This is a genomic window from Streptomyces sp. NPDC093984 (assembly GCF_044764595.1).
Classification (GTDB): Bacteria; Actinomycetota; Actinomycetes; order Streptomycetales; family Streptomycetaceae; genus Streptomyces; species Streptomyces cynarae.
The window spans coordinates 450038-564295 of sequence record NZ_JBIWIM010000002.1 but is presented as its reverse complement, the minus strand read 5'-3'; the positions used below and the strand labels follow the sequence as shown (position 1 = coordinate 564295).

Here is a 114258-nt window from a genome sequence, read left to right as displayed (position 1 = left end):
TCGCCGGGTGAGGAGTGAGCACCTTGAAGCGCTCCTGAGCCAGGTCGCCCCGCTCCAGGTCCACGGGAGCACCCTTGATCCCGGATCCGCCGATGTCCACACCGAAGATCTGCATGGGCACCACGGTACGTCGTGGCGCCGGCCGTCACGCCACGGCATCCTGCGCGAGGCCTCCCGCGCCGTCACTCCCGCCGGGTGCGCTACTTCTCGCCGGTGCGCTCGGCCACCAGCGCCGCCGCCTCCTCGCGCAGGTCACGGCGGAGTTCCTTGGGCAGCGAGAAGGTGATGGACTCCTCGGCCGCCTTGACGATCTCGACGTCCTCGAAGCCGCGCTGGGCGAGCCACTCGAGCACCTGTTCCACCAGGACCTCCGGCACGGAGGCACCCGAGGTCACGCCGATCGTCGACACACCCTGGAGCCAGGACTCGTCGATCTCGTCGGCGAAGTCCACCAGATACGCCTCGCGCGCGCCCGCGAGCTTGGCGACCTCGACCAGCCGCTTGGAGTTGGAGGAGTTGCGGGAGCCGACCACGATCACCAGGTCCGCCTCGGCGCCCATCTGCTTGACCGCGAGCTGGCGGTTCTGGGTGGCGTAGCAGATGTCGTCGCTGGGCGGGGAGACCAGCTGCGGGAACTTCCCCTTGAGCGCGTCGACCGTCTCCATGGTCTCGTCGACCGACAGGGTGGTCTGGGACAGCCAGACGACCTTCGACGGGTCGCGCACCTCGACCTTCGCGACGTCCTCGGGGCCGTCGACGAGCTGGATGTGGTCGGGGGCCTCGCCGGACGTGCCGATGACCTCTTCGTGGCCCTCGTGCCCGATCAGGAGGATGTCGAAGTCCTCGTTGGCGTACCGGATCGCTTCCTTGTGGACCTTGGTGACCAGCGGGCAGGTGGCGTCGATGGTGGCGAGCCGGCCCTGCCTGGCCTCCTCGTGGACGGTGGGCGCCACGCCGTGCGCGGAGAACATGACGATGTTCCCCGGGGGCACCTCCTCCGTCCGCTCCACGAAGATCGCGCCCTTCTTCTCCAGGGTCTGCACGACGTACTTGTTGTGGACGATCTCGTGGCGGACGTAGATCGGCGCCCCGTACTGCTCGAGGGCCTTCTCGACGGCGATCACTGCACGGTCGACACCCGCGCAGTAACCCCGGGGGGCGGCGAGCAGAACACGGCGGCCAGACGAAGCAGTCATGCGATCCATCGTAAGGCCGGGCCCGGAGTCGTAGATCGCCCCCGTGGGGAGAGGTTGTGCCGGGCGGCGTTGTCGGTCCCGGCCACTACGCTCGGGCGCATGGCTGTCAACACGTCCGCGGAGAACCCCCTGCCCGTCGGTGAGGTGTCACGGCTCATCGGGGGGTGGATCGACCGGCTCGGGGCCGTGTGGGTCGAGGGGCAGATCACGCAGTTGTCGCGACGGCCCGGCGCCGGGGTCGTCTTCCTGACGCTGCGCGACCCGTCGTACGACATCTCCGTCGGCGTCACCTGCTACCGCCAGGTGTTCGACTCCGTGGCCGACGTCGTGAGCGAGGGCGCCCGTGTCGTCGTCCTCGCCAAGCCCGAGTGGTACGCCCCGAGGGGACAGCTGTCGCTGCGGGCGGCCGAGATACGGCCCGTGGGCGTCGGGGAACTGCTCGCGCGGCTGGAACAGCTGAAGAAGGCGCTCGCCGCCGAGGGCCTGTTCGCGCCCGAGCGCAAGAAGCCGCTGCCGTTCCTGCCTCAGCTCATCGGGCTGGTGTGCGGCCGGGCTTCGGCGGCCGAGCGCGACGTGCTGGAGAACGCGCGGCACCGCTGGCCCGCCGTCCGCTTCGAGGTGCGCAACGTCGCCGTGCAGGGCGTGCACGCCGTACCGCAGGTGGTGCAGGCCGTGAAGGAGCTGGACGCGCTGGACGAGGTGGACGTGATCATCGTGGCGCGCGGCGGCGGCAGCGTGGAGGACCTGCTGCCGTTCTCGGACGAGCAGCTCGTCCGGGCGGTGGCCGGCTGCCGTACGCCTGTGGTGTCCGCCATCGGGCACGAACCGGACAACCCGCTGCTCGACCACGTCGCCGACCTGCGCGCCTCCACCCCGACCGACGCGGCCAAGAAGGTCGTCCCGGACGTCGGGGAGGAGCTGGAGCGGGTACGGCAGCTGCGGGACCGGGCACGGCGGTGCGCACAGGCGTTCGTCGAGCGTGAGGAGCGCGGGCTGGCGCACGCGCTGGCGCGGCCCTGCATGCAGGACCCGCACCGAATGGTCGACGAGCGGGCCGACCAGGTCACCGCGCTGGTCGACCGCGCCCGGCGCACCCTCGGGCATCTGCTCGACCGCGCCGATTCGGAGCTTGCGCACACGCACGCGCGCGTGGTGGCGCTGTCCCCGGCCGCGACGCTGCGGCGGGGGTACGCGGTGCTGCAGAAGGCCGACGGGCACGTGGTCCGCGCACCGGACGAGGTGACGGCGGGCGAGGCGCTGCGGGCGCGGGTCGCCGCGGGCGAGTTCACGGTACGGGCCGACGGCGAGGGTTCCGTCGGCAACCAGGGATCTTAGGGTGGGCGCATGACCAGCAGGACGGACGAGGCACTCGGCTACGAGCAGGCGCGGGACGAGTTGATCGAGGTGGTGCGGCGCCTGGAGGCCGGGGGCACCACGCTCGAGGAGTCCCTGGCGCTGTGGGAGCGGGGCGAGGAGCTGGCCAAGGTGTGCCGGACGTGGCTGGAGGGCGCCCGCAGGCGGCTCGACGCGGCCCTGGCCGAGGAGGAGGAGGGCGAGGGCCCGGAAGGGGCCGGGTGACCGGGCGGCGCCGCCCGGCGTCCCGTGCCGTCAGCCGGTCTTCAGCGCCTCGGCCATCTTCGTCAGCTGCGCGAACGACGCGGTGCCCGTCACCACGGTCGTGGCGCCCTTGCCCTTGAGCACGAGCGCGTCGTAGCGGCCGCCGGTGTAGCGCTGCCAGGTCTGGCCGCCGATGCGCTGGGTGCCCTTGGTCTCCTGTGCGCCCTGGCTGGCCTCGTCGACGAACGTGGACGCCCTCTCGGTGGACTGCTCGACCGCCACGTACTGTCCCTCGGGGTCCTGGAAGCCGAGGTGCCAGGCGTCGAAGGGTTCGTCCTGGAACCGCACCGAGGTGGCCTTCCAGGTGTCGGGCAGGCCTTCGGGCGCCGCGACCGGGTAGCTCGCGGCCCGGCGCGCGGTGAGCAGCTCGACGCGGTAGTCCACGCGCTTGAGGTCGGGGGCGTGGTCGTCATGGGGGATGAAGAGATAGATGACGCCCGCCATCACCCCGACGAGGGCCAGGGAGAGGATCATGTCCCGGACCGTCTGCTTGCCTTTCATACCTGCCACGCCCCTATCGTCGCAGGTGCCTGGGTCTGCTCATCCGTGGGGTGCCCTGCTCATTTTGTCTGTCCGACGATAGAGTCGGGGGCATCACCCTCATCCGGCCGTCGTCGTATCAGAAAGGTGCGCTCCGATGACCGAGAATCATCATCTGCCGTCCGAGCTCGAAGTTCCCTCCGAGGCCCCGGACCGCAACCTCGCCCTCGAACTCGTCCGGGTCACCGAGGCCGCCGCGATGGCCGCGGGCCGCTGGGTCGGCCGCGGGGACAAGAACGGCGCGGACGGCGCCGCTGTGCGCGCCATGCGCACCCTCGTCTCGACCGTGTCGATGAACGGCGTCGTCGTCATCGGCGAAGGGGAGAAGGACGAGGCCCCGATGCTCTTCAACGGGGAGCGGGTCGGCGACGGGACCGGCCCGGAGTGCGACATCGCCGTGGACCCGATCGACGGCACCACGCTCACCGCGAAGGGCATGCCGAACGCGATCGCGGTGCTGGCCGCCGCCGACCGCGGCACGATGTTCGACCCGTCCGCCGTCTTCTACATGGACAAGCTGGTCACCGGCCCGGAGGCGGCCGACTTCGTCGACATCAACGCCCCCGTCTCGGTGAACATCCGCCGGGTGGCGAAGGCCAAGCACTCCACGCCCGAGGACGTCACCGTCGTCATCCTCGACCGGCCGCGCCACGACGATCTGATCAGGGAGGTCCGCGAGACCGGCGCGCGCATCAAGCTCATCTCGGACGGCGACGTGGCCGGTTCGATCCTGGCGCTGCGCGAGGGCACCGGCATCGACCTGCTGCTCGGCATCGGCGGTACGCCCGAGGGCATCATCTCCGCCTGCGCGGTGAAGTGCCTGGGCGGCACCATCCAGGGCAAGCTGTGGCCGAAGGACGACGAGGAGCGGCAGCGCGCCCTCGACGCGGGCCACGACCTCGACCGGGTGCTGACCACGGACGACCTGGTCTCCGGTGAGAACGTCTTCTTCGTCGCCACCGGCATCACGGACGGCGAGCTGCTGCGCGGTGTGCGCTACCGGTCGGAGACCGCCACCACCGACTCGATCGTCATGCGCTCGAAGTCCGGCACGGTCCGGCGGATCGACTCCGTTCACCGGCTGAGCAAGCTGCGCGCGTACAGCGCGATCGACTTCGACCGGGCGAAGTAGGCCCGTACGGAAAGGGACGCCCTCGGTGCGGAGAGGGCGCCCCTTTTCGTATGCGCCTGATACTTCTCGCCGGCCCGGTCCTTCTCGCCGGCCGGGTCCTTCTCGGCGGCCCGCTCCTTCTGGCCGCCCGGTACTTCGTATGCGCCTGGATGCGCGGCGTTCAGCCGGCCGCCGCTATCGTCCCCCGCGCGGCCTTCTTCAGTTCCAGTTCGCGGCGGCGGCGCCGGGCCAGCACCACACGGCGTTCGGCGGCCGTGAGCCCGCCCCACACTCCGTACGGCTCGGGCTGCAGCAGCGCGTGTTCCCGGCATTCGACCATCACGGGACAGCGCGCACAGACCCGTTTGGCCGCCTCCTCGCGGGACAGCCGGGCCGCGGTGGGTTCCTTGGAGGGGGCGAAGAACAGGCCGGCCTCGTCGCGCCGGCACACCGCCTCCGTGTGCCACGGGGCGTCCTGATCCCTGTCGCGCACTGGCACCCGCTGGTGCGGAACGTCAGCGACCTGCAGGGACGAATGCGGCGGTTGCAGCACGGTCTACTCCTGACGACGGCTTCGCGAGCGAGAGACGATGCAGCAAGGCCTACCCGCTGTGCGCGCGCCTATGCACTGAGTTCCCAACCGCAGGAACTCCAGGGGTTGTTCATGCCTCCGGAATGTGACCGGCGCATGCCGGGCCCGGCCGAATTCACAAGCGTCAATGGCCCAGGTGTTTGCGCAAACTCTTGTCCACCTTGTGTGACACGCGGTCGAGAATGTCGGCGACCGTCTTGCCGCGCTTGGGCTTCGCCTCCACGTTCCCGAACACGGCGAGTCCGTCGACATGGATGACGGGCGCGTCGGGATCCCCCGAATCCAGCGGGCTCACCTCGAAGTTGCCGAGTACGCCACCGCCGGTGCTGCGCAGCGACACGTTCTCCGGGACGCGTATCTGCACGTCGCCGAAGACCGAGACCGCCTTGATCACCACCTGCTGGTACTCGAAGAGCGCCTCGCTGAGGTCGATCTCGACACTGCCGAAGATCGCGTACGCGTGCGTGCGGCGACGGGGGCGCCAGCGGCCCCGGCGGACGGTGCTGCTGAAGACCGCCACCACGCTCTCGTCGGGCTCCCTCGGTATCGAACCCGCGGCGGGCCGGCCCGGCGGCGCGGCGTACGCCGGGGCGGTGCGGCGCGGGTGGGCCGCGGGCAGGTCGCGGACGAACCGGTCCAGCTCACCGACCGTCTTGGCGTGCAGCACACCCTCGACACGCTCGGCGTGCTCCTCGGCCGTGAGGCGCCCCTCGGCGAGGGCGTCGCGCAGGATGTCCGCGATGCGGTCGCGGTCGGCGTCGGAGCAGCGCAGCTCGGCCGGGGGCACGGGCCGGTCGTCGGTCGGGGCGGGGCTCTTGTGAAGGTCCACGGCAGCAGCGTAGCGAAACGCGATAGATCGCGACTAGCCCTCGAACAGGCCTGTGGAAAACCCGCCGGGGAAGCAGCGGAATCCCCGGCCCTCGAACCGTCGAAAGGGGCCTTCGGGACAGAACCCGGGACTGAGCCCTACCTCACAGGTCCACGGTCGGACCCAGGTTCTACGCTGGTGGACGCTGCCAACGGAGGCCAGCCGCTGTCTGTCTAGTGAGGAATGGGCGAGATGCCTGAGTTCGCGTACACCGATCTGCTCCCCACGGGAGAGGACACCACTCCGTACCGGCTGGTGACGCCCGAGGGCGTCTCCACCGTCGAGGGACCCGACGGGCGTACGTTCCTCAAGGTGGAGCCGGAGGCGCTGCGCAAGCTGGCCGAGGAGGCCATCCACGACATCCAGCACTACCTGCGCCCCGCCCACCTGGCGCAGCTGCGCCGCATCATCGACGACCCGGAGGCCAGCGCCAACGACAAGTTCGTGGCCCTGGACCTGCTGAAGAACGCGAACATCGCGGCGGCGGGCGTGCTGCCGATGTGCCAGGACACCGGCACGGCGATCGTGATGGGCAAGCGCGGCCAGAACGTGCTGACGGAGGGCGCGGACGAGAGGGCCCTCTCCCGCGGCATCTACGACGCCTACACCAAGCTGAACCTGCGCTACTCACAGATGGCTCCGCTGACCATGTGGGAGGAGAAGAACACCGGTTCGAACCTCCCGGCGCAGATCGAGCTGTACGCGACGGACGGCGGCGCCTACAAGTTCCTGTTCATGGCGAAGGGCGGCGGCAGCGCCAACAAGTCCTTCCTCTACCAGGAGACGAAGGCCGTCCTGAACGAGGCCTCCATGATGAAGTTCCTGGAGGAGAAGATCCGTTCGCTGGGCACGGCCGCGTGCCCGCCGTACCACCTGGCGATCGTCGTCGGCGGTACGAGCGCGGAGTACGCCCTGAAGACCGCGAAGTACGCCTCCGCGCACTACCTGGACGAGCTGCCGACCGAGGGCTCCGAGCTGGGGCACGGCTTCCGCGACAAGGAGCTGGAGGAGAAGGTCTTCGAGCTGACGCAGAAGATCGGGATCGGGGCGCAGTTCGGCGGCAAGTACTTCTGCCACGACGTGCGCGTGGTGCGTCTCCCGCGGCACGGCGCGTCCTGCCCGGTGGCGATCGCGGTGTCGTGCTCGGCGGACCGGCAGGCTGTCGCCAAGATCACGGCGGAGGGCGTGTTCCTGGAGCAGCTGGAGACGGACCCGGCCCGCTTCCTGCCGGACACGACGGACGCCCACCTGGACGAGGGCGAGGTCGTGAGGATCGACCTGAACCAGCCGATGGAGGCGATCCTCGCCGAACTGACGAAGTACCCGGTCAAGACCCGCCTGTCCCTGACGGGCCCGCTGGTCGTCGCCCGGGACATCGCCCACGCGAAGATCAAGGAACGCCTGGACGCGGGCGAGGAGATGCCGCAGTACCTGAAGGACCACCCGGTGTACTACGCCGGCCCGGCGAAGACCCCCGAGGGCTACGCCTCGGGCTCCTTCGGCCCGACGACGGCCGGCCGCATGGACTCCTACGTCGAGCAGTTCCAGGCGGCGGGCGGCTCGAAGGTGATGCTGGCGAAGGGCAACCGGAGCAAGCAGGTCACGGACGCGTGTGCCGCGCACGGCGGCTTCTACCTGGGTTCCATCGGCGGCCCGGCGGCCCGCCTCGCCCAGGACTGCATCAAGAAGGTCGAGGTCCTCGAGTACGAGGAGCTGGGCATGGAGGCGGTCTGGAAGATCGAGGTGGAGGATTTCCCGGCGTTCATCGTGGTCGATGACAAGGGCAACGACTTCTTCAAGGACCCGGCGCCCCAGCCGACGTTCACGTCGATCCCGGTGCGGGGACCGGGGCTGGCGTAACCCTCCGGGTACGGCGGGGGGCTGCCCCTGGGTTTCGCCCCCGCCGCCCTTACCCGTCCCACCTCCAGGGGCTCCGCCCCTTCGACCCGAGCAGGGGCTCCGCCCCTGGAACCCCGGGCGGGGAATACGTCCCCTGCACCCCTCGCGGGGCTCCGCCCCAGACCCCGCTGAGGCTCCGCCCCCGAACCCCGAACGCGGACTACGTCCCCTCCACCCCTCGCAGGGCTCCACCCCAGACCCCGCTGAGGCTCCGCCCCCCAACCCCGGGCGGGGAATACGTCCCCTGCACCCCTCATGGGGCTCCGCCCCGGGCCCCGCTGAGGCTCCGCCCCAGACCCCTTTCCGGGGGCCAGCCCCCGGGCCCCCGCTCCTCAAGCGCCGGAGGGGCTGATTTTTCAGCCCGTCCGGCGTTTGAGGACGAGGCCGTACGCCGACTGCGGGGGTCTGGGGGCGCAGCCCCAGGGACGGGAAGGGTAAGGGCGGCGGGGGCGGATCCAGTGGCCGCAACCACCCGCCGGCCCGCACCCCCATCCGGCCCACCCCCGCAACAACCCCCATCCGGCCCACCTTCGGAACAACCCCGCCCTCCCCCGCGCTGTACCCCGCATGAGCGAATACCGCATCGAGCACGACTCCATGGGCGAGGTCCAGGTCCCCCTCCACGCCAAGTGGCGCGCGCAGACGCAGCGTGCCGTGGAGAACTTCCCCGTCTCCGGGCAGCGGATCGAGCGCGCGCACATCGAGGCGCTCGCCCGTATCAAGGCCGCCGCCGCCAAGGTCAACGCGGAGCTGGGCGTGCTCGACAAGGACGTCGCCGACGCCATTCAGGAGGCCGCCGCCGAGGTGGCCGAGGGCCGGTGGGACGAGCACTTCCCCGTCGACGTCTTCCAGACGGGCTCCGGCACCTCCTCCAACATGAACACCAACGAGGTCATCGCCACCCTGGCGACCGAGCGCCTCGGCCGGGACGTGCACCCGAACGACCATGTCAACGCGTCCCAGTCGTCCAACGACGTCTTCCCCTCCTCCCTCCACATCGCCGCCACCGCGGCCGTAAGCCGGGACCTCGTCCCCGCCCTCGACCACCTCGCCACCTCCCTCGAACGCAAGGCCGAGGAGTTCGCCGATGTGGTGAAGTCCGGGCGGACGCACCTCATGGACGCCACGCCCGTGACGCTCGGTCAGGAGTTCGGCGGGTACGCCGCACAGGTGCGGTACGGCATCGAGCGGCTCACCGCCTCCCTCCCCCGCCTCGCCGAACTCCCCCTCGGCGGCACCGCCGTAGGCACCAGCATCAACACCCCGCCCGGCTTCTCCGCCGCCGTCATCGCCGAGATCGCCCGCACCACCGGGCTGCCGCTCACCGAGGCCCGCAACCACTTCGAGGCCCAGGGCGCCCGGGACGGGATCGTGGAGATCAGCGGGCAGTTGCGCACCATCGCCGTGGGGTTCACGAAGATCGCCAATGATCTGCGGTGGATGGCCTCCGGGCCGCGCACCGGCCTCGCCGAGATCAGCCTCCCGGACCTGCAGCCCGGGTCCTCGATCATGCCCGGCAAGGTCAACCCCGTGATCCCCGAGGCCGTTCTCATGGTCGCCGCCCAGGTCATCGGGAACGACGCCACCGTCGCCACCGCCGGCGCCTCCGGCAACTTCGAGCTCAACGTGATGATGCCGGTCATCGCCAAGAACGTCCTCGAGTCCGTCCGGCTCCTCGCCAATGTCTCGCGGCTCCTCGCCGACCGCACGATCGACGGCATCGTCGCCCACCGCGAACGCGCCCGCGAGTACGCCGAGTCGTCACCCTCCGTCGTCACGCCGCTCAACCGGTACATCGGCTACGAGGAGGCCGCGAAGGTCGCGAAGAAGGCGCTCGCCGAGCGCAAGACGATCCGTCAAGTCGTCCTGGAGTCGGGTTACGTGGAGCGCGGCGACCTCACCCTCGACCAGCTCGACGAGGCGCTTGATGTCCTGCGGATGACACACCCGTAACGCCTCGCCCCATATCGACGCACATCACCCGCCCGTGACGCGAACCGATGACGGGCACCACAGCGTCGTATGCCTGGGGCACCTAATATCTGTGCATGGCAGAGGGTGGAGCGGTGAGACGAGTGGAAGCGGGCGAAGCAGGCGGAGCCGACGGGGTGACGGGGCGTTGGGCGCCCGGTGACCAGATCCTGTGGCGGTACCGGGAGAACGCGGGCGAGCGCTTTCACATCGCCCGCCCCGTGACCGTCGTACGCGACGACTCCGACCTGCTCGCCGTGTGGATGGCACCGGGGACGACATGCGTGCGGCCCGTCCTCGCCGACGGCACGCCGCTGCACGCCGAACCGCTCCGAACCCGCTACACCAAGCCGCGCACCGTGCAGTTCGACCGCTGGTTCGGCACCGGCGTGCTCAAGCTGGCCCGGCCCGGGGACCCCTGGTCGGTGTGGCTGTTCTGGGACCCGGGCTGGCGCTTCAAGAACTGGTACGTCAACCTTGAGGAGCCGCTGGTGCGCTGGGCCGGCGGTGTCGACTCCGAGGACCATTTCCTGGACATCTGCGTCTACCCGGACCGCAGTTGGGGCTGGCGTGACGAGGACGAGTTCGCGCAGGCCCAGCAGGACGGCCTGATCGGCCCTCAGCTCGCCGAGCGGGTACGGGAGGCGGGACGGTCCGCGGTGGAGGTGATCCGCGCCTGGGGCACGCCGTTCTCGGACGGCTGGCAGCACTGGCGTCCCGATCCGGCCTGGTCGGTGCCGCGGCTGCCGGACGACTGGGACCGTACTCCCGCGTACATGACGTCGTGAGACCCTTGTTGCGCCCCCGCGGTACAACCGTAGGATCGTCCTCCGCAAGGGCGCACCACAGCAACTCCCGCAGTAAGCGCTGGGCTTGACCGAACGTCACCGAGGGGCGGCAGGACGTGAGCGAGGGGTACGAGGGCCAGACCGGGACGGCTCGTCCGACCGGTGCACCAGGAACGGCGTGTGACCTGGCGGGAAATCCGTTCCTGGGGCACGTATTCCGGGTATCGGCTTCACGGCGGGACGAACTGCACGCACGGCGCGCAGCCCCGGACGGATGGATTCGACACGCGTGACGGAGCACCCGACCTCCCACGAGCGCCCCCAGCCGGGCGGCGGCCCCGCGGAGCCCCGCGGGGCGCTCCTGCGTACCCCTGAGCCGCTGACCACCCCGCCGGCCACGGCCTTACCCGCACAGACCCGGGCGGGCGACACGCCCGCCGCTACGCCGCCCTGCGCCCAGCACGGATCGCCGGGCTCTCCGGGCGGCGCCTCCACCCCGCTGCCCGCGGCGGGCGGCACCGAGCACTCGCAGCCGGCCGCGGACGAGCCCGACACGCACCGGCCGCGTCCGGCCCCGGAGGTGATCCCGGTCCAGCCGAGCGGGGAGCAGAACCGTCCGGCCGCCCTGCCCGGCGGCAAGGAGCGGCGCACCGGTCAGGGCCGGCCTAGCGGGCCCATGCCGATGCGGCGCGACGGGGACCGGCTGCGTTTCGTGGGCGCCGCGACCCGGCGGATCGCCCGCGGGATCGACCTGGACGAGATCGTGATGGGCCTGTGCCGGGCCACGGTGCCGACGTTCTCGGACGCGATCCTCGTGTATCTGCGCGACCCGCTGCCGGTGGGCGACGAGCGTCCCACCGGGCCCCTGGTGCTGCGGCTGCGGCGCACCGACCGGATACCGCAGGAGCGGGACCTGGAGGACGGCATCCTGCCGGTTCCGGTGCCCGAGGACTCCGGGGTCGTGGACCTGAGCAACGAGCTGTGCGAGGTGCGGCCCGGCGGTGCGCTCGCCGAGGTGCTGCGCGGGGTGCGGCCGGTGTTCGCGGACGCGCCCGCCGCCCGGGCCGCGCTGCCGGAGCTGCTCGGCGACGACCTGGCGGTGCCCCCGGGCCAGCGCGCCATCCTCGCGCCGCTGCGCGGTCGGCGCCGGGTGATCGGCGCCGTGCTGTTCCTGCGCCGCGCGGAGCGGCCGGCGTTCGAGGCGGACGACCTGCTGGTCGCCGCGCAGCTCGCCACGCACAGCGCGCTCGGCATCGACAAGGCGGTGCTGTACGGCCGTGAGGCGTACATCGCGGACGAGCTGCAGCGCACCATGCTGCCGGAGACGCTGCCGAACCCGACGGGCGTACGGCTGGCGTCCCGCTATCTGCCGGCCGCGGAGACCGCGCGGGTCGGCGGCGACTGGTACGACGCGATTCCGCTGCCGGGCAGCCGGGTCGCGCTCGTCGTGGGCGATGTGATGGGCCACTCCATGACGTCCGCGGCGATCATGGGGCAGCTGCGGACGACGGCCCAGACGCTGGCCGGGCTCGACCTGCCGCCGCAGGAGGTGCTGCACCACCTCGACGAGCAGGCGCAGCGGCTCGGCACCGACCGCATGGCGACCTGCCTGTACGCGGTGTACGACCCGGTCTCGCACCGCATCACCATCGCCAACGCGGGCCATCCGCCGCCGGTGCTGCTGCACCTGGGCGGCCGCGCGGAGGTGCTGCGGGTGCCCGCGGGCGCGCCCATCGGCGTGGGCGGGGTGGACTTCGAGGCGGTGGAGCTGGACGCCCCGGCCGGCGCGACCCTGCTGCTGTACACCGACGGGCTGGTCGAGTCGCGTCTGCGGGACGTGTGGACCGGGATAGAGCAGCTGCGGGAGAAGCTCGCCGCGACCGCCCGGATCACCGGTGCCGACCACCCGCCTCCGCTGGAGGCGCTGTGCGACGAGGTGCTCGACATGCTGGGGCCCGGCGACCGCGACGACGACATCGCGCTGCTGGCCGCCCGCTTCGACGGCATCGCCCCGAGCGACGTCGCGTACTGGGTGCTGGAGCCCGAGGACGCGGCGCCGAGCCGGGCGCGGCGGCTGGCCCGCCGGGCGCTCGACCGCTGGGGGCTCCAGGAGCTGACGGACTCGGTGGAGCTGCTCGTCAGCGAGGTCGTCACGAACGCCGTGCGGTACGCGACGCGTCCGATCACGCTCCGGCTGCTGCGCACCGACGTGCTGCGCTGCGAGGTGGGCGACGACGTGCCGCAGCTGCCGCGTCTGCGGCAGGCACGGGCCACGGACGAGGGCGGCCGGGGGCTTTACCTGGTGAACCGGCTGGCCCGGCGCTGGGGTGCGACCCGGCTGAGCACCGGCAAGGTGGTCTGGTTCGAGCTGAACCGAGGCTGAGAGCACGCCTGCGGAGACGGGCTCTGAGGTACGACAGCGCGAAGGGCGCCCGGTGGCCGGTCCACCGGGCGCCCTTCGCGTACGCCAGGGCCTACTGCCCGCCGCGCGGGTCGAGCGGGTTCTCCGGTGGCGTCGGCGTCGACGGCGAGTTGGTCGGCGACGGCGGGGCCGAGCTCGTCGGAGGCTTGCTCGTCGTGGGCGAACTCGGCGGCGGGGCCGAGGTCGTCGGGGGCTGGGTCGTCGGCTTCTGCGAGGTCGGCGTCGACGACGGCGTGGTGGTCGGCGACTGCGAGAGGGTCGGCGTCACGCTCGGCTGGACCGCCGCGCCCTGGGTGGTGTCCAGGTCGAACTTGCTGACCTCGCCCATCGCCTCGAAGGTGTACGCCGCCCAGATCAGGGCCGGGTAGCTACCGCCGTTGATACGGCCGCTGGGGCTGCCCGGGACGTGGCCCGTGGCACCCGTCATCGGAACCTGGGCATGGGTCTTGGGGTCCTCGCCGAACAGGCCGACGGAGGTCACCAGGTTCGGCGTGAAGCCGGTGAACCAGGCCGACTTGTTGTTGTCGGACGTACCCGTCTTGCCGGCGACCTGCTGGCCGTCGCGCGCCGGGTTGTTCGCCACCGATGTCTTGGCCGTACCGTCGTCGACCACGCCGGTGAGCACCGATGTCACCGTGTCGGCGGCCTCGCGGGTGATGACCTGGCCGCCTATCGGGTTCGGGAAGGTGACCGCGGTGTTGTTGCGCTCGGCCGACTTGATGATCGTCGGGGTGACCTTCTTGCCGTGGTTGTCGAGGGTGGCGTAGATGCCGGCCATCTCCATCGGGCTCGCGCCCATGGAGCCCAGCGTCTGCGCGGGGACCGCCTGCATTCCCTTGGTGTCCATGCCGAGCTTGCCGGCGACCTTCATCACCTCGGTCATGCCCACGTCGACACCCATCTGCGCGAAGACGGAGTTGACGGAGTCGTTCATCGCCGTCTGGACGGTGATGGGTCCGTAGTCCTGGTCGTCCTCGTTCGGCGGGGCGAAGCCGACCTTGGTGCCGTTGTCCACGACCTGGCGGCCGCTGGTGCCGTCGTAGATCGTGTTCGCGTCGATCGGTCGGCCGTCCTGGGTCTTGGCGCCCTCGTCCAGGGCGGCGGCGAGGATGACCGGCTTGAACGTGGAGGCGGGCTGGTAGTCCCGCCGCGTCGCGTTGTTGGTGTAGTGCTTGAAGTAGTCGACGCCGCCGTAGAGAGCGAGGACCTTGCCCGTCTTCGGGTCGACGGAGACGGCACCGGCCTGGACGGCGCCGTCGACGGCACGCTTCTTCTGGTCGAGCTTGCTGGTCAGTTGGTGCTTGACGGTCTGCTCCAGCTCGGTCTGCTTCTTCTTGTCGATGTTCAGCGTGATCGTCCAGCCGCCCTTGGTGATCAGCGCCTCGGCGTCGCTGAGGGTGGAGGCGGTGCCCTGGGCAACGAGCTGCTGCTCCAGCGCCGCCTTGGCCGCGTCGACCAGGTAGCCGGTCTGTCCCTCCATGCCGGGCGCGCCCTTGGGCGCCAGGGGCACCGGGAACTTCATGGTCTGGCGCTTGCCCGCGTCCAGCCAGTGCATCTCGACCATGTTGTTCAGGACGTAGTTCCAGCGCTCCTGCACCAGCTTCTTGCCGGTGTCGGTGGCGATCGCCCAGTCGTACTGGTTCGGCGCCTGGAGCAGGGCGGCCAGGTACGCGCCCTGCTCGACGGTGAGGTCCTTGGCGTCCTTGTGGTAGTAGGCCTGCGCCGCGGCCTGGATGCCGTAGGCGCCCCGCCCGTAGTAGCTGGTGTTGATGTAGCCCGCGAGGATGTAGTCCTTGGACTTCTTGCGGTCCAGTTTCAGCGAGATGACCAGTTCCTTCAGCTTGCGCGTGACGGTCTGGTTCTGGGTCAGGTAGTAGTTCTTGACGTACTGCTGGGTGATCGTCGAACCGCCCTGCGCGCCCTTGCCGGAGAGCGTGTTGACGATGCCGCGGGCCGTGCCCTTCAGGTCGACGCCCGCGTCCTGGTAGAAGGTCTTGTTCTCGGCGGCGACGAAGGTGTGCTGGACGGGCTTGGGGACCTCGGCGAGGTCGACCGTCTCCCGGTTGAGCTTGCCGCTGCGGGTGAGGATCGAGCCGTCGCTGTACTTGTAGACGTTGCTCTGCAGCATGGCGTCGGCGTTCGCCGCCGGGATGGGGGTCATCACGTACAGCGCCACGAACGCGCCCATGACCAGCAGCACGAAGCCGAAGAGCGAGCCGAGGACCGTCTTCCAGGTGAAGAACCGGCGTATGCCGCTCTTACCGCTCTTACCGCCCTTGCCGTTCTTTCCGCGGCTCCTGGCGGCCCGTGCGGCGGCCCGGCCGCCGACCGGCGCTCCGTCCGGGCTGACCGTGCCGACCGCGCCCACCGCGCCCACCGCGCCCACCGACGCGGATCCGGTCGTCCTGGGCGAGCGCTTGGGCGCCGCGCGGCGGCCAGCGCGCTGCCGCGCTCGTCTCTCTTCCGCTCGTCCCATGGGTCGATCCGCTCCGCTTCACTCTCGTGGGTCACACAGGTGGGTGGTTCAGGTCAGCTCAGAAAGCTAACACCGCGCGGTATGACAAAGGGTTGTCGATCACGTCTTTTACGGACGTGAGATCCAGCACCCGCCCCATCGAAACCGACGATCAGGAGGAGTGAAAGGTTGTCCGGGAGGGTAATGTGCTATCACCTAGCTAGATCGAAGCTAGAGACGAAACCGGGGGAGACCACCCATGTCGACACAAGCCGCGTCCGCCGCCACGGACATACCGGAGATGCCCGGCCCGCGCGTGCGGGAGTTCACGGCGCACAGCATCGGCGGCGGACTGGCGCTGCTGCTCGGGCTGGTGGGGCTGGCCCTGGGCGCCGGCCTGATCGCCGGCGGCGCGACGGTGACCGCGTCCGGCGTCAAGGCCGCACTCATCGTCGCCGGCGTGCTGATCGGCCTCGCGGCGTTCCTCGCCATGTGCGGGCTGAACACGGTGGCGCCGGGCGAGGCACGGGTCGTGCAGCTCTTCGGGCGCTACCGCGGCACCATCCGGCAGGACGGCCTGCGCTGGGTGAACCCCTTCACCTCGCGCACGAAGATCTCGACCCGGGTCCGCAACCACGAGACCGCCGTCCTGAAGGTCAACGACGCCTACGGCAACCCGATCGAGCTGGCCGCGGTGGTGGTCTGGAAGGTGGAGGACACGGCCCAGGCCACCTTCGAGGTCGACGACTTCCTGGAGTTCGTCGCCACACAGACCGAGGCGGCCGTGCGGCACATCGCGATCGAGTACCCGTACGACGCCCACGAGGAGGACGGGCTATCGCTGCGCGGCAACGCCGAGGAGATCACCGAGAAGCTGGCCGCCGAGCTGCACGCGCGCGTGGAGGCCGCCGGGGTGCGGATCATCGAGTCGCGGTTCACGCACCTCGCGTACGCTCCGGAGATCGCGTCCGCGATGCTCCAGCGGCAGCAGGCCGGGGCGGTGGTCGCGGCGCGACGGCAGATCGTCGACGGCGCGGTCGGGATGGTCGAGGCGGCGCTCGCCCGGATCGCGGAGCGGGACATCGTGGAGCTGGACGAGGAGCGGAAGGCGGCGATGGTGTCGAACCTGATGGTGGTGCTGTGCGGGGACCGGGCACCGCAGCCGGTCCTGAACACGGGGTCCCTCTACCAGTGACGGTTCCCTCCGGGGGCGCGGACCCCCAGCGTCGGCCGCAGCAGCGCAAGCAGGTGCTGTTGCGGCTCGACCCGTCGGTGTACGAGGCGCTCGCGCGGTGGGCGTCGGACGAACTGCGTTCGGCGAACGCTCAGATCGAGTTCCTGCTGCGGCGGGCTCTGGCGGAGGCGGGGCGCCTGCCGCGCGAGGCGAAGCCGATCCCCCGCCGGGGGCGACCGCCGGCTTCGGACGAGCCGGAAGAGTAGGCGTCGTCCCGGGGCTCCGGCCCCCAGCCCCTCACACCGGCCTGCGGCCTCGCCCTCGAACTCCCCCAAGCTCTTCGAGCAGGGAGGAACCCCCGGACGGGCCGGACATACAGGTACCGCCCGGCCCCGCGGCAGCACGTGTAGCAGAACCGTGACAATCAAGCGCCACCTGCACGGACTCACCCCCTGCCACGGCCTATACGCGCCATGTATACGCCAGGTGTATACGCCGTGTGTACAGTGCTCTGCATGTCCATCGGTCACACTCTCCTCGGACTCCTGGAGTCCGGGCCCCGCCACGGTTACGACCTGAAGCGGGCCTTCGACGAGAAGTTCGGTCATGACCGGCCGCTGCACTACGGCCAGGTCTACTCGACGATGTCCCGGCTGCTGAAGAACGGGCTCGTCGAGGTCGACGGGATCGAGCCCGGCGGCGGGCCGGAGCGCAAGCGCTACGCGATCACCGGCGCCGGCGTCACCGACGTGCAGCGGTGGCTGGCGACGCCGGAGAAGCCCGAGCCGTATCTGCAGTCGACCCTGTACACGAAGGTCGTCATCGCCCTGCTCACGCACCGCGACGCGGCCGGCATCCTCGACACCCAGCGCGCCGAGCACCTGCGGATGATGCGGATCCTGACCGACCGCAAACGCAAGGGCGACCTGGCCGACCAGCTGATCTGCGACCACGCCCTGTTCCACCTGGAGGCCGACCTGCGCTGGCTCGAACTGACCGCCGCCCGCCTGGCCAAGCTCGCCGAGGCGGTGGCCCAGTGACTGCTCCCGCTGGTTCCCTGCTCGCCGCCGAGGGCCTGCGCAAGGCGTACGGCCCCACCCTCGCCCTGGACGGCGCGGAGTTCTCCATCCACCCCGGGGAGATCGTCGCCGTCATGGGCCCCTCCGGGTCGGGCAAGTCGACCCTTCTGCACTGCCTGGCCGGGATCGTGCCGCCCGACGCCGGCTCCATCGTCTACAACGGCCGCGAGATGGCCGGTATGAGCGATGCCCAACGCAGCCTGCTGCGCCGCAGCGAGTTCGGGTTCGTCTTCCAGTTCGGCCAGCTCGTCCCCGAGCTGACCTGTGTGGAGAACGTGGCGCTGCCGCTGCGGCTGAATGGCACCTCCCGCAAACAGGCCGAGCAGACCGCGCTGTCCTGGATGGCCCGGCTCGAGGTCGACGACCTCGCGGGCAAGCGGCCCGGTGAGATATCCGGCGGCCAGGGCCAGCGCGTGGCCGTCGCCCGCGCCCTGGTCACGAACCCGCGTGTGCTCTTCGCCGACGAACCCACCGGTGCCCTCGACTCGCTCAACGGCGAGCGCGTGATGGAACTGCTCACCGAGGCGGCCCGCTCCACCAACGCCGCCGTCGTCCTGGTCACGCACGAGGCACGGGTGGCGGCCTACTCCGACCGCGAGATCGTCGTGCGCGACGGCAAGTCCCGGGACATGGAGCGCCTCGTATGAAGCCCCGTCAGTGGTCGAGAGACCTGGCCATGGGCGCCAGGTTCGCGTTCAGCAGTGGGCGCGAGGGATGGGCCCGGCTCCTGCTGACCGGTTTCGGCGTCGGTCTCGGCGTGGCGCTGCTCCTGCTCACCACCGCCCTCCCCAACGCGATCGCGGTGCGGCACGAGCGGGACAACGCGCGCGCGGACCACACCTACAGCCAGGAGAAGAAGCCGAAGGCCGACAACACCCTGGTGATCGCCGACATCGCCACCACCTATCGACAGAAGGACATCCGCGGACGGCTGATGGAGCCCGAGGGCCCCCGGGCGCCGCTGCCGCCCGGTCTCGACAGGTTCCCGGAGCCGGGCACGATGGTCGTCTCGCCCGCCCTGAAGAAACTGCTCCAGTCCGACGACGGCGCCCTGCTGCGGCAGCGGCTGCCGTACCGGATCACCGGCACCATCGGGGAAGACGGGCTCATCGGCTCGCACGAACTGGCCTACTACGCGGGCGCCAAGGGGCTCGCCGCGAAGATCAACCCCCCGGACGTGGCCCGCATCGACATGTTCGGGGACAACGGGACCACGTCCGAGAAGACGGACCCCGTCCTCCTCCTGCTGACCCTGGTCGTCTTCGTCGTCCTGCTGATGCCCGTCGGCGTCTTCATCGCCGCGGCCGTGCGGTTCGGCGGCGAGCGGCGCGACCGCAGGCTGGCGGCGCTGCGGCTCGTCGGCTCGGACAGCGGGATGACCCGGAGGATCGCCGCCGGCGAGGCGCTCGCGGGGTCACTGCTCGGACTGTTCTTCGGCACGGCCTTCTTCCTGTTCGGACGTCAGCTCGCCGCATCCGTCGAGGTGTTCGGCGTCAGCGTCTTCCCCAGCTACATGAACCCCTCTCCCACGCTCGCCCTGCTCGTGGCGGTCGCGGTCCCGGCGGCTGCGGTCATGGTCACCCTGTTCGCGCTGCGCGGTGTCGTCATCGAACCGCTCGGCGTGGTGCGCACCGCGAAGCCCGCGCGGCGCAGGCTGTGGTGGCGCCTGCTCCTGCCGCTGGCCGGGCTCGCGATGCTCTACCCCATGCTCGGCAAGGGCCACAGCAACGGGAACTTCAACGAGTACCTGGTCGTCGGGGGTGTCCTGCTGCTGCTGGTCGGCGTCACCGCGCTGCTGCCGTGGGTCGTCGAGACGGTCGTGGCCCGGCTGAACTCCGGCGGCGTGGCCTGGCAACTTGCCGTCCGCAGACTTCAGTTGAGCAGCGGCACCGCCGCCCGCATGGTCAACGGCATCGCCGTGGCGGTGGCCGGCGCGATCGCCCTGCAGATGCTGTTCTCCGGCGTCGAGGGCGACTACACGAAGCAGTCGCGGCAGAACGTGTCACGGGCGCAGATGCAGGTGAGCCTGCCGAGCGACGTCCGCGTCGCCCCAGCCGCCGAGGAGTTCGGCCGGACCAAGGGCGTGCGTCAGGTCATGGCGTTCTCCGGTTCTCAGATGGGCGAACGACGCAAGGACCCCGAGACCAGCAGTGACGTGACCGTCGGCGACTGCGCGGCCCTGCGCGAGGTGGCACACCTGCCATCGTGCCGGGAGGGTGACGTCTTCGTGCTGCGGGGCGCCGAATACGACACCGACACGCCGGCCCTGGCCAAGCCGGGCCGCACCCTGTACCTCGACCCCTCGTACGGCGACGAGAAGGGGACGGAGTTCGCCTGGACGGTGCCGCAGGGCCTCAAGCAGGCGCAGTCACGTGAGGACCCGACCGGTGTGCGGCGCGGCGGTTTCCTGTTCACCCGCGGGGCACTGCCCGCACAGGCGGAGCGCGGCTTCCGTGGGGAGATCTACCTCGCGCTCGACCGCTCGGTTCCGGACGCCCCCGACCTGGTACGGAACACCGCGGCGCGGGTCGCCCCGTACTCGACCCCCATGACCTGGGCGGCCACCGAGCAGTCGGTGCGCTTCACCTCCATCCGCAGGGGGTTGTTCGTCGGCGCCGCGTGCGTGCTGATGCTGATCGGCGCGAGCCTGCTCGTCTCCCAGCTCGAGCAGTTGCGCGAGCGCAAGAAGCTGCTGTCGTCGCTGGTCGCCTTCGGCACCCGGCGCCGCACGCTGAGCCTGTCGGTGCTGTGGCAGACGGCGATCCCCATCGCGCTCGGCCTGCTGCTGGCCTCGGTGGTCGGTCTGACGCTGGGCGCCGTCCTGCTGAAGATGTCCGCCGCCACGGTGAGCGTGGACTGGGCGAGCGTGCTGACGATGACCGGTATCGGCGCGGGGGTCGTGCTGCTGGTCACCGCGCTCAGCCTGCCGCCGCTGCTGCGGCTGATGCGGCCGGACGGGCTGCGCACGGAGTAGCCGGTGTTGGGGCCCGGTCAGTCGCCGGGCCCCAACACCCGTACGGGGAGCGGCCGCAGCGCCTCGCGCAGGGACGCGGCCAGCTCCTCGTACTCCGGACCGCGCGCGGCGCCCGCGCGCATGGCGAAGGCGACGCGCCGGGTGGGGGCCGGGTCCGCGAAGTAGCCGGTGAGGAGCCGGCCGTTGCGGGTGGTCTCCACCTCGACCGCGGTGCGGGGCAGCAGCGTGACGCCGAGGCCGCCCGCGACCAGCTGGACGAGGGTGGACAGGCCGGCCGCGGTCGTAGTCACCGGGACGCCCTCCCGTCGCCCACCACCACCCTCGACCGAGGGGCTTCGCCCCGCCCCGCTGATTCCGCGGCCCGCCTCCCGGCAGATGTCGAGGGCCTGGTCGCGCAGGCAGTGCCCCTCGTCCAGGAGCAGCAGGTTCAGCTCGCGCAGCGCCTCGCGGGGAATCCCCTCCCGGCCGCCGAGCCAGTGGTCGAGCGGGGTGACGAGGACGAAGTCCTCGTCGAAGAGCGGGAGTTCCACGACTCCGGGCACGCCGAGGGGGACGGCGAGCAGCAGCAGGTCGAGGCGGCCTGTGGTCAGCCCGTCGAGCAGGTTCGCGGTCTGCTCCTCGTGGACCTGGAGGTCGAGGTGCGGATAGCGGTCGTGGACGAGGTTGAGGACGGCGGGCAGGAGGTACGGTGCCACCGTCGGGATCACGCCGAGCCGCAGCGCCCCGGTGAAGGGGGCCCGGACGGCCTCGGCCTCCTCCATCAGCGCGCCGACCTCCTCCAGCACCGCCTTGGCCCGTACGGCGAGGCGCTCACCGGCGGGTGACAGGAGCACTTTGCGGGTGGTGCGCTCCAGCAGGGTGACGCCGAGGACCTTCTCCAGGGCGGAGACGGCGCCCGACAGGGCCGGCTGGCTCATGCCGATCGCGGCGGCGGCGTCCCGGAAGTGGAGATGCTCGGCGACGGCGGCGAAGGCGCGCAGCTGGGCGAGCGTGGGCTGGCGGCGCCCGTCGGTCCTGGTCCCGCCCACGGCCATGCTCTTACTCCCGGTTACTGATAGCTGGCGCCGATCAACACGACCGAGTGTAGCTATTTCCCTAATCAATGCACGCTGTGCCAGCATCGGAACAGTCCAACCCATGAGAAGCACCTTGCGCTCGAGGTGCTTCTGTGCTGCAAGGAGAGCGTGTGCTCACTGTCGGTGACAAGTTCCCCGAGTTCGAACTGACCGCCTGCGTCTCGCTGGAGAAGGGCAAGGAGTTCGAGCAGATCAACCACAAGACCTACGAGGGCAAGTGGAAGATCGTCTTCGCATGGCCCAAGGACTTCACCTTCGTGTGCCCGACCGAGATCGCGGCCTTCGGCAAGCTGAACGACGAGTTCGCCGACCGTGACGCCCAGATCCTCGGGTTCTCCGGCGACTCCGAGTTCGTGCACCACGCCTGGCGCAAGGACCACCCGGACCTGCGTGAGCTGCCGTTCCCGATGATGGCCGACTCCAAGCACGAGCTGATGCGCGCGCTGGGCATCGAGGGTGAGGACGGCTTCGCGCAGCGTGCCGTCTTCGTCGTCGACCCGAACAACGAGATCCAGTTCACCATGGTGACGGCGGGCTCCGTGGGCCGTAACCCCAAGGAGGTCCTGCGGGTTCTGGACGCCCTGCAGACCGACGAGCTGTGCCCGTGCAACTGGAACAAGGGCGAGGAGACCCTCGACCCGGTCAAGCTGCTGGCTGGTGAGTGACCTATGTCCCTCGACTCCCTGAAGTCCGCCCTGCCGGACTACGCCAAGGACCTGAAGCTCAACCTGGGCTCGGTCATCGGCAACTCCGAGCTGCCGGCGCAGCAGCTGTGGGGCACGGTGCTGGCGACGGCGATCGCGTCGCGCTCGGCGATCGTGCTGCGCGAGCTGGAGCCGGAGGCGAAGGCGAACCTCTCGCCGGAGGCGTACACCGCGGCGAAGTCCGCGGCAGCCGTCATGGCGATGAACAACGTCTTCTACCGCACGCGGCATCTGCTGTCGGACCACGAGTACGGCAGCCTGCGGGCAGGGCTGCGGATGAACGTCATCGGCAACCCCGGGGTCGACAAGGTCGACTTCGAGCTGTGGTCGTTCGCGGTGTCGGCGATCAACGGCTGCGGGATGTGCCTGGACTCGCACGAGCAGGTGCTGCGCAAGGCGGGCGTCGAGCGTGAGGTCGTCCAGGAGGCCTTCAAGATCGCGTCTGTCGTCCAGGCGGTCGGTGTGACGCTGGACGCGGAGGCGGTTCTCTCCGAGTGATCCGGCCGTCGAGGGCCCCGCTCACCCTTGGTGGGCGGGGCCCTCGACGTTGTCGTAGCCGTCCCCGGGGGCTGCGCCCCCGGACGCCTCTCCGGCCGGAACGACTTCGTCCTCGATCTCCCCGAGAGGGGGTGCCTCCGGACGGGCCGGTTGCTGCCGACCGGTGTCACCGAAGGCCTGTTCGGCGGCGTATGACCGCAGGTAGCCCACCACCGTGTTCGTCACCGCCACCAGCGGTACCGCCACCACGGCGCCGCCGATACCGGCCACCATGCCGCCGGCCGCGACCGTCAGGACCACGGCGAGGGGGTGGACGCGGACCGCGCGGCCGAGGATGAACGGCTGGAGGATGTGGCCCTCGATCTGCTGGACCGCGAGGACGACCACGAGGGTCATCACCGCGGTGAAGACGCCGTGCGTCACCAGCGCCACGATCACCGCCAGCGCGCCGGAGGCGACTGCGCCCACCAGGGGGACGAAGGAGAAGAGGAAGATGAAGACGGCCAGGGGGACGGCCATCGGCACGTTGAGGAAATAGATGCCGATGCCGATGAAGATGGCATCGATGAGGGCGACCAGGACCGTGCCCCGGACGTAGGCCGTGAGGGTGCGCCAGGCGCGCGGTCCGGCGCCGGCCACACCCGGGCGGGCGGCGGCGGGCACCAGCTTCAGGAACCACTGCCAGATGCGCTCGCCGTCGTAGAGCAGGAAGAGCGTCGAGAAGAACACCAGCAGGATGCCGGTCAGGGCCTCGACGATGACCTGTACGCCCTCCAGGCCCGCGGACGTTATCTGGTCCGTGTTGGCGCCGATCGCCTCGCGGAGGTTCTTGGCGATCTGGTTGATCTGCTTGTCGGTGACGTGGAAGGGGCTCTTCAGCAGCCAGTTGCGCAGGTCGTCGATGCCGTTCTGGATCTGGGTGGAGAGTGCGTCGATGTTCTCCACGACCTGCCAGGTGACGAACCAGCCGAGCAGGCCCAGCAGGACGAAGCCCAGGATCACGGTGAGCGCGGTGGCCGGGCCGCGTGGCACACCGCGACGTTTCAGCCGGGCGACCGTCGGCTGGAGCAGTGCGGTCATCAACAGCGCTATGACGAAGGCGAACACCACCAGCTGCACGGTGCTGATGACCCTCATCAGCACCCACACCGTGCCGGCGAGCACGAGGAGCCGCCAGCCGGCCTCGGCCGCCACCCGTACGCCCCAGGGCACGGCCTGGGCGGGGTCGGGGCGGCGTCCGCCGGACACCGGCGGGGGCGGTGCGACGGGCCGCGGGGGCACGTCCGGGGCGGGGCGTGACGGTCCGGGCTCGGCGTGCTCCTTCTCCACCTCGGCGCGGCGCTCGTCCAGGCGCTCGCTGATCTCGGTCAGCCCGGCCCCGAGCCGACCCAGCCACCCTGGCACTCGCGACATGATCCGTCCTCTTCCCCCGCTTCTCCGGGTGCTCCCCACCACTCCCCCCTGGAGTCGTCGGTTCCGACCGTACATGGTGGGGCGGCGGTCCCTGAGACGGCCGCAGCCCCTCACCCATAGACGGTGAGAGGCTGTGCAGGGTTGAGCGCCGCGCGGGCGGGACCGGCGGCTCAGTACCAGCTGTTGGCCTGCCAGAAGGACCAGGCCTGGCAGGGGCTGCCGTAGCGGCTGTCCATGTAGTTGAGGCCCCACTTGATCTGCGTGGCCGGGTTGGTCCGCCAGTCGGCGCCCGCGGAGGCGTACTTGCCGGCGGGCAGCGCCTGGAAGAGGCCGTAGGCGCCGGAGGAGGCGTTGACCGCCTGGTAGTTCCAGCTGGACTCGTGGTTCACGATGTTGCTGAAGCACTGGAACTGGTCGGCCGCCACCATCTGACGCGCCATCGCCTGGATCTGCGCGACGGTGTACGAGCTCTGGACCGGGAAGCTCGAGGAGTCACGGCTCGCGTCGCGGCTGGCCTTGGCCTCCGCCTCCTTGCGCGCCTTGGCTGCCTCTTCGGCCTGCTGCGCCGCCTTCTGCTTGGCGATCGCGTCTGCGGCCGCCTGCTTGCGGGCCGCTTCCTCGGCGTCCTTCTTGGCGAGCGTGTCCGCGGCGATGGCCTGCACGTCCGCCTGCTGCGTCAGCGACGCCGTCTGGACCTGGGCCTGCTGACCGGCGGGTATGTCGGCGAGGAGCGTCGAGTCGGCTGCGGTCGCCTCGGCGTCGTTCGTCTGGGCGGTGCTGCCCGAGGCGACTCCGACGACGCTTCCGACAGCGGTGACCGCCGTGGCCGAGGCCACTGCGAATCCCCGGACCGAGATCGGGCTCACACGGTTTCCTTCCAGCATCGTCCGCTTCGGTGACCCTGGCGGACGCGATCGTGCCCCTGACACTGGCCTCCCACCTGCGGGGTCACGGGAGGCACGGGCCCGGTGGGCAACTCCCGCTGGGGGGAGCGCCGTGTGGTGCTCGGGCGGCATACGACGGCTCTATGCAGTTTGGTGTCTCTGTGGCGCGGTACCTCCCCCAGGGCTTAACGCCTGGGTGGTGCCCTCAGGGGGTACAGCTATGTCGTATGCGGGGCCTGACAGGAACGAGACTCTGCCGTAATCCGGCGCCGCGTTGCAATTCTGAGATGAGTGTGAAAGCTCACATCCCGTTTGGACCACGGAATTCTCAGGATCTCCCGCACACGACAGCGCCGCCCGGCTAGGCTCTACGCCTTTGCCGGACGGCGCCAACTCATGGGTAGCTATCCCATGTTGAACACTTGGGTCAGATCTGCCCGTCCTCGAGCATTTCGGTCACAAGGGCAGCGATCTGGGACCTCTCGGACCGGGTGAGCGTGACATGCGCGAAGAGCGGATGCCCCTTCAGTTTCTCCACCACGGCGACGACTCCGTCATATCGACCGACGCGCAGATTGTCCCTTTGCGCCACATCATGGGTCAGAACGACCCGCGAATTGGCGCCGATTCGGGACAGAACGGTCAGCAGTACGTTCCGTTCGAGTGACTGCGCCTCGTCCACGATCACGAACGCGTCGTGCAGCGAGCGGCCACGGATGTGGGTGAGCGGGAGGACCTCCAGCATCCCGCGCGCGGTGACCTCCTCGATGACCTCGCGGCTGGTGACCGCGGAGAGGGTGTCGAACACCGCCTGCGCCCAGGGGCTCATCTTCTCGGCCTCGGTGCCCGGCAGATAGCCGAGCTCCTGCCCGCCCACCGCGTACAGCGGGCGGAAGACCATCACCTTCTGGTGCTGCCGCCGCTCCAGCACGGCCTCCAGTCCGGCGCACAGTGCGAGCGCCGACTTGCCGGTGCCGGCCCGGCCGCCCATCGACACGATCCCGACGTCCGGGTCGAGCAACAGGTCGAGCGCGATCCGCTGCTCGGCGCTGCGTCCCTTGATGCCGAACGCCTCTCGGTCCCCGCGCACCAGGCGGACGTCACCCTCCGCCGTGACCCGGCCGAGCGCCTTGCCCCGCTCCGACTGGATGGTCAGACCGGTGTGCACGGGCAGGTCGGCCACCTCGGGGACGTGCACGTGACCGTCCTCGAAGAGGATGTCCACCTGTTCGGCGGACAGGGTCAGTTCGGACATCCCGGTCCAGCCGGAGGAGTCCGTGATGGCCAGTTCCGCGCGGTACTCCTCGGCGAGGAGGCCGACGGAGGACGCCTTGATCCGAAGCGGCAGGTCCTTCGACACGACGGTGACGTCGAACCCCTCCGCCTGCAGGTTCCGGGCGACCGCGAGGATGCGCGAGTCGTTGTCCCCGAGGCGGTAGCCGGTGGGCAGAACGCTGGGGTCGGAGTGGTTGAGCTCCACCCGGACGGTTCCGCCGAGGTCCCCGATCGGGATGGGGGCGTCGAGCCGGCCGTGCCGCACACGGTAGTCGTCCAGGTGGCGCAGGGCCTGCCGGGCGAAGTAGCCGAGTTCGGGATGGTGCCGCTTGGCCTCCAGCTCCGTGACCACGACGATCGGGAGCACGACCTCGTGCTCCTCGAAGCGGGTCATGGCATTGGGGTCGGCCAGCAGGACGCTGGTGTCGAGAACGTAGGTGCGCCGGTCTGGCTTGGGGCGCTTTGTGCTGGTCACCACGGAAGGACGTACCCCCTCGGATGAGGTCGGGGAGCGACGAGGTGGAGCTGGACCGGTCGTCGGCCGCGATGCACGGGCCGAGGACCGGCCCTCCGCGTCTGCGTCCGTGCTGTGACCGCACGGTCGGGCTGGTGCAAAGGGCCTCCCGGGCGGACGGCCCCGTGCCGTCCGCTGAGATACGACACCCGTGGTTCGGGTGTCGACCTGTCTGGCTTATGCCCTCGAAAATGCGCCGCCATGCCACGGCATATGACGGCGCCCCGGTGAACTCCTCGTTACATCCCGTCCCCCGACCAGGTGACGCCAGGGAGGTGCGGGCGGGTGCCGACGGCCGGCGCCCGGGGTGTCCTAGCCGCCGTAGCGGCGGTGCCGCGCCGCGTAGTCACGCAGTGCGCGCAGGAAGTCGACCTTCCGGAAGGCCGGCCAGAAGACTTCGCAGAAGTAGTACTCGGAATGGGCCGTCTGCCACAGCATGAATCCCGACAGACGCTGCTCGCCGCTCGTACGAATCACCAGATCGGGGTCGGGCTGGTCACTCGTATAGAGGTGCCGGCCGATCATGTCGATGTCGACGGACTCGGCGAGGTCCTCCATCGAGGTGCCCTTCTCACGGGCATCGAGGAGCATGGAGCGTACGGCGTCGGCGATCTCCTGACGGCCGCCGTAGCCGATGGCGACGTTGACGAGTATGCCGTCGACGTGGGCGGTGGCCTCCTCGGCCTCCTTGAGGACGGTCTGCATCTGCGCGGGCAGCAGGTCGAGCGCGCCGACGTGGTGCACACGCCAGCGGCCGTCGGCGGCGAGGGAGCGGACGACGTCCTCGATGATCCCGAGGAGCGGGACCAGCTCCTCCTTCGGCCGGTCGAAGTTGTCCGTGGACAGCAGCCAGAGGGTGACGACCTCGACGTCCGTCTCAGCGCACCAGCCGAGGAACTCCTCGATCTTGTCGGCTCCGGCCTGGTGCCCCTGCGCGGTGGTCGATCCCGCGGCCTTCGCCCAGCGTCGGTTGCCGTCCATGATGACGCCGATGTGCTTGGGCACCTGAGCGTGGTCCAGGTGGCCTTCCACCCGGCGTGCGTACAGCCTGACGAGCAGGCCGCGCAGCTTGTCGCGCAGGTTCACGTGATTGTCAGCCCCTCCGTGCGGATCAGACAGGCGCGGTCGTGCGCGATCCCCGTCAGATGGCGGTCCCCGAAGCCGAAGCCTACCGCCGGAGAGGGCGGGGACGGCCAACGGGTGTCTGCGGGTTGGTTTGGGTTCGTGGGTGTGAATGGGGGCGGGGGTGGGGGGATTTGGGCTGATTGGCTACCCGCGTACGGGGGGTACGGAACCGGCTCTGGTCAGCTCGTCCGGAGGTTTCCCCTGCTCGGGTGACTTGGGGGTTTGGGGACGAGGCGGTCGGGCCGGCAGCGGGGGCGGGCGTGAAGTCCTGGGGGCTGGGGTGAGCCGGCAGGGGGCGGACCTGGGGGATGTAGCCCCGCAAAGGGGGCCGGGCGACGAGCCCCGGCAGGCGTCCCGGCGAGGAGCCCCCGGTAGGCGTCCGGGCGGCAGTCCCGGCAGGGGCCCGGGCGACAGCCCCGGCAGCGGCCCGGGCGACACAGCCCGTGGCTGCAGCCGGGCGACGCCCCCAGCAGGGGCGGGGGTGCGGAGCTTCCGGGGAGGTGGGGGGTCCGGGGGCGGAGCCCCCCGGGACGGGACGGGTATGGGCGGCAGGGGCGAGGCCTTCGGTGGTGCCCGGCGCAAGGGCCTGCCGTGGGCGGGTGGGCGGGTGGGCGGGAAAGGAAAACGGGCCGGTCCGTGGGGGGGAGACGGACCGGCCCGAGGGGGGGTTTCCACCATAACCCTTCGTAAGGGATTCCGTGTGCATCGGCGTCCAACAACTACTCTCCGAAACCAGGCGGCAACGCCCCGATGGCCCCGGAACCCCTCATTCAGAGCCCGATCATGGCCGAAACCCGGCGGATTCCCGGGTAATCCGGCCGAAACCCAAGGGATCCAAGGGGCTTGCGCCCACTTGTGGGTCACCTGGCGACATGCCCCGCCATACTCCGCCCGGGTGACCCGCGCCAGAAGTCCTCACTTGACGCCGCCCGCTAACTTCGCAGTCATGCCCATGCTCACCACGCCGGAGACGCCCCACCCGGTGCCCTTGGAGGTCGCTCGATCCACGCGGGCCCGGCGGCGCGGGCTGCTCGGGCGCGACGGGATCGACGGCGCGCTGCTGCTGAGTCCGGCGAGCGCGGTGCACACCCTGGGGATGCGGTTTTCGATCGACGTGGCGTATCTGGACCGGACCCTGCGGGTCATGGCGGTACGGACGATGCCGCCGGGCCGCATCGGCCTCCCCCGCCCGCGTGCGCGCCACGTCCTGGAGGCGGAGGCCGGGGCGATGGAACGCTGGGGGATCAGACCCGGCGTACGGGTCGGCGTACGAGACCCGTGACGCCGTACCGGCGCCGTACCGGCACGAAGTGCACGGCACCGCGCAGCCCCCTCCACTGCGCGGTTCCGCCCGCGCAGCTTCACTCACGCGATTTACCTTGGTCTGAACTTACTCGAGCCACCGGGACCGACGGGAGTCGGCCCCCATAACGATGCGGAAAACCTACGCCCCGGGCTTCCGCGCCTCGATCAGGAACCGCGTGCTGTGCGCGACGAACGGCCCCTCCGACACGATCCGCTCGTGCAGGGACCGCAACCGGTCCTCGTACCGCTCCACGGTGAAGTCCGGCACCATCCAGATCACCTTGCGCAGGAAGTGCACGACGGCCCCGATGTCGTGGAACTCCATGCGCAACCGGGCCTCCCGCAGATCCACGAGGTCCAGTCCGGCTGCTTCGGCCTCGGCGCGCGCCCGCCGCGGATCACGTCCGCCGCGCACCTCCTCCGGCTGCGGCCCGAGGAAGTACTCGACGACCTCGAAGGCGCTCGCCGGACCGACCTGCTGCGAGAGGTACGTGCCGCCGGGGCGCAGCACACGCGCGATCTCGCCCCAGTAGGTGCGCACCGGGTGCCGACTGGTGACCAGGTCGAACGCGGCTTCCGCGAACGGAAGCGGCGCGTCCTCCGCCGAGGCGACGACCACCGCTCCGCGCGGATGGAGCAGAGCGGTGGCCTTGGCGACGTTCGGCGGCCACCCCTCGGTGGCGACGGTGACCGGCGGCAGCGCCGGCGCGGAGGCCAGGACCTCCCCTCCCCCGGTCTGGACGTCGAGCGCGGCGGACGCGCGGGCGAGCCGCCGCGCCATCGTCCGGGCATACCCCCACGGCGGCCGCTCCTCGGTGGCCCGTCCCTCGAACCAGGAGAAGTCCCAGCCCTCGACGGGAGCCTCGACGGCCTCGCGGACGAGCTCTTCGAACGAACGGTGGGTGGACATGCCGTGATCTTCCCAGCGCCACGGAAGCGGACGCGACCGAATTACGGGTGGCCGGTCCAGGGGACGAAACCGGGCAGCGGACGAAACCGGCCCAGCGGCCGGTCGGCCTACGGCACGAGCGGCCGTACCTCCTCGGCCACGAACCGCACGAACCCCTCCGGGTCCGGCTCGTCGCCGGTCGGCTCCAGGACCACCGTGCCGGCGCCCGCCTCCGCGAGCTGCTGCACGGCCTTGGCGACCGTGCCCGCGTCCCCGGCCACACCGTGTCCCACCCCTCCCTCCCGCTCGATCGCGGCGCGCAGCCGGGCGGCGGCGTCCGGACCTGTGGTGGCGCGGAGGTAGACGACGACGGGGTGCGGGTCGGTGCGACCGGCCGCCTGGCGTCCTTCGTCGACGATCCCACGGGCCGCCCGCACGCCCTCCGGTGACGTGGCGGCGGTCAGGAGCGTGCCGTCCGCCGCCTCACCGGACAGCCGCAGCGAGCGCGGACCGGTGACCCCGGCGAGGACGCGGACCGCCTGCGCCGGCGGCCAGTCCAGGGCGACGCCGTCCAGCTTCACGTACCGCCCGTCCGTGGTGACCCGCTCGCCGCGCAGCAGGGCCCGCAGCGCGTCCAGGTACTCCCGCAGCAGCGTCATGGGCGACTCGGCGCGGGCACCGACCTGTCCCATCCAGCTCTGGACGCCGTGCCCGACGCAGAGGACGGCCCGCCCGGGGAACATGCGCTCGAGCGTGGCGGCCTCCATAGCGGTGAGGGCGACGTTCCTGAGCGGGACGGGTAGCAGTCCGATGCCCACGCGCAGCCGTTCCGTCCAGGCGAGCGCGGCGGACGCCGTGGAGATCCCACCTTCCAGGAAGCAGTCCTCCCACAGCCACAGTTCCTCCAGACCCGCCTCCTCCGCGAGCCGCGCGATCGTCCGCAGTCGCTCCGGGGGCAGCTGGGGGCGGAACACAGCACCGAGTCCAGTCATGCGGCCTTCCTACCCAGCGGCTGCCGGCCGGGCAACACCTTTACCGGCCGCCCGTCTCCGGGCGCCCGTAGTGCAGGAGCACGACACCGTTGCCGAACCGGCGGGAGTCGATCAGCCGGAGGGTGGTGAGTGCGTCGCCCTCCGGGAACAGTCGTCTGCCGCGGCCGAGGAGGACCGGGTGGACGTACACCCGGAACTCGTCGACGAGGTCCTGCCGCAGGAACTCCGCGGCCAGTTCGGCGCCGCCGAGCGCGAGGTCGCCGCCCTCCTGTGCCTTGAGCGCGAGGATGTCGTCGACGACCACGTCCCGGACGATGGTGGTGTGCCGGCCGGCGTGCTGGAGGGTGCGGGAGAACACCACCTTCGGCATGTTCCGCCAGATGCCCGCGAACTCGACGACGGGGGCGGAGGCGTCGGGGTCCCGGTCGGCGTCGGGCCAGTAGCCGTCCATGAGTTCGTAGGTGACCCGCCCCTCGAGGAAGGCGCCCATCTCCTTCAGGACGTCGTTGAAGTGCCGGTGGAGTTCGTCGTCGACGACATGCCAGTCGATCTCGCGGTTCGGGCCCTCCATATAACCGTCCAGGGACACCGACATCATCAGGACGATCTTCCTCATGGCCCACCTCATCGACGTCCGACCGGCACCGGCGCCCACGGTACTCAGCGAAGGCGCCTCCTGATCGGTTCCTCCCGGAGTGTCAGCCGCCGGAAATCGCCGCGCCGCCGTCGCCCGACGTACTGGCGCCCGCCGAGCCTCCCCTCGGGAACGACACCTCCACGCGGCGGTTCTTGCGGCGCCCCTCCTCCGTGGAGTTGTCCGCGATCGGGTAGTCCTCGCTGTAGCCGCGCACCTCGAAGGTGACGTTGCCGCCGAGGCGGGCGGCCAGTTGGTCGTGGACCGCCTCCGCGCGCTGTTTGGACAGGGTCAGGCCGTGGGCGTACGAGCCGAGGTTGTCGGTGAAGCCGAAGACGCGGACGGTGGTCCCGTTCTGCTTCTTGATCTCGTCCGCGATCGCGTCGATACGGGAACGGGCCTCCGGGTTCAGCTTGGAGCTGTCCTTGGGGAACAGCACCTCGGCCTGGAGCGCGAAGGTGACGTTCTCGTTGGTGTCCTCGCGCCGCTCCTCACCACCGAGGTCCTCCACGACGGACTTGATGTCCAGCACCTTGGCGGGCGCGAGAGCGGCCCCGTCGGCGAGCTTCAGGCCCGGGCTGGTGGGGTCGATGGAGGGGGGTGGGGAGGTGGTTACGGTGCCGGGGGGTGCGCTGGGGTCTCCGTCGTCCGCGAAGGCCGGCGGCGCGGCCAACGAGAGCGCGGTGAGAACGGCAAGAGCCGTAAGGGCGGTCGCGGCGGTGCGAGCGGCGGGGGGCATGGTCTCTCACCCCTCGGAGATCTCGATGGAGGCCGGCGGCATGGCGCCCACCTGGAAGTCGACCTTGCTGGTGCCTTCGGGCGGGGCGGGGAACTGAGCGAACCATTGCGCGGTCGCGCCTTCCCGCACACCGCCGGTGAACTGCGTGCACAGGCACCTGCCGGAAGTATCGCGGAGGATCAGGTACTTCTTCTTGCCCTGTTGGTCGATCAGGCTAGCCCCGGCGATGGAGCCGCCGTTCCTCTTCAGCTCCTGTTCGTTGCCGCGCCAGTTCGCGGCGACCCACAGCATGCCGGTGTTGTTCGTGACCGTCCCCTCGACGGTCACGAAGCCCCCGCTGTCGCGCCGGGCCGAGGTGACCGTGAGCGTAAGCCCGTTCTCCCCTTTGACCTCGGCGAGCACCTGGTCGGCCTGGGGCGCCTGCGACATCTTCTGACCGCTGCTGCTCCGAGAGGGAGCGGCGGAAGTCGTGGCGTCCTTGTCCGACTTCTCATCGCCTCCCCCACCGCAACCGGCCACCGTAAGGAGCAGCCCGGCGGTGATCGCGACCGCGCTCAGCGCCCTGCGGCCCTTCATGGTGTGCCGAAAATCCATCGGTACGGCTTCCTTTCACTCGGCCAGATGCACGGAGAACAGCACGGACGCGTCAGGAAGGTCGACCGGTTTGAACTTCTCGGGGTCGATGTCCACGGTCTGGCCGTCGCAGTTCAATTTCACAGGTTTCTTGGGGTCCGCTTTCGCGTCGAAGTCGCAGCGCGGTTCGATGACGGCGATGGCATGGGCCTTCGCATGCATGCCCTCCGTACCGGGAATGACCGAATCACCCACCGTGTAGTTCGTCTGCACAGCCACCTGGAATCCGGGATAGCCACCCCTGGTCACCGGCTGGGCTTCGCCCTCGAGGGCCGAGTCGTTCTCAGCAGCCAATTGCTGTGCGGCGGCGGTGGCTCCGTCGTCAGCAGGCAGCCGACCCCCCAACCAGGACAGCCAGTCGTCTTCCTGCCCAACGGCGGCCTCGAGACGGTCGATCAGCTGATCCCGGGCGTCCTGCGCCGCCGCCAAGGCGGCAGCGTCCGCCGCGGACTGAGCTCCATTGCGAGCGGACGCTGCTTGGGCGAAGGCGAAGAAGGCGAACGCGGCGAACAACAGGATCCCTGTCAGCCAGATGTAGAGGGGGAGCGTCTGTCCCCGGTCGTCCGCCAGGTGCCGTACGCTCAGCCGCCACCGATGACGCTGTTCACCGCACGCATGATGGCCCCCGAGATCGCGCCGTCGAGTCCGAGCCCGTCGATCATCGTGAAGATCCCGGCAATGATGATCATCAGCCCGGCATACTCCACGAACCCCGCCCCCGCATCCCGTCCGGCCCCCCGCATCCGGGCCCCCACGGTCCGCCCCCACGTTCCCACTCCGCGCCTGATCCTGCTCATCACGGCCCCGGCCCTCCCACCCGATGCGGCAACCATCAACCGAAACACCGTAGGTGAGAGCGCCCTCACTCTTCGTGGGCCCAGGGGCCCAACTTCCGGTCGTCGGCGTGCTCATCGGCTCCACCCCTCCCGAGCCGTCCCCAGCCAGTGAGCGATCGCTTCGCTCCGCGATGAACTGTGCAGCTTCGCGAAGATGCGGTTGATGTGGTTCTTGACCGTCTTCTCGCTGATGAAGCAGGCGGCGGCGATCTGCCGGTTGTTCATGCCGGCCGCGATGAGGTCCATGACCTCCACCTCCCTCGAACTCAGCCCGAAGGCCGACCGCCCCGCGACGCGGCGCCGCAGACCCCCCGCCCGGGCGGGCGGAACCCCCGACGACTGTGCCACAACTGGTTGCAGGTGCGAAGAGACTTCCTTGTCTTCGTAGGAAACGCCGAGCGAAGACCGGACAGCGCACGGGGACACCGTCCTCCGGCCCTCCCTCAGGCCCCGTACGGCCGCGATCAGTTCCGCCGCCGTGAACTCCCCGTGGACCAGGTAGCCCGAGGCCCCGCGGCGCAGGGCCTCCGCCACCACCTCGGGTTCTCTGCTGTACGTCAGCATCATCACGGGGGCCTGGGCGGCCAGTCGCGGCAGTGCCGTCAGGCCGTCCGTGCCCGGCATGCGGTGGTCCAGGAGGATGACGTCGGGACGGTGCCGGGCGGCGTGGGTGAGTGCCTGGGTGCCGTCCGCCGCCTCGGCCACCACCTCGATGTCGTGGTGGACGGACAGCAGGGCGGTCAGGCCCGCCCGGACGACGGGATTGTCGTCGGCGACGAGGACGCGCAGGCGCGGGCCGGGATGTGCCTGGTCAGGCAGGTCAGGCATGTGCGGCCTCCTCTTGCGGGGTGGGGGAAGCGGTCGCGGGGAGGGGGAGGTGCAGGTGGATCCCGGCGCCGCCCAGGGGTGAGCGGCCCAGGCTGAGGTGGCCGCCCAGGGACGCGGCGCGTTCCGTCATGCCGAGCAGGCCGAAGTGGCCGGTTTTCGCCAGGCTCTCGGGTGTGACCGACGGGGGCAGGCCGACACCGTTGTCTTCCACGCGTAGGACCAAAGCGGCGTTGCCGGGCGCCTGCAGTTCGATCCGTACCCGGCTCGCCCGGGCGTGGCGGTGGGTGTTCTCCAGCGCCTCCGAGACGATCGCCAGGACGTGCTGGGCGGTCGTGTACGGCAGGAGCAGGGAGGCGTCCGGTTCTCTCAGGGCCACTGTCGTGCCGGTGCGGCTCGCGAAATCCTCCGTCAGCAGGGTGAGCTCGGCCGCCAGGTCCAGGTGAGCCGGCGTGACGCCCGTACGGCGTCGCAGGTCGGAGAGCAGGTCGCGGGACTCCGCCGCCGCTCTGCGCGCGGCCCCGGCGACCAGCATGGCCTGGCGCTTGAGCGTGGCCGGGTCGCCGTGGTCCGCCGAGGCGGCCAGTGCCTGTGCCGCCAAGGCCAGGCCGTGCAGCGTCTTCGCCACCGAGTCGTGCATCTCCCTGGCCAGGCGGGCCCGTTCGGACTCCACCGCCTCCGTCGCGGCCAGGCGGGCGTTGGCTTGGGACAGCGCCTCGCCGGCCGCGCCGAAACGGAACATCAGGTTGCGCAAAGTCACACCGATGATGCCGGCGGCGACGCAGAAACCGGCGATGAGGAGCGTGCTGGCAGCCGCGCCGGGACGGTGTTCCCAGGCCCGGAAGACCGAGAACACCACCGCGAGTTGCAGACCCGTGAGCACCCCCGCGCCGCGCCAGCCGTACAGCAGGCCGGACAGCAAGGGCGTGCAGACCGTGGCGTACGCGAGGGGGGAGGCCGGGGAGGCGGTCAGGAGCAGTGTGGCGACGAAGAGCAGGTCCAGCGCCATCAGCGTGGGATGCGCGAGGAGGCGGGGGCCCACGCGGTTCCAGTCGCGGAGCACGGCGTACGAGGCCGTGACGCCGAGAACGGCTGCCGCGACGACGGCGTAGCGGGGACCGTCCTCGGGCGCGTTGGCCAGGGCGAAGGGCGTGCCGATCAGGATCAGGGCGAGGCGTACGGCCACGGTCTGGCGGCACAGCGCCTGGAGCGCGCCGAGCTGGAGGCGGACGCTGGCGGGAGCGGGGGCGTCGTCCTCCAGGTACCCGGGGGCGGGGTGACTCGTGCGGCTCATCGTCACCGACCCAGAATCGATCCGAAGTCCGTCCCCGACCCCAGGAACATCCCCGTCGCGATCAGGATCATCGTCGCCGGGAGCATGAAGACCAGGGTGACCAGCGTGGCCTTGGGGATCGTCTTGGCGGCGCGGCGGCGGGCGTTCTGGGCGTCCGTGCGGCGCATGTCCGTGGCCAGCTGGATCAGGGTTTCGGCGATGGGCGAGCCCAGCTCCTCGCCCTGTTGCAGCGCGGAGACGAACTGGGCGACCTGTTCGGAGGAGTTGCGCCTGCGCAGTTCGTCGAAGGCCTGGCGGCGGCTGACGCCCATGTCCATCTGGCGCAGGGTGATGCGCAGTTCGTCCGCCCAGGGGCCCTCGTACTTCTCCGCGACCCGGTCGAGGGCCTGCCGGAAGCCGAGGCCCGCCGAGACGACGACCGCGAGGACGTCCAGGAAGTCCGGGAGGGTGCGGTCGATGACGTCCTTGCGCTCGCGGACGGCCTGCCAGATCAGGGCGTCGGCGGCGAACAGCCCGAAGGCGAACGTCACGGCGGCGAAGAGCAGCTGACCGTTCGTGAGGAACATCAGGCCGAGGACCAGGCCGAAGATGCCGTAGACCGCCCGGCGTGCGGCGTACCGGTTCAGGGTCAGGCCGCCGGGGTTGCCCGCCATGTCGATGCGGCGGCGTTTGGCCTCGACGCGGCGGGGACCCATCAGGCGCAGCACGAGGGGGGCGAAGCGGATGCCGAGGCGGTCGACCGCCGAGCCCGCCTTGGAGACCCGGGTCGCGCCGACCTCCAGGGCGAGTGCGAGATCGCTCGGGAGTTTCGCCTCCGCGCGGATCATCCGGATGCCGAGGAGGACGCCCGCGACGGACACCGCCGTCAGCAGGGCGAGGAGCAGCGGAAGCATCGCGTTCTCCCCCTCACACTTCGATCTTGCCGAGGCGGCGGATGACGAAGAAGCCGATCGTGTAGAGGCCGAGGGAGAGCAGAACCAGGCCCTGGCCGAGCGGGGAGCCGGTGACACGGGCCAGGGCGCCCTCGTTCGAGGAGTTGACCAGGATGAGCGAACCCAGGCCGAGCATCGGGACCGTGAAGGCCGTCGCGTTGACCTCGGAGAGCATCGTGCGGACCTCGCGCCGGGTCTCCTTGCGGTCCTCCAGGGTCTGGGTGAGGTTGCGCAGCGAGCTGACCACCGAGCCGCCCGCCTTGTTCGCCAGGACGAGGGTGGTGACGAGGACGATCAGCTCGCGCGAGGGGAGGCGTTCGGCCAGTTCGTCCAGGGCGTCGTCGACCGAGCGGCCCAGCGACAGCTGGTCGGCGACCCGGGCCAGTTCCTCGCCCGCCGGGGCCTCCAGCTCCTCCGCCGCCATGGCGAGCGCGGTGCGCAGGGCGAGTCCGGCGGCCGTGGCGTTGGCCAGCAGGCGGGCCACGTCGGGGAGCTGGTTGATGAACGCCTCGATGCGTTTCTGCCGCTGCCAGTTGAGGAAGATGGCCGCGCTCCAGATGCCGACCAGGCCGGCGATCGGGCCGAAGAAGGGCGCCAGGGTGGACGCCGCGATCAGCCACAGCGCCGCGACGACGGCGGCGACGTAGGTGAAGAACTCACCCGCCGTCAGGTCCAGGCCCGTCGCCGAGAGGCGTATGTGGATGGCGCGTCCCAGGCGGGTGCGGCGCAGCCTGCGGTCCACTGCCGTGAAGCGCCGTACGCGGCCGGCCGCCGTACGGATCGGGCCGCCCGCGGCGCCGGAGAGCCGGTCGACGAGCTCCCGGCGCTGGGCGCGGCCGGAGGCGTACGAGTGCACGCCCACGACGGCGAGGGTGCCGGTGAGGACGGTGGCGCCGAGGGCGAGGAGGGCGGGGTCGTTCATGACCGGCTCCTGAGGTGGGCGTGGATCATCCGATGGCCTGCCTCGTGTGCAGTACGTCGAGGGCGTCCGCGACACCGAAGGCCGGCGGAAGCGGTTCGCCCGCGCCGTACAGCTTCTCCGCGACCGGTCGCGGCAGCGGAAGGTGCTCGAAACGGCCGCGGACGATCCGGTCGGGGCCGAGGGGCTGGGGCACGAAACGGGACACGGTGGCGACGCGGAACTGTTCGCGGCCGTGCGACACGACGAGTGCGATCTCCACCACCTTGCGGGAGCCGTCGGGGTACCGGGCGAGCTGCACGACCACGTCGACGGCCGAGTTGATCTGGTCCTTCAGCGCCTCGAAGGGGATCATGACCTCCGACATCGAGCCGAGGGTCTGCAACCGCATCAGCGCGTCCTCCGCCGAGTTGGCGTGGACGGTGGCGAGGGAGCCGTCGTGGCCCGTCGACATCGCCTGGAGCATGTCGAGCGTCTCGCCGCCGCGGACCTCACCGACGATGATCCGGTCGGGCCGCATCCGCAGGCTGTTGCGGACCAGGTCGCGGATGGTGATCTGGCCCTTGCCCTCGACGTTCGGCGGGCGGGACTCCAGACGGATCACGTGCTCCTGCTGGAGCTGGAGTTCGGCGGAGTCCTCGATGGTGATGATGCGCTCCTGGGAGGGGATGAGCCCGGAGAGCGCGTTGAGCAGGGTCGTCTTCCCCGAGCCGGTGCCGCCGCTGACGATCAGGTTGAAGCGGGCGCGGACGAACGCGGCGAGCAGCATCAGCATCTGCTCGTCGAGCGAGCCGAGGCCGATGAGTTCGGGGAGCGTGTAGGCGCGCGGGAAGCGGCGGATGGTGAGGGTGGGGCCGGTCAGGGCGAGCGGCGGGATGATGACGTTGACGCGCTCGCCGGTGGGCAGGCGGGCGTCGACCATGGGGTTCGACTCGTCGACGCGGCGGTTGACGGTGGAGACGATGCGTTCGATCGTCTGCATCAGCTGCTCGGCGGAGGCGAAGCGGAGCGGGAGCTGTTCGACGCGGCCCGCCCGCTCCACGAAGATCGAGTCGGGGCCGTTGACCATGATCTCGGTGATGGAGGCGTCGGCGAGGAGCGGTTCGAGGACACCGAGGCCGAGGGCCTCGTCGACGACCCGGCGGATCAGCTGGGAGCGCTCGGCGGAGGACAGGACCGGGCCCTCGCGGCTGATGATGTGGCCGAGGACGCGTTCGAGCCGGACCCGGCGCTCGGCGGTGGCGAGGCCCGACATCTCGGCGAGGTCGATCTCCTCCAGGAGCTTGGCACGGTAGACCGCGACGAGGTGTCCGTCCTCACGGGCGGCTCCCCCGTCGTCGGGGGCGGCGATACGGGAGCGGAGGCTCATGCCGTCGTCAGCTCCTTCCCGGGATGAAGGGTTCCGGGTCGTTGGGCATGGTGGCGCGGCGCGTGACGGTCCAGCCGCTGAAGAGGGGGATGACTGCCGGGACGCGGACGGTGACGGTGGCGGTGGTGGTGTCGGCGCCCCGCTCCACGACAGGCTCCGCGCTCAGCCATCCGCTGACTGCGGCCCGGCCCGCGGCATCTCCGGTGCCCTTGTGCAGGGAGTCCGCGCGAGCCGCCGCTCGGGCCGCCGACCCGGCCTGGTTGATGCCGTAGCCGATGAGGCCGAGCTGGATGGCGGCCATGCCGATGACGAGCAGGATGGGCAGGAAGCCGGCGAACTCCAGGATGGAGACGCCTCGGTCGTCCCAGCGGCGGGTGCGCTCGGCCCGCGTGCGGTGGCGGCGGAAGAGGCCTTTCACGGGGCGTCTCCCTCCAGCGCCGCTCCAGCGGTGCCCTCCACGCGCCAGCCCGGGTTGAGACCCGGGAAGAACAGCGGTACGTCGGCCTTGACGGTCGCCTTCATCACCGGCCCCTCCGGGATGCAGCCGATCTCCGCGCCACTCCAGGCGTCCGGCAGGTGCTCGGCGCCCGCCGCCTCGCAGGCCCCGGTGTAGTCCGTGCCTCTGGTGGCCGCGAACGCCGCCGTGGCCGCCCGAGCCGCCTCGTCCGCCGCGTTGCCCGCCAGTGAGTACGTGTAGCCGTACAGCACGCACTCCCACAGCAGCGCCAGCACGACCAGCACCAGCGGGAACATCCCGGCGAACTCCAGGGTCACCGACCCCCGGTCGCCGCCCTTGCGCCACAGGCTCAGCGCGCCCCGGTCCGACGGCGCCCGGCGCCGCCGCCCGCCGCCCTCCTGCGCCTTGACCAGCTCCAGCTCCCCCGCCAGCGCCCACAGCGCCTGCTTCACGGTGGAGCGGGCGTCGAGGTCCTGGAGGCGTCCGGCGTCCACGACCGACTGGAGTTCCTTGAAGGCGGCCGGGACCGCGGCGCGGGCCACCTTGGTGCCGGTGACGCGTTCGACGAGGGCGGGCTGGATCTCCGTACCGCGCGAGTGACGGTTGACGACGGTCAGCGTCTCCTCGGCCTTGCGGATCTGGAGCCGGTCCCACAGACGGACCATCCGCTTGGCCGCGCGGACCGCGACCACGTCCGGGGTGACCAGCAGCACGGCGTGGTCGGCGATCTCGACGGCCGCGGCGGTGGCGGCGGTCATCTGCGCGCCGCAGTCGACGATCACCACGTCGTGGCGGGAGCGCAGCGCGCCGAGGACCTGGCGGGTCACCCGGTCGGTGACCTCCTCTCCGCGTTCGCCCTCGGCGGGCGCGAGGAGCAGTCCGATGCCGCTTTCGTGGGTGTAGAGGGCGTCCTGGAGGACGCGCGGGTTGATGTCCGCGATCCCGGCGAGGTCGGCGACCGAGCGCCGGAACTGCACGTCGAGGTAGGAGGCGATGTCCCCGGACTGGAGATCGAGGTCGACCAGCGCGACCGTACGGCCCGAGGCCCGGGCGGCGAGCGCGAGGTGCACGGCCGCGACCGTGGCGCCGACGCCGCCCTTCGCGCCGGTCACCGCGACCACGGTCCCTCCGGGTCCGGCGTACGGCTCGGGGGCGCCGCTGCTCAGGTGGCGCCGCATGCCGGCGGACCAGGCGGCGGCGGCCTGGACGCGTTCGGCGAGGGCGTCGTAGCCGAGGGGCAGGGTGACGATGCCGCGGGCGCCGGAGTCCATCGCGGCGGTGAGCACGCCGGTGCTGGTGTCGGCGGTGACGAGGACGACCCCGACCGCCGGGAACCGCATCACCAGGTCGCGGATCAGGTCCAGCGCGGGCACCGGCCCGATCCGCTCGTGCACGAGGACGACCTCGGGCAGCTCGTCGAGGGAGTCCCCGGCCAGGCGCGCCAGGGTGTCCAGCAGGGCCGTGGAGTCGTGCACGGGCGGGGCGGGCTCGGCGTCCGGTAGCTGGCCGAGCAGGGTGGTGAGCGAGCGGGCGGCGTCGAGGTCGCCGACGGCGGGGAGGACGCGGACGGTCATCGGCGACACCCCGCACCGTCGGACGGCCTGGGGACAGGCCCGCTGGGGGCCGGTACGGACCTCATGCGCGGCCTCCTACTTGTCCTGGTCGAGGGTGTACGTACGCTCGCCCGGCGCGATGGTGGTCTGGGAGCCGCCCGCGACCAGGGCGAGCCGGACGTGTGTGGCGAACGACTCGGCGTACGCGACCCGTTGGGCGTCCGCCGTGTCGAGCGCGAAGGTGATGGGGACCGCCTCGGTGGCGGTGCGTCGCCGGTCGTCGCTGGACTGGCCCGGGTCGAGGGCGGTGAGCTTGCCGACGTCGAGGACGCGGGCGTTGGTCACGATGACCTTGGACTCGTCCTTGCCCTTGTCGTTCTCGGCCTTGAAAGTGGCGTAGATGTTGACCCGCGAACCGGGGTCGATCTTGCCCGCGACGCCGGTGGAGGCGTCGATCATGATGGCGATCTCCTGTTGCCCCGGCTCGAGTTCGGGCCGGTCCACGATCATGTCGCTCTGGAGCAGGGAGCCCTGCTCCAGCCGGGTCACGGCGATCTTGCCGCGGATCCGGGCCAGATCGGTGACGGCGGTGGCGGGCAGCCAGCGCTTCGGCATGGAGATCTTCTGGAACTGGCCGGGGGTGAGTTCCTTGTAGGGATCGATGTCGTTCTTGAGACGGTACGCCGTGACCTCGGGGCCGACCTTGGAGTTCACGTCGCGGATCACCGACAGCACCCCGGCGAAGGCGCCGACGGCGGCGAGGGCCGAGAGGACCAGCAGGATGACGCCGCGGCGCTGGCGTGAGTTCATGACGCGGACAACCTCGATCGGGGCGGGAAACGGCGGGTCGGGCGGTAGAGCGGTCGAGCGATCGGACGGTCGGACGGTCGAGCGGTCGAACGTTGTGCGAGACGTACTGCGGACCAACGCGTACGGGGCTACGTGCCGCCGCGCGGCAGGGCGGCGCGGACGGTCGTGGTCGCCGGTAGCTGTTCGGGGGGTGGCGGGAGGGGCGCGGCGCAGAACCCGCAGCGGTCGCCGATGAGTTCGAGTCCGCACCAGTGGCAGGTCTCGCGCCGCACGGACGACACGAGCTGGTAGAGCACGGACACGTCGTGCAGGCCGGCCGCGAACTCGACGAGCCGGTTCGTGCCCCACCAGCGGGCGGAGTCCTGCGGCAGAGGCACGGTCCCGACGCCCTGGACCCGCCAGGCGGGGGCGAGTGAGGCGGTGACCCAGTCGGAGGGCGGCTGCCCGGAGGCGACGAGCATCCGGGTGCCGAACTCGGGGCCGGGTAACTCCTCCTGACCGACGCGGACGAGCCGGGGGCGGGGGCCCGCGAGCACGGCGAACTGCGCGCCCGGCACCCACGACTTGGCGTGGGACGTGAGCGGGACGGGGACGCGGTCCAGCTTGGCGACCGAGCCCAGGAGGGCGCCGGCGTAGATGTAGTGGGCGAGCAGGCGCGCGGAGGACGCCAGGACGCCGGGGCTGAAGTCGCAGACCGACAGCTGGCGCAACTGCTGGGCGAGCAGCGCGAGTCCGAGCGGGGGCAGGTCGATGCCGAGCAGCGCGACGCGGTCGCTCTCCAGGACGGAGCGGACGGTGCGCAGCCGCTGCACGGCCGGGTCGTCACCGGAGGCGGGGTGCAGCGCGATGACGTACCCGTGCTGCTCGACCAGCGCGTGCATGCCGGTCAGGGACGCCTCCAGCGTGGGCTGGGGCTGGACGGCGGCGGTCGGCGTCTGCCGGTCGAGCGGTGGGAGCACCAGGTCGGGACTGGTGACGGCTATCGCGGTCGGCACGGCTGCTCACCACCCCGTTCACTGCGGCGGGGTGGTCAACCACCGCCTCAGATGGCCCCTGTGACGTTCTGTTGCGTCGTCCTGCAACAGCACCATATCCACGGCATGCCCCGCTCAACACAGAATCGGGAAGATCATCTCACCGAAGGTGGGGACATGATCCACACAGAGTAGGGGCATATGCCCCAACTCCGGGCGCCCGCAGGACTGTTGAAGGCGCACGAACCCTTGACACCGGGATTGGTCTGGACCAAATTCTTGGGCATCAGGCGGTGGCCACCGTTCCGCAATGCCCTCCTGCGCTTTCCTCCCTTTCCTCTCCCCACATCGGAGGCCGAAGTGGACCGCGTACCAGCCCTGCCCCGCCGCAGACGGACCCTCGCCGGGGCCGCCGTAGCCGCCCTCGCCCTCTCCCTGCTGAGCGCCGGCCACGCCGCCGCGGCGGACGTCAACAACGCGAAGAACGCCGGCTTCGAGTCGGGCCTCGCCAACTGGACCTGCTCGGCGGGCAGCGGCACGACGGTGTCCTCCCCGGTGCACGGCGGCACGGCCGCGCTGAAGGCGACACCCGCGGGCCAGGACTACGCGCAGTGCGCCCAGACGGTCGCGGTCAAGCCGAACTCCACGTACACGCTGAGCGCATGGGTGCAGGGCGGGTACACCTACCTGGGCGCGACAGGGACGGGCACGACCGACGTGTCGACGTGGACGCCGGACTCGACGAGCTGGAAGCAGCTGTCCACGACGTTCACGACGGGCGCCTCGACGACATCGGTGACGGTGTACCTGCACGGCTGGTACGGACAGGCGGCGTACTACGCCGACGACGTGTCGGTGTACGGCCCGGACGGCGGCGGGGGCGGCGACCCCTCCCCCACGGTCCCGTCGCCGCCCACAGGCCTGGCGGTCTCCGGCACGACGTCCTCTTCCGTATCCCTGTCCTGGAACGCGGTGACGGGCGCGACGGGCTACAACGTGTACCGCGGCGGCACGAAGGTGACGTCGGCGACCGGTACGTCCGCGACGGTGACGGGCCTGTCCCCCTCGACGTCGTACTCCTTCCAGGTGACGGCGACGAACGCGGCGGGCGAGTCGGCCAAGTCGGCGGCGGTGACGGCCACGACGGCGTCGTCCGGTGGCGGGGGCGGGCTCCCGAAGCACGCGGTGACGGGCTACTGGCAGAACTTCGACAACGGCGCCACGGTGCAGCGGATCTCGGACGTGCCGTCGCAGTACGACATCATCGCGGTGGCGTTCGCGGACGCGACGAGCACGCCGGGCGCGGTGGGCTTCACCCTCGACTCGGCCGGCCTGGGCGGCTACACGGTGGACCAGTTCAAGGCGGACATCGCCGCGAAGAAGGCCGCGGGCAAGAAGGTGGTCGTCTCGGTGGGCGGCCAGAACGGCACGGTGTCGGTCAACGACGCGGCGTCGGCGACGAACTTCGCGAACTCGGTGTACACGCTGATGCAGACGTACGGCTTCGACGGGGTGGACATCGACCTGGAGAACGGCCTGAACGCGACGTACATGTCGCAGGCGCTCAGGCAACTGTCGTCCAAGGCGGGATCATCGCTTGTGATCACGATGGCCCCGCAGACCATCGACATGCAGTCGACGTCCAACGCGTACTTCCAGACGGCGCTGAACGTGAAGGACATCCTGACGGTCGTCAACACCCAGTACTACAACAGCGGTTCCATGCTGGGCTGCGACGGCAAGGTGTACTCACAGGGATCGGTGGACTTCCTGACGGCCCTGGCCTGCATCCAGCTCCAGGGCGGCCTGTCCCCGTCCCAGGTGGGCCTCGGGGTCCCCGCCTCGACGAGCGCGGCGGGCAGCGGCTACGTGTCGCCCTCCGTGGTGAACAACGCCCTGGACTGCCTGGCGAAGGGAACCAACTGCGGCACGTTCAAGCCGTCGAAGACGTACCCGGACCTCCGGGGCGCGATGACGTGGTCGACGAACTGGGACGCGGCGTCCCAGAACGCGTGGTCGAACTCGGTGGGCCCGCACGTGCACGCGCTGCCGTAGGCAGGGGCTGACCGCGCTGGACGGCCCGCCCCTCCGGTGGAGGCGGCGGGCCGTGCGCTCAAGGACGGGACTCGTCCGGGTCTCAGTCGGTACCCGACTCGATCGCGGCGTGGTCGAGCAGTTCCGCCTCGTCGGCGGTGCCCTCTCCGCGGGACGCGATCGTCTCCGCGCCACCCTCGGGCATCGCGCCGATCAGACCGGTCGAGGCCGCCTGTGCGGCGCCGATCAGCGCCGGGTCCGGGCTGCCGCCGACCATGCCGAGCCGGGCGTACTGCTCCAGCTTGGCGCGGGAGTCGGCGATGTCGAGGTTGCGCGTCGTCAGCTGGCCGATACGGTCGACCGGGCCGAAGGCGGAGTCCTCGGTCCGCTCCATGGAGAGCTTGTCCGGGTGGTAGCTGAACGCCGGTCCGGTCGTGTCGAGGATGGAGTAGTCCTCGCCGCGCCGCAGCCGCAGCGTCACCTCACCGGTGACCGCCGTCCCCACCCAGCGCTGCAGCGCCTCGCGCAGCATCAGCGCCTGCGGGTCCAGCCAGCGGCCCTCGTACAGCAGCCGGCCGAGACGGCGGCCCTCGGTGTGGTAGCTGGCGAGCGTGTCCTCGTTGTGGATGGCGTTGACCAGCCGCTCGTACGCCGCGTGCAGCAGCGCCATGCCCGGGGCCTCGTAGATGCCGCGGCTCTTGGCCTCGATGACGCGGTTCTCGATCTGGTCGCACATGCCGAGGCCGTGCCGGCCGCCGATCGCGTTGGCCTCGAGGACCAGGTCCACCGGGGAGGCGAACTCCTTGCCGTTGATGGTGACCGGCCGACCCCGCTCGAAGCCGATGGTGACGTCCTCGGGGGTCACCTCGACCTCCGGGTCCCAGAACCGCACGCCCATGATCGGCTGCACGATCTCGATGCCGGTGTCGAGGTGCTCCAGGGACTTCGCCTCGTGCGTCGCGCCCCAGATGTTGGCATCGGTCGAGTACGCCTTCTCGGCGCTGTGCCGGTAGGGCAGGTCGCGCTCCAGCAGCCACTCGGACATCTCCTGCCGGCCGCCGAGCTCGCTGACGAAGTCGGCGTCCAGCCACGGCTTGTAGATGCGCAGGGAGGGGTTGGCGAGCAGACCGTAGCGGTAGAACCGCTCGATGTCGTTGCCCTTGAAGGTGGAGCCGTCGCCCCAGATCTGCACGTCGTCCTCGAGCATCGCGCGCACCAGCAGGGTGCCCGTGACGGCCCGGCCGAGCGGGGTGGTGTTGAAGTAGACGCGGCCGCCGGAGCGGATGTGGAAGGCACCGCACGCCAGGGCCGCGAGGCCCTCCTCCACGAGCGCGGCCCGGCAGTCCACGATCCGGGCGACCTCGGCGCCGTAGGCCGTGGCACGCCCGGGCACGGAGGCGATGTCGGGCTCGTCGTACTGGCCGAGGTCGGCGGTGTAGGCGCAGGGCACGGCGCCCTTCTCGCGCATCCACGCGACCGCGACAGAGGTGTCGAGACCGCCGGAGAAGGCGATCCCGACTCGTTCACCGACAGGCAGGGAAGTCAGCACCTTGGACACGAGGCTAAGTGTATGCACACTCTCGCATGATTATGCAACCCCGGGGTCTCGACGGCTCTGCTCCCGTGTCGCAGAGACGGTCACCCGGGCCCGTCGCGTCTGAGACGGAGTGGTCTGCCCGGCGAGCAGCGCGGCCAGGGCGAGGACGAATCCGACCAGCTGAAGGCCGGTGAAGGACTCGCGGAGCAGGAGTACGCCGAGGGCGGCGGCGACGAGCGGGGAGAGCAGCCCGAGCAGGGCGGTCGCGGTGACCGGCAGGGTGCCTATGCCGCGGAACCACAGGGTGTAGGCGAGCAGACCCCCGACGAGCCCGAGCCACAGGTAGCCGGCCACCGCCGGAGCGCCGATCCGGTCCGGGACGCCCTCGGTGAGCAGCGCGGCGGGAAGCAGCACGACCCCGCCCGCGGTGAGCTGCCAGCCCGCGAACGTCATGGCCCCCACGCCCGCGGGGCGCCCCCAGCGTTTGGTGAGGGTGACACCGAGCGCCATGGCCCCTGCACCGGCCAGCCCGGCGGCGATGCCGAGCGGGTCGAGGGCGGCCTTCGGCCCGATGACGACGAGCCCGACGCCGGCCACGCCGATGACGCCCCAGGCCAGACGCCACACGGAAGGACGCTCCCGTAGAACGGGCACGGCGAGGAGGGCGACGACGATCGGCTGGGCCGCGCCCAGGGTGGCCGCGACACCACCGGGGAGCCGCTGGGCGGCGAGGAACAGCAACGGGAAGAACACGCCGATGTTGAGCGCGCCGAGCACGCCCGCTTTCACCCACCACGCGCCGCGGGGCAGGGTGCGGGTCAGGGCCAGGACGAGCAGCCCGGCGGGCAGTGCCCGCATGAGCCCGGCGAACAGTGGATGCCCCTCGGGCAGCAACTCCGCCGTGACGCTGTACGTCGTGCCCCACACGGCGGGCGCGATCGCCGTGGCGAGCGTCGAGCCCGCCCGGCCGACGGGGACGGCAGGGGTGGCAGGGGCGGCCGTTGCGGCCGTGCTCACGCTTGTCGTAGTCACCTCATCACTGTCGGCCCTCGCCCGTCGATGAATCCAACACATGCTTGTCATGGCATCCATCTCTCAGGACGATCGGTGCATGGATCTGCAGCAGATGCGGTACGTCCTCGCGGTCGCCGAGACCGGCAGCTTCACGCGGGCCGCCGAGCGGTGCTTCGTCGTCCAGTCGGCGCTCAGCCACCGGATCGCGAACCTGGAGCGCGAACTGGGCCTGAAGCTGTTCGCGCGCACCAGCCGCCGGGTGCAGCTCACCGCGGCAGGGGAGGCCTTTCTGCCCGCCGCCCGGCAGTGCCTGGAGGCGGCCGAGCGGGCGGGCGTGGACGCCGCGGCAGCGGTGGGAGAGGTACGTGGCCGTCTGGCCGTCGGCGTGATCCCGACCGTCGCCGCGGTCGATGTCCCGGCCGCGCTGCACCGGTTCCGCGACGAGCACCCGCGGGTACGGATCGCGCTGCGCGTCGGCTCGAGCGACGAACTCGCGGCCGGGGTGCGCGAAGGCGGACTCGACGTCGCCTTCCTGGGGTTGCCCGAGACCGACCGCCCGCTCGGCGTGCGGGCGCGGGAGCTGGCCCGCGACCGTCTCGTGGCCGTCGTCGGCACCTCGCACCCGCTCGCCGCCGCCGACGAGGTCGACCTTTCACGGTTGGCCGAGGAGACCTTCGTCGACTTTCCCGCCGGCACCCCTGGACGGGCTCAGAGCGACCAGGCGTTCACCGCCGCCGGCCTCGCCCGTGAGGTCGCCTTCGAGGTCACCGCCGCGGACCTGATGACGCGCATCGTCCGACAGGGCCTCGCGGTCGCCCTCCTGCCCACGGCGTTCACCCGCGATCTGCCGGACGTGATCACCGTTCCGGTCACCGAGGGCCCGGTGCGGGTCGAGCACCTGGTCTGGAGCGACTTCAACCCCAGCCCTGCCGCGCTGGCGTTCGTCGACACCCTCGAACTGCCGTGAGGAGGGCAGGCGGGTCGGCCGCTGGGGGTCATCGCATCGGGAGTCAGCCCTTGAGGAGTGAGCCCATGGGGGGTCAAGCCCATGGGGAGTCAACCCATGGGGGGTCAAGCCCATGGGGACTCAGCCCATGGGGACTCAGCCCATGGGGACTCAGCCCATCGGGCGGTAGTGCGCCAGTACCGCCGCCAGTTCCGCGAACCACGCCTGTGACTCCTCGCGGCGTTTGGCGTTCACCACACACTCGAACACGCGGCCGTCGACGTGCACGACCGCCACCATCAGCACCTTCTCGTCGGCGCCGGGGCGGTAGTGGACGCTGCGGATCACCGGCCACGGGAAGTCCGCCGTCAGACCGCGCATCTCGAAGGCGACGCCCGAGGCGTCCACCACGACCGAGTTGTGACGGTCGGCGGCCAGGAAGTCGGGTCCGGGCGGGACCTGGGGCGTCGAGGGCGCGTACGACGGGTACGGCGTGTAGGCCGGTGGCGGCGGTCCGAAGCCCGGTGGTCCGGCCGGTGGCGACGGGTGGCCGTATACGGGGGCGCCGGATGCAGGGGGATGGTGTCCAGGGGGCCCGTATCCCGGGGGACCGTATCCCACGGTCAGTCGTCGCCCTTCTCGGCGGCGGGTTCCTCCTCGCCGTCCTCGAAGTACGCGTCCAGCACCTCGTCGAGCCGGGTCTCCCACTCCTTGAAGCGTGCGCGGGAGTCGGCCTCGATCTCGATGGGGTACCAGCGGCGTTCCGGGGTGTGCACGGTCACCGTGAATCGCTTCCCGAAGCGCGCGGTCTCCGTCTCCACGGCGCCGATCTCGTCCCAGCGGAACTCGCACTCCTGGTCGTCCAGTCGGAGCCGTACACCGCTGCGATCGGCGACGATCCGGGCGCGGCGGTCCGCGGCCTCGAACACCGGGCCGTCAGGGGCCTCTTGTTCCTCGCCGGGGGACTCCTCGCCGGGGCCTTCCCCGGCGGCGGCCTCCTGCTCCGGTACCCCGGCGGCGGCCTCCTTGTCCGGAACCACGTCCTCCGGCTCTACGGAGTCATCCGGCTCCACGGAGTCGTCCGGTCCGACGGAGTCCTTCTGGTCCACGGACACGGGTGAGGTGAGCCCGGGGATGAAGGCCGGGTCGACCCCGGCGCCGTCCAGGGGCTGGCTGCTCGAACCAATGCGCTGCTCCACAGCGGGCAGTATGGTCGAAGATCCTGTGCCGGACACAGCCAGCCCCTGCATCGTTATACGAATCCAGCCCGATGTCCTACGTCTTGGGTGTCTTACGTCTCGGGTGTCTTACGTCCTGGCGTCTTGCGCCGTGGCCCTCACGTCGTCACCGGACGGCTAGACGAAGAGGCTCACCACCGCCGCCACCGCGAACCCGGCCACCGACAGCACGCTCTCCAGCACGGTCCACGTCCGCAGCGTGTCCCGTTCGCTGATCCCGAAGTACTTGGCGACCATCCAGAAGCCGCCGTCGTTGACGTGCGAGGCGAAGATCGAGCCGGCCGAGATGGCCATGATGACCAGGGCCGTGAACGCCTGCGAGTGGTGGCCCTCCGTCAGCAGCGGGGCGACGATGCCCGCCGTCGTGACGATCGCGACCGTCGCCGAGCCCTGGGCCACGCGCAGGACCAGGGAGATCAGGTATGCCAGCACGATCACCGGCAGGCCCACGTCGTGGAACGTGTCGGAGAGCGCCTGCGCGACCCCGCTGCCCTTGAGGACCGCGCCGAAGACACCGCCCGCGCCGACCACCAGCAGGATGTTGCCGACCGGCTTGAGCGAGGCGGTGGACACCGTCTCGAGCGACTTGCGGGACCAGCCGCGGCGGATGCCCAGCAGGTAGTACGCGAGCAGCAGCGCGATCGTCAGCGCCACGAAGGGGTGGCCGAAGAACTCGATGACCGAGCGGCCCGTCGAGGGGTCGAAGGCGATCGAGGAGAAGGTGGCCAGGAGGATCAGGACCAGGGGCGTACCGATGATCGTGAAGACGATCGAGAGCGGCACCGGCTTCTCCGGCGGCGTCACGCCGGCCGCCCGCTGCTCCTGCTCGAGCGCCGCCTTCGCCTCCTCGGCCGCCTCGACCATGTCCTGCGGTACCGGGACGAAGATCCGCCTGCCGATCCACGCGGACCACGCCCACGCGGCCAGCACGGCCGGGATGCCGCAGACGACGCCCATCAGGATGACCATGCCGAGGTCGACCTTGAGCAGACCGGCGGCGGCGACCGGGCCCGGGTGCGGCGGCAGGAACGCGTGGGTCATGGACAGGCCCGCGAGCAGCGGCAGGCAGTAGAGCAGAATCGACTTGCCGCCCCGCTTCGCCGCCGCGTACACGATCGGGGCGAGGACGAAGATGCCGACGTCGAAGAAGACCGGGATGCCGAAGATCAGGCCGGTCAGGCCCATGGCCAGCGGTGCGCGCCGCTCGCCGAACAGGCCCAGCAGCCTGGACGCCAGCACCTCGGCGCCGCCGGAGACCTCGAGGACCGCACCGAGCATCGTGCCGAGCCCGATGATGATGGCGACATGGCCGAGGGTGCCGCCCATGCCGGACTCGATGAGGGAGACGGCGTCGGAGCGCTGGACCGTGCCGAAGAGTTCGGTGACCGACAGGCCCGCGCCGAGGCCGACGGCTATGGAGACCGCGAGCAGCGCCACGAAGGGCTGGAGTCTCACCTTGATGATCAGGACGAGCAGCAGCACGATGCCGAGCGCGGCGACGGTGAGCAGGCCGGCGGTGCCGTGGACGAGGGTGAGCAGGCCGCCGGTGTGAGGTGGGGGCGGTGGCGTGGGGGACGCCGCGAGCGAGGAGAAGGGCATGGGCATGACAGGGGGTCCTCTTGCTTCTCGTAAGTCCATGGGGGTTCGGGGCAGGGGTGATCGCGGCGCGGCGCCCCAGGGGGTGGTGGGCGCCGCGCCGTGACGGCGTACGGAGTGCGGGAGTGAGCGGGAGCCGCCGGTGCGTCAGCCGAGGACGGCCAGCGCGTCGATCTCGATCAGCAGGCCGGCCGGGAGGCCCACGTAGACGGTGGTCCGGGCGGCGGGCGGCTGGGTGAGGCCCTGCTCCTCGAAGTAGGCGTTGTAGATCTCGTTCATCTCCGCGAAGTGGTCCACGTCCGTCAGATAGACGCGGATCATCATGACGTCGTCCCAGGTCGCGCCACCCTCCTCGAGGATCGCCTTGACGTTGGCGAGGGTCTGGAGGGTCTGCTCGCGCAGGGTGGGTCCCGCGGGCGTGGGCGGCTTGCCCTCCTCGGCGGGCAGGAAGCCGACCTGGCCGGCGACCTGGAGGATGTTCCCCTTCTTCACGCCGTGCGAGAACTTCGCGGGCGGGGTGGTGTGGGTCTTCGGGGTGAGGGCGATCTTGTCCGTCATTCGGGGTCCCTTACTGGTGTTCTGCCGGAGTACTCGCCGCTGATCGCGTCCGCGGTACGGCGCACCTGCGGGAGCAGGGTGAGGAGTTCCTCGGCGGTGACGACGACGTTCGGTGCGGAGACCGACATGGCGGCGACCACCCGTCCGTCGGCGCCGCGGATGGGGGCGGCAACGCAGTTGATGGACTCCTCGTGGCCGCCGAGGTCGGTGGCCCAGCCCTGTTCGCGCACCTGCTCCAACTCGCGCAGGAACGCTGCGGCGTTGGGGGTGGAACGGGCCGTGTAGTGGGGGTAGTCGAGCTTCTCCGCGAGGGCGCGGCGCTCGGCGTCGGGCAGGTCGGCGAGGAGCAGCTTGGCCACGGCCGCGACGGTGATGGCGACGGGCTTGCCGATCCGGGAGTACATGCGGACCGGGTAACGGCTGTCCACCTTGTCGATGTAGAGCACCTCGTTCTCCTCGTAGACGGCGAGGTGCACGGTGTGGCCGCACTCCTCGTTGAGGCGCACGAGGTGGGGATGGGCGATCTCGCGGATGTCGAGGTTCTCCATCGCCTCCTGGGCGAGGGCGAAGAGACGGGCGCCGAGGCGGTAGCGCTGGTCGGACTGGCGGTAGACCAGGCCGTGCTCGTCGAGGGTGCGCAGCAGGCGCAGCGCGGTGGACTTGTGCACACCGAGCCGGTCGGCGACCTGTCCGAGATCGGCGGGTCCCTCGGCGAGCAGCGGCAGGATGCTCAGCGCCCGGTCGACGGTCTGGCTCATGGCGTGGGTACCTCCTCCTCGGCCCGCGGTGCGGCTTCGGTCCAGCCGGGGCCGAGTCGAAGTGTCCCCCACGCGGTGTCGTCGAGGGCGGCCAGGCGGTCGGCGTGGTCGCGGGCGGGGGGCGTGGCGAGGTCGCCGGGGACGGTGAGCGCGGCGGCGGCCATCAGGTGGCCGTGGCGCAGCCGGTCCCGGACGGGCAGTCCGCGCAGGGTCGCGGAGAGGAAACCGGCGGCGAAGGCGTCCCCGGCTCCGACGGCGGCCACGACGTCGACGTTCAGCGCGGGCACGAAGGCGGCGGTGCCCGTGGCGTCCTCGCCCTGGCCGTCGGTGTCCTTGCCGAGCGCCGTCGCCCCGCCCCGACCGTGCTTGACGACGACGATCTGCGGTTCGGGCAGCGCCTCCCGGACGGCCCGGGCGCCGTGCAGTCCCCACGCCTCCCGCGCCTCGTCGTCCCCCACGAACACGATGTCCGCGCCCCGCGCCAGTTCCAGCAGCACCCGGACTCCCGCCGCGTCGCGCCAGAGCCCGGGACGGTGGTTGACGTCGAAGGAGACCAGCGGGCGGCCGGGGCGGGGCGCGGTCAGCTCGCGCAGCAGGTCCAGGCAGGGCCCGGACAGCGCGGCCGTGATCCCGGACAGGTGCAGCACGCGGCCGGCGCGCACGGCGTCCAGGTCGACGGTGTCCACCGTCATCGCGGAGGCCGCCGAGCCGGCCCGGTAGTACGCCACCTCGTGGGCGTCGCTGGCCCGGTCCCCGGCCGTGCGGAAGTAGACGCCCGTGGGCCGCGCCGCATCCCTCCGTACGGACGACACGTCGACGCCGTACGCCCCGATCGTCTCCACGAGGTGGTCGCCGAAGCCGTCCGCGCCGACCCGGCTCACCCAGCGCGCGGAGTGCCCGGCGGCCGCGAGCACGCAGGCCACGTTGGACTCGGCCCCGCCGATGGCTCGCTCGAAGGACGGAACGTCGGCGAGCCGCCCCGGCACCGTGGGCAGGAACGTGACCATGGACTCGCCGAGCGCGACGACGTCCACGACGTCGGGGGCCTTGCGGGATCCGTCGGTGGTCACGATGGTCATAGCTCCTCTGTGGGGTGCGGGTTCGGCCGGCGTCCGTTGACCCCGTGTCGGCCGAGATGTTAGACAGCCGTAAGCGAAACGCGCAATGACCGTTGCACATACTGCAACACCCCAGATCAGGAGGCTCCATGGGCACCGAGGCGCTCGCCCGCCTGGCCGATGAACGCGTCGACCACCGCTTCAAGGGCCTCCCGCCGGACGCCGAGGGCCTGACCGTCGGCGAGCTGGCCGCCCAGCGCCGCAATCTGTTCACCGGCGGATTCACGACACCCGTGCTGGCCCTCTCCGCCGAGCGCCTCGAGCACAACCTGACGCTCATGGAGACGTACGCGGCCCGTCACGGCCTCGCCTTCGCCCCGCACGGCAAGACGTCGATGGCGCCGCAGCTCTTCCACCGCCAGATCGAGCACGGCGCGTGGGGCATCACACTCGCGGTACCCCACCAGGTGCGCGTGGCGCGGGAGTTCGGGATCCAGCGGGTCTTCCTCGCCAACGAACTGGTCGACCCCGCGGCCCTGCGCTGGGTCGCCGACCAACTGGCGGCGGACGCGGACTTCCGGTTCATCTGTTACGTCGACTCCGTACGCGGCGTCGAACTCATGGACGCGGCGCTGACCGGAACCGCCCGCCCGGTGGACGTGGTCGTGGAGCTGGCCGCCGGTGAGGGGGCCCGCACCGGCGTGCGGACGGAGGCGGAGTGCGCGGCGGTCGCGGACGCGGTGGCCGCCACCACGACGCTGCGGCTGGTCGGGGTCGCCGGATACGAGGGCGAGGTGCCGCAGCCGGACCCCGACCGGGTGCGCGCGTGGCTGCGCCGGCTGGTCGCGCTGGCCGTCGACCTCGACATGGCCGGGCGCTTCGCCGGATGCGACGAGATCGTGGTGAGCGCGGGCGGCAGCGCCTGGTTCGACGCGGTCGCGGACGTCTTCACCGAGATCCCCGAACTCTCCGCGACCGTCCTGAAGTTGCTGCGCTCGGGCGCGTACGTCTCGCACGACGACGGCCACTACCGCAGGATCACCCCGTTCACCCGGATCCCCGAGGAGGGCGGGCTGGAGCCGGCGTTCCGGCTGTGGGCGCAGGTGGTGTCCCGGCCCTGCCCGGAGCAGGCCTTCGTCAACGCGGGCAAGCGCGACGCGGCCTACGACCTGGACCTGCCCTTCGCCCAGGTGGTGCGCCGGGACGGCGAGGAGCGGCCGGCCACCGGCGTCTCGGTGACCGCCCTGTCCGACCAGCACGCCTGGCTGCGCACCACGCCGGAGGCGGACGTCGAGGTCGGTGACTGGGTCGGCCTCGGCCTGTCGCACCCGTGCACGTCGTTCGACAAGTGGCAGCTGATCCCGGTGGCGGAGGCGGACGGCACGGTCGTCGACTACATCCGCACCTTCTTCTAGGAGATCCCGTGGACGGTATGGACCCCGTGGACTTCACCGACCTCGCCGATCTCGTCATCCGGGACGCCGACGTCGTCGACGGCACCGGCGACCCCTCCTACCGCGCCGATGTTGCGATCAAGGACGGCAGGATCGTCTCGATCGTCAAGGAGGCCGCCCAGGCGGGCTGCCAGCGCCCCCGGGCGGTGCGGGAGCTGGACGCAGAGGGCCTCGCCCTCTCCCCCGGCTTCATCGACATGCACGCGCACAGCGACCTCGCCCTGCTGCGCGACCCCGACCACAGCGCCAAGGCCGCACAGGGCGTGACGCTCGAGGTCATCGGGCAGGACGGGCTGTCGTACGCCCCGGTCGACGACCGCACGCTCGAGGAGGTGCGCCGCGCCATCACCGGCTGGAACGGGTACGGCGACGACATCGACTTCACCTGGCGTTCGGTGGGCGAGTACCTGGACCGCCTGGACGAGGGCATCGCGGTCAACGCGGCCTATCTGATCCCGCAGGGCACGGTGCGGATGCTGGCCGTCGGCTGGGAGGACCGGGAGGCGACACCCGAGGAGCTGGACCGGATGCGGCGGCTGGTCGCGGAGGGCATGGAACAGGGCGCGGTCGGCATGTCGTCCGGGCTCACCTACACGCCCGGCATGTACGCGAAGGACGCCGAACTCACCGAACTGTGCCGGGTGGTGGCCTCCTACGGCGGCTACTACTGCCCGCACCACCGCAGTTACGGGGCGGGCGCCCTGGAGGCGTACGAGGAGATGGTGGGCCTGGCCCGGGAGGCCGGCTGCCCCCTCCACCTCGCCCACGCCACCATGAACTTCGGCGTGAACAAGGGCCGCGCCCCCGAGCTACTGTCCCTGCTCGACGAGGCACTGGCGGCGGGCGCCGACATCACGCTGGACACCTATCCCTACACCCCCGGCTCCACGACGCTGGCGGCGCTGCTGCCGAGCTGGGCGGGCGAGGGCGGCCCGGCGCAGATCCTCAAGCGGCTCACCGACGACACGACGGCCGAGCGGATCCGGCACCACATGGAGGTCGTCGGCGCCGACGGCTGCCACGGCGTGCCCGTCGAGTGGGACACCGTCGAGATCTCGGGCGTGACCGACCCGGCGCTCGCGTCGTACGTCGGCAGGAGCGTCCAGGAGTCGGCGGACCGGCGCGGCGAGAGCCCGTGGACCCTCGCCCGCCGCCTGCTGATCGAGGACCGCCTCGGCTCGACGATCCTCCAGCACGTGGGCCACGAGGAGAACGTGCGGGCGATCATGCGGCACCGCGTCCACACCGGCGGCTCGGACGGCATCCTCCAGGGTGACAAGCCGCACCCGAGGGCGTACGGGACCTTCCCGGAGTATCTGGGCCGGTATGTACGGGAGTTGGGGGTGCTGTCCCTGGAGGAGTGCGTGGCGCATCTGACCGGCCGCCCGGCGGCCCGCCTCCGCCTGCCGGACCGGGGCCTGGTGCGCGAGGGCCACCGCGCCGACCTGGTGCTCTTCGACCCGGCCACGGTCGCGGCGGGCTCCACCTTCGAGCGGCCGCGCACGCTGCCGACGGGCATCCCGTACGTCCTCATCGACGGCCGCTTCGTGATCGAGGACGGGCGGCGGACGGACGTACTGGCGGGGCGGTCGGTCCGCAGGACTCCCGTGTGACCGCCCGCCCCGCGGCGGGTGGTGCTACGGCTTGGGCAGGACGCAGCCGCTCGCGCTGAGGTTCAGCTTGTTGCCGGCGCCGAAGCAGGCCGGGATCTGGTAGGTCTCCTCTGCGTAGTTGATGCCCTGGCGGACGGTGACGTTGCCGCTCGCGTCGACCTCGCAGGGGTTGTTCTCCGTGCAGCGCTCACCGTCCTCGTTGCCGGTGTTGTTGACGGCGACGACCTTGCCGGTGGCGTTGTCGATGACGGGCGATCCGGAGGTGCCGCCGATGGTGTTGCAGGCGGAGGTGTAGCGGACCGAGTCCTTCCAGGTCCAGTCGCCCTCCTTCAGGCGGTACACGAACCCGTCGATGTTGCAGCTGTAGATGCGCTTCCAGTAGCCGGAGACGACCTTGATGGCGGTGCCGGCGACGGGGTGGGTGTCGGCGACGGTGAGCGCACTGATGCCGTAGGAGCTCTTGATCTGCGCGTAGGTGCGGGTGAGCTGGTAGATCGTGATGTCCGTGTCGGTCATCGTCGAGTACGCGACCTTGCTCGCGCGCAGTGTCGCGATCCTGGTGCCGGACGAGTTGAGCAGGCCGAAGGAGCGGCTGGAGGCCTGGTCGACGATGACCTCGCCGGGTGCGGGGAATCCGGTCTCCAGGCAGTGGCCGTTGCTCAGGACGAGCGCGGGGTCGCTGTCCGCGGAGTTCGGGAAGCGGATGACGGAGCCGGAGCAGTTGCTGAGCGAGACGGTGCCGGCGAAGTCGACGGCCTGGATCGTGGCCGTCCTGTCCTTCGTCGCCGTCCCGGCGGACGCGGCGATGGCCGCTGGGGCGGCCGCCGTGACCGTCGCCGTCCCGGCGGGCACGGGTGCCGCGACCGCCGGCGCCGCGCCGGCTCCGGCCAGGGCCAGAGCGAGGAGCGTGGCGGCGAGAGGCTTTCTCATGTGGGGGGTCCCCTCTCGATGAGGTGCGATGACGTGGACGGCCGGAGGTCTTCCGGCCGACCCCGATTTGTCATGCGCATTGTGATTGGAGGGGCGTGCGGGGACAAGGAGCGGTTTTCGGCCGCGATTTCAGGCCGCGGGCTCCAGGCGCGGGCTCCGGGCGGCTGTTCCTACTTCGGCGACTTGGTGGCCCCCCGCCCACGGCCGGGCTTGCCGCCGGAGTTGCCCGGCGTGGTGGTGCTCGCGGTGACGGTGGGAGAGGCGGAGGGCGCCCCGGCGGTGGGCGCGGCCGATGCGGGCGTCCCGGAGGCCGCCGGCGCCGAGGCGGCGGCTCTGGAGCCGCCGGGACTGGCGGACGCCTCGGTGACGGCAGCCGATGCGGCGGTACGAGACGGCTCGGTGGCGGTGGAGGATGCGGTGCCGGTCGCCTCCGTGGGCGACGCGGACGGTGCCGCCTTCGGCCGGGCGGACTGCCCGGCGTCCGCGGGTGCGCCGGAGGAACCGGAGCCGAAGCCGCCGGCGAGTGCGACCACGACGCCCACGGCACCGAGCGCGCCCACGGCGAGGGCCGCACGGCGAGGCAGGGGGGAGCGCGACGGGGTCCGGGCCCGGCGCCGCGAAGCGCGGGTCTCCCCGACGGCTCCGGGATCACCGAGGCCGTCCGGGGTCACAGCGGTCACCGGCAGCTCGCGGGTCTCGTCGTAGGCGTTCTGCCAGCCATGAGCGGCCGCGGGATCGACGTAACCCTCGTAATCCGGCTCCGCTACGGCATACGGGTGATACACGTTCGGCTGATTCCGGTCCTCGCCGCCGTCCGGATGTGACTCACCGGCGGGGTACCCGGCTGCCGCGCTGTTCGCGGCGTTCGACCCGTATGCCCCGTCATTCGGGCCGTACGCCCCGTCACCGGGGTGATGCTGCCATGACATGTGGGCGCATTGTAGAGGCGAGAGGGATTGGTGGTGCAGTCGCGGCGACAACCGGCCGATCTCTCCCGTCTCACGTGGTGGAAAACACGCCGCGTGCGCCGTTACGCGGCCGTAAGCTCGCGGACATGCAGGTGATCCAGTCCACGAAGCTCGCCAACGTCTGCTACGAGATCCGGGGCCCGGTTCTCGAGGAGGCGATGCGGCTGGAGGCGGCGGGGCACCGCATCCTCAAGCTCAACACCGGCAATCCGGCCGCCTTCGGCTTCGACTGCCCGCCCGAGATCCTCGAGGACATCCTCCGCAACGTCTCGACGGCGCACGGCTACGGCGACGCCAAGGGCCTGCTGGCCGCGCGCCGGGCGGTCGTGATGCACAACCAGACCCTCGGCATCGAGACGGACGTCGAGCACGTCTTCATCGGCAACGGCGTCTCCGAGCTGATCGTGATGGCCATGCAGGGCCTGCTGGACGACGGCGACGAGGTGCTCGTACCCGCACCCGACTACCCGCTGTGGACCGCGGCGGTGTCCCTGTCGGGCGGCACGGCCGTCCACTACCGGTGCGACGAGCAGTCCGACTGGATGCCGGACCTCGCGGACGTGGAACGGAAGGTCACCGACCGCACCAAGGCGATCGTCATCATCAACCCGAACAACCCGACGGGCGCGGTGTACGACGAGGCGGTCATCCGGGGCCTGACGGACATCGCCCGCCGCCACAACCTCCTGATCTGCTCCGACGAGATCTACGACAAGATCCTCTACGACGGCGCGCGGCACATCCCCACCGCCGCGGTGGCCCCGGACCTGCTGACCCTCACCTTCAACGGCATGTCGAAGGCGTACCGGGTGGCCGGCTACCGGGTGGGCTGGATGTCCATCTCGGGCCCCCGGGCGCACGCGGAGTCGTACATCGAGGGCCTGACGATCCTGGCGAACATGCGCCTGTGCGCGAACATGCCGGGCCAGCACGGCGTGGTGGCGGCGCTCAGCGGCCGCCAGACGATCAACGACCTGGTACTCCCGGGCGGACGGCTGAAGGAGCAGCGGGACGCGGCATACGACCTGCTGACCCAGATCCCCGGCGTGACCTGCGTGAAGCCGAAGGGCGCGCTGTACCTCTTCCCCCGCCTCGACCCGCAGGTCTTCAAGATCAAGGACGACCGGCAGATGGTCCTGGACCTCCTGCGCCGCGAGAAGATCATGGTCGTCCAGGGCACGGGCTTCAACTGGACCGAGCCGGACCACTTCCGGGTGGTGACGCTGCCGACGGTGGCGGACCTGACGTCGGCGATCACCCGCATCGGGAACTTCCTGGACGGCTACAGCCAGCCGTGACGCTCGCGCTGGCTCCTGTGGCGTCAGTGCCGACCACATTCCGAGATTCAGCCAACTTTAGACGAGTTCTAAGCTAAGATGGCTTCCTGTCAGACGTCAGGAGGCCATCTCATGTACGAACCGATCCGCACCAAGTCGGTCCACACGATGGCCGACGCCACCGACGCCGACTTCCCGCACCGTTCACGCGAGGAGGAGCTGGACATCCAGCTCGCGGGTCATCTGGCGGCACTTCTCACGGTGACGGACGAACTGCGCGCCCTGGCCCCCTCCGCCGACCTGGACACGGCCGCGGAACGGCTCGCCGAGCAGGTCACGCGGTTGCGCGGTGGCGTGGCACCCCTGCGCGCGACGACCACCGCACGCGGGTCGGAGCCGCGCGTCACGGCCCTCCACCACCGCGCCCACACACTGGCGGGCCGCGCCCTGGTGGTGGCCGCGTCCCGCGCGGACACGGCTGCGGCGATCCTGTCGGCGGAACGCATGGACGCGCACAGCGCCGCCCTGACCGACCCCCGCGAACCGATCACCGCGGGCTGACCCCCCGAGCCGCCCGACGGCTCCCTCGACGGCCCCGGTCCGCGTGGACACCCAGAGACGCGCGGACCGGGCGCCACAGCACTACGGTGTGAGCACTTTCGAGCGCAGCTTGCTCCGAGCGAACTCGAGGTTCTCCACCACACGGTCGCGATGCTCAGCAGGCAGCTTCCCGCTTTTCAGCAGACGTTCGCAGCACCTCTTCGACTCCTCGTACTGTCCTACCCAGAAGGCGGAGACCGCGAGTTCGTCGAGCGCGCGCCAGTCGTACCAAGCGAATTCGACAAACAGGATGTCGTTGGGACGCGGGAGCGCCGCCGCCCGCCGCGCAGACTTGTACGCAACGTCCCATCGCGGCCCGTTGAGCCGAGCCAGGCGCGCCAGGTCGCCGAGGGCTTCCGCGCGTGTGGGACGGCTCTCGTGCGCGCGAAGGTAACGGTGCATCACCTCGAGGAGTGGCTGCTCAAGCTCTTCGGCGAGCCGTGCGGCGTAGAGGCCGGCGCAGTAGACCTCCTCGCCCCAGCCACCCATGGCGACGCGGCGGTCATAGGCCTCGAGGGCCTTCTCCGGCTCACCGGCGTCGCGCCAGCTCTGGGCGAGATAGAAGACGTAACGGGCGTTGTCCGGCTCCTTGACCAGACCTTCCTGAAGGATCTCCGCGTCGCGCAGGTACTTCTTACGCAGGCCCTCACCCCTGAGGCGGCCCCCGCCACCCACAATGAGCATGTTGACGCCTTCGAGGGTCCCTTGGGAGAACCGCGCGTCGCACTCGAGGTACTCATGCAGGACGCCGACGTACCGCCACGGCAGCCGCGTGGAGACCAGGGTGGTGCGCCAATGGACAAGGGGTCCGTGGTGGATGGCTACGCGGTAGGCGTCAAGGGTCAACTTCGGCACGCGGAAGCCGGGCTGCACCTCCATCACGTCGTCGGCATCGATGAAGAGGAGGTAGTCGGCACTGCTGCGGGCGAGTTCGATCGCCTCGGTGCGGCTTCCGTCGTATCCCTTCCATGGCCGTTCGTACAGTTCACCGGGCAGATCGCTGTAGACCTCTCGAATGACGTCCTGAGTACCGTCGGTCGAGCCCGTGTCCACGATGACCCAGGTGTCGATCAAGGGCCTTACGGATTCGAGACAGCGTCGGATCACCGGGGCTTCGTCCTTGACGATCATGTTCAGACAGATCGTTGGCTTCACGTGTCCCATCCAGCTCAGCAGCGGCTAATGACCGATATGTGACGCTATCCAGCCACTCAAAGCGACGCAAAGAGGCGGGACCGAAGCAGATTTTTCCCATCGCCTCGAGCGACCGCGGTCACGGCCTTGCCGGCCAAGCGCAAGTGGCGGCCGAACGTTTCGGCGAACCACAGGCTTGTGCGTGCATTCGGGTGGTCTGGTGCGCCAAGTGCCTGCCGAATGGCGGCGACTTCAGGACGGCCTCGTAACGTCGGCGGAAATGAAGGTGGTTGGATTCCGGTCCTGCTGGCGCCGCCACGGTCTGTTCAGCGCCGGCGGCCCGAGATCAGCCACACCCATCCACCCCTCACGATTCCACGAGATGTGACAAAGTGAAACGTACGAGATTGTGGGCAGGGCTGGCCGGAGCCGCGGCGATCGCCACCGGCGTGACCTTCTGGGCGATTCAGTCCGGGTCGCCCGAGCTCCCGGATTCCAAGGCCATGTCGGCGACCCAGAAGACCCAGGAAACGGGTCGGCTCTTGCAAACCGCCCTTGAACAGCAGCAACGGCATGACTCCCAGGGTGCCGCCCGAGCCTACAGGCGCGTACTGGACCTGGACCCCGACAACAAATTCGCGTGGTACGGCCTCGGCGTCATCGCGCAGACGAGCGGCAACACATTCGAGGCCCGTGCGTCCTACGACAAGGCCCTGAAGATCGATCCGTCCTTCATGTCGGCTCTCTACAGCGAGGCGATGATGCTGAAGACGAGCGATCCCGACCGGGCCGTGGGACTTCTGAAGCGTGCTGCAGCCGCCCAACCGAAGGCGGCCACGCTCAATATGCAGCTGGGGAAGATTCTGGCGGCGAAGGGCCGTGACGACGAGGCCAAGGATGCGTTCCGCCGCGCAGTGGCGGCTGATCCCTCGCTCCGTCCTCAGGTACCGGAACCATACCGGGATTCCGTGAACCACTCACCGACGCCGATCCCCAAAGAGAGCATCGGATGACGTCGCCCTCGAGTGCGGTGGGGGCCTTCGCCCTGCGTGATCCCGACAGCATGTCCGTCCAGCGGGTCGAGCGGCTCGCCGAGGGGCTCATCGGGCACGTTTCGCCACGGCCGACGAGATGACCGGGCCTGCCCTTCCTGCGGGAGCCTGTGCCTCCTGCAGGAAGGGCTCCGCCGTCTTCCGCGCCCGTCCTGGGGGGCCTGCCACCTGCCGCGTAGCCTCCTGCGAAAGCCGTTCACGCTGCTGTCCCGCCATAACGAGCAGGCAAGTTCATTGAGACCGCGGGCGCGGGCACAACGCGGACGATGCCCCGGGGCCCGAGCCTCGGAGCATCGTCACTCATTCCCGCATGACACAGGCAGCTACGGAACCGCCTCCGACATGGAGTTACCCCGGAATGATGCCGCAGACCACCCAGGCGGTGAGCGTCCCTCCTGCTCCGGACCTGGTCACCGTCCACCCGGAGGCCGGATTGCCCACCACACCGATGGGATTGCTCGCAGTGAGCGGGGAGCCGGTCGACGAGACGCCTCCACCGCCGAGGGCTACGTCGTTCCCGGTGCAGTCGACGCTCGCTGTGTCGTCAGCAGTGGGAGCAGTCGGGTCGTCGACGACCGGCGCGGACACCAGGATGTAGGTGTCCTCAGGCGAACCGGTGGCCCCTGTACCACCGGTCGCGCCGGTACCGCCGGTCGCGCCGGTACCGCCGGTCGCTCCCGTGCCGCCGGTGGCGCCCCTGCCGCCGGTGGCGCCCGTGGCACCCGTGGCACCCGTGGCACCCGTGGCACCGGTGGCCCCGGTGGCGCCCTGCTTGCCCTTCTCGCCCCTGTCGCCCTTGTCGCCCTTGTCGCCCTTCGGCCCGCGGTCGCCCCTCGGCCCGTGGTCGCGGTCGCCACCGACAGCGCTCTCGACGCCGTTCGGATTGGGCAGCGTCACAGCGCTGTCGGCGCCGGACTTGTGGATCGCGTCGGCGATGGCCGTCGCGCTCGGGGCGACATTGAGCGCTACGGCAAGCGCGCCCGCCGACACCAGCGTGGCGGTCTTCGCGCGTGAACTTCGGATCGTTCTACGGCTCACCAGAGAACCTTCCTTGAACGTGGATTGACCACACCTCAAGCGCGGGCACTTGATTTCCTCCGCATGGGTGTCACAGCGCCTGCGGCTACGGACGGTGTCATCCTCGACCCTCGACGAATGAATGATTACTGATCGGACCCGTGTCACACACGAAGATCACCCGTGCGGCCCCCTGCATCGCACCAGTCATGCACGTCGACGGCGCATTGAGGCTCAACTTCCGTTCAGTCACGCCCAATTGTCCGGACACCTCACATCAGCAAACACTCTTGCTCAACGGCCACTTACGGCGCCTTACCACATGGGTACGCACTCATTCCGATCGCGGTACCGAATTCATGAAAGTCGGTGAAACTCAGCGATTCACGGTCCACCTTGAAGTACGCACAAGGCTTCCGGGTCCCGTCGTAACCACCCACGCGACGCCTGCTGCGAGGGCGTGGGGTCACCCTGCGACGCTCGCTCTTCCCCGATAAGACGATCAGTCTGCCACGTCACCGAGTCACGGACACCTCTGTAGGCGATATTACCGCGCGTGACTTCCATTCAGGTGATCGCTCGGCCCATCCGCCGTTGCGGCTGCCCCGCCCTATATATAACGGGGCAGTTCCTGCAACAGACCGTGGGAGATCCACATGGTAATCGCCACGCCGCTTCCCCAGCCACGCGAGGAAGTCCGGAGCACCGAAGCGGTCCGACCCGCAAGACTCAGAACGGGGCCGTGGTGGTGGCCGTGCGTCCTCACCCTCGGCCTGAGCAGCCATGGCCTCGCCGCCCCTCTGCTGAGCCGCGACGAACTGGTCACCTGGGACGTGGTGAACCGCGACACCGGCCAGATCCTCGCCACTCTCCAGAACGTCGACGCGGTGCACGGCACCTATTACCTGCTGATGCACATGTGGGTGAGTCTCTTCGGTGATTCCGTTATTTCCCTGCGGCTTCCCTCGGTCTGCGCGATGGCCGGAGCCGCCTCCGTCACGAGTCTGATCGGCGACCGGTTCTTCGGGCGCCGCGCCGGAATTCTCGCCGGAATCCTCTTCGCCTTGGTCCCGGCGGTGACCCGCTACGGACAGGAGGCGCGCAGTTATGCGCTGGTGATTCTCATGGTTGCCCTCGCGACACTCCTCGTCCTCCGGGCTCTGGACAACCCCCGCAGTCCGTGGCGTTGGGCCGCCTACGCGCTCACGCTGACGGGCGTCGGACTTCTCCACCTCATCGCGCTGTCCGTCGTACTCGCCCACGCCTGCGTGATCGCGGCGCGCGCACGAGACGACCGCTCCGTGTGGTGGAAGTCCGCCCTGACCCTCCTGGCGGTTGCCGTCTGCGTCGCCCCGCTCGCCCTGCTCGGCCGTTCCCAGGCCCACCGCCAGCTGTACTGGGTCCCGAAGCCCGATGTCTGGGCGCTCTCCTCCATCTGGCCTGACGTCTTCGCATCCGCTGTGTGCTGCGGAGCGCTGATGGCTCTCGCATGCCTGGCCCGCCCGCCCCGCAAGGCTCCCGCGCTCCTGTGCGCCGCCTGGGCCGCTCTACCGGCCGTCCTCGTCTGGCTGGCCTCCCACGGAGACGTCTCCTACTTCCGTCACGTGTACATCCTCTTCAGCCTCCCGGCCTGGGCACTCCTGGCCGGCGCCGGCCTCGCCGCGACCTTTCACTCCCGGAAGGCGACCGCAGCGCTCCTCGCGGCGCTCGCCGTCCTCACCCTGCCCGACCAGAAACGCATGAGGGAGCCGTTCGAGCACAACGCTCCCGTCCCCCTGGACTACGCCGCTGCGGCAGACATGGTCACGAGGTATCACCAACCCGGCGACGCCGTCGTCTACGACCGCCAGGACACCTGGAAGCTGGACAGCGGGGTCCAGTACTACCTGCCCCGCGACCTGAAGATGCGCGACGTGTTCCTGGCCAGGACCCCCACGGCCATCAACGATCTGTACGCGGTCCAGTGCCCTGTCCCGGACCTGTGCCTCAGAGGCGCGCAGCGCATCTGGCTGCTGACCCAGGGCGTCGGCCAGGATCCCTTCAACGCCATCAGCACGGACCAGGCGAGCGCTTTGCGGACCCGGTACCGGGCGACCATGAGCACATCCGTGACGGGGATGACCGTCACCCTGCTCGTGCGCAAGGAGAAGAGCTGAACCACCGGTGGTGCTCCGCACGGTTCCTCCGGAACCCCACGGCAGCAGGTTCCGGAGGCTCGTACGCCTGTTGTCCGCGACGGCGAACGCAGCCGGGGCCGAACGGGGGAAGCCGGCCGTAACGGGCGGGTCGTGGCTACGTCCTGCTCCGCCGTGCCACTACGGGTGGGGCATGGCACTACTCTCCCCTACCGCCGCCCAGGACACGTGCGCTGCTCCTGCCCCGGAAACAGAGCACGACCGGTGGATGTCATCCGTCGGCCTGTGGCTGTGGCCTTCGATGGTCACCCTGGCCGTGGCCACGTACCGCATCGGCGAACCCGTCCTCGGGCGCGACGAGTTGACCAGCTGGGACATGTCTGGCCGCAGCATCGGCCAGGTGCTGGCCACAATCCAGCACGTGGACGGGGTGATTGGCGCGTACTACCTGATCCTGCACGGCTGGAGCATCCTCTTCGGGGACTCGGCCACGGCTCTTCGGATGCCGTCCGCATTGGCCGTGGCCGGCGCTGCCGCCTGTGTGGCACTGATCGGACAGCGGCTGTTCGGCCGCCGCGCCGGAGTGGCAGGCGGCCTGTTGTTCGCCCTTGTCCCCGGGGTAAGCCGATTCGCTCATGAGGCCCGTCCCTACGGCCTGGTGATGCTGGCCGTGGCCCTGGCCGCGCTGCTGCTGCTGCGGGCCCTGGAGCGCCCGGGCAACCCGTGGCGATGGGCGGGTTACGCCCTCGGCTTGACGGCTGTGGGACTGTTCCACCTGTTGGCACTGACGTGCCTGATCGGGCATCTGGTTCTTGTGGCCCTACGGGCTCGGCGCGAGCGTCGAGCGTGGTGGGGCTTCGGCTTCGCGGTCCTGGCCGGTCTCGCCTCGTTGATCCCGGTGGTGTTGTTGGGCAGGGCACAGACCGTCCGGCAGATCTACTGGATCGCCAAGCCGACGGCCTGGAGCCTGATCGACATCTGGCCGCAGCTGTTCTATACCGGCCCATGCGCGGGCACGATGATCCTGCTGGCCATGATTGCGTACCGCGAGCGCCGCGGCGCCGTCGTCTTCTGCGCCGTGTCCGCCGTGGCACCCGTGTTCCTCATCTGGGCGCTCTCCCACGGGGAGATCTCGTACTTCTACTTCCGGTACATGCTGTTCACCCTGCCGGCGTTCGCGGTTCTCGCCGGGGCCGGGCTCGCCGCCGCGGCGCGATCCCGGCTGACACTCGCGTCGGTCTTCGCGGCCCTTGCTCTGCTCACGGCACAGGAACAGGAATCAATGCGCGAGCCGCTCGCGCACTACTGGTCGGGCGGCCCCGACTTCGCGGCTGCCGCACAGACCATTCAGAAGTACTACGTGCCCGGTGACGCGGTCGTGTACCCCCGGATGGAAGAGGAAGCCATCGCGCTGGGCGTCCGCTACTACCTTCCTCGCGATCTGAAGCTGCGCGACGTCTTCCTCGCGGAATCGCCCACCGACCGCGACGACCTGGCGGCGACCGAGTGCCCGCAGCCGGCGCGATGCCTGCGGGGCGAGGAGCGGATCTGGCTGGTGGTGAGGGGGGACCAGACGGATCCCCTGAACGGGCTGCCCGCGTACCAGTCAGCGGCTCTGCGCGCCCACTACAGACTGTCCGGTGTCGAGCGTCCCAGCGGTCTGGCAGTGGCTCTGTTGGAGCGCACCTCGTAGTGGTGTCGACCACCTGACGTCCAGGCCGTGAAGCGGGACCGAATGTCCGTGCTGATTCCCGCAGTTGCGTCCGGTACCCGAGCAGGACCGGCCACCGCGAAGGCGCAGTCCGCCCGGCGGGCCCGCCAGGCGCTGCCTTGGGCATCGAGGGCACCTTGCGACAGGAGGCGGAAGTGTTCGGCGGGCCAGGACGTGGGTGCTGCGCGGCATGAACTTCAGGGATGAGGCGCCTGCTTCACCAGGCTCGCGCTGTAGCGGCGTCATCGCCCTGGCGCGCCGGACCCTGCCGGACACGCCGCAGGTGCGAGCCGCGCGCTGATCGTGGCCCGTGCGGTTGTAGGTGTTCAGTGGCCTGCCACAGCCCGGCATGGCGTGTCTGCGTCCCCCTGACCTGCACCGGTGTATAGGTTCGCGAACGATCGTCCACGACGGCGGAATGAGTCCAACCGATGAGCGCGATGCCGACCGTTATCCCTGCCCAGCCCGCACAGCGCGACGGCAGGCTTCCAGCCGGCCCGGTCCCCCTGCGAGAGCGATCGCGCAGGCTGGTCCGGCGCTATGGGCCGGCTGTCGGATGCTACGCGGTGTTGAAGCTGGTCGGCTTCGCGGTCTTCATGTGGCTGCTCGACTACTCCGGCTACCACCTCACGAAGTCTCCGCGCCTGGGCGGCGGCGCCCACCCCTGGGACGTACCCGGTTCCTTCGACGGCTGGTGGTACCAACAAGTCGCACAGTTCGGGTACGACCCACAGCTGGCGCCGGTGGTCAATTCCCCTTGGTACACAGTCCAGCAGAACTCGTCCGCGTTCTTCCCGCTCTACCCGGGCCTGATGCGCCTGGTCTCCGAAATCACCGGCCTCGGCCTGTACGGTGCCGGGATGCTGGTCTCGGTGGTTGCTTCACTATTCGCCGCGGCCGGTGTCTTCGCCGTGGCGGAGCGGCTCGCGGGGGTCCGAGCCGGTGTGATCGCGGCCGGTCTCTGGGCGGTCATTCCCGGATCGGGCGCGGAGTGGGCGCTCTACGCGGAGTCCACCTTCGTCGCGCTCACTGCGTGGTCCTGTTACGCCGTCATGACTGGGCGATGGATCACTGCCGGAGTACTCGCCCTGATGGCAGGGCTCAGCCGGCCGACCTCGGCGACCTTGATCGCAGCGGTGACCCTGGCAGCGCTCGTCGCGCTTTTCCGGCATCGGGACGAAGCCGCACGCCCTCTGATCGCAATGACGCTGGCGCCGCTCGGGCTGTTGGGGTACGTGGGCTGGGTCGGCTGGCGGATGGGCGACTGGGCTGGCTACTTCAAGCTCCAGCGCGGGGCCTGGCTGCACTTCTTCGACGGGGGCCGGTTCACCGTCACCACGATGCGCAGCATCCTGCTCGGGCGCAGCGACTATATGTTCGCCGCCCCCGTCCCGGACCTCCTGGCCGCACTGATCATCCTGGCGCTGCCGATCCTGCTCGTCCTGCTGGTGCGGTTGCGCCCACCCGCGGTGCTGATGGTCCACACCCTGGCCACCGTCGCTCTCCTCGTCGGCAGCCAGCAGCTCTTCTCCAACGTCTCGCGCTTTGTGCTGCCCGCCTTCCCGTTGTTCATCCCGTTCGCCATTGCCCTGAGCAGACTGAGCCGGCCTGCCTTGGCGATCGTCCTCGGAACTTCCGCTCTCGCCTCCGGCTGGTTCGCCGGATTCGCGATCTTCGAATTCGGTGCCCCATAGCAATGACAGCCTGCCAACTGCCCGTCGGAGTCGGCCCGGGACCGTGCATGAGGCCGGGGCCCGCCCCGTACGCCGTTGTACGAGACCGGGCCCCGGCCCTGTTGAGACACGGTGCCGTCACCGCGGCCGGTCTTGACGACGTCGCAGGTCAGGGCAAGTCCGACCGGCCGCGGAGTTCGGATGGGGCGTCAGCCCAGGCGCTGTACCAGGGCGCGGTACTCGTCCCACAGCTCCTTCGGGGTGTGGTCGCCGAAGGTGTTGAGGTGCTCGGGGACCAGGGCGGCCTCCTCGCGCCACACCTCCTTGTCGACCGTCAGGAGGAAGTCGAGGTCGGACTCGGAGAGTTCGAGGCCGTTGGTGTCCAGGGCACCCTTGGCCGGCAGGATGCCGATCGGGGTCTCGACGCCCTCGGCCTTGCCCTCCAGGCGCTCCACGATCCACTTCAGGACGCGGCTGTTCTCGCCGAAGCCCGGCCAGACGAACTTGCCCTCGTCGTTCTTGCGGAACCAGTTGACGTAGTAGATCTTCGGCAGCTTGGACTGGTCCTTGTCCTTGGCGACCTCGATCCAGTGGGCCATGTAGTCGCCCATGTTGTAGCCGCAGAAGGGGAGCATGGCGAAGGGGTCGCGGCGCAGCTCGCCGACCTTGCCCTCGGCCGCGGCGGTCTTCTCGGAGGCGACGTTCGCGCCGAGGAACACGCCGTGGTTCCAGTCGAAGGACTCCGTCACCAGCGGGACCGCCGTGGCGCGCCGGCCGCCGAACAGGATCGCCGAGATCGGCACGCCCTTCGGGTCCTCCCACTCGGGCGCGATGATCGGGCACTGCGAGGCCGGGACCGTGAAGCGGGCGTTGGGGTGGGCTGCGGGGGTCTCCGACTCCGGAGTCCAGTCGTTGCCCTTCCAGTCGGTCAGGTGGGCGGGCGACTCCTCGGTCATGCCCTCCCACCAGATGTCGTTGTCGTCGGTGAGGGCGACGTTGGTGAAGACCGCGTTGCCCCACAGCGTCTTCATCGCGTTGGCGTTGGTGTGCTCACCGGTGCCGGGCGCGACGCCGAAGAAGCCGGCCTCGGGGTTGATCGCGTAGAGCCTGCCGTCCTCGCCGAACCGCATCCACGCGATGTCGTCGCCGATCGTCTCGACCGTCCAGCCGGAGATCGTCGGCTCCAGCATGGCGAGGTTCGTCTTGCCGCAGGCGCTCGGGAAGGCGGCGGCGACGTACTTGGACTCGCCCTGCGGGGGCGTGAGCTTGAGGATCAGCATGTGCTCGGCCAGCCAGCCCTCGTCACGCGCCATGACCGAGGCGATACGGAGCGCGTAGCACTTCTTGCCCAGCAGCGCGTTGCCGCCGTAGCCGGAGCCGTACGACCAGATCTCCCGGGCCTCCGGGAAGTGCGAGATGTACTTGGTCGAGTTGCAGGGCCAGGGCACGTCCTCCTGGCCGGGCTCCAGCGGGGCGCCCAGCGAGTGGACGGCCTTGACGAAGAAGCCCTCGGAGCCGAGCTCGTCGAGGACCGTCTGGCCCATGCGCGTCATGGTGCGCATGGAGACCGCGACGTACGCGGAGTCCGTGATCTCCACGCCTATCGCGGAGAGCGGCGAGCCGACCGGGCCCATGCAGAAGGGCACGACGTACATCGTCCGGCCGCGCATGGAGCCGCGGAACAGGCCCTTCTCGCCCTGGAAGATCTCCCGCATCTCCGCGGGCGCCTTCCAGTGGTTCGTCGGACCCGCGTCCTCCTCCTTCTCGGAGCAGATGAACGTCCGGTCCTCGACCCGGGCCACATCCGTCGGGTCGGAGGCGGCGTAGTACGAGTTCGGGCGCTTGATCGGGTCGAGCTTCTTGAAGGTGCCCTTGCGGACGAGCTCATCGCACAAGCGCTCGTATTCGGCCTCGGATCCGTCACACCAGACCACGCTGTCCGGCTGCGTCAGTTCGGCGATCTCGTTGACCCACGAGATCAGGTCCTTGTGCTGGGTGGGGACGGTTGAGGGAGCCGCGATGTCGCGCGCCACGATCGCTCCTAGATGAGGGATTTTGTGTTGATTGCCCCGTGGGGGCTGCGACCCGGATGCTTCGTAGCCGCTCATCCGGTGCCGACCGCACTCATTTGATCATCCGACGAGATTGCGCATCTGTCCAGAGGACGTCACACCTGAGCGGAGTGGGGATCGCCACACGTCGCCGCGTTTCTTTGCGTGCACGTAGAGTTCGACAGAAGGTTTTTTTGCGCGGCGGCCGTACCCCCACAGACCGGACGGGCGGGGTGATATCGGTCGCACTCTGATCCACAACTTACGGTTCCGTAGGTACCATGCGGCGCATGACTGCGTCCGTCCCCGACGCGCCCACGGACTCGCCGGCAGCAGGCCGCGGTCCCGTAGCGCTCTCCTTGCCCCACCCGGTAAAGCCGAAGCTCCGCGGCTGGCTGCACCTGGGGATGTTCCCGGCCGTACTCGTCGCGGGCCTCGTCCTCACGGCCCTCGCGGACTCCGCGAGAGGCCGTATCGCCTGCGCTGTCTACGCGCTGACGGCCTGTCTGCTCTTCGGCGTGAGCGCGCTCTACCACCGCGGCAACTGGAGCCCGCGCATGGACGGGGTGCTGCGCCGGCTCGACCACGCGAACATCTTCCTGATCATCGCGGGCACCTACACGCCACTGACCGTGCTGCTCCTGCCGGGCGCGAAAGGGGAGTGGCTGCTGTGGGGGATCTGGGCCGCGGCGGCGGCCGGCATAGTCTTCCGGGTCTTCTGGGTCGGCGCCCCGCGCTGGCTCTACACGCCGTGCTACATCGCGATGGGATGGGCGGCCGTCTTCTTCCTCCCCGACTTCATGCAGGCGGGCGGGATCGCGGTGCTGGTGCTCATCGTCGTCGGCGGGCTGCTCTACAGCGCGGGCGGCGTGATCTACGGCATCAAGCGGCCGAACCCGTCACCGCGGTGGTTCGGATTCCACGAGGTCTTCCACTCCTTCACCCTCGCCGCGTTCGTCGTGCACTACGTGTGCATCTCGCTGGTGGCGTACCAGCACGCGTAGCCCTACCCTGCGGGAGTCGCTACCACTTGACAGCGTCCGTCGTGTGAGAGTCATTGCCGCTTTTGGAGCCCGACTCGGTCTCGAACGGCACGTGCGGCAGCCCTGGCGGTCCTCCTTAAGCGCCCGCTTCCCCGCCTCCGCTGCCTTGCAGACCCGCCTCGTGCGCCCGTCCACCACGCTGAGCATCCCGTCACCCTAAGAGCCGGTGCAGCGTCGGACACGGTGCGGCTACTGCTGCACACACTGTGTAACCGACACGGCGCGGTTCGCCCGTCCGGCGCGGGTCGCCCTCTAGGGTGTCCGACGCCGGACGTAGGGGACGAACACATTCATAGCAGGGCGGACCGACTCGGAGGCGGGCACAGATGACCACCGTCGAACAACAGCCGGATCAGACCTCGGGGGTGACCGCCGAACCCGCCACTCCCGGGCAACGACCACCGGGCCGACTCCGAAGCATCGCCGGGCCGATCACCCGTGCCGTCCGGCCCTTCGACATCACCGTCGCCGCGTTCTTCCTGCTCGCCGCCCAACTCCTCTACGTGAACCTCTGGGGCGACCTGGCCCACCAGTACCTGACCGACTCGGGAGGAGACCAGAACCAGGCCGAGTGGTTCATCGCGATCACCGCCCAGAACGTCGCGCATCTCCACAACCCGTTCTTCACCACCGTCCAGGGGTTCCCCGACGGAGTGAACCTGATGGCCAACACCGTCATGCTCGGCCTGACCGTGCCGCTCACACCGATCACGCTGGCGTTCGGGCCGCACGTGACCTACGCGCTCTTGCTGACGTGCGGCCTCGCGGCGACGGGCATCGCGTGGTACTGGGTGCTGCGCCGGTGGGCGGTGCGCAGCCGTCCAGCGGCCGCGGTCGGTGCGGCACTCGCCGCCTTCGCTCCACCGATGATCAGCCACGGCAACGCGCACCCCAACTTCACGGCACTCTTCATGATCCCGCTGATCATCGATCGGGCGCTCTGTCTGTTCCGGGGTGACCGGGTCGTACGGGACGGAGTGCTGCTCGGCCTGTTCACGGCCTACCAGATCTTCATCGGCGAGGAGGTGCTGCTGATCGCCGCGGTGGGGATGCTGCTGTTCGCCGCCGCGTACGCCCTCGCGGACCGCGGCCGCGCGCGGGACGCCGTGAAGCCCCTCCGGAGGGGTCTCCCGATCGCGCTCGCCGTGTCCCTGCCGCTGGTCGCAGGGCCCTTGTACTTCCAGTTCTTCGGACCGGGCAGCTACACGGACGTGCCGCACGGCTATGGCCTCGTCGTCAACAGCCCGCTCTCCTTCCTGCAGTTCTCCGGACGATCGCTGGCCGGCGACCAGGCGATCGCAGACCGGTTCGCCGTGAACCGCCTCGAACAGAACGCCTTCTACGGCTGGCCCCTCGCCGCGCTCGCGCTCGCGATCGCCGTCCGTCTGTGGCGGCGGCCGCTGGTCAAGGCATTGGTGTGCACCGCGACCGGTGGGGCAGTGCTCTCCATGGGGCCGCGCATCGAGATCCCCGGCACCGACGTCGTCCTGCCCGGACCGTGGCGGCTGATTCTCGACCTGCCCCTGTTCGGGTCGGTGATCGAGAGCCGGTTCGGCATGGTCTGTGCACCCGTGCTGGGCGTGCTCGTGGCGCTGGCGGTGGACCGCCTCGCGGCCACATCCGATCTCCGGCTGAAGATGTGGGGGCTCGCTGCCGTCGCCGCGGCTCTGCTGCCGATCGTGCCCACCCCGTACCCCACGAACGCCCGGCCGCCCGTGCCCGACTTCATTGCCCACGGGACATGGCGCCAGTACGTCGGCGAAGGCCAGACCCTCGTCCCCGTACCGCTCGCCCACTCGTACACCACCGAGTCGCAGCACTGGCAGTCCGCGACCCGTATGGCCTTCACCATGCCGGGCGGTTACTTCATGGCGCCCAACGGCCCCGAACGCATCGGTAATTACAACCCTGAACCCCGCCCCACCTACAGGCTGCTCGGGACCGTGTACGCGAGCGGGAGGGTTCCGGAGATCGGCCCGCAGCAGAAGGCCGAAGCCGAGGAGGACCTTACGTACTGGAAGGCGGGTGTCGTCGTGCTCGCGCCAGGGTTCAACGCTGCGCCTCTGTACGACACCCTGAAACAGCTCCTGGGCCGGGACGGCACCCTGGTCGGCGGAGTCTGGGTGTGGGACGTGAATTACGGCACGTTCGCCGCTCGGACCCTGGCAGGCGAACGGCCCGGTACCGCCTGAACGGACCCGGTGCTGTCGGCAAATGGCCCGGCTCCGGCCGGAAACGCCGCACCCTCGCCGGGAAACGGGGAAGGCCGCCGGGCTGCGGGCGCGGCATAGGGCGTCCTGGAGCCGATCGGTGACGGGGATGACCGTCAGTCTCGGCCCCTCCGCCATGGCCACGGCTTGTCCGCCGTGGCCATTTTTGCTGCTCGGAGAAACTCTCTCTTGACTGGAACTTGATTTTGACAGTTACTCTCATTTCATGGTCACTGTCACGCACGACGAAGCGGTGCGGCGCGATCGACGCCGTTGGTGGGCCCTCGGGGCCCTGGTCGCGAGCATGCTGGTGCTCGGATTCGACATGACGATCCTCAACGTGGCGCTGCCCACGATGGCGCGGGCACTGGGGGCCACCACCGGTCAGCAGCAGTGGATGGCGGACGCGTACGTCGTGGTCTTCGCGGCGCTGATGCTCCCAGCCGGCCTGCTCGGCGACCGTTTCGGGCGGCGGCGCATGCTGATCACCGGACTCGGCCTCTTCCTGGCGGGCTCCCTGGTGGGCGCCCTGGCCGGGGGCGTGACCGGGGTGATCGTCGCCCGTGCCGTCATGGGCGTCGGAGGGGCATTGATCATGCCGCTCGCCCTGTCCGTGCTGCCCTCACTGTTCACGCCCGAAGAGCGCACCAAGGCCGTCGGCGTCATATCGGCCGCATCGGCGCTCGGCATGCCGCTCGGCCCGATCATCGGCGGCTGGCTGCTGAACCACTTCTGGTGGGGCTCGATCTTCCTGATCAACGTGCCGATGGTCGGCATCGGCGTCGCGGCCTGCCTCCTCCTGCTGCCCGAGACCAGCGACCCGGCTGCTCCAAGGGTGGACGCCGTCTCCACCGCGCTCACCGCGAGCGGGCTCGGCGCGTTCATCTACGCCATCATCGAGGCGCCCGGGCGGGGCTGGGGCGACCCACTCGTCCTCGCCCTGTTCGCCGTCGGCACCGTACTGCTGACCGGCCTCGTCCTGCGGGAGCGCCGGGCGATCCGGCCCATGCTCGACATGACGCTGCTCACACAGCGGGGCTTCCTGCTCAACACGATCGCCGCGACCCTGGTGATGTTCGTGCTGTCCGGCCTGATGTTCGTGCTACCGCCCTACCTCCAGGCCGTGCTCGGCCACGACGCCTTCGGTACCGGACTGCGTCTGCTGCCGATGATGGGCGGCCTGATGATCGCCGCGCGGGGGGCGCAGCCGGTCGTCGCCCGGTTCGGCGCACGGGCCGTGGTCAGCGCCGGCCTGGTGGCGCTCGCCTTCGCGGCGTTCCTCGGCAGCCGTACGACGGTGGACTCCGGGTACGGCTTCACCGCGCTGTGGCTGTCCCTCGTGGGCGTCGGCTTCGGCTTCTCGGTGGTCCCGGCCATGGACGGGGCGCTGGCCACCCTGCCCAAGGACCGGGCCGGCAGCGGCTCCGGACTGCTGATGACGCTGCGCCAGGTCGGCGGCGCCATCGGCATCGCCCTCCTCGGCAGCCTGCTGGCGGGCGCCTTCCGGGACCGGCTCGACGTGACCGGGCTGCCCGGACAGGCGGCGCACACCGCCGGAGACTCGGTCGTCGCCGCGCACATCGTGGCCCAGCAGGCGGGCTCGGCCCACCTCGCGGCCTCCGCGAACAGTGCGTACGTCCACGGCATGGGTCTGGTCCTGCTGGTGTGCGGCCTCGCGGCCCTCGCCTCGGCCTTGCTGGCCGCGGTGTTCCTGCCGGGCGCGGCCGCCGCGCGGAACGAGCCACGAGAGGTCTCCGAGATGGTCACCTCCCAGGCCGATGCCGGACAATGACCCGCATGACGGCCGCACGTTCCCCCTACTCCCCCGCCGACCGCCCCCGACTCGGACTGCGGGAGAGGAAGAAGATCAAGACCCGTGAAGCGATCCGCACCGCGACGTACGCGCTGATCAAAGAGCAGGGGTACGACGCCACGACGATCGAGCAGATCGCCGACCGGGCCGAGGTGTCGCCGTCCACCGTCTTCCGTTACTTCCCGACCAAGGAGGACATCGTCCTCACGGACGAGTACGACCCCCTGATGCTGGAGGAGTTGCGCGCGCGGCCCGAGGACGAGCCGTGGATGGACTCCATCCGGTACGTGATGGGCAAGGCCCTCGACCTGAGCGAGCAGGAGGATCCCGAGGTGCTCCGGCTGCGGGCGCACCTCGGGGTCCAGGTCCCCGCCGTCCGCTCCCGGTACTTCGAGAGCATGTCGGAGACCGGGCGCCTGCTCCGCCAGGCCCTCGCGGAGCGCACCGGCCGCGACCCGGAGAGCCTTGAGGTGCGCGTCTGCGCCATGGCGCTCATCGGCGGCATGATGGAGGTCTCCATGTACTGGGCGGAGAACGGCTTCGAGGGCGGACTCCGCGACCTGATGGACCGGGCGCTGGACGTCATGGAACACGGACTCGAGCGGAAACCCGAAGGCTCCTGAGCCGCCCGCGTGCCATCCTGACCAGGTGAACGGACCCGAGATCCACATCGAGTTCGCCCCCGAGCTGGGGCTCTTCGTTCCGCATGCGCGGCGGGGGCGCCCCACGCAGGTCGTCACCGACGGGGCGTCCACGCTCGGTCATGTCGTCGAGTCGCTCGGTGTGCCGCTGACCGAGGTCGGGGCGCTCGTCGTGGACGGCCACGCCGTGGCCGCGTCCCATGTGCCGGCTGCCGGGGAGACCATCGAGGTGCGTCCCGTCGAGCGGCCCCAGCGGGTGCCGGGTGCCCCGCTCCGCTTCCTCCTCGACGTCCACCTCGGCACCCTGGCCCGCCGGCTGCGGCTGCTCGGCGTGGACACGGCGTACGAGTCCACGGACATCGGGGACGCGGCGCTCGCGGCCCGGTCCGCCGCCGAGCGCCGGGTGATGCTCAGCCGTGACCGGGGGCTGCTGCGCCGCCGCGAGCTGTGGGCGGGCGCGTTCGTCTACAGCACCCGGCCCGAGGAGCAACTCCGCGACGTGCTCGACCGGTTCGCGCCCGAGCTGCGGCCCTGGACGCGCTGTACGGCCTGCAACGGCCTGCTCCGCGACGCCACCAAGGACGAGGTCGCCGACCAGCTCCACCACGGCACGCGACGGACGTACGACGTCTTCGCCCGCTGCCTCGACTGCGGCCGCGCGTACTGGAAGGGCGCGCACCACGACCAGCTGGAGGCGATCGTGGAGCGCGCCCTCGCGCAGGGGTCCAGCCCGGGCTAACGCCTCTTCGTGTCACCCCGGGAGCACGCCACCCCGTCCCGGTTCGGGTCGAGGCCCAGCGGGTCGTCCTTGCCGTTGACCTTCAGGCGGCCGTAGTCGTTCGCCTTCAGCCAGGCGCAGTGGGCGGCCGTCGTCTTCTTCACCTGGGGCGGGAAGACCGTCGGTACGCAGACGTTGACCGAGCCGTAGTGGCGGTCGCAGCCGGAGATGGCCGGGCTGACCTTCTGCGAGGTGCGCTTGGTGCCGGCGCCCGTCGTCGTGCCCTCCAGAGAGTCGGCGAAGGAGTGGACGTGGGCGGTGGCGGTGTCCGCGCTCAGGGCGGCCGGGCCCCGCAGGTGGATCCACTGGGCCATGGACGGGACACCGTTCGCGTCGACCGCGAAGAGCATGTACCAGCCGGGCGGCGCCAGGTTGGGGTTGCTCGTCACGTTCAGGTCGACGTTGTCGCCGTTCACCGACAGCGGCAGGTCCACGAACCGCTGGTTGGGGTCCGAGGAGTGGGTGACCGCCGCCGGACGGATCAGCTCCGCCTTGGCGATGGGCCGGTCGACCGTGATGCGCTGCGTGGTGCCGTACGTCCACTCGTTCGTGATCACCGAGGTGATCGTCGGGCGGGTGCCCTTGAACAGGTACGGCGGGGAGTAGATCGACACGTTGTGGTTCCACGTGCCGTTGCCCGGGTTGTCGCCGGTCGCCATGATGCGGCCGTCCGGCAACAGGAACGCGGAGGAGTGGTAGCCGCGGGACTGGGGGTCGGCGGCCACCGGGTCGAAGGTGGAGGTGTTCGGGTCGAAGATCGACGCCTCGTGGACCGGGTCGGCGCGGTTGTGCAGGCCGCCGCCCGTCTCCAGCACCTTGCCGTCGGGCATCAGGACCGCCGAGACGTACATCTTGCCCTGGTTGCCGGTCTCGGCGACCTTGCCGGCTCCGAGGTCGACCGTGCCCTGCGGCAGCGGCGGCCCGGCGACGTAGGCCGGGCTGGGCTGCTTGAGGTCGATGATGTCCGTCAGGCGGTTCGCGTCCGGGTTGGAGTCGATGTTGCCGCCGCCGATGGTGAGGACCTTCTGGTCCTGCGCCGGGGGCAGCAGCACGCTCGCCGACTGGTCCCGCTGGTCCTTGTTCTGCAGGCCGGGGATCTGGGTGACCGTGTTGGCGTTGTAGTCGTAGATCGCCGAGCCGGTGCCCGGGATGTTGTTGCCGAAGACGTGGCTGCCCGAGTAGAAGAGCCGGCCGTCCTGCATCAGGATCATCGACGGGTACAGGCCCCAGTACGACCAGGTCTGGTTGACCTTCCACAGCGGCAGCCACTGCTGGTCCTTGTCCGACCAGTACTCGGTGGTCACCGAGCCCGTGGAGTCCTCGCGCAGCCCGCCGAAGGAGATCACGTCACCGTTGCCGAGCTCGGTCGCCGACGGGTACCAGTGGCCGTCGTTGAGGTCGTTCATCTTGGAGTACGTCTGCGTCTTCGGGTCGAAGATGTAGGAGTCCTTGAACCCCTCGTAGCCGTGCCCGCCCGGCACGGGGTACGCCTTGTTGCCGCTGAGCACCAGCACCCGCCCGTCCTGGAGCTGGACGTGCCCGGCGCAGAACATGTCCTTCGGAGTGGGGATCACCTTGTACGAGCCGTTCGACGGGTCGTAGACGGCGCTGGTGAACGAGCCCGCCGCGAAGTTCTCCTCGCTGTTGCCGGAACCGGCGATCAGCAGCACCTTGCCGTTGTTGAGCACGACGGAGTGCATGGAGCGGACCGGGTTCTGGGTGGGCAGGACCTGCCAGCCGCCGTTCGCGCACTGGTCCGTCGTGCCCGTGCACTGCGCCGGCGGCAGCGGGTCGGCGACCTGCTCCATCGTGTAGTCGTCGGTGGTGACGGACCCGGTGCCGTACACCGACACACCCCAGGTGATCAGGTCGGTGCCGTCCGGGACCGCCGGGGTGCGCACGCTCGTCTGGGCCCAGGCGGCGCTCATGTCGAGCGTCTTGAGGTCGGTCCAGTACTGCCAGCCCGCCGTCTTGTCGTGCCGGAAGAGGGTGAGCGAGGTGTCCGGGGTCGTCGACTTGTACCAGAGCGACAGGTCGTACTGCTTGCCCGGCGTGACCACCGGCGCGCAGCTCGCCGACTCGGTGATGAGCGCCTTGCGGTCACCGCTCACGCGGCGCGTCAGCTCGACCTTCATGGCCTTGCCGCCGGTGTGGGCGTCGCTGGTGGTGGTGAAGGCGAAGTCGTTGTCGCCCCAGCCGGACTTCTCCCAGCAGTACGGCATCCCGTCGGTTCCGGCGGTCTCGAAACCGGGGTTCTTGACCAGGTTGGCGGCGGACGCGGGCTGCGGCGAGGTCAGGAGCAGGCCCGCGGTCAGGCCGGTCACGGCGAGCAGGGCGGTTCTGCGTCTGCGGGATATGCGGAGTCTGCGGACGATTCTCATGCGGCTCTCCTTGATGTGCGGCTCCCGCTCCCGGGGGTGCGGGAGCGGCGCGGGAGGTAGACCAGCGCCTCGGTCCCCACGAAGCGCAGGACGAAGGTCATGACCAGCGCGAGCGCGGTCGCGGGCAGGACGCCCACGCCGAACGTGCCGACCAGAGTCGCGATCAGCGGGATGCGCAGCACCAGGTCCGCGTTGGCGAGGAGCGCGAACCGCCCCACCCGGTCCCACCAGCGGCGGTGCCGGCGCCGCTCGCGGAACAGCAGGTGCTCGATGAGCAGGAAGTTCCAGGCGACGCCGAGCTGGTTGGCGAGGATCTCCGCCGGCAGGTAGTGCACTCCGAGCCTGGTCAGCGCCCACAGGCCGAGCAGGTTCGGTACGAAACCGGACGCGCCGATCAGCCCGAAGGCGACCATGCGTGCGAGCGGGGAGGCGGTGCGCAGCCCCACCAGGTGACGCAGGAAGCGGAAGCCCTCCTGCGCGGTCGACTTGGACCGGCCCGCGAACCGCTCCTGGAAGACGAACGGCACCTCGGTGACCTCACGCGGCCTGCTGCGCACGGCGAGTTCCAGGAGGATCTTGTAGCCGAGCGGCTGGAGGATCTCCGCGGTGACCGCGCTGCGGCGGATCGCGAAGAAGCCGCTCATCGGGTCGCTGATACCGCGCAGCCTGCGCGGGAACAGCGTCTTGGCCAGCCAGGTCGCGCCGCGGGAGACGGCGATCCGGTAGCCGCCCGCGAGGCCGGCGCGGCTGCCGCCCTTGATGTAGCGGGAGGCGACCACGAGCCCGGCGTTCGTGCGCTCTCCGGTGCCGATCAGCTCCGGGACGAGGGAGGGCGGGTGCTGGAGGTCGCCGTCCATGACGACGATCCAGTCGGAGCCGGCCGCCTTCAGTCCCTCGACGACGGCCCCGCCGAGCCCGCCGACCGGCTCCTCCCGGTGCAGCAGGGTGACCGGGAACGGGCAGTCCTGCGCCGCGCGGACGATCACGTCCGGGGTGTCGTCGGTGGAGTCGTCGACGAAGAGGACCTCGCAGGGCAGGCGGGACGGCACCGACTCGGTGATCCGGTGCAGCAGTTCGCGGATGTTCCCCGACTCGTTGAAGGTCGGGACGACGATGGTGACGGCGCCCGGCTCGGGTGGCTCGCCGGCCCGTACGGCCGGATCGCCGAGTTCGCCGGGGACGGTGGATTCCTGGCTCATCGGCCGCCCCCCGCCGACTGGTCGATCCGGCGGATCTCGATCCGGTCCGGCCCGGTGCCGAAGGCGGCGACCGGCGTGGAGTGCCGGAGAGCGGCCCTGACGCCCGGCAGGTTCACCGAGTCGCGCCGCACCGTCGGGGAGGCGACCACGTAGTCGAGGTCGCGCCAGCCGCGCGGCATCGTCCTGGTCACCGCCGGGTCGAGGTCGGCCTTGTAGAACCAGATGGCGCCGAGCCCGGGCCGGTACCCGGCGTGCACCAGGTCGAGCCAGAGGGCGTCGTCGACGAGGACCCGGGTGTCCTCCGGGTCGCTCACCTGGGTGCCGAGCCAGTGCGAGGCGGCCCGGTAGGGGGCGTTGGCGTCGGCGGTGACGGCGGTGCGGTCCCCGTCGTACCAGCGGGGCACGACGTACGCCCCGGCGGCGGCCACGAGCAGCGCCGCCACGGCGTACCGCGCCCAGGTGAGGTACGGCTTCTCGGTCCCGCCGCGCCACCGGTGCAGCACCAGGTGGACGACGCTCGCGGCGGCGCCCGCCAGGACCAGGGCGAGGAACGGCAGCGCCTGGATGACGTACATCGCGGGCAGGTAGCCGCTCGGCCGCATCGCGACCAGGGTGAGGACGGCGACGGCGAGCGCGGGCCCGGCGAGCGTCCGTGCGGTGACCGACCAGCGACAGGTGAGCAGGATCAGCAGCGCCCCGGCGAGGCCGCCGAGCGGCAGGACACGGTCGTAGTAGAGCCAGGAGTGCAGGACGCCATAGGACCCGGAGCCGGGGTCGAGGATGAATCCGGAGCCGGCCCGGCTCATCTGGTAGCGGATGCCGTCCCACAGGGAGACATGGCCGGCGCCCGGCAGCAACTCGCCCTTGAGCAGGGCGAAGAGGGGGTACGACAGCCCGATCAGCACGCACGCCGTGATCGCGCCGGTGAGCGCGAACTTCCGGGTGTCGCGGTGGCTGTGGCGCCACATGGTGAGGAAGACGGCGGGCAGGACGACGAGCATCGTCTCCTTGGTCAGGACGCCCGCGGCGGCGGCGAGGCCCGCGCCGAAGTGGTGCCAGAGGTGACGGCTCGGGGAGGCGGCCAGGGTGAACGCGAGCAGCGTCCACATCACCGCGATGTTGTCGAGGAAGATCTCCCGCTGGAGCACCACCGACAGCGGGGAGAGCCCGAAGAGGACCATGGCCAGTCCGGAGGCCCACATCGGCAGCTTCAGACGGCGGGCGAGGACGTGGACGAGGACCGCGCTCACCGCGCTGACCAGCAGCATCGCGACCCGCATCGAGCCGACCGTCATCAGGCCGGCGTCGAGGTGGGCGGGGATCCAGGTGAGCAGGGCGATCTGGACCCAGCCGAGCGGCGGGTGGTCGTACCAGTAGGTGTAGTGGGCGAGCCCGTGGCCGTTCTGCACGGCCCATGCCTGGGCGAGGTAGGTGCCCTCGTCGTCGCTGAGGGTCGGGTAGTCGGCGATGTTCCAGCCCTGCACCGTCAGGATCGCCGCGAGGAGCACGCCACACAGGATCAGATCGGGACGAGAGCCGCGGAAGCGGAACGCCTGACGGGGGACGGGGACGGTTTCGGGGACAGGTGTGCCCTGCGCGGGGACCTTCGTCTCGGTCGCCGCGGGAAGAGTGGAGGTCACGCAGCAAGGTCCTCTCGGGACTCGCGGATCACGCCGGCCGTGGCCAGGTGGGCGCCGACGTGGCTGGTCAGCTCCCAGTCGTTGCGGCCACGCTGCTCGCGCCAGACGGCGCGGATCGCGGCGCCGGCGAGGAGCACCTGGTAGAAGGGGCCGCCCACGATGAGCTTCACGTAGTGGACGAAGCGCACGCGCAGCCCGTACTGCTTGCCGAAGTCGTGCAGTCCGACGACCTCGAAGACGAAGGTGACCGCGGCGGTCACGAGCGGCAGGAAGGTGAGGAAGGCGACGCCGACCGGAACGTCCAGGAAGAGGGCGACTGCGGCGTTGAGCGGGATGATGACGCCGGAGAACGCCTGCAGGAACGGCGTCATCAGGGTGTAGCGGGCGAGCAGCCGCTGCCCGAAGCCGGGCAGTTGCCTCCAGTCCTTCTTGCGGTAGACCTGCAGGAAGCCCTGGTTCCAGCGGGTGCGCTGCTTGAGCAGCGACATCAGCGAGCCGGGGGTCTCCTCCCGGGTCACCATGTCGGAGTCGTAGGCGACGACGACCTTCTTGCCGACGCTGGAGAGCCTGACGCCCAGGTCGCAGTCCTCCGCGAGGCAGTCGGGGTCCCAGCCGTCGGCCTCCCGGAGGACCTCGGTCCGGACGAAGACGGTGTTGCCGCCGAGCGGGATGAACCCCTTCTGCGCGTGCAGGTGCAGCCGGGAGCGGAACCAGAAGAAGTACTCCAGGCAGTTGCGCAGGCTGTACCAGCTGGAGTGGAAGTTGATCAGCTGCACCCCGCCCTGGACGACGTCCGCGCCCGTGGTGCGGAACGCGTGGTCGACATGGGCGAGCAGCTCCGGGTGGACCTGGTCCTCGGCGTCGAAGACCCCGACGACAGCGCCGCGGCAGTGCGGCAGCGCCGTGTTCATGGCCTTCGGCTTGTTCTTCTTCTCGTGGTGGTCGACGACGACGCGGACCCGTGCGTCCCGGGCCGCGGCCCTGCGGGCGACCTCGGTGGTCTCCGGGTCGTCGTGTCCCACGATGACGATGATCTCGAAGTCGGTGTGGGTCGACTCGAGCAGCCGCTGGATCGTGTGGTCCAGCACGGCCTGCTCGTGTCTCGCGGGCAGCAGCAGCGAGAACGACACATGCTCGGCGCCGTCCGGACTGCTGAACCGGGTGGAGGCGAGCACCTCGGGCGTGCGCCACGCGTGCATCTGCCACCACAGAGTGAAGGCCGCCATCCAGAACAAGGCCAGCGAGACGACGGCGATGAAGACAGACGTCAGCAAATAGATCCCCCCAGATCCCCGAACCCCCTGTCGCGACAGTGCGTTACTTCTGTCGCGCCACTGTGGAGAGACTAGGAGGGAACTGTGAAGCCCGGGAGCTCTTCCGATAAATAGCTTGTTTCGGAACAGTCAGCTCCTTACGGGGATCTATCCGAACACCTGCTCAATCCGACCATCTGGAACCAATCGTTCCATGAGGCGTTTCAGCTGCTCAGCGCCGTGCGGAGCCGTTCCGGGTCGGTGGTCGGGGCATCACACGTGAAGTTACGGCAGACGTACGCGGTCGGTTCATCACCAACCAGAATCCGGTCAACCAGGAGCGGCAGTTCATCACTCTCCGGGGTGCCGATGGCCACGACCGCGCCGGGTGCCGTGCCCAGAAGTGCCGTGCGGTGCAGGGCCCTGGTGGCGGGGTCGTCGAGCGCCGGGCCGACGACCGCGACCTCGCGCGGCCCGTCGAGGAGCGCCTCGGCGACCGCGAGCCCCCACCCGATGAAGCGCGGCACCCGCGGACCGAGCGCCTTGACGACACCCAACGCCCGCTCGGCGGCGGCACGGTGGGGTTCCGCACCGGTCTGGGCGGCGTACGACAACAGCGCACCCGCGGCGGCGGTCCAGCCCGACGGGGTGGCGTTGTCCGTGGGGTCCTGGGGGCGGCGGATGAGCTTCTCGGCGTCCGCGGCCGTGTCGTAGAGCGTTCCGCTGTCGTCGGTGAACCGCGTGAGCACGTGATCGAGCAGGAACCCGGCGAACTCCAGCCACACGCCCTCACCGGTGACGGAGGCGAGCGCCAGGAAGCCCTCGGCGACGTCCGCGTAGTCCTCCAGCACGCCCGCGTTCGCACCCACCCGGCCGTCCTTCGACGTACGGGCCAAGCGGGCGTGCTCGTCCAGGTGCAGCCGTACCAGCAGGTCGGCGGCGCCGAGCGCGGCGTCCACGAGGTCGGGGCGGTCGAAGAAGGCGCCGGTCTCGGCGAGCGCGGCGATCGCGAGGCCGTTCCAGGCGGCGACCACCTTGTCGTCACGGCCGGGGGCGGGGCGCTCGGCCCGCTTGTCCAGGAGGCGGCGGCGGATCGACTCGATCCGCTGGGCGTCGAACACGCCTTCCTGCTGGGGAAGCTGCAGTACGGAGGAGCCGTGCTCGAAGGTGCCTTCCTCGGTCACCTCGAAGTACCTGGCGGCGAGTTCGGCGTCGTCGGCGCCGAGGGCCTCCCTCAGTTGCTCCGGGGTCCACACGTAGTACGCACCCTCGACGTGCCGGCCCGTGCCGTCGTCGCTGTCGGCGTCCAGCGCTGAGGCGAACCCGCCCTCGGCGGTGCGCAGTTCCCGCACCATGAAGTCGGCCGTCTCCAGGGCGACCCGGCGGGCGAGGTCGGAGCCGGTGGCACGCCACAGGTGCGCGTACACCCGGCACAGCAGGGCGTTGTCGTAGAGCATCTTCTCGAAGTGCGGCACCACCCAGTCGCGATCGACCGAGTAGCGGGCGAAGCCGCCGCCGAGCTGGTCGTAGATGCCGCCTCGGGCCATGCGCTCACAGGTGTCCTGCGCCATCTGCAGGGCGCCCTCGGAGCCGGTGCGGGCGTGGTGGCGCAGCAGGAACTCGATCACCATGGACGGCGGGAACTTGGGCGCCCCGCCGAAGCCGCCCCGCTGCGCGTCGTACTCACGGGTGAGTCCGAGGAGCGCCTGGGCGAGCTCCTCCTCGCCGGGCGCCCGCGTGTCGCCGTAGCTGATCTCGCGCTGGGCGAGGTCCCGTGCGATCTTCCCGGCGACCTCGGTCACCTCGTCCCGCCGATCGGCCCAGGCCTGCTGGACTCCTTCGAGGACCTGCCGGAAGGAGGGCATGCCGTGGCGGGGGGCAGGCGGGAAGTAGGTGCCGAAGTAGAAGGGCTCGGCGCCTGGGGTGAGGAAGACGGTCATGGGCCAGCCGCCGTGGCCGGTCGCGGCCTGGACGGCCTCCATGTAGACGGCGTCGACGTCGGGGCGTTCTTCGCGGTCGACCTTGATGCTGACGAAGTGCTCGTTGAGGTACGCGGCTGTCGCGTCGTCCTCGAAGGACTCGTGAGCCATGACATGACACCAGTGGCAACTGGAGTAACCGACGCTGAGGAGCACCGGCACGTCCCGTTCACGGGCCTCGGCGAAGGCCTCCTCCGACCAGGGCCACCAGTCGACGGGGTTGTCGGCGTGCTGGAGCAGATACGGGGACGTCTCATGGGCCAGTCGGTTCACCGTTCCACTCTCCCACGGCGACGGGCACCGCGGAGAACAGCGGTCCGACCGGGCGCGCCCACGGGGACGTGCTCGCGTGTGCGGGCGCCCGTCGGCCACCACGGCGGTGTCGCCCGGCGGTGCCGAATCGGCCGGGACCGTTCACGGCACCGCGGAGCGCGAGCTCATCCGGCGGGGAGAGGGGGAGCCGGGGACGAGCGGGGAGCCGTCAGCCCTGCTGAGCCTTGGGCGTGCCCTTGGCCGTCGCCGGGCCCGAGCCCTTCTTCCCGGCTTCCTCGCTCGAGGCGTCGGCGTCCTCCTCGAAGGACACCTTCCCCATGTGCTTGTTCATGGACTTCATCAGTCCCCACACGGCCAGTGCCATCACCGCGAAGACGATGAAGCCGAGGACACCGGGGGTGACCTTGTTCTCGTCGACGTCGGCCAGCGGCACCAGGTGCGTCACAGCCAGGCTCACGCTTGCGCTCATGTCAGGCATTGTCCCTCAGGGCCGGCGGACGCCTGCAAAGAGGTCGTCCTCAGGCAGCGAGGTGTCCACGAGCGACTTCGCCAGCTCGTACTCCTCCGTCGGCCAGACCTCCTTCTGCAGCTCCAGCGGGACCCGGAACCAGCCGCCGTCGGGGTCGATCTGCGTGCGGTGCGCGATCAGCGCCTTGTCGCGGATCTCGAAGAAGTCGGCGCACGGGATGTGGGTGGTCAGGGTGCGCTCGGCGCGGTTGAACTCGTCCCACCGCTTCAGCCACTCCCCGTAGGGCGACTCCAGCCCGCGCTCGAGCATCGCCTTGTGCAGGGCTTCGGTCCGGGGCCGGTTGAAGCCCTGGTTGTAGTACAGCTTCAGCGGCTGCCAGGCAGGGCCGAACTCCGCCTCCGGGTACTTCTCGGTGTCCGCCGCGCCCTCGAACGCCACCATCGAGATCTTGTGCGTCATGATGTGGTCGGGGTGCGGGTAGCCGCCGTTCTCGTCGTAGGTGGTGATCACCTGGGGACGGAAGGAGCGGATCCTCCTCACCAGCTCGCCGGCCGCCTTGTCGACGTCCTCCAGGGCGAAGCAGCCCTCCGGCAGCGGGGGCAGCGGGTCGCCCTCCGGCAGTCCGGAGTCGACGAAGCCGAGCCACTCCTGCTTGACGCCGAGGATCTCGCGGGCCTCGTCCATCTCCTTCTTGCGTACCTCGTGGATGTGCTCCTCGATGTACTTGTCGCCCTGGAGCTTCGGGTTGAGGATGGAGCCGCGCTCCCCGCCCGTGCAGGTCACCACGAGCACGTCCACCCCCTCGGACACGTACTTCGCCATGGTGGCCGCGCCCTTGCTCGACTCGTCGTCGGGGTGGGCGTGCACGGCCATCAGTCGCAGTTGGTCAGTCAAGACTCGATCCTCGGTCAGTCGGCAAGTCGGCGCCCGGTGTCATGCGGCGCGATGGGCGGCTTCTATAGTGACCGAACCGGGGGGCGAAAAATTCCGGGCCCGGTCTCCGGACGTCCTTTTCGGGACATCCGTCCCGGCCCCCGGCCGAGAGGACGATCATGACCACGGTGAGCACGCGACTGCCCGAGGACCGCTACGGGCGCTCCTCGGACGAGCGCGCCGACCGCACGCTCAAGATCGTCGGCAGTGTGCTGGGAGCGGCGCTGCTCGTGCTCGTCGGCTGGTTCGCCTACCACTATGTCGGCCAGAACAAGATCAGTGGCCAGGTCATCACGTTCGAGGCCTCGCAGGACACGGTCAAGGCCCACCTGGAGGTACGCAAGGACGCCGACGCCACCGGCTACTGCACCCTGCGGTCCCAGGCGGCCGACGGCACCGAGGTGGGCCGCGCGGACTTCCGGTTCGGCGGACACGCCACACAGATCGACAAGGTCGTCACGCTGCGCACGACCGCGCCGGGGACGACGGCGGAGCTGCTGGGCTGTCACGCCGACTGACGTCACTCGTGTCGCGTAGCCTCTGACCTGGGTTGACGTAATTCTGATGGCTTATGTCCTCCCCCTTTCGCCGGTGAATTGTTAGGCTCGTGGTTTCGCCCACCCGTGGAGGAACATGCTTCTGGGTAGGGCGATGCTTTGTATTCCAAGTACCGACGAGGAGCACCTGTGACCCAGACCAGCGAGAACGTCACCTGGCTGACCCAGGAGGCGTACAACCAGCTCAAGGCCGAGCTGGAGTACCTTTCTGGTCCTGCGCGCACGGAGATCGCCGCCAAGATCGCGGCCGCGCGCGAGGAGGGCGACCTGCGTGAGAACGGCGGGTACCACGCGGCCAAGGAGGAGCAGGGCAAGCAGGAGCTCCGTGTGCGCCAGCTGACCCAGCTCCTGGAGAACGCCAAGGTCGGCGAGGCTCCGGCGGCCGAGGGCGTGGTGGCACCGGGCATGGTCGTCACGATCGCCTTCGACGGTGACGAGGACGACACCGTGACCTTCCTGCTGGCCTCGCGCGAGTACGCGAGCGGCGACATCGAGACCTACTCGCCGCAGTCCCCGCTGGGCACGGGTGTGAACGGCAAGAAGGTCGGCGAGGACGCCGAGTACGAGCTGCCGAACGGCAAGAAGGCCATGGTGCGGATCCTCAAGGCCGAGCCCTACCAGGGCTGAGGCCGAGCCCTGCCAGGGCTGAGCCTTCTCCCGGCTCTTCCGACACTTCGAGGCCCCTGGGCGCTTCGGCGCGCCCAGGGGCCTCGTCGTGTCCGGGGGCGTTGTCACGCCCGGGAACAAGGGCCGGTGGCCTCCGGCTGAGCCGCCGGAGGCCACCGTGGGGTCATGCCGTCGCCGAGCGGTACTTGCGGACCGCGAGCGTACGGAAGATCACGAGGATCACCACCGACCAGATCAGCGAGGCCCACACGGGGTGCTGCATGGGCCAGGCGTCGGGCGTCCGGAAGCCCGGGGGAAGGTTGCCGAACAGCTCGCGGCACGCCTGCACAGTGGCGCTGAACGGGTTCCACTCCGCGATGTGCCTCAGGAAGGACGGCATCTGGTTCGCGTCCACGAACGCGTTCGAGATGAAGGTCAGCGGGAACAGCCAGATCAGGCCGCCCGAGGTCGCCGCTTCAGGAGTGCGCACGGACAGGCCGATCAGCGCGCCGATCCACGAGAACGCGTATCCGAGCAGCAGGAGCAGGCCGAATCCGGCGAGCACCTTGCCGAAGTTCTCGTGCGCCCGCCAACCGACGATCAGGGCGACGACCGCCAGGACGACGAGGGTGAGCGCCGTCTGCACCAGGTCGGCGATGGTGCGGCCGGTCAGCACCGCGCCACGTGCCATCGGCAGGGAGCGGAAGCGGTCGATGAGGCCCTTGTGCATGTCGTCGGCGATGCCCGCCCCCGCGCCCGCCGTCGCGAACGTGACGGTCTGGGCGAAGATGCCGGCCATCAGGAACTCGCGGTAGGCCTGGGTGGTGCTGGACGAGCCGACCTGGATCGAGCCGCCGAACACGTAGGTGAACAGCACCACGAACATGATCGGCTGGATCAGCCCGAAGATGAGCATCTCGGGAATCCGGCCCATGCGAATCAGATTCCGCTGGGCGACGACCAGTGAGTCGCGGACGGACCGGACGACGGGGTTGGCGGGCGCCGCGACGGGCACGGCGTCGGTTCCGGCACTCACTTGGCGGTCTCCTTGGTGCGCTTGCGGGTCTTGGGGTCCTCGGCCGCGCCGTTCTCCTCGGGTTTCTCCTCGGCGGCGTGGCCGGTCAGGGACAGGAAGACGTCGTCGAGGGTGGGGCGGCGCAGCCCGATGTCGTCCATCTCGATGCCGCGGCTGTCCAGCTCGCGGATGATCTCGGCGAGCAGCTTGGCGCCGCCGACGACCGGGACCGTGAGCTTGCGGGTGTGCTCCTCGACCGTGGTGTCGGCCTTGCCGAAGCGGCTCAGCACCTCGGCGGCGGTGGCGATGTGCTCGCGCTCGTGCACCACCACCTCGACGCGCTCACCGCCCGTGCGTGCCTTGAGCTGGTCGGAGGTGCCGCGGGCGATCACGCGGCCGTGGTCGACGACGGCGATGTCGTGCGCCAGATGGTCGGCCTCTTCGAGGTACTGGGTGGTCAGCAGCAGCGTCGTGCCGTCGGAGACGAGCTGTTTGATGACCTCCCACAACTGCTGGCGGTTGCGGGGGTCGAGGCCGGTCGTCGGCTCGTCCATGAACATCACGGGCGGCCGGACCACCAGGGCGGCGGCGAGGTCGAGCCGGCGGCGCATACCGCCGGAGTACGTCTTGGTGGGGCGGTCGGCGGCGTCCGTGAGGTGGAACTGCTCCAGCAGCTCGGCCGCCCGCTGCTTCGCCGCCTTGCCGCGCATCTGGTAGAGCCGGCCCACCATCTGGAGGTTCTCCCGGCCGGTCAGGTACTCGTCGACCGCGGCGAACTGCCCGGACAGGCCCACCGAGCGGCGAACCGCGTCCGGGTCCTTCAGCACGTCGATGCCCGCGACGAGCGCCCTGCCGCTGTCGGGGCGCAGCAGGGTGGTCAGGCAGCGGACCGTGGTGGTCTTGCCCGCGCCGTTGGGCCCGAGGAGCCCGAGCACGGTGCCCTGGGGGACGTCGAGGTCGACGCCGTCCAGAGCCCTTACGTCGCCGAAGGTCTTCACCAGGCCTTCGGCATGGATGGCGCCTGGCATATGAGTTCTCCACGTCGTCGGAAAAAACGGCGAGCCGCCGGGGACAGGGGTATGGCAAAGTACGCGCAAAACGCGATGAGGGCGAGACCCGTCACAAGGTGATGAGGCACCAGGTGACAACAGAGACACCATAACGCGATGTATCGCGTCTCTCAACGGATTTTCGCCGACTGCTGCCGACACGCCCCCGACCTCAGTCGATGACGGTGTAGCCCGCCTCCCGCAGCGCGTGCCCGACCTCCGCGCAGTGCTCCGGGCCCTTCGTCTCCAGGTGCAACTCGACCTCCGCCTCCGTGAGCCCGAGCCGGGGATCGGTCCGCACGTGGCTCACGTCGAGGACGTTGGCGTCGACCAGCGACAGCACCCCGAGGAGCGTGGCCAGGGCGCCCGGGCGGTCCGTCAGCCGCAGCCGTACGGCCAGGTAGCGGCCCTGGGCGGCCATGCCGTGCCGCAGGATGCGCTGCAACAGCACCGGGTCGACGTTGCCGCCGGACAGCACCGCGACCACCGGGCCCTCGAAGGCGCCCGGATCGCTCAGCAGCGCGGCGACCGGGCTCGCGCCGGCCGGCTCGACGACCAGCTTGGCCCGCTCCATGCAGAGCAGCACCGCGGCGGACAGCGCGTCCTCGGACACCGTACGGACCTCGTCGACGAGCTCGCGGACGATACGGAACGGCACGTCACCGGGCCGCCCCACCCTGATGCCGTCGGCCATGGTGGCCGCGCTCTCGACCGACACCGGCCGCCCGGCCGCCAGCGAGGGCGGGTACGCGGCCGCGCCCCGCGCCTGCACGCCCACCACCCGTACGTCCGGCCGCAGCGCCTTCACCACGGTCGCGATGCCCGCGACCAGCCCGCCGCCGCCGGTGCCGACGACGATCGTGCGCACATCGGGGCACTGCTCCAGGATCTCCAGGCCCACCGTGCCCTGACCCGCGATGATGTCCGGGTGGTCGAACGGGTGGATGAACACCGCGCCCGTCTCCGCCGCGTACTCCTGCGCGGCGGCCAGCGTCTCGTCCACCACCTGGCCGTGCAGCCGTACGTCCGCCCCGTACTCGCGGGTCGCGCTGATCTTCGGCAGCGGGGCGCCCTTCGGCATGAACACCGTGGAGCGCACACCGAGCAGCGCGGAGGCGAGGGCCACGCCCTGCGCGTGGTTGCCCGCGCTCGCGGCGACGACCCCCGCGGCACGCTCCTCGGGCAGCAGCCCCGCGATGCGCACGTACGCGCCGCGCAGCTTGAACGACCCGGTCCTCTGGAGGTTCTCGCACTTCAGGTGCACCGGGGCGCCGACCAGCTGGGACAGGTGCCTGCTGCCCTCCATGGCGGTGACACGTGCGACGCCCGAGAGCATCTTCTGGGCGCCCCGGACGTCGTCCGGCGTCACCGTCGGCAAGGAGTCGGCCGTGCTGTAGTTCATGACCACCAGTCTCGCAGTTCACGCCCGTCCACAGCGGCCGTGACCAAGGCGCGGAACGGGTTTGCACAGCCCTGGTACGTCCTGCGCCCCGGCCGCGTACCCTGTCCCCCAACCCAGCTCCCCACGCACGAAGTGAGCCCCCGGCGATGCCCACAACACCTGAGATGTCGATGGACATGACCGACATGAGCGCTGTCGGTGACACCGGTCTTCTGGACACGCTGCAGCACGAGGTCGCGGTGTTCGCGCGCCGTGCCGAACAGACGCGGCTCGGCGGGGTCGGGCAGGTGCGCAACTCCATGGACCGTGCCGCGTACCTGCTGCTCAACCGCTTGGACAAGGAAGGCCCCATGGGCGTCAAGGCGCTCGCCGCGAGCATGGGCATCGACTCCTCGACGGTCACCCGGCAGGTCGCCCCGCTGGTCGACACCGGTCTCGTCAAGCGCACCTCGCATCCGGAGGACGGCCGCGCGGTGGTGCTCCAGCTCTCCCCGCGCGGGCAGTCCCGGCTCGAGGAGGTACGTTCCTCCAGGCGCCAGCTCATGGCCGAACTGACGCACGACTGGGCGCCGGAGGAGCGTGAGACGTTCACCGCGCTCCTCACCCGCTTCAATGGCGCGCTCTCCGCCCGGCAGGGCACGCAGGGTGTCGCAGGACCGGAGTCCCAGCCGGCGTCCTGAGCCCCGCACGCGTACGCCGTGACGCCGACACACGCGCGTGCGGGTGCTCCAAGGCTCTTGACCCGGGGGGCACCGCCGGTCTCCTATGAGAGCGGGTCCCTGTCGTCCGTACGCCGTCCGGCGTGCCGCACGCCCTCGACGCCGTACGTACGCGGCGGGTCCCGTCCCCTCACGGTCACCCTCAGGCGGGAGGCGCGGTGCGAGAACGGCATGCGTCCCACGGCGCCCGCCGGGCCCGGGAGTTCCAGGCGTTCGTCGCGGGCGCCGCCGGGCGGCTGCTGCACGCCGCGACCCTGCTCACCGCTGAGGCCCCCGACGACAACCCGCGCGCACGGCGCCTGCTGACGCTGGCCCTCGCCCAGACGTACGCCTCCTGGGACCGGCTGCGCGGCGAGGACCCCTACGCCCGGGCACGCCACCACCTGGCCACCCGCTTCGCGCGCGAGGCGTGGCACCAGTACGGGGCGCTCGGCCGGCACCGGCCGGCCCCGGGCAGCCCGCTGGTGAACCTGTCGCCGCAGGAACGGCTGATCCTCGTCCTGAGGATGTACGAGGGGGTCGCCGAGGAACAGACGGCGGCGCTGCTCGGCCTGCCCGTCGAGCGGGTTCGGGCCATCTGCGCCCGGGCGACGGCGACACTGCTGCATCCCCCGGCAAGGACGGCACCGGCGATGCCGGCACCGGAGGTGGCGCCGTCGTGACCGTGCCGTACGCGGACGTGCGCGGCCCCCGGCCCACCGCGCACCGGCGGACCGCCCTCCCCGGGCCGTGCACCCGAGGAGGCGCCCGGTGAACGTGTCCGAACGGGAGGCGACCGTGCGGCGGATGCTGGAGCGGACCCCGCCTCCGGTGCCGCCGGAGCTGTACGGGGACGTGGTGCGGCGCGGCACCCGCCTGCTGCGCCGCCGCACGCTGGCCCTCCGTGTTCTGTGGCTGGCCCTGGTGGCCGCGGCGCTCGCCTTCACCGTATGGGCGTCGGTCGCCCGCCCCTGGGTGGAGCCGCCGTCGACGACGACTCCACCGATCGGCGACTGGTGAGGCAGAGGCTGAGGCGGTGCCTCAGCCGAGGGCCTGCTTCAGGTCCTCCAGGAGGTCGTCGACGTTCTCGATGCCCACGGAGAGACGGACCAGGTCGGCGGGGACCTCGAGGGCCGAGCCCGCCGCGGACGCGTGCGTCATGCGCCCCGGGTGCTCGATCAGGGACTCGACACCGCCGAGCGACTCGCCGAGCGTGAACACCTTGGCCCGGTTGCAGACCTCGACGGCCGCCTCCTCGCCGCCCTCCACCCGGAAGGACACCATGCCGCCGAACGCCTTCATCTGCTTCGCCGCGACCTCGTGACCGGGGTGCTCCGGCAGGCCCGGGTACAGGACGCGCTTCACGCGCGGGTGCCGGCTGAGCATGTCGGCGACCTTGGTGGCGTTCTCGCTGTGCCGGTCCATGCGCACGGCGAGTGTCTTGGTGCCGCGCAGCACCAGCCAGGAGTCGAACGGGCCGGCGACCGCGCCCATCGCGTTCTGGTGGTACGCCAGCTGCTCGCCGAGCTCCTGGTCGTTCACGATCAGTGCCCCGCCGACGACGTCGGAGTGGCCGCCCATGTACTTGGTCAGGGAGTGCACGACCACGTCCGCGCCGAGCGCGAGCGGCTGCTGGAGGTAGGGGGTGGCGAAGGTGTTGTCGACGACGAGCCGGGCGCCCGCGTCACGGGCGATCTGAGCGACGGCGGCGATGTCGGTGATGCCGAGCAGCGGGTTGGAGGGGGTCTCCACCCACACGACCTTCGTCCTCGGGGTGAGGGCGGCCCGCACCGCGGCCGGGTCGCTGGTGTCGGCGACCGACCACTCGACGCCCCACCGGGAGACGACCTTGGCGAACAGGCGGAACGTACCGCCGTACGCGTCGTTCGGGATCACCACGTGGTCGCCGGGGGCGAGCAGCGTACGCAGCAGGCAGTCCTCGGCCGCCAGTCCGGACGCGAACGCGAGGCCTCGCCGGCCGCCCTCCAGGGCGGCGAGGTTCTCCTCCAGGGCGGTGCGGGTGGGGTTGGCGCTGCGGCTGTACTCGTAGCCGCCGCGCAGCCCGCCGACGCCGTCCTGCTTGTAGGTGGAGACCTGGTAGATCGGCGGGACGACCGCGCCCGTGAGGGGGTCGGCGGTGTTCCCCGCGTGGATCGCGAGGGTCTCGAAATGCTGACTGATGTGCCTGTCGCTCATGGGTTCCGAGGGTAGTGCGCCCGCGGCCGGGGCGCGGGATCGCGAGGCCGGGCGCCCCGGAACGGGGCGCCACGGCTGGGGACGGGGCCCTCCGCAGCCGGAAACGGGGGCCGCCGCACCCGGGAACGGGGGCCGCCGCACCCGGGAACGGGCCCGGGCGGCGGGGTTTTCCACAGGCGCGGCGACCAGGATGGCCAAGTGTCGGACCGGTCTGGTTCGCTTGGGCCATGGTGATTCTTTGGGTCCTGATGGCACTGGCCCTGTTCAGCATGGTCCTGCTCCCCGTCCTCATGCGCCGGCGAGCGGGCATCCAGCAGGTCTCGCCGGGTGACCCGGACGCCGCGGACCCGGCGAACTACGGGTTCGTGCGCCAGGAGGAGCTGGACGTCCGCATGCCCGGCCCCGACGAGGACCTGCTGGACGTCCTGGACGTGGTGCAGCGCACGCAGGACTACCGCGCGGCCGCCCAGCTCCTGGCCGGCACGGAGGCGGAGGGCGAGACGCGGTGGCAGCGCGTACAGGCCTTCGCGGGCGCCGCGTCCCTGGAGCTGCAGCAGCGGCCCGGCGGGGTGAGCGAGACGCCGGGCGGACAGTGGCTGCGGGTGTGGCGGGCCGAGGCGCCCAAGGACGCGGGGGGCGCGGCCGTGCACGCGGAGTTCCTCGTGCAGCAGGCATGGCGCACGTCGACGCCGGGCACGGAGGAGTTCCGGATCATCATGGAGGAGGCCAGGTCGGCGTGCGGGGAGGCGGCGCTGCTGGCCCCCGGCGACCCGGTCCCCTACATCATCGAGCTGTCCGTGGCCCGCGGCCTCGCCTACCCGCAGCCGGAGTTCGAGCAGCTGTGGCTGAAGATCCTCGACCGGGCGCCCACCCACATGGGGGCGCACCTGGCGGCGCTGCACTACTGGTGCGAGAAGTGGCACGGCTCGCGGGAGCTGGCTTACTCCTTCGCGGAGGCGGCCGCGGCCCGCGCCCCGCGGGGCTCGCTGCTCGCGGCCATGCCCCTGTTCGCGGTCTTCGAGCACCTCCCCGAGGTGAACCTGGTCAGCAGCTTCTACCAGAGCGAGGTCGTGACGAAGGCCATCCACGGCGCACTGCACGCGGTGCACTCGGCCCGCCCCGACGACCCGATGCTGGCCCACGTCCGCCATCTGCTGGTGTTCTTCCTGGTCCGCAGCGAGCGCTGGGCGGAGGCGATGGCCCAGCTGGTCCACGTCGACGGCCACGTGGGCGCGCTGCCCTGGACCCTGACCGCCGATCCGGCGGCGGACTACGCGGTGTACCGGGCGCTTGCGGTGGCCGGGTACGAGGCGAACGGGGGGAGCCCGGCGACCCTGTCGCGCTGACACGCTGAGCAGGACGGCTGGGACGGGGCCGAGTCGGCCCGGGCCCCGGAATGTCCCGGGAAACCCGCACGTTGACCAACACCCGACCGAGCGCATCGGCATCGGCCCCTCCCCGTGATCCTCTGGAGACCGCATGTTCCTGCACAGCCGTACGCCCCAGCTGCCGACCCCTGAGCAGGCCCTGTCCGGTCGCCCCGAGCCGGCCTTCTCGGTCCCCGGGCGGCACGAGGTACTCGGCACTCCCCTGCTCGGCCCCTACCCGGAGGGCCTGGAGATCGCCGACTTCGGCCTGGGCTGTTTCTGGGGGGCGGAGCGCAAGTTCTGGCAGCTGCCGGCGGGCATCCACACCACGCTGGTCGGCTACCAGGGCGGCTACACCGAGAACCCGATGTACGAGGAGGTCTGCTCGGGCCTGACCGGGCACACCGAGGCGGTCCGCGTGGTCTACGACCCGAAGCAGATCTCCTACGAACGCCTGCTCCAGGTCTTCTGGGAGTCCCACAACCCGACGCAGGGCTTCCGCCAGGGCAACGACGTCGGCACGCAGTACCGCTCCGCGATCCACACCCACTCCCCCGCCCAGGCGGCCGCGGCGGAGGCCTCCCGCGAGGCCTACCAGAAGGTCCTCACGGCCTCGGGCTACGGCTCGATCACCACGGAGATCCTCCCGGCGGAAGGCCGCGACTTCTATCCGGCGGAGGCACATCACCAGCAGTACCTGGACAAGAACCCGGCGGGTTACTGCGGCCTCGGCGGGACGGGGGTCAAGCTGGGTACCCCGTTCGAGACGAACTGGGGGGCGTCCTGCCCGACGGGCGTCGCTCCGGCGCCGGAGGCCGCGGAGAAGTAGCCCTCGAGCTCGCTGACCTCATCGGCCGTGCCGCCGACCCGCCGTCGGGACGGTGGCACGGCCGGTTGTGTTCGCGGGCGACCCGGCAGGCGGACTCCGCGAGCCGCCGGGTTCGGATGTGCGGGTCGGCATGTGATCGACCGACGAGTCGACCAGACACTCGACAAGTTCGAGGCACCGCAGCAGGAACGGTCTGAGTCGCCCGCCATCGTGGAGGTACGGCGGCGTTCCCGGATGGCTCACCCCGGCGCCTCACGCACCGTGAAATCATATTCACCGAAATACCGCTGCACAGATTTTGGTAATTGCGCCGGCCAGGTACTTCATCTGACTGCCGAAACGATTCTCCGTCGATTTATTCCCCCAAATGCCGGATACCTGGGCGCCCCGTGGTGCTCGTTAGGTGATCGTGACTTGGAACGAACCGGAAGATCAGACCCCCGTCGGAAGTGGCGCCGGCTGGCACGAGTCGGCCGGCGGTGACGTGCGCCTCAAGGGTTGTTCGGATCTTCTTGAGGACTTCCTCAAGAAGATCAGTGACATGGAGAGCGAATACCTGCGCGCTCTGGACGGAGCTTCCTGATACAGAGCTCGGAGGAACTTCGAGAATGGACAGGCTTCAAGGCGAGCCAAGCCTCTACGACTTTCAGTTCGCCCTGAGATCCGATCATGATGTGCTCGGCCAGCACTCTTATCATGTCGATCCCCTCGAGACGCATCCCGTGTGGAGCGCACCCGGCCCGGACATCGCGCCCAACGGCTGGGATCCCGACGAAGAGCTGGCCCAGATGCTCTCCACCGTGTCGGCCGTGGACCCCGCTCCGCCCTCGCTGGACGGCCAGCACCGCCACCGGATCGACCGGCGGCGCCCCCGGCCGGCCCACCACATCCTCGACGGCGGTCAGCGACTGAGCCCCGTCACGCTCCTGGTCGCCACGATCGCCGCGTGCGCGGTGGCGATGCTGGGCTGGTCCACCGCCTACTCCTACAACCAGCTGCGCGAGATCGCCGCCACCGTCCTGCCCGCGCCGCTCGCCCAGTGGTGGCCGCTGACGGTGTACGGACCGTGGTTCGTGGCCGCGCTGTCCATCCTGCGGGCGGCCTTCCAGCACCGCACCGCCCGGCGGTCCTGGTGCGTCATCCTGATCGCCTCGGCGACGGCAGTGGCCCTGTGCATCAGCCACTCCTCGTACTCCGTGCTCTCGATGGTGATCGTCGGGATTCCGCCGATCACCGCCCTGGTGTGCTTCCGGGAGCTCGTCGGCCAGGTGTCGTGCAAGTACCGCCCTCGGCACGCCGCCCCCGTCAAGGAGCCGGCCGGCGGCGGCTGACCCACGACTCCGCGCGAACGGCACACGGATCGGCACCCGCCCCGAGCGAGCGGGTGCCGATCCGTGTGGTGTGTTGTCACCCCGCCATGGACGGAGTGCGTTGTCATCCCGCCATGGACGGGGCGTACGGCGACAGGGCCGGAGCGAGCTGCACTCCGGGAGCCAGGCCGAGGGCCACCAGGGCGTCGGGCAGGCCGCGCCCGACGCGGGCCGCCTCCAGCGTGCCGGGGGCGGCCAGTTGGCGGCAGCTCCCGGCGATGATCTCGAACAGGTGCTGCACCCGCCCGGCGCCGCGCGGCAGCAACTGGCCGTGGAAGTCCTCGTGGTGGGCGAGAACGAGGGCGGCGAGACCGGCGACATGGGCCGATGCGGTGCCGGTGCCGTCCAGGGCCGTGTAACCGCCGCGCGGGGCGCACGACAGGACCGCCACGCCGGGGGCGGCCGCGTCCACGCCGGGGCCGTAGCTGCTGAACGGTGCGGCGAACAGCCCTTCGGGTGTCAACTGCGGCCCGATGTGAGTGGCTTGGGAGGTGTCCTGCGGGTACGAGCCGAAGACTCCCAGCGCGCCGACGGTGAACACGGTGGGCAGCGAGCCAGGGAAGCCGACCGGCCCGCCGGTGTCGCCCGCGGGTGCGACGCAGGCGATGCCCGCGGCGTAGGCGTCGGCGAGTTTGCGGGAGACCAGCGCCGAAGGGTACGGCGCGGCCACCGCGAGATGGGCGACGTCGACCTCGTGCTCGATGCAGTGGTCCAGAGCGGCGATCAGGTCGCTGAAGTGCCCGCCGGGCAGCACCTGGCAGACCTCGATCTCGGCGTCGACGGCGATGCCGATGATCCCCTTGCCGGTGTCCGCGCCGGCGATGACGCCCGCCGCGTGGGTGCCGGTGCCCAGGGTGTCGTGGGCCCAGCCGTTCTCGGTGCCGCGCACCAGATCGACACCGGAGCGCACGCGCTGCCGAAGATCGGGGTGCTCGGTGCTGACGCCCGAACCGATGACCGCGACCCGGACGCCGAAGGCGCGGAACGTGGGCGGCAGCCGGTCCAGGCGCATGGCCTGCTGGCCCCAGCCGTACTGCTGCCGCTGCTCCAGCTCCGGGTACACCTGGGCCAGCGGGGTGAGGGTGACCAGGTTCTCCTGCGTCGCCGACAGGTCGGGCCGGTGGACCCATCGGTCGGCGTAACCGCCCGCGGGGCGGACGTAGAGGGACTGGACGGTCTCCGCGGTCTCGGTCGCCAGGGTGAGGGTGACCGTCCCGTCGGCCGCGGTGATGCCCTGGCTCGGCCAGGTCGCCCCGATGAGGAACACCCCCGCGCCCGCCAGCGGTTCGCCCTCCGGGCCGCACACGCGCAGCGAGATCTCCGCGGGCTCCTCCAGCGGCATGACCAGCCCCGGATCGCGCAGGGGCAGCACGCCCGCGGTCGGTGCGGAAGCGGGTCCGGTTCCGGACAGGGGCAGATCCGGTTCGATGTGCACGTGCAGCGACCGCATGGCCGGTACCTGGGCCTCGGCCGCCTCGACGACCGCGATCTCCGGGCAGGAGGGCCGCATTCCGGCCGACTTCAGCTTCTCCGGCGACCTGAGTCTGCGGGTCACCGTCACCTCGGGCATACGCTCCAGCCGGTCGCACAGCGCGTCCATGCCGAGTTCGGCGACTCCCGGGGGGAGAAGGCTCTGCGGCAGGGGTGTCACCATGTACCGGGCCCGGCGCGGCTGCACCGTGATCGGTGACGTGCCGCCCTTCCTCTGTGGCCCCGTCTCCTTGCCCTCGGGCCCCATCCCGCCGGCACCCGCTCCCTCGGACCCGCTCTCCCGGTTGTTTCCGGGTCTTTCCTTGACCATTGCGTCCACCTTCACCACGCCTGCGTCGTTCGTGTGCTCCTGATCCGGTGACGGGCGGCCGCGCTTCCACAGTGATGCGGTGTGCCCGGGAACCGCTCCTGGGCACACCGCATCGCGCGCCGCCGGACGTCAGCCGATACCGAAGGGCATCTGGCCGAAGCCGAAGCCGGGCTGCTGGTACTGCTGCTGGTAGGGCTGGCCGAACTGCTGGCCACCGCCGCCCCACTGCTGCGGACCCTGCTGCATGCCCTGCTGCTGCATGCCCTGCTGGCTCTGCTGGACCAGCGTCAGGATCGCGATCGGCAGCGCCTGCTGCACGGACTGCTCCACCGCGTGCCGCACGCCCTGGCGCAGCGTCGTGTGCAGCGCGATGGCCAGGTACGGGTGCGCCTGGTGGGCCATGCCCTGCTGCTGAAGCTGCTGCTGGACCTGCTGGATCTGCTGCAGCGTCTGCTGCATGCGCTGCGCGATCTGCTGACTCGCCTGCTGACAGGCCTGCTGGATGGTCTGCTGGACGACCTGCGCGATCGGCTGCTGGCCGAGCTGCTGACCGAACTGCTGGCCGAACTGCTGGCCGAACTGCTGCTGGGGCTGGGTACCGGTCATCACCGACATGAATGCTCCGTTCGATGGCACCAGGGGTGAAAGCCGACATAGAGAACCTATGCGGACTTTGTCGGAAGATTCCGACGCCCTGAAGCTAAGGTGGCGCACTCTCGATCGCAATCCGATGACCATCTCAACCGACCCTGCGGTGGGATCGGTTCGGCGAGGCGTTCGGAGCGCGCCACCCCCGGCGGCCCAAGGCCGACGCGGCCGGGACCGGGGTCCGGACCCGGCCGCGCGACCGCACCTCCAACCGGATGAACCTCAGTCCCCACCGCTCCCGTAGGGCCTCGTCAGGATCTCCAGGTTGTGACCGTTCGGGTCGTCGAAGTACGCGCCCCGGCCGCCGTCGTTGTGGTTGATCTCGCCGGGGCGGTGGTGGTACGGGTCCGCCCAGTACCTCAGGCCCCTGTCCCGGATACGGGCGAAGATCACGTCGAAGTCGTCCTCGGAGACCAGGAACGCGTAGTGCTGTGGGGTGATCGAGCCGGTGGTCTCCATGTAGTCCAGCGTCACGCCGTTGGGGATCTCCACCGGGGTGAACGGGCCGAACGGCTGCGCCACCTCGAGCCCGAGCAGATCGGCGAGGAATCGGGCGGACGCTTCCTTGTCGTGCGCGGCGACGATCGTGTGGTTGAGCTCCACGGACATGGTCGGGCCTCCTGTCCCCCGGTTGCCGGAACCACTTTCCAGGCTAGGCAGCGGCAGGGGGCGGCACATCGGTCTCCGGGCCCACGCCGCTGCGACCTTCGACCGACGACGCGCGTGAGGCGGCCACAGGGGCCGCCTCACGTGGTGCTGTCGGGGGATTTCTCAGATGGTGGCCGTGTCGATCACGAACCGGTACCGGACGTCGCTGCTCAGCACCCGCTCGTACGCCTCGTTGATCTCGGAGGCGCTGATCAGCTCGATCTCGGCGCCGACGCCGTGCTCCGCGCAGAAGTCCAGCATCTCCTGGGTCTCCCGGATGCCGCCGATGCCGGAGCCCGCGAGGGTCTTGCGGCCGGAGATCACCGAGAACAGGTTGAGCGAGATGGGCTCCTCGGGGGCGCCCACGTTCACCAGCGCGCCGTCCGTCTTCAGCAGCGACAGCAGCGCGCCGAAGTCCATCGGCGCCGACACGGTGGACATGATCAGGTCGAACGTGCCGCGCAGCTCCTCGAAGGTCTTGGGGTCGCTGGTGGCGTAGTAGTGGTCGGCGCCCAGCTTCAGCCCGTCGTCCTTCTTGCGCAGGGACTGCGAGAGCACCGTCACCTCGGCGCCCATCGCGTGCGCGAGCTTGACGCCCATGTGGCCGAGGCCGCCCAGGCCGACGATCGCGACCTTCTTGCCGGGGCCCGCGTTCCAGTGGCGCAGCGGGGAGTACGTGGTGATGCCGGCGCACAGCAGCGGGGCCGCCGCGTCGAGGGAGAGGCCGTCCGGGATGCGGACGACGAAGTTCTCGTCGACGACGATCTTCTCGGAGTAGCCGCCGTAGGTGGGCTCGCCGTCCTTGCCGATGGCGTTGTACGTGCCGACGCCGCCCTTGAGGCAGTACTGCTCCAGGCCCTTCTCGCAGTTCTCGCACTCGCGGCAGGAGTCGACCAGGCAGCCGACGCCCACACGGTCGCCGACCTTGAACTTGGTCACACCGGGGCCGACCTCGGAGACCACGCCCGCGATCTCGTGGCCCGGAACCATCGGGAAGATCGCCTCGCCCCAGCCCTCACGGGCCTGGTGGATGTCCGAGTGGCAGATGCCGGCGAACTTGATGTCGATCAGGACGTCGAACTCGCGGACCTCGCGGCGCTCGATCGTGGTGCGCTCGAGCGGGGCCTTCGCGGCGGGTGCGGCGTACGCAGCAACGGTGGTCATGCCGAGTTTCTCCTAGGGGTCGCGCAGCCCGGCTGCCTACCACCGGGCACGGCGTCCAGCCTGCCCGAGGGCAGCCGAGTCACCCAGGTCACGGTTCTGCCTACGACCAGCGGTCCTACCACTGGCGGGGTCAGGCTCCCGGTCGTACGACCGGGAATACTGGACGTATGGACGAACAGCTCGACTCCGTGCCGGAGCCCGCCGCGGGAGCCGGTCAGGCCCTGGACCGGCGCGCCGAGCTCAGCGAGTTCCTGCGCACCCGCCGGGCCCGGCTCAAGCCGGAGGACGTGGGGTTGCCGGACTTCGGCCGCCACCGCAGGGTGCCGGGGCTCAGGCGCGAGGAGCTGGCGCAGCTGGCAGGCGTGTCCGTGGCGTACTACACGCGTCTGGAGCAGGGCAACGGACGGAACGTGTCCGCGGAGGTGCTCGACGCGATCGCCCGCGCGCTGCGGCTGACCGACGCCGAGCACGCGCATCTGACGCATCTGGCCAAGCCGAAGGCGCACAAGAAGAAGCCGTCGGGCAGGACCCAGCAGGTACGGGCGTCGCTCAGGCAGCTGCTGGACTCCTTCGACGGGGTGCCCGCGTACATCGTGGGGCGGCGTGCGGACATCCTGGCGTGGAACCGGATGGCCGCCGCCGTCTTCGGGGACTGGGCGCAGCTGCCGCCCCAGGAGCGGAACTGGGCGCGGATGACGTTCCTCAAGCCCGAGTACCAGGACCTGTTCGTGGACTGGGAGCAGAAGGCGATAGACATCGTGTGCCAGCTGCGGTACGAGGCGGGGTGTCACCCGGACGATCCGCGGCTGTCGGCCCTCGTCGGGGAGCTGTCGGTGAAGAGCGAGGAATTCCGGCGGCTGTGGGCGACGCACGACGTCAAGGAGAAGAGCCACGGGATGAAGCGGATGCGGCATCCGCTGGTGGGCGACCTCGCGCTGCAGTGCGAGTCGTTCCGGGTACCCGACGACGGTGAGCTGGCGATGGTGACGTATCACGCCGAGCCGGGCTCGGCGTCGGCGGAGGCGCTGCGGCTGCTGGCGAGCTGGGGCACGGACGCGACCCGTGCGGGCACGACCGCACCGCACGCCTGACGGTCGCGGGTTCGACGCGCCGCACGCCCTGACGGTAGCGGGGACGACGCGCCGCACCCTCTGACGGCCGCAGCGCGCCGCACCCCCTGATGGCCGCGCACAAAGCGCGCCGCACCCCGGACGGCCCACCGGAGGCATCGCTTCCGGTGGGCCGTCCGCCATCTGTCCGCCATCTGTCCGCCGTCTATCGGCTCACTTGGCGTAGAACGCGTTGTAGATGGAGATCGTCGACTTGTTGCCCTTCTTGTCGGCGATCTTGGCGTGGAACGACAGGCCCTGGCCCTTGGCCGGGTTCTTGTACGTGACCCTGCCGTTCTTGACCGTCAGCTTGGTCCAGGTCCTGCCGTAGTCGTACGACACCCAGACCGAGAGCGACCGGAGGTTGCGGCCCGCGGCCGCGCCCTGGACGGTGACCGGGATGGTGACCTTCTTGCCGGCCTCGACGCGGCTGTCCAGGCCGGTGGCCGCACCGAAGCGGACGGTCGAGGCGGGCAGCTGGGCGCTGTCCGCCTTCTTGGACTTGAACGTCCAGCTCGCGTCGATGCGGGTGGACGCCGCCGCGACCTTCACACTGCGGATGACCGAGGTCGTCAGCGTGTACGTGGCCTCGGCGGAGGGAACCTCGAAGAGCTTCACGCCGAACAGCGGATCGTCGTTCGAGCCGACCTTGGTGCCGCCCCGGTACAGCGTCGTCTTCACCGACATGAACTCGGAGGATCCGGCGTGCCCCTGCCCGTCCGCGAACAGCGGCAGGTATCCGTAGATCTCGTTGCCGGCCCGGAAGAGGCCGTAGTCGGAGTTGATCACCGGACCGAAGACCGCGGTGTTGAGGGTCTTGGTGTAGGTCTTGCCTCCGGTGAGGACCTGCGGGTCGCCCAGCGTGTAGTACGCCTCCGAGACCGGGAACCCGTCCGCGTCCTTCTTGCCTCCGTACTGCGAGAAGTCGAACGTCCACTGCGCCTTGTCACCCGTGGACACGTGGAACGTGCGCGTGCCGCGCAGGTTCTGCTCGACGGGGATGCTGGAGCCGCTGTCGGTCGGTGTCTCGGCGTAGGCGCCGACCGCGCCGGTCTTGCCGCTGCTCGCGGCTCCGAGGTTCAGCTTCAGCGTGGCCAGTTCGTCCGCCTTGTAGTGGCGTACGTGTGCGCCCTGAAGCTGCTTGACCGCGGAGCCGGTGAACACGTCGTACTCGGCCGTGCCGCCCTTGGTCCACTGGCCGAACCAGGACTGGGAGAGACCGGAGGGGACCGCCGGGCCGACCTGCGCCAGGCGGATGTCCGCGAACGACGGAGCGGACAGGGCCAGGCCGGTGCCGGCCGGATCGTAGACGTACGACACCGTCGCGGACCGCGGCTCGGCCGACGCGTCCGGGACCGTGATGTCGGCGGACCTGGCCTTGTTGAGGTCCAGGGTGATGGCGGTGTCCCTGGTGACGCTCACCTTGGGCTGGACCAGCCAGTCGACGCCGCCCTCGATCGAGGTCGGGTCCTTCACGGAGAGGGAGTCCAGCAGGTACGTGCCCTTGGGCACGCGGATCTTCACGGTCGTCGCGGAGCTCTGGGAGAAGTACTCCTTGCCCGCGTCGGCGCCCGAGGCCGCGACCAGGTCGCTGAGGTGGACGGGCGTCTGTCCGTCACGGTCGACGTACTTCAGGGTGACGTCGTACGACTCCGTCTCGCGCTCCACGGCCGCGGCCGTGCGCACGCTCTGGCCGCCGCCCGTCGCCGTCACATACGCCGAGTACGCGCCGTCGACGGTGCCGCCCAGCCTGCTGTTGACAGAGACCGGGACCGACGCCGTGCCACCCGCCGGGACGGTGACCGTCTTCGCGCCGAGCGTGAAGAAGCCCGAAGGAGCCGCCTGGCCCTTGGGGTTGGTGGCCGTCAGCGACAGCGTGAGGGTGACGGCGGTCTTGCCGGTGTTGCGGTACGTCAGCTGCTTGGTGACCGGCGTGTCGTCGGTGTGCGGCCACTGCGCGGTGCCGAAGCTCAGGGACGACGGTTCGGCGAGCATGGTCTGCTTGATCGCCCTGTCCACGGCGATACGGCCCGAACCCTGCTGGAACGGGGTGTGGTTGCCGCCCTTCGCCGAGCCCGTCAGCGCCGACTTCAGCTCGGGATACGTCCAGTCGGGGTGCTCCTGCTTGAGGATGGCGGCGGCGCCCGCCACGTGCGGGGTCGCCATCGACGTACCGGAGATGGTCAGGTACCCGGCCGGGTTCTCGCCGACCTCCTGGTCGATGAGGCTGCCCGGGGCCGCGGCGGCGGTGATGTCCACGCCGGGCGCGGTCACATCGGGCTTGATGGCACCGTCGAGACCGGGGCCACGGCTGGAGAAGTCCGCCAGCCGGTCCTTGTCGTCGACCGCGCCGACGGTGAGCGCGTCGGCCGCGCTGCCCGGGGAGCCGATGGTCTTCTCGCCGCTCTCGCCCGCGTTGCCCGCGGCGATGGCGAACAGGATGCCCTTCTGCTCGGAGAGCTTGTTCACCTCGGCCTCGAGCGGGTCGATGTCGGGCGTGTCGGCGCCGCCCAGGCTGAGGTTGACGATGTCGGCGCCCTGCTGGGCGGCCCACTCCATGCCCGCGAGGATGCCGGAGTCGTCGCCGTAGCCGTCGTCGTCGAGGACCTTGCCGCTGAGGATCCTGGCGCCGGGCGCGACGCCCTTGTACTTGCCGTGCGACTTCGCGCCGGTGCCGGCCACGATGGACGCCACGTGCGTGCCGTGGCCGACCTTGTCGGCGGTGGTGGCGGAGGTGGAGAAGTTCTTGGCCTCGATCACCTGGCCCTTGAGGTCCGGGTGGTCCGCGTAGACGCCGGTGTCCAGCACGGCGACCTTGACGCCCTTGCCCGTGTAGCCCGCGGCCCAGGCCGCCGGGGCGCCGATCTGGGGGACGGACTTGTCGAGGCTGGCCTTGCGGACGCCGTCGAGCCAGACGTGCGCGATGCCGGAGGCGGTGGCGCCGCCGTCGGTGACGGCCTTCCACAGCTCGGCCGCGTCCCGCTGGGGTGTGAGGACCGCGTCGGCGTTCAGGGACGTGAGGGTCCGGCGGAGCGTGCCCGCCTCGCGGACGTCGGCCTTCGCGGTACGGGCGGCGCCCTTGTAGCCGACGATGACCTTCAGGCCGTTCTTCTGGTCCGCGCGGGTCCGCGACGAGTTGAGCTCGGTGACGTCGAACAGGCGCCGGTCGATCTTCCCCTCGGCGATCAGAGCGGCCGCGTCGGCCGGCACCACGTAGGTGTGTCCGGCGGCCTTGCGGACCTGGACCGGAACGTTCTCGCGGCCCTTCGCCCGCTCCAGGCCCACGACACGGCCCTTGGCGTCGACGACGACGCGGTCACCGGTGATGAGAGTGATCCGGTGCTGGGCCGTCAGACCGCCGGCGGGGCCGTGGGCCGCGGGGGCGGGCTTCGCCGACGCCGGGCTGGTCATGCCCGCCGCCAACGCGACGGCGGCCGCCGTTGCGACGGCCGCCGCGCACGCTCTGTTCACTTGTCTGCGCAAGACTCCCCCTGGAGATGAGGTACCGGGCGAATCCCCATTCACCCGGCCGGGGGTTGGTCTCGTACATGCACACGTCATCCCCCCGGATCACGCAGTATGCCGGGGGATGATCAACGCCTCAATACGGGGGCCGTAACGACTTCGAACGACCGGGCGTCCACGAGACGGCCCACCGAACGTCCTGCCGAATGTCCTGCCGAACGGCCTACGGGGCGGCCTGCCGAGGGCCTACGAGCGGCCCACGGACTCCCCGGCTTCGTCAGCGGGTCTGCAGGCGCTTCGCACCCCGGAGACCGGACACGGCAACGCGCCGCATCGCCATCACACGATGCGATTCCTCCCCGGCCTGAGCGCCGGAGGCATCCTTGCAAGAATCAGGTGACGAACACGGCCGCAAGCTCGGGACGGACCCTGATGAAGTCGTGAACCGGACATAAAAGAACGAGGAGAATGCTGCGGCCGCACGGGGACCGGCCGACGCAACGCCGAGGCGCCCGCAGCCCTGTCGGGGGCTGCGGGCGCCTTCGAGACGTACGGGTGGGGTCCCGCCGGCGGCGGCGTCAGACGGCCGAACCCGCCTTCCACTGGGCCCAGCTCATGTTCCAGCCGTTGAGGCCGTTGTCCGGGGACACCGTCTTGTCGCCGGTGTTCTGGACGACCACCACGTCACCGATCAGCGAGTGATTGTAGAACCACGCGGCCGGCGTGCTCGGGTCGTTCGCGCCCTTCTTGTCCTGCAGGCCGACACAGCCGTGGCTGGTGTTGACGTTCCCGAAGACGGACGGGGCACCCCAGTAGTTGCCGTGGATGAAGGTGCCCGACGTGGTCAGGCGCATGGCGTGGGGCACGTCCTTGATGTCGTACTCGCCCTTGCCGTCGGAGTCGGTGAAGCCGACCGTCGCGCCGTTCATCCGGGTCTGGGTGAACTTCTCCGAGATCACCATCTGACCCTCGTAGGTCGTGTGATCCGGCGCGCCCGCGGAGATCGGTATGGTCTTGATGACCGTGCCGTCCTGCGTCACCTTCATCTGCTTGGTCTTCGCGTCGACGTACGAGACCTGGTTGCGGCCGATCTTGAAGGTGACCGTCTTCTGCTGCACGCCGTATATGCCGCTCGCGCCCTCGACGCCGTCGAGGTTCAGCTTCATCGTGACGGTGGAGCCCTCCTTCCAGTACTGCTCGGGACGGAAGTCGAGCCGGTTGGCGCCGAACCAGTGACCGACCACCTCCTGCCCGCTGCTGGAGGTGACGGTGATCCCCTTCTGCACGGCGGCCTTGTTGGTGATCGCCTTGTCGAAGTTGATCGAGACGGGCATGCCCACGCCGACGGTCGTGCCGTTGTCCGGCGTGAAGTTGCCTATGAAGGAGTGCGCCGGAGCGACGGTCGTGAAGGAGGCGTTCTCGTGGGCGTCGCGGCCCGCGGAGTCCTTGGCCGTCACGGCGATCTTGTACGTCGTGGCCCGCTCGAGCTGGGTGGTCGGCGCCCAGCTGGTCTTGTCGGCGGAGATCTGCCCGGCGACCGGGGTCCCGGACGCGGTGGTCATGGTGACCTCGGTGAGCGTGCCCTTGGCGACCGTGACCTTGGCGGCGTTGTTGATGGAGGCGTTGTCGGAACCGTCCGCCGGCGTGATCTTGATCTGTGCCTCGGAGGTCTTCTTGGCGGCCGCCTCGTCGACCGAGGCCTGCGAGTCCTTGTCGTCCCCGCCGCCACTCGCCGCCGAGTTGCCTCCGCTACACGCGGAGAGCACCAGCACCCCGCCGAGCAGTGCGGACGCGGCCATCAGGCCCTTGCGCCGCTTACTGTCCGTCATCACACGCTTCTCCATGGTTGCCGAATCCCCAAAAACCCCGTTGAGTCCCCCGTAAGAACCCTCAACGCTACGACCGGTTCGTCCGGTTCCACATCCGTGGCCGGTGTGGGACACACCACGCCGGCCCGACGGGTGCCCGAGGAGTCCCGGTGTCATGCGAGACACCGGGGAACGCCTCTTGAGACGACGGTGCCCCGGGCGCCGGTTGCCACCCGGGGTCACCATTTTCCCAAGACATGTCAGCCGAGTCGGACCCCCTCGTCGTCCTCGTCGCCCCCCGGCTCATCATCCTCGCCGAGCGCCCAGTCCGGCGAATCGGGGTCGTAGTCGACGATCTCGCTGCTCCAGGAGGCCTGGGCGAGTTCGACGCCCGGTACCTCGCCCAACAGGACGGACGGCTCGACGAGATACGCGACGGCCTCGGCCGTGTCCTCCGTCACCGCGCCCTCGGTGTAGGCGCGCTCAGTCTCGGGCATGTCCGGGTCGTCCGCGATCCGGCGCAGGGCGGCCTTGGTGACGGCGTCGACATCGTCGATCTCGACGACCAGTTCCACACGAAGGCGGACATACCGTGATGTCTCAGAAGTGCTCATGGCGCGCAGCGTACGGCCCGGAGAGCTCGCGACTTTCCCACGACCCGCGCCTTTCACTAGCATCGCTCCACACGGCCAATTCGTAAGCGCCCCAGGGGGATCGGAATTTCGTGTCCGCCGCACGTCGATCGTCGTCCACCACCCGCCGGACGTTGCTGACCGCCACCGCCGCGGGGACCCTGCTGGGTGCCCTGTGGTTCGTGCCGTCCGCGAACGCGACCCAGAACACGCCCGAGAGTCCGCGGATCGCGACCTCGACGACCACCGACCGGACGACGACGGACACGACGAGTGTGACGGACACGACGGGTGTGACGGGCGCGACGGCCCACACGCAACTGGCCGACACCGGCAGCGTGGACACGACGCCGTACGTCATCGGGGGGACGCTGTTCCTGGGCCTGGGAGCGGGTTTCGTGACGTATTCGGTACGACGGGAACGCACCGAGGGCTACTGACTCCCACCGCCACGGAAGCCGGAAACCGGCGCACCGGCGGCTGTGGGCCGCCCGTCACGCCGGTTCCCCGCTCGGCGGGATCAGTTGACCCGTACGATCTGCCAGAGCTGGTTGTTCCCCCCGTTGTCGCTCCACTGGATGACCGACGCGCCGTTGGCCGTGGAGGCGCCGGAGACGTCGGCCAGCAGTCCGCTGCCGGCGTCGACCAGCTTGTAGAAGCCACCTCCCGCGGCCGTCAGCGTCCACTTCTGGGAGCCCGCACCGGACGACGCGCTCTGGACCAGTGAGGTGCCGGTCGAGGGGGAGCCGTTCTGCACGTCGAGGTAGAGGCCGCTGTGGACGTTCCTGAGCGTCCACGAACCACCGCTGGCGGACTGGAAGGTCCACAGCTGGCAGTCACAGGCCGTGTTCTGCCACTGGTCGAGCGCCGTGCCCGCGGTGGTCGAGGCGCTCGGGACCTCCAGGTACTTGCCGCTGTTCTTGTTGACGAGGACGTACTGGCCGGTCGACAGCGTGGGCGGGGCGGTCTGGGTGAGCGTCCAGCGCTGGCAGGCGCAGCCGGTGTTGTCCCACTGCCCGGCGGCGGTGCCGACGCTGGTGGAGGCGCTCGGGATCTCCAGGTACTTGCCGCTGTTGCGGTTGACGGCCGTGAAGCCGCCCGCCGGGCTCGGGGCGACGGCCCACTCGTGGTCGAGGGTGCCGTTGTCGTCCCACTGCAGGACCGCGGCGCCGTTGGCGGTGGACGCGTTCTGCACGCCCAGCACCTTGCCACTGGCCACGTTGAAGATCTTGAAGTAGCCGGACGCCTGCTGGACGAACTTCCACTGCTGGTCGGTGGCGTTGTCGGCGTTCTGCTGGGTGGCGCCCACACCGTTGGTGGTGGAGCCGCCCACGATGGTCAGCATCAGCTTGCTGTTCGCGTTGGCGGCGGTGTAGGTCGCGCCGTCCGAGATGCCGCCGCCCAGGTCGATGGTGCCGTAGGTGACGGGGTTGAGCCCCGTACTCGTCAGGTGGCCACCGCTGAGGATCTCCAGGCTGTGGCCGTCGGCCAGCGGGACCATGCCGCGGCTGTAGCCGCCCGGGGTGTTGGACGCGATGCGCGTCCAGGTGCCCGCCGCGCCGTTCTGCGTGTTCAGGAAGATGTCGGTGCTGCTGTTGGCGCTGACCGCCAGGGTGCCGTCGGGGCCGCCGGTGGGCAGCCAGACGATGTAGGGGGAGCTGGTGGGGACGTAGCCGTCGGTGGTCTTCAGCGCGATGCCGGTGGCGGACCCGAACGCCTCCGGGTTGGAGGAGATCTTGTAGTACACCGCGAAGCCGCCCTCGGGCGCGCCCCAGTACTCGTACGTCATGACGTAGTTGCCGTTGGGGAGCTTCGCGATCGTCGGCATGCCCGGGCGGTCGCTGTACGTCGAGGTGGCGACGTCGTTGACGACCGAACCCCAGGTGACGCCGTCGGTGGTCACCTGGTGCACGATCTTCTGGCCGTAGTTGGGGTCGCGCTGGTCGGAGTAGTAGACGATCAGCTTGGAGCCCGAGACCATCAGGAACGGCTCCCAGACCGGGGTCTGCCCGTTGGTCGGGTCCGCCTTGCCGCCGGTGGCGATGGTGCTGACGAACGACCAGGTGCCGCCGTGGTCCGTGCTCGCGTACAGGTCGAGCTCGGTCGTGGACAGGTCGCTCGGGATGGAGTTGCCCGCGGCGAGGATCGTGCCCGCCGGGAAGTTGCCGATGGCGGTGGGCAGCTCGTACAGGAACGGCTGGTAGCGCATGCCGTAGCCGTTGTGCGTGTCGCTGATGCTGGAGATCCGGGTCCAGCTGTTGCCGTTGTCGGTGCTGCGGTAGATCGGGAAGACGGGGGTGCCGGAGGAGTACTGCTCGAACGTGGCGAGCAGGGTGCCGTTGGACGAGCCGCTGTACTGCAGGCGCACGGCCCGCGGATACAGCGAGCCCGGCGAGGGAGTGCCCGAGGGCGGGGTGTACATGGTCTGCGAGGCCCGCGAGACGGCGTGGGCCTTGCCCGGCGCGGGCAGGACGAGGACGGCGGCCGCTGCGAGCAGCGCGAGCAGCAGCGTGATGACGTGGGGACGTGGAACGGCGCGGTGTCCGGCGCCTTCCCTGTCGGTGGACATGTGCGGCTCCCTTGTACTGAGGGGCAGGGAAGGGTGTGCACGTGGTGCACAAGACCCCGCCGCCACCGAGGACTGGGCGGTGACGGCGGGGGGCTGGTGGGGTGAGGGCCCTGGGGCGGTGGGGTGACGGCTCGGGGGCCGGTGGGGTGACAGGCGGCGGCAGAGATGTCGTCCCCGCCGCCACCGAGGCCGGTGAGCGGTGACGGCGGGGGGCTTGGTGGGGCGTCAGCCGGCGGTGGGGCGCAGCCGGATGACGTTCCAGGAGACGGGCGGCAGGCTCACGGTGAGGCGGCCGTCCGTGACCGCGCCGGTGTCCACGCCGCGCGGCCGGACCCTCTCGGGGTCGTCCACGGTGTTGGTCGCGCGCAGGTCCGCATCGGCGAGGACGGAGTGCTCCACCGGCGCGTAGCCGGGGAAGGCCCGCAGGTCCAGGGCGAGTTCCACGTCCTCGGTCTGGTGCCGGTTGACCGCGAAGACGGTGAGTTCGTCGGCGCCCTCCGCCTCGGACACATGGGTGGCGACGGCGTCCAGGACGGGAACCTCGCCGAACCGTGCCGTCTCGTACACGGGCGCGGCCGGCTCCACCCGCAGCACCGTGCCCCGGGCGTGCCGCGCCGCCTGGGCGAACGGGTGGAACGTCGTCTGCCGCCAGCTGGGACCGCCGGGTTCGCTGCGGATGGGCGCGATGACGTTGACGAGCTGGGCGAGGCAGGCGGCCGTGACGCGGTCGCTGTGCCGGAGCAGGCTGATCAGCAGGCCGCCGACCACGACCGCGTCGGCGACGTTGTACTCGTCCTCGATCACGCGCGGGGCCACGGCCCACTCAGCGGGCTTGCCCTGCGCCTCGAAGCGGCTGTTGTACCAGACGTTCCACTCGTCGAAGGAGAGGTTGATCCGCTTCTTGCGGCGCAGCTTGGCCCGGATGTGGTCGGCGGTGGCGACCACCGACTCCACGAAGCCGTCCATGTCGACGGCGGAGGCGAGGAAGCTGCCGAGGTCGCCGTCGAGTTCCTCGTAGTAGGC

Annotated in this window: 101 protein-coding genes (2 of these 101 only partly in view); 41 read left to right on the top strand and 60 right to left on the bottom strand. The window is 70.4% G+C overall.

Going from position 1 to position 114258, the window contains the following annotated elements:
• Both ppgK and ACIRC0_RS10385 read right to left on the bottom strand, forming a co-directional pair.
• On the bottom strand, positions 1-115 hold the 5' portion of the coding sequence (ppgK, locus tag ACIRC0_RS10390) for a polyphosphate--glucose phosphotransferase (RefSeq protein ID WP_403613870.1). The gene continues 632 nt to the left of window position 1, outside the view; only the first 115 of its 747 coding nucleotides appear in the window; it begins with the start codon at positions 113-115; its stop codon lies beyond the left edge, outside the window.
• Positions 116-200: 85 nt separating this feature from the next.
• Entirely contained in the window at positions 201-1205 is a 1005-nt protein-coding gene (locus ACIRC0_RS10385; RefSeq protein ID WP_403613867.1) for a 4-hydroxy-3-methylbut-2-enyl diphosphate reductase, read from the bottom strand.
• Between the two features lie 90 nt (positions 1206-1295).
• Between ACIRC0_RS10385 and xseA the strand changes: the two genes are divergently transcribed.
• Both xseA and ACIRC0_RS10375 read left to right on the top strand, forming a co-directional pair.
• On the top strand, positions 1296-2531 hold the full coding sequence (gene xseA, locus ACIRC0_RS10380; protein WP_403613865.1) for an exodeoxyribonuclease VII large subunit: 1236 nt from the start codon (positions 1296-1298) through the stop codon (positions 2529-2531).
• 9 nt (positions 2532-2540) lie between these two features.
• Positions 2541-2774, top strand: a complete 234-nt coding sequence (locus ACIRC0_RS10375) for an exodeoxyribonuclease VII small subunit (protein ID WP_403613863.1) — start codon at positions 2541-2543, stop codon at positions 2772-2774.
• Between the two features lie 30 nt (positions 2775-2804).
• Here ACIRC0_RS10375 and ACIRC0_RS10370 read toward each other — a convergent pair whose 3' ends face one another.
• On the bottom strand, positions 2805-3323 hold the full coding sequence (locus ACIRC0_RS10370; RefSeq protein WP_403613860.1) for a DUF4245 domain-containing protein: 519 nt from the start codon (positions 3321-3323) through the stop codon (positions 2805-2807).
• A 127-nt stretch (positions 3324-3450) separates the two neighbouring features.
• Here ACIRC0_RS10370 and glpX point away from each other — a divergent pair, with 127 nt between their 5' ends.
• A complete protein-coding gene (gene glpX / locus ACIRC0_RS10365; RefSeq protein ID WP_200419081.1) occupies positions 3451-4485 on the top strand; it encodes a class II fructose-bisphosphatase in 1035 nt (344 codons plus the stop codon).
• A gap of 160 nt (positions 4486-4645) precedes the next feature.
• Here the strand turns inward: glpX and ACIRC0_RS10360 are convergent, their stop codons facing one another.
• Positions 4646-5017, bottom strand: a complete 372-nt coding sequence (locus ACIRC0_RS10360; protein WP_103838382.1) for a WhiB family transcriptional regulator — start codon at positions 5015-5017, stop codon at positions 4646-4648.
• A gap of 163 nt (positions 5018-5180) precedes the next feature.
• Entirely contained in the window at positions 5181-5885 is a 705-nt protein-coding gene (locus ACIRC0_RS10355; RefSeq protein WP_403613858.1) for a DUF1707 domain-containing protein, read from the bottom strand.
• Positions 5886-6107: 222 nt separating this feature from the next.
• Between ACIRC0_RS10355 and ACIRC0_RS10350 the strand changes: the two genes are divergently transcribed.
• From ACIRC0_RS10350 to ACIRC0_RS10335, 4 genes are all read left to right on the top strand, one after another.
• Positions 6108-7784 carry a fumarate hydratase gene (locus tag ACIRC0_RS10350; RefSeq protein ID WP_403613855.1) on the top strand — a complete coding sequence of 559 codons (1677 nt, stop codon included), beginning with the start codon at positions 6108-6110 and terminating at the stop codon, positions 7782-7784.
• 606 nt (positions 7785-8390) lie between these two features.
• Positions 8391-9776, top strand: coding sequence for a class II fumarate hydratase (locus ACIRC0_RS10345; protein WP_403613853.1), 1386 nt, complete (start codon positions 8391-8393; stop codon positions 9774-9776).
• A gap of 95 nt (positions 9777-9871) precedes the next feature.
• The gene (locus tag ACIRC0_RS10340) at positions 9872-10582 is read left to right on the top strand and encodes a DUF402 domain-containing protein (protein WP_403613850.1); all 711 of its coding nucleotides are present in this window, start codon (positions 9872-9874) and stop codon (positions 10580-10582) included.
• Positions 10583-10856: 274 nt separating this feature from the next.
• Positions 10857-12965, top strand: coding sequence for a SpoIIE family protein phosphatase (locus tag ACIRC0_RS10335; RefSeq protein ID WP_403613848.1), 2109 nt, complete (start codon positions 10857-10859; stop codon positions 12963-12965).
• Positions 12966-13056: 91 nt separating this feature from the next.
• Here the strand turns inward: ACIRC0_RS10335 and ACIRC0_RS10330 are convergent, their stop codons facing one another.
• Complete coding sequence (locus ACIRC0_RS10330) at positions 13057-15480, bottom strand: transglycosylase domain-containing protein (protein ID WP_403613846.1); 2424 nt, start codon at positions 15478-15480, stop codon at positions 13057-13059.
• Between the two features lie 238 nt (positions 15481-15718).
• Here ACIRC0_RS10330 and ACIRC0_RS10325 point away from each other — a divergent pair, with 238 nt between their 5' ends.
• The 5 genes from ACIRC0_RS10325 (at position 15719) to ACIRC0_RS10305 (ending at position 20686) form a co-directional block, all read left to right on the top strand.
• Positions 15719-16654 (top strand): SPFH domain-containing protein, encoded by a 936-nt coding sequence (locus tag ACIRC0_RS10325; RefSeq protein ID WP_403613844.1) that lies wholly within the window; start codon positions 15719-15721, stop codon positions 16652-16654.
• Positions 16651-16899 (top strand): hypothetical protein, encoded by a 249-nt coding sequence (locus ACIRC0_RS10320; protein WP_403613842.1) that lies wholly within the window; start codon positions 16651-16653, stop codon positions 16897-16899. Before ACIRC0_RS10325 ends, ACIRC0_RS10320 begins: the two co-directional genes overlap by 4 nt.
• Before the next feature lie 249 nt (positions 16900-17148).
• Positions 17149-17673, top strand: coding sequence for a PadR family transcriptional regulator (locus ACIRC0_RS10315; RefSeq protein ID WP_403613840.1), 525 nt, complete (start codon positions 17149-17151; stop codon positions 17671-17673).
• On the top strand, positions 17670-18359 hold the full coding sequence (locus ACIRC0_RS10310; protein WP_200419071.1) for an ABC transporter ATP-binding protein: 690 nt from the start codon (positions 17670-17672) through the stop codon (positions 18357-18359). The genes ACIRC0_RS10315 and ACIRC0_RS10310 overlap by 4 nt, the downstream gene beginning before the upstream one ends.
• Positions 18356-20686, top strand: coding sequence for an ABC transporter permease (locus ACIRC0_RS10305; RefSeq protein WP_403613838.1), 2331 nt, complete (start codon positions 18356-18358; stop codon positions 20684-20686). Before ACIRC0_RS10310 ends, ACIRC0_RS10305 begins: the two co-directional genes overlap by 4 nt.
• A 17-nt stretch (positions 20687-20703) precedes the next feature.
• Here ACIRC0_RS10305 and ACIRC0_RS10300 read toward each other — a convergent pair whose 3' ends face one another.
• A complete protein-coding gene (locus ACIRC0_RS10300) occupies positions 20704-21720 on the bottom strand; it encodes a LysR substrate-binding domain-containing protein (protein ID WP_403613835.1) in 1017 nt (338 codons plus the stop codon).
• 152 nt (positions 21721-21872) lie between these two features.
• Between ACIRC0_RS10300 and ACIRC0_RS10295 the strand changes: the two genes are divergently transcribed.
• Positions 21873-22427 (top strand): peroxiredoxin, encoded by a 555-nt coding sequence (locus ACIRC0_RS10295; RefSeq protein WP_103838369.1) that lies wholly within the window; start codon positions 21873-21875, stop codon positions 22425-22427.
• A gap of 3 nt (positions 22428-22430) precedes the next feature.
• A complete protein-coding gene (locus ACIRC0_RS10290; protein WP_200419068.1) occupies positions 22431-22964 on the top strand; it encodes an alkyl hydroperoxide reductase in 534 nt (177 codons plus the stop codon).
• A gap of 21 nt (positions 22965-22985) precedes the next feature.
• On the opposite strand, the gene ACIRC0_RS10285 is transcribed toward ACIRC0_RS10290, so the two are convergent.
• The 4 genes from ACIRC0_RS10285 to ACIRC0_RS10270 all read right to left on the bottom strand — a co-directional run bounded on the left by ACIRC0_RS10285 (position 22986) and on the right by ACIRC0_RS10270 (position 28136).
• Positions 22986-24377, bottom strand: coding sequence for an AI-2E family transporter (locus tag ACIRC0_RS10285; protein WP_403613832.1), 1392 nt, complete (start codon positions 24375-24377; stop codon positions 22986-22988).
• A 170-nt stretch (positions 24378-24547) separates the two neighbouring features.
• Entirely contained in the window at positions 24548-25243 is a 696-nt protein-coding gene (locus ACIRC0_RS10280) for a transglycosylase SLT domain-containing protein (RefSeq protein WP_403613829.1), read from the bottom strand.
• Positions 25244-25688: 445 nt separating this feature from the next.
• The gene (locus ACIRC0_RS10275) at positions 25689-27014 is read right to left on the bottom strand and encodes a PhoH family protein (protein WP_403613827.1); all 1326 of its coding nucleotides are present in this window, start codon (positions 27012-27014) and stop codon (positions 25689-25691) included.
• Positions 27015-27362: 348 nt separating this feature from the next.
• The gene (locus ACIRC0_RS10270; protein WP_403613825.1) at positions 27363-28136 is read right to left on the bottom strand and encodes an isoprenyl transferase; all 774 of its coding nucleotides are present in this window, start codon (positions 28134-28136) and stop codon (positions 27363-27365) included.
• A 985-nt stretch (positions 28137-29121) separates the two neighbouring features.
• Here ACIRC0_RS10270 and ACIRC0_RS10265 point away from each other — a divergent pair.
• Positions 29122-29457 carry a DUF192 domain-containing protein gene (locus tag ACIRC0_RS10265; protein ID WP_403613823.1) on the top strand — a complete coding sequence of 112 codons (336 nt, stop codon included), beginning with the start codon at positions 29122-29124 and terminating at the stop codon, positions 29455-29457.
• Between the two features lie 162 nt (positions 29458-29619).
• Here the strand turns inward: ACIRC0_RS10265 and ACIRC0_RS10260 are convergent, their stop codons facing one another.
• The 16 genes from ACIRC0_RS10260 to ACIRC0_RS10185 form a co-directional block, all read right to left on the bottom strand.
• Positions 29620-30390, bottom strand: coding sequence for a class I SAM-dependent methyltransferase (locus ACIRC0_RS10260; RefSeq protein ID WP_403613822.1), 771 nt, complete (start codon positions 30388-30390; stop codon positions 29620-29622).
• A 107-nt stretch (positions 30391-30497) separates the two neighbouring features.
• Entirely contained in the window at positions 30498-31361 is an 864-nt protein-coding gene (locus ACIRC0_RS10255; protein WP_403613820.1) for an LLM class flavin-dependent oxidoreductase, read from the bottom strand.
• A gap of 40 nt (positions 31362-31401) precedes the next feature.
• Positions 31402-31977 carry a dihydrofolate reductase family protein gene (locus tag ACIRC0_RS10250; RefSeq protein ID WP_403613819.1) on the bottom strand — a complete coding sequence of 192 codons (576 nt, stop codon included), beginning with the start codon at positions 31975-31977 and terminating at the stop codon, positions 31402-31404.
• Positions 31978-32059: 82 nt separating this feature from the next.
• Positions 32060-32734, bottom strand: a complete 675-nt coding sequence (locus tag ACIRC0_RS10245) for an OmpA family protein (RefSeq protein ID WP_403613818.1) — start codon at positions 32732-32734, stop codon at positions 32060-32062.
• A 6-nt stretch (positions 32735-32740) separates the two neighbouring features.
• Entirely contained in the window at positions 32741-33328 is a 588-nt protein-coding gene (locus tag ACIRC0_RS10240) for a hypothetical protein (RefSeq protein WP_403613815.1), read from the bottom strand.
• A 15-nt stretch (positions 33329-33343) separates the two neighbouring features.
• Positions 33344-33937 carry a pilus assembly protein TadG-related protein gene (locus ACIRC0_RS10235; RefSeq protein WP_403614708.1) on the bottom strand — a complete coding sequence of 198 codons (594 nt, stop codon included), beginning with the start codon at positions 33935-33937 and terminating at the stop codon, positions 33344-33346.
• 11 nt (positions 33938-33948) lie between these two features.
• Positions 33949-34074 carry a hypothetical protein gene (locus tag ACIRC0_RS10230; RefSeq protein WP_403614749.1) on the bottom strand — a complete coding sequence of 42 codons (126 nt, stop codon included), beginning with the start codon at positions 34072-34074 and terminating at the stop codon, positions 33949-33951.
• A gap of 201 nt (positions 34075-34275) precedes the next feature.
• Positions 34276-35031, bottom strand: a complete 756-nt coding sequence (locus tag ACIRC0_RS10225) for a response regulator (protein WP_403613813.1) — start codon at positions 35029-35031, stop codon at positions 34276-34278.
• Positions 35024-36322 (bottom strand): sensor histidine kinase, encoded by a 1299-nt coding sequence (locus ACIRC0_RS10220; RefSeq protein WP_403613811.1) that lies wholly within the window; start codon positions 36320-36322, stop codon positions 35024-35026. The genes ACIRC0_RS10225 and ACIRC0_RS10220 overlap by 8 nt, the downstream gene beginning before the upstream one ends.
• Positions 36323-36324: 2 nt before the next feature.
• Complete coding sequence (locus ACIRC0_RS10215) at positions 36325-37215, bottom strand: DUF5936 domain-containing protein (RefSeq protein WP_403613809.1); 891 nt, start codon at positions 37213-37215, stop codon at positions 36325-36327.
• A 13-nt stretch (positions 37216-37228) separates the two neighbouring features.
• Positions 37229-38176 (bottom strand): type II secretion system F family protein, encoded by a 948-nt coding sequence (locus tag ACIRC0_RS10210; RefSeq protein WP_403613806.1) that lies wholly within the window; start codon positions 38174-38176, stop codon positions 37229-37231.
• A 25-nt stretch (positions 38177-38201) separates the two neighbouring features.
• Positions 38202-39542, bottom strand: coding sequence for a CpaF family protein (locus tag ACIRC0_RS10205; RefSeq protein WP_403613803.1), 1341 nt, complete (start codon positions 39540-39542; stop codon positions 38202-38204).
• A 7-nt stretch (positions 39543-39549) separates the two neighbouring features.
• Positions 39550-39960 (bottom strand): TadE/TadG family type IV pilus assembly protein, encoded by a 411-nt coding sequence (locus tag ACIRC0_RS10200; RefSeq protein WP_403613801.1) that lies wholly within the window; start codon positions 39958-39960, stop codon positions 39550-39552.
• On the bottom strand, positions 39957-41573 hold the full coding sequence (locus tag ACIRC0_RS10195; RefSeq protein WP_403613799.1) for a CpaE family protein: 1617 nt from the start codon (positions 41571-41573) through the stop codon (positions 39957-39959). Before ACIRC0_RS10195 ends, ACIRC0_RS10200 begins: the two co-directional genes overlap by 4 nt.
• A 75-nt stretch (positions 41574-41648) precedes the next feature.
• Positions 41649-42362, bottom strand: a complete 714-nt coding sequence (cpaB, locus tag ACIRC0_RS10190; protein ID WP_403613796.1) for a Flp pilus assembly protein CpaB — start codon at positions 42360-42362, stop codon at positions 41649-41651.
• Between the two features lie 128 nt (positions 42363-42490).
• Entirely contained in the window at positions 42491-43357 is an 867-nt protein-coding gene (locus ACIRC0_RS10185; protein ID WP_403613793.1) for a hypothetical protein, read from the bottom strand.
• A gap of 339 nt (positions 43358-43696) precedes the next feature.
• Here ACIRC0_RS10185 and ACIRC0_RS10180 point away from each other — a divergent pair, with 339 nt between their 5' ends.
• The gene (locus ACIRC0_RS10180; protein ID WP_403613791.1) at positions 43697-45391 is read left to right on the top strand and encodes a chitinase; all 1695 of its coding nucleotides are present in this window, start codon (positions 43697-43699) and stop codon (positions 45389-45391) included.
• An 82-nt stretch (positions 45392-45473) separates the two neighbouring features.
• Here ACIRC0_RS10180 and argG read toward each other — a convergent pair whose 3' ends face one another.
• A complete protein-coding gene (gene argG / locus ACIRC0_RS10175) occupies positions 45474-46928 on the bottom strand; it encodes an argininosuccinate synthase (protein ID WP_403613788.1) in 1455 nt (484 codons plus the stop codon).
• 30 nt (positions 46929-46958) lie between these two features.
• Positions 46959-47939 carry an EamA family transporter gene (locus ACIRC0_RS10170; protein WP_403613785.1) on the bottom strand — a complete coding sequence of 327 codons (981 nt, stop codon included), beginning with the start codon at positions 47937-47939 and terminating at the stop codon, positions 46959-46961.
• A 79-nt stretch (positions 47940-48018) separates the two neighbouring features.
• On the opposite strand from ACIRC0_RS10170, the gene ACIRC0_RS10165 reads away from it, so the two are divergent.
• Positions 48019-48888: a LysR family transcriptional regulator gene (locus ACIRC0_RS10165; RefSeq protein ID WP_403613782.1), complete on the top strand. Its 870-nt coding sequence runs from the start codon at positions 48019-48021 to the stop codon at positions 48886-48888.
• Positions 48889-49038: 150 nt separating this feature from the next.
• Here the strand turns inward: ACIRC0_RS10165 and ACIRC0_RS10160 are convergent, their stop codons facing one another.
• The 6 genes from ACIRC0_RS10160 to ACIRC0_RS10135 all read right to left on the bottom strand — a co-directional run bounded on the left by ACIRC0_RS10160 (position 49039) and on the right by ACIRC0_RS10135 (position 54096).
• Positions 49039-49278 (bottom strand): hypothetical protein, encoded by a 240-nt coding sequence (locus ACIRC0_RS10160; protein WP_403613780.1) that lies wholly within the window; start codon positions 49276-49278, stop codon positions 49039-49041.
• A 212-nt stretch (positions 49279-49490) separates the two neighbouring features.
• Positions 49491-50066, bottom strand: a complete 576-nt coding sequence (locus ACIRC0_RS10155; protein WP_403613777.1) for a hypothetical protein — start codon at positions 50064-50066, stop codon at positions 49491-49493.
• A 156-nt stretch (positions 50067-50222) separates the two neighbouring features.
• On the bottom strand, positions 50223-51704 hold the full coding sequence (locus ACIRC0_RS10150; RefSeq protein WP_403614706.1) for a GntP family permease: 1482 nt from the start codon (positions 51702-51704) through the stop codon (positions 50223-50225).
• A gap of 144 nt (positions 51705-51848) precedes the next feature.
• Complete coding sequence (locus tag ACIRC0_RS10145) at positions 51849-52259, bottom strand: RidA family protein (protein WP_403613775.1); 411 nt, start codon at positions 52257-52259, stop codon at positions 51849-51851.
• Positions 52256-53017, bottom strand: coding sequence for an IclR family transcriptional regulator (locus ACIRC0_RS10140; RefSeq protein ID WP_200419042.1), 762 nt, complete (start codon positions 53015-53017; stop codon positions 52256-52258). Before ACIRC0_RS10140 ends, ACIRC0_RS10145 begins: the two co-directional genes overlap by 4 nt.
• Positions 53014-54096, bottom strand: a complete 1083-nt coding sequence (locus tag ACIRC0_RS10135; protein ID WP_403613773.1) for a sugar kinase — start codon at positions 54094-54096, stop codon at positions 53014-53016. Before ACIRC0_RS10135 ends, ACIRC0_RS10140 begins: the two co-directional genes overlap by 4 nt.
• Positions 54097-54224: 128 nt before the next feature.
• Between ACIRC0_RS10135 and ACIRC0_RS10130 the strand changes: the two genes are divergently transcribed.
• On the top strand, positions 54225-55490 hold the full coding sequence (locus ACIRC0_RS10130; RefSeq protein WP_403613771.1) for an amino acid deaminase: 1266 nt from the start codon (positions 54225-54227) through the stop codon (positions 55488-55490).
• A 17-nt stretch (positions 55491-55507) separates the two neighbouring features.
• Entirely contained in the window at positions 55508-57142 is a 1635-nt protein-coding gene (locus ACIRC0_RS10125; RefSeq protein WP_403614703.1) for an amidohydrolase family protein, read from the top strand.
• A 24-nt stretch (positions 57143-57166) separates the two neighbouring features.
• Here the strand turns inward: ACIRC0_RS10125 and ACIRC0_RS10120 are convergent, their stop codons facing one another.
• Together ACIRC0_RS10120 and ACIRC0_RS10115 are read right to left on the bottom strand one after the other, a co-directional pair.
• Positions 57167-58072, bottom strand: a complete 906-nt coding sequence (locus ACIRC0_RS10120; protein WP_403613768.1) for a serine protease — start codon at positions 58070-58072, stop codon at positions 57167-57169.
• Positions 58073-58242: 170 nt separating this feature from the next.
• A complete protein-coding gene (locus tag ACIRC0_RS10115; protein WP_403613766.1) occupies positions 58243-59001 on the bottom strand; it encodes a hypothetical protein in 759 nt (252 codons plus the stop codon).
• A gap of 125 nt (positions 59002-59126) precedes the next feature.
• Between ACIRC0_RS10115 and ACIRC0_RS10110 the strand changes: the two genes are divergently transcribed.
• Together ACIRC0_RS10110 and ACIRC0_RS10105 are read left to right on the top strand one after the other, a co-directional pair.
• Positions 59127-60338 (top strand): pyridoxal phosphate-dependent aminotransferase, encoded by a 1212-nt coding sequence (locus ACIRC0_RS10110; RefSeq protein ID WP_403613764.1) that lies wholly within the window; start codon positions 59127-59129, stop codon positions 60336-60338.
• A gap of 111 nt (positions 60339-60449) precedes the next feature.
• A complete protein-coding gene (locus ACIRC0_RS10105; protein ID WP_403613762.1) occupies positions 60450-60878 on the top strand; it encodes a hypothetical protein in 429 nt (142 codons plus the stop codon).
• An 81-nt stretch (positions 60879-60959) separates the two neighbouring features.
• Here the strand turns inward: ACIRC0_RS10105 and ACIRC0_RS10100 are convergent, their stop codons facing one another.
• Entirely contained in the window at positions 60960-62072 is a 1113-nt protein-coding gene (locus ACIRC0_RS10100) for a glycosyltransferase (protein WP_403613759.1), read from the bottom strand.
• 371 nt (positions 62073-62443) lie between these two features.
• Here ACIRC0_RS10100 and ACIRC0_RS10095 point away from each other — a divergent pair, with 371 nt between their 5' ends.
• Positions 62444-63064, top strand: a complete 621-nt coding sequence (locus ACIRC0_RS10095; RefSeq protein WP_403613757.1) for a tetratricopeptide repeat protein — start codon at positions 62444-62446, stop codon at positions 63062-63064.
• A gap of 387 nt (positions 63065-63451) precedes the next feature.
• On the opposite strand, the gene ACIRC0_RS10090 is transcribed toward ACIRC0_RS10095, so the two are convergent.
• A complete protein-coding gene (locus ACIRC0_RS10090; RefSeq protein WP_403613755.1) occupies positions 63452-64141 on the bottom strand; it encodes a hypothetical protein in 690 nt (229 codons plus the stop codon).
• Positions 64142-64776: 635 nt separating this feature from the next.
• Here ACIRC0_RS10090 and ACIRC0_RS10085 point away from each other — a divergent pair.
• The 3 genes from ACIRC0_RS10085 to ACIRC0_RS10075 all read left to right on the top strand — a co-directional run bounded on the left by ACIRC0_RS10085 (position 64777) and on the right by ACIRC0_RS10075 (position 69660).
• Positions 64777-66276 carry a glycosyltransferase family 39 protein gene (locus tag ACIRC0_RS10085; protein WP_403613753.1) on the top strand — a complete coding sequence of 500 codons (1500 nt, stop codon included), beginning with the start codon at positions 64777-64779 and terminating at the stop codon, positions 66274-66276.
• Between the two features lie 247 nt (positions 66277-66523).
• Entirely contained in the window at positions 66524-67948 is a 1425-nt protein-coding gene (locus ACIRC0_RS10080) for a glycosyltransferase family 39 protein (RefSeq protein ID WP_403613751.1), read from the top strand.
• A 449-nt stretch (positions 67949-68397) separates the two neighbouring features.
• Positions 68398-69660, top strand: coding sequence for a hypothetical protein (locus ACIRC0_RS10075; protein ID WP_403613749.1), 1263 nt, complete (start codon positions 68398-68400; stop codon positions 69658-69660).
• A 188-nt stretch (positions 69661-69848) separates the two neighbouring features.
• Here the strand turns inward: ACIRC0_RS10075 and ACIRC0_RS10070 are convergent, their stop codons facing one another.
• Positions 69849-71672: a phosphoenolpyruvate carboxykinase (GTP) gene (locus ACIRC0_RS10070; protein ID WP_403613746.1), complete on the bottom strand. Its 1824-nt coding sequence runs from the start codon at positions 71670-71672 to the stop codon at positions 69849-69851.
• A gap of 308 nt (positions 71673-71980) precedes the next feature.
• Here ACIRC0_RS10070 and ACIRC0_RS10065 point away from each other — a divergent pair, with 308 nt between their 5' ends.
• The 5 genes from ACIRC0_RS10065 (at position 71981) to ACIRC0_RS10045 (ending at position 78136) form a co-directional block, all read left to right on the top strand.
• Positions 71981-72694, top strand: coding sequence for a hemolysin III family protein (locus ACIRC0_RS10065; protein ID WP_403613744.1), 714 nt, complete (start codon positions 71981-71983; stop codon positions 72692-72694).
• 365 nt (positions 72695-73059) lie between these two features.
• Positions 73060-74925 carry a glycosyltransferase family 2 protein gene (locus ACIRC0_RS10060; RefSeq protein WP_403613741.1) on the top strand — a complete coding sequence of 622 codons (1866 nt, stop codon included), beginning with the start codon at positions 73060-73062 and terminating at the stop codon, positions 74923-74925.
• A 244-nt stretch (positions 74926-75169) separates the two neighbouring features.
• Positions 75170-76735, top strand: a complete 1566-nt coding sequence (locus ACIRC0_RS10055) for an MFS transporter (protein ID WP_403613739.1) — start codon at positions 75170-75172, stop codon at positions 76733-76735.
• Entirely contained in the window at positions 76732-77379 is a 648-nt protein-coding gene (locus ACIRC0_RS10050; protein ID WP_403613736.1) for a TetR/AcrR family transcriptional regulator, read from the top strand. Before ACIRC0_RS10055 ends, ACIRC0_RS10050 begins: the two co-directional genes overlap by 4 nt.
• A 25-nt stretch (positions 77380-77404) precedes the next feature.
• Positions 77405-78136 carry a Mut7-C RNAse domain-containing protein gene (locus tag ACIRC0_RS10045; RefSeq protein ID WP_403613734.1) on the top strand — a complete coding sequence of 244 codons (732 nt, stop codon included), beginning with the start codon at positions 77405-77407 and terminating at the stop codon, positions 78134-78136.
• Here the strand turns inward: ACIRC0_RS10045 and ACIRC0_RS10040 are convergent.
• The 7 genes from ACIRC0_RS10040 to mca all read right to left on the bottom strand — a co-directional run bounded on the left by ACIRC0_RS10040 (position 78133) and on the right by mca (position 88263).
• Positions 78133-80556: a galactose oxidase-like domain-containing protein gene (locus ACIRC0_RS10040; protein ID WP_403613732.1), complete on the bottom strand. Its 2424-nt coding sequence runs from the start codon at positions 80554-80556 to the stop codon at positions 78133-78135. The two genes, ACIRC0_RS10045 and ACIRC0_RS10040, sit on opposite strands and share 4 nt — an antisense overlap.
• Positions 80553-81755 carry a glycosyltransferase gene (locus ACIRC0_RS10035; RefSeq protein WP_403613730.1) on the bottom strand — a complete coding sequence of 401 codons (1203 nt, stop codon included), beginning with the start codon at positions 81753-81755 and terminating at the stop codon, positions 80553-80555. Before ACIRC0_RS10035 ends, ACIRC0_RS10040 begins: the two co-directional genes overlap by 4 nt.
• On the bottom strand, positions 81752-83395 hold the full coding sequence (locus ACIRC0_RS10030) for an ArnT family glycosyltransferase (protein ID WP_403613728.1): 1644 nt from the start codon (positions 83393-83395) through the stop codon (positions 81752-81754). Before ACIRC0_RS10030 ends, ACIRC0_RS10035 begins: the two co-directional genes overlap by 4 nt.
• Positions 83392-84669, bottom strand: coding sequence for a glycosyltransferase (locus ACIRC0_RS10025; RefSeq protein WP_403613726.1), 1278 nt, complete (start codon positions 84667-84669; stop codon positions 83392-83394). Before ACIRC0_RS10025 ends, ACIRC0_RS10030 begins: the two co-directional genes overlap by 4 nt.
• A gap of 203 nt (positions 84670-84872) precedes the next feature.
• Positions 84873-86900, bottom strand: coding sequence for a thioredoxin domain-containing protein (locus ACIRC0_RS10020; protein ID WP_403613723.1), 2028 nt, complete (start codon positions 86898-86900; stop codon positions 84873-84875).
• A gap of 208 nt (positions 86901-87108) precedes the next feature.
• A complete protein-coding gene (locus ACIRC0_RS10015; RefSeq protein ID WP_403613720.1) occupies positions 87109-87378 on the bottom strand; it encodes a hypothetical protein in 270 nt (89 codons plus the stop codon).
• 6 nt (positions 87379-87384) lie between these two features.
• On the bottom strand, positions 87385-88263 hold the full coding sequence (gene mca / locus ACIRC0_RS10010) for a mycothiol conjugate amidase Mca (protein ID WP_403613718.1): 879 nt from the start codon (positions 88261-88263) through the stop codon (positions 87385-87387).
• 158 nt (positions 88264-88421) lie between these two features.
• On the opposite strand from mca, the gene ACIRC0_RS10005 reads away from it, so the two are divergent.
• Both ACIRC0_RS10005 and greA read left to right on the top strand, forming a co-directional pair.
• Positions 88422-88820 carry a DUF4307 domain-containing protein gene (locus ACIRC0_RS10005; protein ID WP_403613715.1) on the top strand — a complete coding sequence of 133 codons (399 nt, stop codon included), beginning with the start codon at positions 88422-88424 and terminating at the stop codon, positions 88818-88820.
• A 168-nt stretch (positions 88821-88988) separates the two neighbouring features.
• Complete coding sequence (gene greA / locus ACIRC0_RS10000) at positions 88989-89486, top strand: transcription elongation factor GreA (protein ID WP_200419021.1); 498 nt, start codon at positions 88989-88991, stop codon at positions 89484-89486.
• Between the two features lie 163 nt (positions 89487-89649).
• Here the strand turns inward: greA and ACIRC0_RS09995 are convergent, their stop codons facing one another.
• The 3 genes from ACIRC0_RS09995 to ilvA form a co-directional block, all read right to left on the bottom strand.
• A complete protein-coding gene (locus ACIRC0_RS09995; RefSeq protein ID WP_403613713.1) occupies positions 89650-90501 on the bottom strand; it encodes an ABC transporter permease in 852 nt (283 codons plus the stop codon).
• On the bottom strand, positions 90498-91508 hold the full coding sequence (locus tag ACIRC0_RS09990) for an ATP-binding cassette domain-containing protein (RefSeq protein ID WP_403613710.1): 1011 nt from the start codon (positions 91506-91508) through the stop codon (positions 90498-90500). Before ACIRC0_RS09990 ends, ACIRC0_RS09995 begins: the two co-directional genes overlap by 4 nt.
• A gap of 193 nt (positions 91509-91701) precedes the next feature.
• Positions 91702-92931 carry a threonine ammonia-lyase gene (gene ilvA / locus ACIRC0_RS09985; RefSeq protein ID WP_403613708.1) on the bottom strand — a complete coding sequence of 410 codons (1230 nt, stop codon included), beginning with the start codon at positions 92929-92931 and terminating at the stop codon, positions 91702-91704.
• A gap of 164 nt (positions 92932-93095) precedes the next feature.
• Between ilvA and ACIRC0_RS09980 the strand changes: the two genes are divergently transcribed.
• From ACIRC0_RS09980 to ACIRC0_RS09970, 3 genes are all read left to right on the top strand, one after another.
• Complete coding sequence (locus tag ACIRC0_RS09980) at positions 93096-93611, top strand: MarR family winged helix-turn-helix transcriptional regulator (protein WP_403614700.1); 516 nt, start codon at positions 93096-93098, stop codon at positions 93609-93611.
• A gap of 197 nt (positions 93612-93808) precedes the next feature.
• Positions 93809-94312 (top strand): sigma factor-like helix-turn-helix DNA-binding protein, encoded by a 504-nt coding sequence (locus ACIRC0_RS09975; RefSeq protein WP_403613705.1) that lies wholly within the window; start codon positions 93809-93811, stop codon positions 94310-94312.
• A gap of 88 nt (positions 94313-94400) precedes the next feature.
• The gene (locus ACIRC0_RS09970; protein WP_403613702.1) at positions 94401-94649 is read left to right on the top strand and encodes a hypothetical protein; all 249 of its coding nucleotides are present in this window, start codon (positions 94401-94403) and stop codon (positions 94647-94649) included.
• A 21-nt stretch (positions 94650-94670) separates the two neighbouring features.
• Here the strand turns inward: ACIRC0_RS09970 and ACIRC0_RS09965 are convergent, their stop codons facing one another.
• Positions 94671-95825, bottom strand: coding sequence for a cystathionine gamma-synthase (locus ACIRC0_RS09965; RefSeq protein WP_403613699.1), 1155 nt, complete (start codon positions 95823-95825; stop codon positions 94671-94673).
• A gap of 227 nt (positions 95826-96052) precedes the next feature.
• On the opposite strand from ACIRC0_RS09965, the gene ACIRC0_RS09960 reads away from it, so the two are divergent.
• The 4 genes from ACIRC0_RS09960 (at position 96053) to ACIRC0_RS09945 (ending at position 99352) form a co-directional block, all read left to right on the top strand.
• A complete protein-coding gene (locus ACIRC0_RS09960; protein ID WP_403613696.1) occupies positions 96053-97171 on the top strand; it encodes a hypothetical protein in 1119 nt (372 codons plus the stop codon).
• 133 nt (positions 97172-97304) lie between these two features.
• Positions 97305-98021: a peptide-methionine (S)-S-oxide reductase MsrA gene (msrA, locus tag ACIRC0_RS09955; protein WP_403613693.1), complete on the top strand. Its 717-nt coding sequence runs from the start codon at positions 97305-97307 to the stop codon at positions 98019-98021.
• Between the two features lie 409 nt (positions 98022-98430).
• On the top strand, positions 98431-98604 hold the full coding sequence (locus tag ACIRC0_RS09950; protein WP_403613690.1) for a hypothetical protein: 174 nt from the start codon (positions 98431-98433) through the stop codon (positions 98602-98604).
• Between the two features lie 139 nt (positions 98605-98743).
• Positions 98744-99352 carry a DUF2637 domain-containing protein gene (locus ACIRC0_RS09945; RefSeq protein WP_403613687.1) on the top strand — a complete coding sequence of 203 codons (609 nt, stop codon included), beginning with the start codon at positions 98744-98746 and terminating at the stop codon, positions 99350-99352.
• A gap of 103 nt (positions 99353-99455) precedes the next feature.
• On the opposite strand, the gene ACIRC0_RS09940 is transcribed toward ACIRC0_RS09945, so the two are convergent.
• The 4 genes from ACIRC0_RS09940 to ACIRC0_RS09925 all read right to left on the bottom strand — a co-directional run bounded on the left by ACIRC0_RS09940 (position 99456) and on the right by ACIRC0_RS09925 (position 103652).
• Complete coding sequence (locus tag ACIRC0_RS09940) at positions 99456-101192, bottom strand: S8 family serine peptidase (protein WP_403613684.1); 1737 nt, start codon at positions 101190-101192, stop codon at positions 99456-99458.
• Between the two features lie 129 nt (positions 101193-101321).
• Positions 101322-101807, bottom strand: a complete 486-nt coding sequence (locus tag ACIRC0_RS09935; protein ID WP_403613681.1) for a hypothetical protein — start codon at positions 101805-101807, stop codon at positions 101322-101324.
• Positions 101808-102062: 255 nt separating this feature from the next.
• Positions 102063-102449 carry a VOC family protein gene (locus tag ACIRC0_RS09930; RefSeq protein WP_403613678.1) on the bottom strand — a complete coding sequence of 129 codons (387 nt, stop codon included), beginning with the start codon at positions 102447-102449 and terminating at the stop codon, positions 102063-102065.
• A gap of 162 nt (positions 102450-102611) precedes the next feature.
• Complete coding sequence (locus ACIRC0_RS09925) at positions 102612-103652, bottom strand: NAD(P)-dependent alcohol dehydrogenase (RefSeq protein ID WP_403613676.1); 1041 nt, start codon at positions 103650-103652, stop codon at positions 102612-102614.
• Between the two features lie 167 nt (positions 103653-103819).
• On the opposite strand from ACIRC0_RS09925, the gene ACIRC0_RS09920 reads away from it, so the two are divergent.
• A complete protein-coding gene (locus tag ACIRC0_RS09920; protein WP_403613673.1) occupies positions 103820-104743 on the top strand; it encodes a helix-turn-helix domain-containing protein in 924 nt (307 codons plus the stop codon).
• A 192-nt stretch (positions 104744-104935) separates the two neighbouring features.
• Here ACIRC0_RS09920 and ACIRC0_RS09915 read toward each other — a convergent pair whose 3' ends face one another.
• The 3 genes from ACIRC0_RS09915 to ACIRC0_RS09905 form a co-directional block, all read right to left on the bottom strand.
• Positions 104936-108232, bottom strand: a complete 3297-nt coding sequence (locus tag ACIRC0_RS09915) for a S8 family peptidase (RefSeq protein WP_403613671.1) — start codon at positions 108230-108232, stop codon at positions 104936-104938.
• 572 nt (positions 108233-108804) lie between these two features.
• Positions 108805-110055, bottom strand: a complete 1251-nt coding sequence (locus ACIRC0_RS09910) for an Ig-like domain-containing protein (protein WP_403613668.1) — start codon at positions 110053-110055, stop codon at positions 108805-108807.
• Between the two features lie 239 nt (positions 110056-110294).
• A complete protein-coding gene (locus tag ACIRC0_RS09905; RefSeq protein ID WP_403613666.1) occupies positions 110295-110648 on the bottom strand; it encodes a hypothetical protein in 354 nt (117 codons plus the stop codon).
• 110 nt (positions 110649-110758) lie between these two features.
• Between ACIRC0_RS09905 and ACIRC0_RS09900 the strand changes: the two genes are divergently transcribed.
• On the top strand, positions 110759-111106 hold the full coding sequence (locus ACIRC0_RS09900) for a hypothetical protein (RefSeq protein ID WP_403613664.1): 348 nt from the start codon (positions 110759-110761) through the stop codon (positions 111104-111106).
• 80 nt (positions 111107-111186) lie between these two features.
• Here the strand turns inward: ACIRC0_RS09900 and ACIRC0_RS09895 are convergent, their stop codons facing one another.
• Positions 111187-113235: an RICIN domain-containing protein gene (locus ACIRC0_RS09895; protein ID WP_403613661.1), complete on the bottom strand. Its 2049-nt coding sequence runs from the start codon at positions 113233-113235 to the stop codon at positions 111187-111189.
• 225 nt (positions 113236-113460) lie between these two features.
• Positions 113461-114258, bottom strand: partial view of an alpha-N-arabinofuranosidase gene (locus ACIRC0_RS09890; protein WP_403613658.1) — the 3' portion only. 726 nt of this gene lie beyond the right edge of the window; only the last 798 of its 1524 coding nucleotides appear in the window; the start codon falls outside the window, past its right edge; it ends in the stop codon at positions 113461-113463.

Excerpts from the sequence above, each read along its gene's own strand:
- ACIRC0_RS10290 (WP_200419068.1), top strand. The coding sequence starts at position 22,431 with ATGTCCCTCGACTCCCTGAAGTCCGCCCTGCCGGACTACGCCAAGGAC.
- ACIRC0_RS09910 (WP_403613668.1), bottom strand. The coding sequence starts at position 110,055 with ATGACGGACAGTAAGCGGCGCAAGGGCCTGATGGCCGCGTCCGCACTG.
- ACIRC0_RS10205 (WP_403613803.1), bottom strand. The coding sequence starts at position 39,542 with ATGAGCCTCCGCTCCCGTATCGCCGCCCCCGACGACGGGGGAGCCGCC.
- ACIRC0_RS10110 (WP_403613764.1), top strand. The coding sequence starts at position 59,127 with ATGCAGGTGATCCAGTCCACGAAGCTCGCCAACGTCTGCTACGAGATC.
- ACIRC0_RS10150 (WP_403614706.1), bottom strand. The coding sequence starts at position 51,704 with ATGCCCTTCTCCTCGCTCGCGGCGTCCCCCACGCCACCGCCCCCACCT.
- ACIRC0_RS10120 (WP_403613768.1), bottom strand. The coding sequence starts at position 58,072 with ATGAGAAAGCCTCTCGCCGCCACGCTCCTCGCTCTGGCCCTGGCCGGA.
- ilvA (WP_403613708.1), bottom strand. The coding sequence starts at position 92,931 with ATGAACTACAGCACGGCCGACTCCTTGCCGACGGTGACGCCGGACGAC.
- ACIRC0_RS10005 (WP_403613715.1), top strand. The coding sequence starts at position 88,422 with ATGACCACGGTGAGCACGCGACTGCCCGAGGACCGCTACGGGCGCTCC.
- msrA (WP_403613693.1), top strand. The coding sequence starts at position 97,305 with ATGTTCCTGCACAGCCGTACGCCCCAGCTGCCGACCCCTGAGCAGGCC.
- ACIRC0_RS10145 (WP_403613775.1), bottom strand. The coding sequence starts at position 52,259 with ATGACGGACAAGATCGCCCTCACCCCGAAGACCCACACCACCCCGCCC.
- ACIRC0_RS10240 (WP_403613815.1), bottom strand. The coding sequence starts at position 33,328 with ATGGATTTTCGGCACACCATGAAGGGCCGCAGGGCGCTGAGCGCGGTC.
- ACIRC0_RS09905 (WP_403613666.1), bottom strand. The coding sequence starts at position 110,648 with ATGAGCACTTCTGAGACATCACGGTATGTCCGCCTTCGTGTGGAACTG.
- ACIRC0_RS09940 (WP_403613684.1), bottom strand. The coding sequence starts at position 101,192 with ATGGTCAAGGAAAGACCCGGAAACAACCGGGAGAGCGGGTCCGAGGGA.
- ACIRC0_RS09960 (WP_403613696.1), top strand. The coding sequence starts at position 96,053 with ATGGTGATTCTTTGGGTCCTGATGGCACTGGCCCTGTTCAGCATGGTC.
- ACIRC0_RS10265 (WP_403613823.1), top strand. The coding sequence starts at position 29,122 with ATGCCCATGCTCACCACGCCGGAGACGCCCCACCCGGTGCCCTTGGAG.
- ACIRC0_RS10060 (WP_403613741.1), top strand. The coding sequence starts at position 73,060 with ATGACCACCGTCGAACAACAGCCGGATCAGACCTCGGGGGTGACCGCC.
- ACIRC0_RS10015 (WP_403613720.1), bottom strand. The coding sequence starts at position 87,378 with ATGCCTGACATGAGCGCAAGCGTGAGCCTGGCTGTGACGCACCTGGTG.
- ACIRC0_RS09980 (WP_403614700.1), top strand. The coding sequence starts at position 93,096 with ATGTCGATGGACATGACCGACATGAGCGCTGTCGGTGACACCGGTCTT.
- ACIRC0_RS10055 (WP_403613739.1), top strand. The coding sequence starts at position 75,170 with ATGGTCACTGTCACGCACGACGAAGCGGTGCGGCGCGATCGACGCCGT.
- ACIRC0_RS10195 (WP_403613799.1), bottom strand. The coding sequence starts at position 41,573 with ATGACCGTCCGCGTCCTCCCCGCCGTCGGCGACCTCGACGCCGCCCGC.
- ACIRC0_RS10075 (WP_403613749.1), top strand. The coding sequence starts at position 68,398 with ATGAGCGCGATGCCGACCGTTATCCCTGCCCAGCCCGCACAGCGCGAC.
- ACIRC0_RS10255 (WP_403613820.1), bottom strand. The coding sequence starts at position 31,361 with ATGACTGGACTCGGTGCTGTGTTCCGCCCCCAGCTGCCCCCGGAGCGA.
- ACIRC0_RS10385 (WP_403613867.1), bottom strand. The coding sequence starts at position 1,205 with ATGGATCGCATGACTGCTTCGTCTGGCCGCCGTGTTCTGCTCGCCGCC.
- ACIRC0_RS10165 (WP_403613782.1), top strand. The coding sequence starts at position 48,019 with ATGGATCTGCAGCAGATGCGGTACGTCCTCGCGGTCGCCGAGACCGGC.
- ACIRC0_RS10350 (WP_403613855.1), top strand. The coding sequence starts at position 6,108 with ATGGGCGAGATGCCTGAGTTCGCGTACACCGATCTGCTCCCCACGGGA.
- ACIRC0_RS10300 (WP_403613835.1), bottom strand. The coding sequence starts at position 21,720 with ATGGCCGTGGGCGGGACCAGGACCGACGGGCGCCGCCAGCCCACGCTC.
- ACIRC0_RS10305 (WP_403613838.1), top strand. The coding sequence starts at position 18,356 with ATGAAGCCCCGTCAGTGGTCGAGAGACCTGGCCATGGGCGCCAGGTTC.
- ACIRC0_RS09925 (WP_403613676.1), bottom strand. The coding sequence starts at position 103,652 with ATGACCACCGTTGCTGCGTACGCCGCACCCGCCGCGAAGGCCCCGCTC.
- ACIRC0_RS10340 (WP_403613850.1), top strand. The coding sequence starts at position 9,872 with ATGGCAGAGGGTGGAGCGGTGAGACGAGTGGAAGCGGGCGAAGCAGGC.
- ACIRC0_RS10335 (WP_403613848.1), top strand. The coding sequence starts at position 10,857 with ATGGATTCGACACGCGTGACGGAGCACCCGACCTCCCACGAGCGCCCC.
- ACIRC0_RS10225 (WP_403613813.1), bottom strand. The coding sequence starts at position 35,031 with ATGCCTGACCTGCCTGACCAGGCACATCCCGGCCCGCGCCTGCGCGTC.
- ACIRC0_RS10220 (WP_403613811.1), bottom strand. The coding sequence starts at position 36,322 with ATGAGCCGCACGAGTCACCCCGCCCCCGGGTACCTGGAGGACGACGCC.
- ACIRC0_RS10330 (WP_403613846.1), bottom strand. The coding sequence starts at position 15,480 with ATGGGACGAGCGGAAGAGAGACGAGCGCGGCAGCGCGCTGGCCGCCGC.
- ACIRC0_RS10050 (WP_403613736.1), top strand. The coding sequence starts at position 76,732 with ATGACCCGCATGACGGCCGCACGTTCCCCCTACTCCCCCGCCGACCGC.
- ACIRC0_RS10085 (WP_403613753.1), top strand. The coding sequence starts at position 64,777 with ATGGTAATCGCCACGCCGCTTCCCCAGCCACGCGAGGAAGTCCGGAGC.
- ACIRC0_RS10115 (WP_403613766.1), bottom strand. The coding sequence starts at position 59,001 with ATGTCATGGCAGCATCACCCCGGTGACGGGGCGTACGGCCCGAATGAC.
- ACIRC0_RS10260 (WP_403613822.1), bottom strand. The coding sequence starts at position 30,390 with ATGTCCACCCACCGTTCGTTCGAAGAGCTCGTCCGCGAGGCCGTCGAG.
- ACIRC0_RS09935 (WP_403613681.1), bottom strand. The coding sequence starts at position 101,807 with ATGTCGGTGATGACCGGTACCCAGCCCCAGCAGCAGTTCGGCCAGCAG.
- ACIRC0_RS09895 (WP_403613661.1), bottom strand. The coding sequence starts at position 113,235 with ATGTCCACCGACAGGGAAGGCGCCGGACACCGCGCCGTTCCACGTCCC.
- ACIRC0_RS10285 (WP_403613832.1), bottom strand. The coding sequence starts at position 24,377 with ATGTCGCGAGTGCCAGGGTGGCTGGGTCGGCTCGGGGCCGGGCTGACC.
- ACIRC0_RS10345 (WP_403613853.1), top strand. The coding sequence starts at position 8,391 with ATGAGCGAATACCGCATCGAGCACGACTCCATGGGCGAGGTCCAGGTC.
- ACIRC0_RS10215 (WP_403613809.1), bottom strand. The coding sequence starts at position 37,215 with ATGCTTCCGCTGCTCCTCGCCCTGCTGACGGCGGTGTCCGTCGCGGGC.
- ACIRC0_RS10125 (WP_403614703.1), top strand. The coding sequence starts at position 55,508 with ATGGACCCCGTGGACTTCACCGACCTCGCCGATCTCGTCATCCGGGAC.
- ACIRC0_RS10375 (WP_403613863.1), top strand. The coding sequence starts at position 2,541 with ATGACCAGCAGGACGGACGAGGCACTCGGCTACGAGCAGGCGCGGGAC.
- ACIRC0_RS10325 (WP_403613844.1), top strand. The coding sequence starts at position 15,719 with ATGTCGACACAAGCCGCGTCCGCCGCCACGGACATACCGGAGATGCCC.
- ACIRC0_RS10040 (WP_403613732.1), bottom strand. The coding sequence starts at position 80,556 with ATGAGAATCGTCCGCAGACTCCGCATATCCCGCAGACGCAGAACCGCC.
- ACIRC0_RS10210 (WP_403613806.1), bottom strand. The coding sequence starts at position 38,176 with ATGAACGACCCCGCCCTCCTCGCCCTCGGCGCCACCGTCCTCACCGGC.
- ACIRC0_RS10080 (WP_403613751.1), top strand. The coding sequence starts at position 66,524 with ATGTCATCCGTCGGCCTGTGGCTGTGGCCTTCGATGGTCACCCTGGCC.
- ACIRC0_RS10130 (WP_403613771.1), top strand. The coding sequence starts at position 54,225 with ATGGGCACCGAGGCGCTCGCCCGCCTGGCCGATGAACGCGTCGACCAC.
- cpaB (WP_403613796.1), bottom strand. The coding sequence starts at position 42,362 with ATGAACTCACGCCAGCGCCGCGGCGTCATCCTGCTGGTCCTCTCGGCC.
- ACIRC0_RS09965 (WP_403613699.1), bottom strand. The coding sequence starts at position 95,825 with ATGAGCGACAGGCACATCAGTCAGCATTTCGAGACCCTCGCGATCCAC.
- xseA (WP_403613865.1), top strand. The coding sequence starts at position 1,296 with ATGGCTGTCAACACGTCCGCGGAGAACCCCCTGCCCGTCGGTGAGGTG.
- ACIRC0_RS10035 (WP_403613730.1), bottom strand. The coding sequence starts at position 81,755 with ATGAGCCAGGAATCCACCGTCCCCGGCGAACTCGGCGATCCGGCCGTA.
- ACIRC0_RS10065 (WP_403613744.1), top strand. The coding sequence starts at position 71,981 with ATGACTGCGTCCGTCCCCGACGCGCCCACGGACTCGCCGGCAGCAGGC.
- ACIRC0_RS10245 (WP_403613818.1), bottom strand. The coding sequence starts at position 32,734 with ATGCCCCCCGCCGCTCGCACCGCCGCGACCGCCCTTACGGCTCTTGCC.
- ACIRC0_RS10135 (WP_403613773.1), bottom strand. The coding sequence starts at position 54,096 with ATGACCATCGTGACCACCGACGGATCCCGCAAGGCCCCCGACGTCGTG.
- ACIRC0_RS10315 (WP_403613840.1), top strand. The coding sequence starts at position 17,149 with ATGTCCATCGGTCACACTCTCCTCGGACTCCTGGAGTCCGGGCCCCGC.
- ACIRC0_RS09920 (WP_403613673.1), top strand. The coding sequence starts at position 103,820 with ATGGACGAACAGCTCGACTCCGTGCCGGAGCCCGCCGCGGGAGCCGGT.
- ACIRC0_RS10140 (WP_200419042.1), bottom strand. The coding sequence starts at position 53,017 with ATGAGCCAGACCGTCGACCGGGCGCTGAGCATCCTGCCGCTGCTCGCC.
- ACIRC0_RS10105 (WP_403613762.1), top strand. The coding sequence starts at position 60,450 with ATGTACGAACCGATCCGCACCAAGTCGGTCCACACGATGGCCGACGCC.
- ACIRC0_RS10250 (WP_403613819.1), bottom strand. The coding sequence starts at position 31,977 with ATGAGGAAGATCGTCCTGATGATGTCGGTGTCCCTGGACGGTTATATG.
- glpX (WP_200419081.1), top strand. The coding sequence starts at position 3,451 with ATGACCGAGAATCATCATCTGCCGTCCGAGCTCGAAGTTCCCTCCGAG.
- ACIRC0_RS09930 (WP_403613678.1), bottom strand. The coding sequence starts at position 102,449 with ATGTCCGTGGAGCTCAACCACACGATCGTCGCCGCGCACGACAAGGAA.
- ACIRC0_RS09990 (WP_403613710.1), bottom strand. The coding sequence starts at position 91,508 with ATGCCAGGCGCCATCCATGCCGAAGGCCTGGTGAAGACCTTCGGCGAC.